Annotated in this window: 105 protein-coding genes, 1 pseudogene and 1 riboswitch (2 of these 107 only partly in view); of the genes and pseudogenes, 59 read left to right on the top strand and 47 right to left on the bottom strand. The window is 72.1% G+C overall.

The window, feature by feature from the left end:
* The 9 genes from ACIBK8_RS09705 to ACIBK8_RS09665 form a co-directional block, all read left to right on the top strand.
* Positions 1–798, top strand: the 3' end of a protein-coding gene (locus ACIBK8_RS09705; RefSeq protein ID WP_399041147.1) for an amino acid adenylation domain-containing protein. The gene continues 5928 nt to the left of window position 1, outside the view; 798 of the gene's 6726 nt are visible here — the last part of the coding sequence; its start codon lies beyond the left edge, outside the window; it ends in the stop codon at positions 796–798.
* Between the two features lie 40 nt (positions 799–838).
* A complete protein-coding gene (locus tag ACIBK8_RS09700) occupies positions 839–4981 on the top strand; it encodes an amino acid adenylation domain-containing protein (RefSeq protein ID WP_399041146.1) in 4143 nt (1380 codons plus the stop codon).
* 16 nt (positions 4982–4997) lie between these two features.
* Positions 4998–6260 (top strand): MDR family MFS transporter, encoded by a 1263-nt coding sequence (locus ACIBK8_RS09695; RefSeq protein ID WP_399041145.1) that lies wholly within the window; start codon positions 4998–5000, stop codon positions 6258–6260.
* Positions 6247–8601, top strand: a complete 2355-nt coding sequence (locus tag ACIBK8_RS09690; protein WP_399041144.1) for a penicillin acylase family protein — start codon at positions 6247–6249, stop codon at positions 8599–8601. The genes ACIBK8_RS09695 and ACIBK8_RS09690 overlap by 14 nt, the downstream gene beginning before the upstream one ends.
* Positions 8598–9707 carry a threonine aldolase family protein gene (locus tag ACIBK8_RS09685; protein ID WP_399041143.1) on the top strand — a complete coding sequence of 370 codons (1110 nt, stop codon included), beginning with the start codon at positions 8598–8600 and terminating at the stop codon, positions 9705–9707. Before ACIBK8_RS09690 ends, ACIBK8_RS09685 begins: the two co-directional genes overlap by 4 nt.
* Positions 9704–10825, top strand: coding sequence for a pyridoxal-phosphate dependent enzyme (locus ACIBK8_RS09680; protein ID WP_399041142.1), 1122 nt, complete (start codon positions 9704–9706; stop codon positions 10823–10825). The genes ACIBK8_RS09685 and ACIBK8_RS09680 overlap by 4 nt, the downstream gene beginning before the upstream one ends.
* A gap of 73 nt (positions 10826–10898) precedes the next feature.
* Positions 10899–11579, top strand: a complete 681-nt coding sequence (locus tag ACIBK8_RS09675) for a TetR/AcrR family transcriptional regulator (RefSeq protein WP_399041141.1) — start codon at positions 10899–10901, stop codon at positions 11577–11579.
* 248 nt (positions 11580–11827) lie between these two features.
* On the top strand, positions 11828–12727 hold the full coding sequence (locus ACIBK8_RS09670) for a serine hydrolase (RefSeq protein ID WP_399041140.1): 900 nt from the start codon (positions 11828–11830) through the stop codon (positions 12725–12727).
* Between the two features lie 437 nt (positions 12728–13164).
* Positions 13165–13638 (top strand): cupin domain-containing protein, encoded by a 474-nt coding sequence (locus tag ACIBK8_RS09665; protein ID WP_399041227.1) that lies wholly within the window; start codon positions 13165–13167, stop codon positions 13636–13638.
* Positions 13639–13686: 48 nt separating this feature from the next.
* Here the strand turns inward: ACIBK8_RS09665 and ACIBK8_RS09660 are convergent, their stop codons facing one another.
* On the bottom strand, positions 13687–14802 hold the full coding sequence (locus tag ACIBK8_RS09660; RefSeq protein WP_399041139.1) for a methyltransferase domain-containing protein: 1116 nt from the start codon (positions 14800–14802) through the stop codon (positions 13687–13689).
* A gap of 448 nt (positions 14803–15250) precedes the next feature.
* Here ACIBK8_RS09660 and ACIBK8_RS09655 point away from each other — a divergent pair, with 448 nt between their 5' ends.
* Both ACIBK8_RS09655 and ACIBK8_RS09650 read left to right on the top strand, forming a co-directional pair.
* Complete coding sequence (locus ACIBK8_RS09655; protein ID WP_399041138.1) at positions 15251–16093, top strand: GNAT family N-acetyltransferase; 843 nt, start codon at positions 15251–15253, stop codon at positions 16091–16093.
* Between the two features lie 14 nt (positions 16094–16107).
* Positions 16108–17397, top strand: coding sequence for an acetyl-CoA carboxylase biotin carboxylase subunit family protein (locus ACIBK8_RS09650; protein WP_399041137.1), 1290 nt, complete (start codon positions 16108–16110; stop codon positions 17395–17397).
* 108 nt (positions 17398–17505) lie between these two features.
* On the opposite strand, the gene ACIBK8_RS09645 is transcribed toward ACIBK8_RS09650, so the two are convergent.
* On the bottom strand, positions 17506–18402 hold the full coding sequence (locus ACIBK8_RS09645; RefSeq protein ID WP_399041136.1) for a helix-turn-helix domain-containing protein: 897 nt from the start codon (positions 18400–18402) through the stop codon (positions 17506–17508).
* Between the two features lie 176 nt (positions 18403–18578).
* On the opposite strand from ACIBK8_RS09645, the gene ACIBK8_RS09640 reads away from it, so the two are divergent.
* Positions 18579–19460 (top strand): NAD(P)H-binding protein, encoded by an 882-nt coding sequence (locus ACIBK8_RS09640; RefSeq protein WP_399041135.1) that lies wholly within the window; start codon positions 18579–18581, stop codon positions 19458–19460.
* Positions 19461–19531: 71 nt separating this feature from the next.
* Here ACIBK8_RS09640 and ACIBK8_RS09635 read toward each other — a convergent pair whose 3' ends face one another.
* From ACIBK8_RS09635 to ACIBK8_RS09625, 3 genes are all read right to left on the bottom strand, one after another.
* Positions 19532–20371, bottom strand: a complete 840-nt coding sequence (locus ACIBK8_RS09635; protein WP_399041134.1) for an alpha/beta fold hydrolase — start codon at positions 20369–20371, stop codon at positions 19532–19534.
* Positions 20368–20799, bottom strand: coding sequence for a helix-turn-helix domain-containing protein (locus tag ACIBK8_RS09630; RefSeq protein WP_399041133.1), 432 nt, complete (start codon positions 20797–20799; stop codon positions 20368–20370). Before ACIBK8_RS09630 ends, ACIBK8_RS09635 begins: the two co-directional genes overlap by 4 nt.
* A 157-nt stretch (positions 20800–20956) precedes the next feature.
* Positions 20957–21496, bottom strand: coding sequence for a LysR substrate-binding domain-containing protein (locus tag ACIBK8_RS09625; protein WP_399041226.1), 540 nt, complete (start codon positions 21494–21496; stop codon positions 20957–20959).
* On the opposite strand from ACIBK8_RS09625, the gene ACIBK8_RS09620 reads away from it, so the two are divergent.
* The 3 genes from ACIBK8_RS09620 to ACIBK8_RS09610 all read left to right on the top strand — a co-directional run bounded on the left by ACIBK8_RS09620 (position 21446) and on the right by ACIBK8_RS09610 (position 24218).
* Positions 21446–22468: a DMT family transporter gene (locus tag ACIBK8_RS09620; RefSeq protein ID WP_399041132.1), complete on the top strand. Its 1023-nt coding sequence runs from the start codon at positions 21446–21448 to the stop codon at positions 22466–22468. The genes ACIBK8_RS09625 and ACIBK8_RS09620 overlap by 51 nt on opposite strands.
* A 199-nt stretch (positions 22469–22667) precedes the next feature.
* A complete protein-coding gene (locus ACIBK8_RS09615; RefSeq protein WP_399041131.1) occupies positions 22668–23087 on the top strand; it encodes a PPOX class F420-dependent oxidoreductase in 420 nt (139 codons plus the stop codon).
* 177 nt (positions 23088–23264) lie between these two features.
* On the top strand, positions 23265–24218 hold the full coding sequence (locus ACIBK8_RS09610; protein ID WP_399041130.1) for a hypothetical protein: 954 nt from the start codon (positions 23265–23267) through the stop codon (positions 24216–24218).
* A 23-nt stretch (positions 24219–24241) separates the two neighbouring features.
* Here ACIBK8_RS09610 and ACIBK8_RS09605 read toward each other — a convergent pair whose 3' ends face one another.
* Positions 24242–24769 carry a nitroreductase family protein gene (locus ACIBK8_RS09605; protein ID WP_399041129.1) on the bottom strand — a complete coding sequence of 176 codons (528 nt, stop codon included), beginning with the start codon at positions 24767–24769 and terminating at the stop codon, positions 24242–24244.
* Positions 24770–24914: 145 nt separating this feature from the next.
* Between ACIBK8_RS09605 and ACIBK8_RS09600 the strand changes: the two genes are divergently transcribed.
* Positions 24915–25628, top strand: a complete 714-nt coding sequence (locus tag ACIBK8_RS09600) for an aspartate/glutamate racemase family protein (RefSeq protein ID WP_399041128.1) — start codon at positions 24915–24917, stop codon at positions 25626–25628.
* Between the two features lie 60 nt (positions 25629–25688).
* Here ACIBK8_RS09600 and ACIBK8_RS09595 read toward each other — a convergent pair whose 3' ends face one another.
* Entirely contained in the window at positions 25689–26393 is a 705-nt protein-coding gene (locus tag ACIBK8_RS09595) for an alpha/beta fold hydrolase (protein ID WP_399041127.1), read from the bottom strand.
* A 329-nt stretch (positions 26394–26722) separates the two neighbouring features.
* Between ACIBK8_RS09595 and ACIBK8_RS09590 the strand changes: the two genes are divergently transcribed.
* On the top strand, positions 26723–27865 hold the full coding sequence (locus ACIBK8_RS09590; RefSeq protein WP_399041126.1) for a PP2C family protein-serine/threonine phosphatase: 1143 nt from the start codon (positions 26723–26725) through the stop codon (positions 27863–27865).
* A gap of 79 nt (positions 27866–27944) precedes the next feature.
* Here ACIBK8_RS09590 and ACIBK8_RS09585 read toward each other — a convergent pair whose 3' ends face one another.
* The 4 genes from ACIBK8_RS09585 to ACIBK8_RS09570 form a co-directional block, all read right to left on the bottom strand.
* On the bottom strand, positions 27945–28553 hold the full coding sequence (locus ACIBK8_RS09585) for a hypothetical protein (protein WP_399041125.1): 609 nt from the start codon (positions 28551–28553) through the stop codon (positions 27945–27947).
* Between the two features lie 85 nt (positions 28554–28638).
* Entirely contained in the window at positions 28639–29205 is a 567-nt protein-coding gene (locus ACIBK8_RS09580; RefSeq protein WP_399041123.1) for a CchlQ, read from the bottom strand.
* Positions 29206–29344: 139 nt separating this feature from the next.
* Positions 29345–30106 (bottom strand): IclR family transcriptional regulator, encoded by a 762-nt coding sequence (locus ACIBK8_RS09575; RefSeq protein WP_399041121.1) that lies wholly within the window; start codon positions 30104–30106, stop codon positions 29345–29347.
* Between the two features lie 54 nt (positions 30107–30160).
* Positions 30161–31534: an MFS transporter gene (locus tag ACIBK8_RS09570; RefSeq protein ID WP_399041120.1), complete on the bottom strand. Its 1374-nt coding sequence runs from the start codon at positions 31532–31534 to the stop codon at positions 30161–30163.
* Positions 31535–31756: 222 nt separating this feature from the next.
* Between ACIBK8_RS09570 and ACIBK8_RS09565 the strand changes: the two genes are divergently transcribed.
* The 4 genes and pseudogenes from ACIBK8_RS09565 to ACIBK8_RS09550 all read left to right on the top strand — a co-directional run.
* Positions 31757–32683, top strand: a complete 927-nt coding sequence (locus tag ACIBK8_RS09565; RefSeq protein WP_399041119.1) for a 2-hydroxyacid dehydrogenase — start codon at positions 31757–31759, stop codon at positions 32681–32683.
* Positions 32684–33121: 438 nt separating this feature from the next.
* A complete protein-coding gene (locus ACIBK8_RS09560; RefSeq protein ID WP_399041118.1) occupies positions 33122–34354 on the top strand; it encodes a VanZ family protein in 1233 nt (410 codons plus the stop codon).
* Positions 34355–34552: 198 nt separating this feature from the next.
* The gene (locus ACIBK8_RS09555) at positions 34553–35839 is read left to right on the top strand and encodes a serine hydrolase domain-containing protein (protein WP_399041117.1); all 1287 of its coding nucleotides are present in this window, start codon (positions 34553–34555) and stop codon (positions 35837–35839) included.
* A 97-nt stretch (positions 35840–35936) separates the two neighbouring features.
* Positions 35937–36122 (top strand): annotated as a pseudogene (locus ACIBK8_RS09550) (SAM-dependent methyltransferase); the annotation flags it as partial.
* Between the two features lie 38 nt (positions 36123–36160).
* Here the strand turns inward: ACIBK8_RS09550 and ACIBK8_RS09545 are convergent.
* The 3 genes from ACIBK8_RS09545 to ACIBK8_RS09535 all read right to left on the bottom strand — a co-directional run bounded on the left by ACIBK8_RS09545 (position 36161) and on the right by ACIBK8_RS09535 (position 41533).
* Positions 36161–36901: a class I SAM-dependent DNA methyltransferase gene (locus ACIBK8_RS09545; RefSeq protein ID WP_399041116.1), complete on the bottom strand. Its 741-nt coding sequence runs from the start codon at positions 36899–36901 to the stop codon at positions 36161–36163.
* A gap of 180 nt (positions 36902–37081) precedes the next feature.
* The gene (locus ACIBK8_RS09540; RefSeq protein ID WP_399041113.1) at positions 37082–37813 is read right to left on the bottom strand and encodes a ribonuclease H; all 732 of its coding nucleotides are present in this window, start codon (positions 37811–37813) and stop codon (positions 37082–37084) included.
* A 630-nt stretch (positions 37814–38443) separates the two neighbouring features.
* Positions 38444–41533, bottom strand: a complete 3090-nt coding sequence (locus tag ACIBK8_RS09535; protein ID WP_399041112.1) for a tetratricopeptide repeat protein — start codon at positions 41531–41533, stop codon at positions 38444–38446.
* A 313-nt stretch (positions 41534–41846) separates the two neighbouring features.
* Between ACIBK8_RS09535 and ACIBK8_RS09530 the strand changes: the two genes are divergently transcribed.
* A complete protein-coding gene (locus ACIBK8_RS09530; protein WP_399041111.1) occupies positions 41847–44183 on the top strand; it encodes a tetratricopeptide repeat protein in 2337 nt (778 codons plus the stop codon).
* A 107-nt stretch (positions 44184–44290) separates the two neighbouring features.
* Here the strand turns inward: ACIBK8_RS09530 and ACIBK8_RS09525 are convergent, their stop codons facing one another.
* Positions 44291–44911: a hypothetical protein gene (locus ACIBK8_RS09525; protein WP_399041110.1), complete on the bottom strand. Its 621-nt coding sequence runs from the start codon at positions 44909–44911 to the stop codon at positions 44291–44293.
* Positions 44908–46149 (bottom strand): hypothetical protein, encoded by a 1242-nt coding sequence (locus ACIBK8_RS09520; RefSeq protein WP_399041109.1) that lies wholly within the window; start codon positions 46147–46149, stop codon positions 44908–44910. Before ACIBK8_RS09520 ends, ACIBK8_RS09525 begins: the two co-directional genes overlap by 4 nt.
* 258 nt (positions 46150–46407) lie before the next feature.
* Between ACIBK8_RS09520 and gntA the strand changes: the two genes are divergently transcribed.
* Positions 46408–47070: a guanitoxin biosynthesis heme-dependent pre-guanitoxin N-hydroxylase GntA gene (gene gntA / locus ACIBK8_RS09515; RefSeq protein WP_399041108.1), complete on the top strand. Its 663-nt coding sequence runs from the start codon at positions 46408–46410 to the stop codon at positions 47068–47070.
* Positions 47071–47100: 30 nt separating this feature from the next.
* On the opposite strand, the gene ACIBK8_RS09510 is transcribed toward gntA, so the two are convergent.
* The 3 genes from ACIBK8_RS09510 to ACIBK8_RS09500 all read right to left on the bottom strand — a co-directional run bounded on the left by ACIBK8_RS09510 (position 47101) and on the right by ACIBK8_RS09500 (position 50161).
* Positions 47101–48240 carry a diaminopropionate ammonia-lyase gene (locus ACIBK8_RS09510; RefSeq protein ID WP_399041107.1) on the bottom strand — a complete coding sequence of 380 codons (1140 nt, stop codon included), beginning with the start codon at positions 48238–48240 and terminating at the stop codon, positions 47101–47103.
* Between the two features lie 134 nt (positions 48241–48374).
* Positions 48375–48719, bottom strand: a complete 345-nt coding sequence (locus ACIBK8_RS09505; protein ID WP_399041106.1) for an MmcQ/YjbR family DNA-binding protein — start codon at positions 48717–48719, stop codon at positions 48375–48377.
* Positions 48720–48784: 65 nt separating this feature from the next.
* Entirely contained in the window at positions 48785–50161 is a 1377-nt protein-coding gene (locus ACIBK8_RS09500) for a PLP-dependent aminotransferase family protein (RefSeq protein ID WP_399041105.1), read from the bottom strand.
* Between the two features lie 111 nt (positions 50162–50272).
* Here ACIBK8_RS09500 and ACIBK8_RS09495 point away from each other — a divergent pair, with 111 nt between their 5' ends.
* On the top strand, positions 50273–51655 hold the full coding sequence (locus tag ACIBK8_RS09495) for a pyridoxal phosphate-dependent decarboxylase family protein (protein WP_399041104.1): 1383 nt from the start codon (positions 50273–50275) through the stop codon (positions 51653–51655).
* 53 nt (positions 51656–51708) lie between these two features.
* On the opposite strand, the gene ACIBK8_RS09490 is transcribed toward ACIBK8_RS09495, so the two are convergent.
* On the bottom strand, positions 51709–52389 hold the full coding sequence (locus ACIBK8_RS09490) for a class I SAM-dependent DNA methyltransferase (protein WP_399041102.1): 681 nt from the start codon (positions 52387–52389) through the stop codon (positions 51709–51711).
* Positions 52390–52644: 255 nt separating this feature from the next.
* Between ACIBK8_RS09490 and ACIBK8_RS09485 the strand changes: the two genes are divergently transcribed.
* Together ACIBK8_RS09485 and ACIBK8_RS09480 are read left to right on the top strand one after the other, a co-directional pair.
* Entirely contained in the window at positions 52645–53196 is a 552-nt protein-coding gene (locus tag ACIBK8_RS09485; RefSeq protein ID WP_399041100.1) for a MarR family winged helix-turn-helix transcriptional regulator, read from the top strand.
* Positions 53193–55736 carry an MFS transporter gene (locus ACIBK8_RS09480; RefSeq protein WP_399041099.1) on the top strand — a complete coding sequence of 848 codons (2544 nt, stop codon included), beginning with the start codon at positions 53193–53195 and terminating at the stop codon, positions 55734–55736. Before ACIBK8_RS09485 ends, ACIBK8_RS09480 begins: the two co-directional genes overlap by 4 nt.
* A gap of 70 nt (positions 55737–55806) precedes the next feature.
* On the opposite strand, the gene ACIBK8_RS09475 is transcribed toward ACIBK8_RS09480, so the two are convergent.
* The 7 genes from ACIBK8_RS09475 to ACIBK8_RS09445 form a co-directional block, all read right to left on the bottom strand.
* A complete protein-coding gene (locus ACIBK8_RS09475; protein WP_393684934.1) occupies positions 55807–56253 on the bottom strand; it encodes a hypothetical protein in 447 nt (148 codons plus the stop codon).
* A gap of 153 nt (positions 56254–56406) precedes the next feature.
* On the bottom strand, positions 56407–57198 hold the full coding sequence (locus tag ACIBK8_RS09470; RefSeq protein WP_399041098.1) for an enoyl-CoA hydratase: 792 nt from the start codon (positions 57196–57198) through the stop codon (positions 56407–56409).
* Entirely contained in the window at positions 57195–58121 is a 927-nt protein-coding gene (gene mmsB, locus ACIBK8_RS09465; RefSeq protein ID WP_399041097.1) for a 3-hydroxyisobutyrate dehydrogenase, read from the bottom strand. Before mmsB ends, ACIBK8_RS09470 begins: the two co-directional genes overlap by 4 nt.
* Positions 58118–59200, bottom strand: a complete 1083-nt coding sequence (locus tag ACIBK8_RS09460) for an enoyl-CoA hydratase/isomerase family protein (RefSeq protein WP_399041095.1) — start codon at positions 59198–59200, stop codon at positions 58118–58120. Before ACIBK8_RS09460 ends, mmsB begins: the two co-directional genes overlap by 4 nt.
* Positions 59197–60351, bottom strand: coding sequence for an acyl-CoA dehydrogenase family protein (locus ACIBK8_RS09455; protein WP_399041094.1), 1155 nt, complete (start codon positions 60349–60351; stop codon positions 59197–59199). Before ACIBK8_RS09455 ends, ACIBK8_RS09460 begins: the two co-directional genes overlap by 4 nt.
* A complete protein-coding gene (locus ACIBK8_RS09450) occupies positions 60348–61847 on the bottom strand; it encodes a CoA-acylating methylmalonate-semialdehyde dehydrogenase (RefSeq protein ID WP_399041093.1) in 1500 nt (499 codons plus the stop codon). The genes ACIBK8_RS09455 and ACIBK8_RS09450 overlap by 4 nt, the downstream gene beginning before the upstream one ends.
* A 198-nt stretch (positions 61848–62045) precedes the next feature.
* A riboswitch (cobalamin riboswitch) is annotated at positions 62046–62221 on the bottom strand.
* 82 nt (positions 62222–62303) lie between these two features.
* Positions 62304–64196: an APC family permease gene (locus ACIBK8_RS09445; protein ID WP_399041092.1), complete on the bottom strand. Its 1893-nt coding sequence runs from the start codon at positions 64194–64196 to the stop codon at positions 62304–62306.
* A 287-nt stretch (positions 64197–64483) separates the two neighbouring features.
* Between ACIBK8_RS09445 and ACIBK8_RS09440 the strand changes: the two genes are divergently transcribed.
* Both ACIBK8_RS09440 and ACIBK8_RS09435 read left to right on the top strand, forming a co-directional pair.
* A complete protein-coding gene (locus ACIBK8_RS09440; RefSeq protein ID WP_399041091.1) occupies positions 64484–65992 on the top strand; it encodes a hypothetical protein in 1509 nt (502 codons plus the stop codon).
* 113 nt (positions 65993–66105) lie between these two features.
* On the top strand, positions 66106–66396 hold the full coding sequence (locus ACIBK8_RS09435) for a hypothetical protein (protein WP_393684948.1): 291 nt from the start codon (positions 66106–66108) through the stop codon (positions 66394–66396).
* Between the two features lie 33 nt (positions 66397–66429).
* On the opposite strand, the gene ACIBK8_RS09430 is transcribed toward ACIBK8_RS09435, so the two are convergent.
* The 3 genes from ACIBK8_RS09430 to ACIBK8_RS09420 form a co-directional block, all read right to left on the bottom strand.
* On the bottom strand, positions 66430–66678 hold the full coding sequence (locus tag ACIBK8_RS09430; protein WP_399041090.1) for a non-oxidative hydroxyarylic acid decarboxylases subunit D: 249 nt from the start codon (positions 66676–66678) through the stop codon (positions 66430–66432).
* A 75-nt stretch (positions 66679–66753) separates the two neighbouring features.
* A complete protein-coding gene (locus tag ACIBK8_RS09425; protein ID WP_399041089.1) occupies positions 66754–68178 on the bottom strand; it encodes a non-oxidative hydroxyarylic acid decarboxylases subunit C in 1425 nt (474 codons plus the stop codon).
* 49 nt (positions 68179–68227) lie between these two features.
* Positions 68228–68818, bottom strand: a complete 591-nt coding sequence (locus tag ACIBK8_RS09420) for a non-oxidative hydroxyarylic acid decarboxylases subunit B (protein ID WP_399041088.1) — start codon at positions 68816–68818, stop codon at positions 68228–68230.
* A gap of 170 nt (positions 68819–68988) precedes the next feature.
* Between ACIBK8_RS09420 and ACIBK8_RS09415 the strand changes: the two genes are divergently transcribed.
* Complete coding sequence (locus ACIBK8_RS09415; RefSeq protein ID WP_399041087.1) at positions 68989–69882, top strand: AraC family transcriptional regulator; 894 nt, start codon at positions 68989–68991, stop codon at positions 69880–69882.
* A 32-nt stretch (positions 69883–69914) separates the two neighbouring features.
* On the opposite strand, the gene paaK is transcribed toward ACIBK8_RS09415, so the two are convergent.
* Positions 69915–71261 (bottom strand): phenylacetate--CoA ligase PaaK, encoded by a 1347-nt coding sequence (gene paaK, locus ACIBK8_RS09410; RefSeq protein ID WP_399041086.1) that lies wholly within the window; start codon positions 71259–71261, stop codon positions 69915–69917.
* A complete protein-coding gene (gene paaI / locus ACIBK8_RS09405; RefSeq protein WP_399041225.1) occupies positions 71258–71647 on the bottom strand; it encodes a hydroxyphenylacetyl-CoA thioesterase PaaI in 390 nt (129 codons plus the stop codon). Before paaI ends, paaK begins: the two co-directional genes overlap by 4 nt.
* Before the next feature lie 150 nt (positions 71648–71797).
* Here paaI and ACIBK8_RS09400 point away from each other — a divergent pair, with 150 nt between their 5' ends.
* From ACIBK8_RS09400 to ACIBK8_RS09360, 9 genes are all read left to right on the top strand, one after another.
* Entirely contained in the window at positions 71798–72076 is a 279-nt protein-coding gene (locus ACIBK8_RS09400) for a hypothetical protein (RefSeq protein ID WP_399041085.1), read from the top strand.
* Positions 72069–73292, top strand: coding sequence for a thiolase family protein (locus tag ACIBK8_RS09395; RefSeq protein WP_399041084.1), 1224 nt, complete (start codon positions 72069–72071; stop codon positions 73290–73292). The genes ACIBK8_RS09400 and ACIBK8_RS09395 overlap by 8 nt, the downstream gene beginning before the upstream one ends.
* Positions 73293–73383: 91 nt before the next feature.
* Positions 73384–74253: a 3-hydroxyacyl-CoA dehydrogenase family protein gene (locus ACIBK8_RS09390; RefSeq protein WP_399041083.1), complete on the top strand. Its 870-nt coding sequence runs from the start codon at positions 73384–73386 to the stop codon at positions 74251–74253.
* Between the two features lie 193 nt (positions 74254–74446).
* Complete coding sequence (gene paaA / locus ACIBK8_RS09385; protein ID WP_399041081.1) at positions 74447–75451, top strand: 1,2-phenylacetyl-CoA epoxidase subunit PaaA; 1005 nt, start codon at positions 74447–74449, stop codon at positions 75449–75451.
* Positions 75448–75750 (top strand): 1,2-phenylacetyl-CoA epoxidase subunit PaaB, encoded by a 303-nt coding sequence (paaB, locus tag ACIBK8_RS09380; RefSeq protein ID WP_227045969.1) that lies wholly within the window; start codon positions 75448–75450, stop codon positions 75748–75750. Before paaA ends, paaB begins: the two co-directional genes overlap by 4 nt.
* A gap of 18 nt (positions 75751–75768) precedes the next feature.
* Entirely contained in the window at positions 75769–76635 is an 867-nt protein-coding gene (paaC, locus tag ACIBK8_RS09375; RefSeq protein WP_399041080.1) for a 1,2-phenylacetyl-CoA epoxidase subunit PaaC, read from the top strand.
* Positions 76636–76637: 2 nt separating this feature from the next.
* On the top strand, positions 76638–77159 hold the full coding sequence (gene paaD / locus ACIBK8_RS09370; protein ID WP_399041223.1) for a 1,2-phenylacetyl-CoA epoxidase subunit PaaD: 522 nt from the start codon (positions 76638–76640) through the stop codon (positions 77157–77159).
* The gene (gene paaE, locus ACIBK8_RS09365) at positions 77159–78358 is read left to right on the top strand and encodes a 1,2-phenylacetyl-CoA epoxidase subunit PaaE (protein WP_399041079.1); all 1200 of its coding nucleotides are present in this window, start codon (positions 77159–77161) and stop codon (positions 78356–78358) included. Before paaD ends, paaE begins: the two co-directional genes overlap by 1 nt.
* Before the next feature lie 107 nt (positions 78359–78465).
* Positions 78466–78765, top strand: a complete 300-nt coding sequence (locus tag ACIBK8_RS09360; protein ID WP_399041078.1) for a DUF1876 domain-containing protein — start codon at positions 78466–78468, stop codon at positions 78763–78765.
* A 419-nt stretch (positions 78766–79184) separates the two neighbouring features.
* Here ACIBK8_RS09360 and ACIBK8_RS09355 read toward each other — a convergent pair whose 3' ends face one another.
* Positions 79185–79235, bottom strand: a complete 51-nt coding sequence (locus ACIBK8_RS09355; protein ID WP_393685239.1) for a hypothetical protein — start codon at positions 79233–79235, stop codon at positions 79185–79187.
* 41 nt (positions 79236–79276) lie between these two features.
* Between ACIBK8_RS09355 and ACIBK8_RS09350 the strand changes: the two genes are divergently transcribed.
* On the top strand, positions 79277–79615 hold the full coding sequence (locus tag ACIBK8_RS09350) for a hypothetical protein (protein WP_399041222.1): 339 nt from the start codon (positions 79277–79279) through the stop codon (positions 79613–79615).
* Between the two features lie 183 nt (positions 79616–79798).
* A complete protein-coding gene (locus ACIBK8_RS09345; RefSeq protein WP_399041077.1) occupies positions 79799–81529 on the top strand; it encodes a GAF domain-containing sensor histidine kinase in 1731 nt (576 codons plus the stop codon).
* An 87-nt stretch (positions 81530–81616) separates the two neighbouring features.
* Here the strand turns inward: ACIBK8_RS09345 and ACIBK8_RS09340 are convergent, their stop codons facing one another.
* Entirely contained in the window at positions 81617–82324 is a 708-nt protein-coding gene (locus ACIBK8_RS09340; protein ID WP_399041221.1) for a response regulator, read from the bottom strand.
* 239 nt (positions 82325–82563) lie between these two features.
* Here ACIBK8_RS09340 and ACIBK8_RS09335 point away from each other — a divergent pair, with 239 nt between their 5' ends.
* Positions 82564–82857 (top strand): hypothetical protein, encoded by a 294-nt coding sequence (locus ACIBK8_RS09335; RefSeq protein WP_399041076.1) that lies wholly within the window; start codon positions 82564–82566, stop codon positions 82855–82857.
* Positions 82858–82890: 33 nt separating this feature from the next.
* Here the strand turns inward: ACIBK8_RS09335 and ACIBK8_RS09330 are convergent, their stop codons facing one another.
* Positions 82891–83346, bottom strand: coding sequence for a Crp/Fnr family transcriptional regulator (locus ACIBK8_RS09330; protein ID WP_393684976.1), 456 nt, complete (start codon positions 83344–83346; stop codon positions 82891–82893).
* 260 nt (positions 83347–83606) lie between these two features.
* On the opposite strand from ACIBK8_RS09330, the gene ACIBK8_RS09325 reads away from it, so the two are divergent.
* Positions 83607–84368, top strand: a complete 762-nt coding sequence (locus ACIBK8_RS09325) for an HAD family hydrolase (protein WP_399041075.1) — start codon at positions 83607–83609, stop codon at positions 84366–84368.
* Positions 84368–86770 (top strand): glycoside hydrolase family 65 protein, encoded by a 2403-nt coding sequence (locus tag ACIBK8_RS09320; protein WP_399041074.1) that lies wholly within the window; start codon positions 84368–84370, stop codon positions 86768–86770. Before ACIBK8_RS09325 ends, ACIBK8_RS09320 begins: the two co-directional genes overlap by 1 nt.
* 11 nt (positions 86771–86781) lie before the next feature.
* Here ACIBK8_RS09320 and ACIBK8_RS09315 read toward each other — a convergent pair whose 3' ends face one another.
* From ACIBK8_RS09315 to ACIBK8_RS09305, 3 genes are all read right to left on the bottom strand, one after another.
* The gene (locus tag ACIBK8_RS09315; protein ID WP_399041073.1) at positions 86782–87498 is read right to left on the bottom strand and encodes a class F sortase; all 717 of its coding nucleotides are present in this window, start codon (positions 87496–87498) and stop codon (positions 86782–86784) included.
* 248 nt (positions 87499–87746) lie between these two features.
* Positions 87747–89015, bottom strand: a complete 1269-nt coding sequence (locus tag ACIBK8_RS09310) for a hypothetical protein (protein ID WP_399041072.1) — start codon at positions 89013–89015, stop codon at positions 87747–87749.
* 658 nt (positions 89016–89673) lie between these two features.
* Complete coding sequence (locus ACIBK8_RS09305) at positions 89674–91308, bottom strand: FAD-dependent oxidoreductase (protein WP_399041071.1); 1635 nt, start codon at positions 91306–91308, stop codon at positions 89674–89676.
* A gap of 246 nt (positions 91309–91554) precedes the next feature.
* On the opposite strand from ACIBK8_RS09305, the gene ACIBK8_RS09300 reads away from it, so the two are divergent.
* The 7 genes from ACIBK8_RS09300 to ACIBK8_RS09270 all read left to right on the top strand — a co-directional run bounded on the left by ACIBK8_RS09300 (position 91555) and on the right by ACIBK8_RS09270 (position 96856).
* Positions 91555–92673, top strand: a complete 1119-nt coding sequence (locus ACIBK8_RS09300; protein ID WP_399041070.1) for a SchA/CurD-like domain-containing protein — start codon at positions 91555–91557, stop codon at positions 92671–92673.
* A 92-nt stretch (positions 92674–92765) separates the two neighbouring features.
* Positions 92766–93200 carry a cupin domain-containing protein gene (locus ACIBK8_RS09295; RefSeq protein WP_393684985.1) on the top strand — a complete coding sequence of 145 codons (435 nt, stop codon included), beginning with the start codon at positions 92766–92768 and terminating at the stop codon, positions 93198–93200.
* A complete protein-coding gene (locus tag ACIBK8_RS09290; RefSeq protein ID WP_399041068.1) occupies positions 93197–94465 on the top strand; it encodes a beta-ketoacyl-[acyl-carrier-protein] synthase family protein in 1269 nt (422 codons plus the stop codon). Before ACIBK8_RS09295 ends, ACIBK8_RS09290 begins: the two co-directional genes overlap by 4 nt.
* The gene (locus ACIBK8_RS09285; protein ID WP_399041065.1) at positions 94462–95712 is read left to right on the top strand and encodes a ketosynthase chain-length factor; all 1251 of its coding nucleotides are present in this window, start codon (positions 94462–94464) and stop codon (positions 95710–95712) included. The genes ACIBK8_RS09290 and ACIBK8_RS09285 overlap by 4 nt, the downstream gene beginning before the upstream one ends.
* 15 nt (positions 95713–95727) lie before the next feature.
* The gene (locus tag ACIBK8_RS09280; RefSeq protein ID WP_393684989.1) at positions 95728–95985 is read left to right on the top strand and encodes an acyl carrier protein; all 258 of its coding nucleotides are present in this window, start codon (positions 95728–95730) and stop codon (positions 95983–95985) included.
* Position 95986: 1 nt separating this feature from the next.
* Positions 95987–96466: an SRPBCC family protein gene (locus ACIBK8_RS09275; RefSeq protein WP_393684990.1), complete on the top strand. Its 480-nt coding sequence runs from the start codon at positions 95987–95989 to the stop codon at positions 96464–96466.
* A 57-nt stretch (positions 96467–96523) separates the two neighbouring features.
* The gene (locus ACIBK8_RS09270; RefSeq protein WP_399041064.1) at positions 96524–96856 is read left to right on the top strand and encodes a TcmI family type II polyketide cyclase; all 333 of its coding nucleotides are present in this window, start codon (positions 96524–96526) and stop codon (positions 96854–96856) included.
* An 84-nt stretch (positions 96857–96940) separates the two neighbouring features.
* Here the strand turns inward: ACIBK8_RS09270 and ACIBK8_RS09265 are convergent, their stop codons facing one another.
* Positions 96941–97969 (bottom strand): methyltransferase, encoded by a 1029-nt coding sequence (locus ACIBK8_RS09265; RefSeq protein WP_399041063.1) that lies wholly within the window; start codon positions 97967–97969, stop codon positions 96941–96943.
* 37 nt (positions 97970–98006) lie between these two features.
* Positions 98007–99065 (bottom strand): nitrous oxide reductase family maturation protein NosD, encoded by a 1059-nt coding sequence (locus tag ACIBK8_RS09260; protein WP_399041062.1) that lies wholly within the window; start codon positions 99063–99065, stop codon positions 98007–98009.
* A gap of 231 nt (positions 99066–99296) precedes the next feature.
* Between ACIBK8_RS09260 and ACIBK8_RS09255 the strand changes: the two genes are divergently transcribed.
* On the top strand, positions 99297–99821 hold the full coding sequence (locus tag ACIBK8_RS09255; RefSeq protein ID WP_399041061.1) for a DUF664 domain-containing protein: 525 nt from the start codon (positions 99297–99299) through the stop codon (positions 99819–99821).
* A gap of 31 nt (positions 99822–99852) precedes the next feature.
* Here the strand turns inward: ACIBK8_RS09255 and ACIBK8_RS09250 are convergent, their stop codons facing one another.
* Positions 99853–100725 carry a PaaX family transcriptional regulator C-terminal domain-containing protein gene (locus tag ACIBK8_RS09250; RefSeq protein ID WP_399041060.1) on the bottom strand — a complete coding sequence of 291 codons (873 nt, stop codon included), beginning with the start codon at positions 100723–100725 and terminating at the stop codon, positions 99853–99855.
* 118 nt (positions 100726–100843) lie between these two features.
* Positions 100844–101410, bottom strand: coding sequence for a TetR/AcrR family transcriptional regulator (locus ACIBK8_RS09245; protein ID WP_399041059.1), 567 nt, complete (start codon positions 101408–101410; stop codon positions 100844–100846).
* An 87-nt stretch (positions 101411–101497) separates the two neighbouring features.
* On the opposite strand from ACIBK8_RS09245, the gene ACIBK8_RS09240 reads away from it, so the two are divergent.
* On the top strand, positions 101498–101959 hold the full coding sequence (locus tag ACIBK8_RS09240; RefSeq protein ID WP_399041058.1) for a DUF1348 family protein: 462 nt from the start codon (positions 101498–101500) through the stop codon (positions 101957–101959).
* Between the two features lie 110 nt (positions 101960–102069).
* Here ACIBK8_RS09240 and ACIBK8_RS09235 read toward each other — a convergent pair whose 3' ends face one another.
* Genes ACIBK8_RS09235 through ACIBK8_RS09215 form a run of 5 tightly spaced genes read right to left on the bottom strand, consistent with a single transcriptional unit; the run spans position 102070 to position 106987 of the window.
* Positions 102070–103509 carry an MFS transporter gene (locus tag ACIBK8_RS09235; protein WP_399041057.1) on the bottom strand — a complete coding sequence of 480 codons (1440 nt, stop codon included), beginning with the start codon at positions 103507–103509 and terminating at the stop codon, positions 102070–102072.
* Positions 103506–104801: a hypothetical protein gene (locus ACIBK8_RS09230; protein ID WP_399041056.1), complete on the bottom strand. Its 1296-nt coding sequence runs from the start codon at positions 104799–104801 to the stop codon at positions 103506–103508. Before ACIBK8_RS09230 ends, ACIBK8_RS09235 begins: the two co-directional genes overlap by 4 nt.
* Positions 104798–105580 carry a creatininase family protein gene (locus tag ACIBK8_RS09225; RefSeq protein ID WP_399041054.1) on the bottom strand — a complete coding sequence of 261 codons (783 nt, stop codon included), beginning with the start codon at positions 105578–105580 and terminating at the stop codon, positions 104798–104800. The genes ACIBK8_RS09230 and ACIBK8_RS09225 overlap by 4 nt, the downstream gene beginning before the upstream one ends.
* Positions 105577–106470, bottom strand: a complete 894-nt coding sequence (locus ACIBK8_RS09220) for a dihydroorotate dehydrogenase (RefSeq protein WP_399041052.1) — start codon at positions 106468–106470, stop codon at positions 105577–105579. The genes ACIBK8_RS09225 and ACIBK8_RS09220 overlap by 4 nt, the downstream gene beginning before the upstream one ends.
* A gap of 1 nt (position 106471) precedes the next feature.
* The gene (locus ACIBK8_RS09215; protein ID WP_399041051.1) at positions 106472–106987 is read right to left on the bottom strand and encodes a nucleoside 2-deoxyribosyltransferase; all 516 of its coding nucleotides are present in this window, start codon (positions 106985–106987) and stop codon (positions 106472–106474) included.
* Between the two features lie 266 nt (positions 106988–107253).
* Here ACIBK8_RS09215 and ACIBK8_RS09210 point away from each other — a divergent pair, with 266 nt between their 5' ends.
* From ACIBK8_RS09210 to ACIBK8_RS09180, 7 genes are all read left to right on the top strand, one after another.
* Positions 107254–107529, top strand: a complete 276-nt coding sequence (locus ACIBK8_RS09210; protein WP_399041050.1) for a hypothetical protein — start codon at positions 107254–107256, stop codon at positions 107527–107529.
* A 134-nt stretch (positions 107530–107663) separates the two neighbouring features.
* On the top strand, positions 107664–107933 hold the full coding sequence (locus ACIBK8_RS09205) for an acyl carrier protein (protein ID WP_399041049.1): 270 nt from the start codon (positions 107664–107666) through the stop codon (positions 107931–107933).
* On the top strand, positions 107930–109315 hold the full coding sequence (locus tag ACIBK8_RS09200) for an aminotransferase class III-fold pyridoxal phosphate-dependent enzyme (RefSeq protein ID WP_399041048.1): 1386 nt from the start codon (positions 107930–107932) through the stop codon (positions 109313–109315). The genes ACIBK8_RS09205 and ACIBK8_RS09200 overlap by 4 nt, the downstream gene beginning before the upstream one ends.
* Positions 109312–109860 (top strand): acyl-CoA thioesterase, encoded by a 549-nt coding sequence (locus ACIBK8_RS09195; RefSeq protein ID WP_399041047.1) that lies wholly within the window; start codon positions 109312–109314, stop codon positions 109858–109860. The genes ACIBK8_RS09200 and ACIBK8_RS09195 overlap by 4 nt, the downstream gene beginning before the upstream one ends.
* Entirely contained in the window at positions 109847–110251 is a 405-nt protein-coding gene (locus ACIBK8_RS09190) for a 3-hydroxyacyl-ACP dehydratase FabZ family protein (protein WP_399041046.1), read from the top strand. Before ACIBK8_RS09195 ends, ACIBK8_RS09190 begins: the two co-directional genes overlap by 14 nt.
* A 5-nt stretch (positions 110252–110256) precedes the next feature.
* Entirely contained in the window at positions 110257–111354 is a 1098-nt protein-coding gene (locus ACIBK8_RS09185) for a beta-ketoacyl-[acyl-carrier-protein] synthase family protein (protein WP_399041045.1), read from the top strand.
* Positions 111351–111769: the 5' portion of a polyketide synthase gene (locus ACIBK8_RS09180; RefSeq protein ID WP_399041044.1), read on the top strand. The gene runs 100 nt beyond the window's last position; the window shows 419 of its 519 coding nt (coding positions 1–419); the start codon lies at positions 111351–111353; its stop codon lies off the right edge, out of view. The genes ACIBK8_RS09185 and ACIBK8_RS09180 overlap by 4 nt, the downstream gene beginning before the upstream one ends.

The raw sequence follows: 111769 nt of genomic DNA, 5'->3' as shown, positions 1-111769 counted from the left end.
TGGGACCGTGCCACGGCGGAGGGGATCGGGGCGCTGGCCCGCGCCCACGACAGCACGCCGTTCATGGTCTTCCACGCGGCGGTCGCGGCGGTCATGTCACGGTTCGCCCAGCAGTCCGACCTGGTGCTGGGCGCGGCGGTCGCCGGGCGCACCCTGCCGGAGACCGAGAACCTGATCGGCTTCTTCGCCAACACCCTGCCGTTCCGCTACCACGTCGAGCCGGGCTTGAGCACCACGCGGCTGCTGGAGACGGTGACGGCGAGCGCGCTGGAGGCGCTGGAGCACCAGCATCTGCCGTTCCAGGAGATCGTCCGGGTGACGGGGGCCGAACGGCGTCCCGGCACCTCGCCATTGGTCCAGGTGCTGGTGACGGTGGACAACTATCCGCTGCGCCTGGACGGGATACCGGGTCTGGTCGGCGCTCTGGAGCAAGTGCCGTCGGCCACCAGCCAGTTCGACCTGTCGTTCCGGTTCGTGGCGGACGGCGCGCCGGGGCTGACGCTCCAGTACGACACCACGCTCTTCACCGAGGAGAGCGCCGGGCGGCTGCTGCGGGCGGTCGGGGCGATGCTGGCGGGTTTCCTGGCCACGCCGGACCGCGAGCCGCACCGCATCACGCTGATCGACACCGCCGACCAGGAGGCGCTGCGGCGTATCTGGCAGGACGTCAGCGGCGGGCTGCTCGACTTCGGCGACTCGGCCGACGCCGTGCAGGTGGCCGAGTCGCCCCACTGGGAGGAGTTCCTCCGGCGGGTGGACGACGGCGGCCTGCTGTGCGCCCTGCTGCTCGCACTCTGACGGACCAGGTGCCCGTGACGAGGGCGGAAGGAACACATCGATGAACAAGGACCGTGTGGAACAGCTGCGCCGGCGCGTCGCGCTGCGCGCCGGGCAGGGCGGCACCGCGACCGCCGCCGCGCCGGCCCCGTCCGGTGTGCAGGACGCCGGATCGCTGACCGAAGCCTTCGCCGCGGCCGTGCGGGCGTACGGCGACCGGGTGGCCGTGCGCTGCGGGGCGCAGTCGCTGACCTACCGGCAGCTCGACGAGCGGGCCGCCGTGCTCGCCGCCGCGCTGGCTCCCCGCAGCGGGGGCCCTGCCAGGCCGGTGGGCATCCTGCTGGAACGGTCGGCCGACATGGTGGCCGCCGCGCTCGCCGTGCTGCGGACCGGCTGCTGCTATGTGCCGCTCGACCCGTCGACCCCGCCCGCCAGGCTCGGGCTGATCCTTCAGGACGCGGCGCCCGCCGTGGTCCTCACCTCCCGCGACCTGGCGGCTGCGCTCCCCCCCGACCAGCCGGTGCTGTACGTGGACGAGTTGGCCCCGGCGCCCGTCGAGGGCAGCACGGGCGGGCCGGCCGCGGACCGCGACAGCCGCGCGTACATCATCTTCACCTCGGGCACCACCGGCCGTCCCAAGGGCGTCCAGGTCACCCACGGCAATGTGCTGCGGCTGTTCAGCAGCAGCGAGGGGCATTACGGGTTCGGCCCCGACGACGTCTGGTCGCTGTCCCACTCCTTCGCCTTCGACGTGTCGGTGTGGGAGATGTGGGGTGCGCTGCTGTACGGCGGGACGCTGGTGGTGGTGCCCAAGGACGCGGTGCAGGACCCGGCCGCCTTCCGCGGGCTGCTGCGGGAGGAGCGGGTGACGGTGCTCAGCCAGACCCCCACCGCCTTCAACCAGCTCATCGCCGAGGACGTCCGGCACCCCGACCGGCTGCCGCTGCGCTGGGTGGTGTTCGGCGGCGAGGCCCTGCACTTCTCCGACCTCAAGCGCTGGACCGCCAAGTACGGGGACGACACCCCGGCGCTGGTGAACATGTACGGCATCACCGAGACCACCGTCCACGCCTCCTTCCGCCGGGTCCGCCTGCCGGACCTGGACCGGGGCGTCTCCCTCATCGGCCGCCCCCTGCCCGACCTGGACTTCCTGCTGCTCGACGAGAATCTGGCGCCGGTCCCCTTCGGTGAGATCGGCGAGATCGTGGTGACAGGACCCGGCGTGGCGCTCGGCTACCTGGGGCGGCCCGAGCTGACCAGGGAACGGTTCGTCGAGCTGCCGGGCGGGCGCGGGTACCGGTCGGGCGACCTGGCCCGGATCGTCCCCGACGGCGAGTTCGAGTACCACGGCCGCAAGGACGACCAGGTCAAGATCCGCGGCTTCCGCATCGAACTGGGCGAGGTGGAAGGGGCGCTGCGGGGCCTTGACTGCCTGACCGAGGCCGCGGTGGTGGCCCACGACCTGCCGGAAATCGGCCGGACGCTGGTGGCCTACGTCGTCGCGGACGGCCCGGAAGTTCCCGCGGCTGAACTGCGGCGGCGGCTGGCGCGGGTGCTGCCCGACTACATGGTGCCCGGCGTGTTCGTCCCGCTCGGCCGGCTGCCGCTGACCCCCAACGGCAAGCTCGACCGCAGGGCGCTGCCCGATCCGTCGGCGGCGGGTCACCCGGCCGAGCCGGAGAGCGCCGTCGTGGACTCCGCCGCGGACGCGGGCCGCGACCCGGTGGAGACCCGCATCGTCGCGGCCATGTCCGACCTGCTGCGCACCGAACAGATCACCCCGGATGGCGACTTCTTCGACCTGGGCGGGCATTCGCTGCTGGCCATCCGGCTGCTGGCGCGGATCCGTACCGACTTCGGGGTGACCGTCGCGCTGCGCGACTTCCTGAGCGATCCCACCGCGCGTGCCCTGGCCGCCACCGTGCGCGACGGATCCGCCGCCGGACGTGGCGACGGGCCGGTGCCTCCCCTCCTGAAGGCGCCGGAAGGCGACCGCCAACCCGCCACCTCCGCCCAGCAGCGGCTGTACTTCCTCTCCCGTCTGGAGCCGGACAGCTCGGCGTACAACCTGCACCTGTCCGTGCTGCTGGACGGTGACCTGGACGAGGCGGCGCTGTGCCGCGCCTTCGGCGCGCTGGCCGACCGGCACACGCCGCTGCGTACGGTGCTCCGCCTGGTGGACGGCGAGGTCACCGCGGTCACCCGGCCGGCCGGTGAGTTCCGTCCTGTGGTGGAGGAGCCGCCGGCCGACGCCGGTGGCGGCACGCCGGACGAGGTGGCCCGCGTCGTCGGGCGGCTGGCCGACGAGGAGACCGCCAGGCCGTTCGACCTCGAAGCGGACCTGCCGCTGCGGGTGCGGCTGATCCCGTTCGGGCCGCGGCTGCACGCGCTGCTGGTGACCATCCATCACGCGGCCGGTGACGGCTGGTCCAACGCCGTGCTCGGCCGCGAACTGCGGCTGCTCTACACACACTTCAAGGAACAGCCGCAGGCCGGGGACAACCCGCTGCCGCCGCTGCCCGCGACGTACGCCGACTACGCGCACAGCATGCGGGAGTGGCTCGGCGGTCCTTCCTCCGAGCCGGACATCGACTACTGGGAGGGGCGTCTGACCGACCTGCCGGACGAGCACGGTCTGCCCATGGACCGGCCGCGTCCGCAGCGGATGACGCACCACGGGAGCACCCTCACCCACCCCGTGCAGGGCGCGGCGGCCACGGCGGTGCGCCAGGCGTGCCGGTCGGCCGACGTCACCTTGTTCATGCTGCTGCAGGCGGCCTTCGCACTGTTCGTCGCGCGGCGCGGCAAGGAACCCGACGTGGTGCTCGGCACGCCGGTGGCCAACCGCCCGTCCCCCGACTTCGACGACGTCATCGGGATGTTCGTCAACACCATGGTGCTGCGCACCCGGGTCGGCACGTCCGGGACGTTCGGTGACCTGCTGGCGCAGGTGCGTGACCAGACGCTGCGCGATCTGGAGCACCAGCACGTGCCCTTCGAGGAGTTGGTCAGGCGGCTGAACCCGCGGCGCTCCGCGCAGCACACCCCGCTGTTCCAGCTGATGCTGGTGGTGCAGAACAACGAGCGGGTGCCGCTGGGCCTGGACGGGCTGTCGGTGACGCCCGTGCGGTTCCCCGAACAGGAGGCAAAGACGGACCTGGTGCTCGATGTGGCCGAGGACGGCGAGGACTTCGACCTGCGCTGGCGGTACAACACGGACCTGTTCGACCGGGAGACGGTGGAGGGGATGGCCCGGGAGTTCGCCGAGCTGCTGGAGCGGGTCTGCAGCGACCCGCGCACCCCGCTCGTCGCGCCGTCCGAGGCAGCCGCCGGCACGGCGCAGCGGGCCGCGGGTGCCCTGTTCCCGCTGCGCAGGAATCCGGGCGGGGCGCCGCCCGTGTTCGCGTTCCCCGGCATCCTGGGGCTCGGCGCCTCCTACGCCCAGCTGTCCGCCTGCTTCCCCGAGCGGTCCTTCCACGCCCTGTCCACCAAAGAGCTGGTGCGGGCGCACGGCGAAAGCCTGACGGTGCCCGCGCTGGCCGAGGAGTGTGCGGGGGTCATCGCCGACGAGGCGGCGGGCCGTCCTGTGCATCTGGTGGGCCACTCCTTCGGCGGGGCCCTGGGGCATCACGTCGCCGCCGCCCTGACGGAACGCGGTCACCCGGTGCTGTCGCTGGTACTGCTGGACTCGCTCGTCCCCGAGGCGCTCCAGGCGGAACTGTCCGTGCCCCGCGGCGAGTTGCTGGCGTTCTTCCTCGGCAGTCTGGCGGCGGCCTTCCCCGAGATCGGCCGGCAGCACGCCGAGGGGGTGGCCCGCGACCTGCGGACGCTGCCGGAGGCCGAGGTGCTGCGGAAAGCGGAAAAGATCATGGGGCCCGCGGTCGAACTGCTCGGCGGCACGCTGCACGAGGCGTTCGACCGCTACCTGCGCCTGGCCGGATTGCGCTGGCCGCGGACCGGTGGCGGGGCGGGTGTGCCCACACTGCTGGTGGAAGCCGCCGAAGCGAACGGTCAGGGCAGGGCGGAACCCCGGCCGGACTGGGAGCGTCTGCTGTCCGGCCGGCTGACCTGCGGGAGCGTTCCCGCCGACCATGAGGGAATGCTGCGCCACCCGCACACGGAGACGGTCGCCGGGCTGATGCGGCGCTTCTTCGCTCCGTACGACCGCGGCTCCGCCCCGGCGAGCACGCCGACGCAACTGTGAAGGGACATCGGCCACGATGACACGTTCCACCGCCTCGCCCCCGTTCATCGCGAGGCTGCTGATCGTCGGCTCCGGCATCATGAGCCTGGCGAACTCGTTCACCGTTCCGTTCCTGGCGGTGTTCCTGCGCAGGGAGTTGGGCCTCGCGCCGTCGACGGTGGGTTTCATCGTCGGTTCGTCCGTGTTCTTCTCGGTCTTCGCGGGCTTCGTCGGCGGTTCGCTGTCCGACATCCTGGGCCGCGCCCGGCTGCTGCTGTTCTCCCTGCTCGGCGTCATCGCGTCGTTCATCGGCTTCTATTTCAGCCATCACGTCCTGGCCGTGTTCGCCTGCAACGCGGCGATGTCGATGAGCGCGGCCTCGTTCAGCCCGGTCGGCAAGGCGATGCTCAGCGACGTACTGCCCGACCACAAGCGGGTGAAGTGGTTCTCGCACCAGTACCTGGCCCTCAACATCGGCTTCGCCGTCGGCCCGCTCATCGGCGGTTTCGCCGGCCTGTCCGGAGGGCGGACCGCGTTCCTGGTCTCGGCCGCGGTGTACGCCTGCTACCTCACCCTGCTCGGGTTGAGTCTGCTGCTGAACCGCGGTGCGCGGGCGGCGGGCGGGGCCGGGGCGGCGCCGGACGCCGAGCGTTTCGGGGCGGTGACGCGCGGTCTGCTGGGCAGCGCGCGGGTGGTGGCAGCGGACCGTCTGCTGCTGTGCTTCATCGTGGCGGGGCTGCTCCTGGAGGCGGTGCACGGCCGGATCTCGACGCTGCTCGCCCAGCATTTGGCGATCGGCTTCGACAACGGGACGACCATCCTCGGCTACCTGCTGACCACCAACGCCGTGACGGTGGTGGGCTTCCAGATGCTCGCCTCCCGTTTCGCGAGCAAGCGGGAGCCCGTCACGTCGATCACCATCGGCGGGCTGCTGCTGTTCGGCGGCATGGTGGGCTTCGCGGCCTCCGCCGAGCCCTGGCAGTTCGTGGCGTCCATGGTGGTCTTCTCGGTGGGCGAGACGTTCATCATCCCGTCCGAGTTCGCCATCATCGACCGGATCGCGCCCGAGAACGGCCGCGGCAGCTACTTCGGCGCCCAGACCTTCACCCAGCTCGGCGGGTTCGTGGGTCCGTCCGCCGGCGGTCTGCTGCTGGCCGGGGCAGGAGGCACCGCGATGTTCCTCGGGGTGGGCTCCTTCGCGCTGGTCAGTGTGGGCATCTACCTTCTCGTCAGGCGGCGGATCCCGGTCCCGGCCGCACCGCGTGGCACGGACAAGGAGGAGACGCATGAGCCCGCGTGAGGAACTGGTGCGGCACGGCCTCAACCTGGCGGCGCTGCCCAGCCGTTGGGCCCACGCCGACCACGGGAGTCTGCGGCTCGCCGGGATGCTGCGGGGCGCCGCGGTCCGGCGGGACGGGCGCGGGGTGCCCTGGGTCGATGCGGACAACGAAAGGGACCTGTACTTCGCCGCCGGGTTCGCCCAGGCCCAGGACCGGCTGTGGCAGATGGACGTGCTGCGCCGCCGGGCCCGCGGCCGGCTGTCGGAGGTGTTCGGGGCCGCGACCGTGCAGGAGGACGTGCGGGCCCGCAAGCTGGCGCTGACCCGGGTCGCGCGCCGCTCCGAGGAGTTGCTCGGGGCGGAGCACCGGGCCGCGCTCGCCGCCTTCAGCGCCGGGGTGAACGCCGCGGCCGACCGGATGCGGCGGCGCGGCGGGCTGCCGGTGGAGTTCCTGCTGCTGCGCTACCGGCCTGCCCGGTGGACTCCGCTGGATTCGATCCTCATCGTGAAATACCTGGGCTTCGACCTGGCCGTGAACATCAAGAACGAGGTGTTCAGGTCCCGCCTCGCGGCCGAACACCCCGAGTACCGTGCCGCGTTCACCGAGCCCAGGTACCCGGCGGACGGGCCCGTGACGGTGCGCAGCCGCAGGCCCCGTACCCGGTCCGGCGCCGCGCCGGTGCCGCCCCCGGCGATCGGCTCGCTGCCGCGGGAGTCCCGGCGGTGGCTCGACGGGCTGCTGGACGGCGAGCACCCGATCGGCTCGAACGCCTGGGCCGTGTCCGCCAGCCGTACGGCATCCGGACACCCGCTGCTGGCCAACGACCCGCACGTGCCCTTCACCCAGCCGAGCCTGTGGTACCAGATGGGCCTGCACCTCACCGGGGAAGACGGGGAAGGCGCCTTCGGGTACGGCGTCACGGTGCCCGGCGTCGCGGGCCTGATCGCGGGCGCCAACCGTCAGCTGGCCTGGGGCATCACCAACTCCACGGTCGACACCCAGGATGTGTGCGTGCTGCCGCCCTCGCCCGCCGAGACCTGGCAGGAGGAGAGCACGGTCGGCGTCCGCGGTGGCGCCGCCGTCCCGGTGCGGGCGGCCGGTGGGGCCCGTTACGTCGCCATGGATCCGCCGACGGCAGGCGACGAGGAGCGGTACGGCCTGTTCTGGAGCGGTTTCGAGCCGTCGACGGAGGTCGCGTGCTGCCAGCTGATGTGGCGGGCGGGCGGCCCCGGGGAGTTCCGCGAGGTGCTGCGTGGGTTCGGGGTGCCGGTGCTGAATGTGGTCCTGGCCTGCCAGGACGGCACCGTATCCGTCAAAACCGCGGGTCACGTCCCGGCGCGGGTGCCCGGCAGCGGGCGCGCCCCGGCGGAGCAGGAGCAGGTCGCGGCGTCCTGGCACGGTTTCCTCGACTTCGACGACCTCCCGGAGGACGCCGATCCGGAACGGGGTTACGTCGTCTCGGCCAACCACAAGATGCTGCCCGACGACGACCCGGTGGACGTCGGAGCCGACTGGGTCGCCCCCTACCGTGCCGAGCGGATCGAGGAGTTGATCACCACGGCGCCGGAGATCACCCCGGAGGCGTGCGGCCGGTGGCAGGGCGACCTGGCCAACGGGCGGGCCGCAAAGCTGCTGCCCACGCTCCTCGCCGCGCTGGCCGACGATCCCCCGGCCGAACCGCTCGCGGCGGCCTGCCACCGGCTGCTGGCGGACTGGGACGGGCACGATCACGGTCAACTGGCCGCGCCGCTGGTCTTCTTCCGCCTCCTCCAGAAGCTGACGGACCGGTGGGTGCGCGACCGGCTCGGCCCCGACCTGGCGGCGGCCATGCCCGATGTGACGCTCCAGGTCGACCATCTCGTCACCACCGCCGACGCCAGGGCAGGGCTCGGCGAACCCGACCCGCTGCCGGTGGTCGTCCGCCGGGCGCTCACCGAAGCCGCCGCCTGGATCGCCGATGAGCAGGGCACGGAACCCGAGCGCTGGCGCTACGACCTGACCCACCGGATCAGCGACCGGCACGCGCTGGCGAAGGCGGTACCGGCGCTGGGCTCCTTGTTCGGCGGTGTCACGACGCCGTCCGGCGGCAGCGGGCACTCCGTCTGCCTGATGACACCCGACCGTACGGGCACGGTGGTGGAGGGGGCGCCCTGGCGGTTCGTCGCCGAGCTGCGGCCGGACGGGCCGCGGCTCTGGGACGTGCTGCGGCACGGCAGTTCGGGGCATCCGCGCTCGCCCCACTACGACGACCAGACCCCGCTCCACGCCGCAGGCCGGCTGTACCCGGTCCGGCTTGAGGGCCCGCGGCGGGAAGCGGCGCGCCTGCTGACGCTGCGTCCCCGGGGCGGAGCGACCGCGTGAAGGAGAACGGAAGCGGCCCGGCGCACGTCCCGAACCGGGCGGGCATCGTCCGTTCGCTGTCCCTGCACGCTCCGCTGCGCAGGACACCGCACCGGATGCTGCGCGCGATGCTGGAAGCGCTGCCCAGTGACGGTCTGCCCGATGACCCGGTCGCCGAGCTGGAGCGCCGGATGTGCCGGCTGCTCGGCACCGAGGCGGCGCTGATGTTCCCCACGGGCACGATGGCGCAGCAGGTGGCGCTGCGGCTGCACGCCGAGCGACGCGGTACCCGTACCTTCGCCGCCCATCCGCTGACCCACCTGGAGGTCTGGGAGGAGCGGGGGTACGCGGCGGTGCACGGGCTGCGGTTCCGGCCGGCCGGCGACCGCGACCGCCTGCTGACCACCGCCGATCTCGACGCGGTGACGGAGCCCCTCGCGGCCCTGCTGCTGGAGCTGCCCCAGCGTGACATCGGCGGCCAACTGCCTTCCTGGGACGACCTGGTGGCGCAGGTCGCCTGGGCCGGGGAGCGGGGCGCGGCGGCCCATCTGGACGGTGCCAGGCTGTGGGAGGCGCAGCCGTTCTACGGGCGCCCGCACGCCGAGATCGCGGCGCTCTTCGACACCGTGTACGTCTCGCTCTACAAGGGCCTGGAGGGCATCCGCGGCGCCGTCCTGGCCTCCGATGCCAAGACCATCGACGAGGCCGCGCTCTGGCGGCACCGGCTCGGCGGCACCATCGACGACGCCTGGCCGCTCGCCGCTGCCGCCCTGGTCGGTCTTGACACCGTGGCGGGCCGGATGTCCGTCTTCCGTGACCACGCGGTGGCGGTCGCCGCGGCGCTGCGCGCCGACGGAGTGGTCCGTGTGGTTCCCGACCCGCCGCAGACACCGTTGTTCCACATCCATGTGCCCGCCGCCCCGGAGGCGACCGAGGACGCCGCACAGGAAATCCTGCGGGAGCACGGTGTCCAGCTGTACCTGAGACTGCGGACCTCCCCGTACGAGGGCCACTGCTCCTTCGAGGTCTGTGTGGGGGAAAACGCAATGGAGTTCGCGCCCGGTGAGGTGGCCGCGCTGACGCGGGATCTCGTGCACCGGGCGCGCCGTACCGGAGGTGCCCGATGAAGGACGTCGAGACGTACACAGCCCCGGAGTTCGTCCGGTCCCCGGCGCTGCGCGCGCTGGAGTGCATCCAGTGCTCTGCGCAGTACCCGGTGGGCGACCATCCCCGGGGCTGCCCCGCGTGTGACGCGGCCGGGCGCAACGCCAACCTGTTCTGCGTGTACGACGAGCGTGCGGACGGTCTGGAGGACCGGCTGCCGTACCGGAACACGCCCGCTCTGGGCGAGGGCGGCACGCCGCTGCTGCGGCTGCCGTGGCTGGCGGGCGCCTCCGTCAAGAACGAGGCCGCGAATCCCACCGGCTCGCACAAGGACAGGTTCGCCGCGATGGCCGTGGCACACGCGGCGGCTTCGGGTTTCGACGCGGTCGCCATCGGCTCGTCGGGTAACGCGGGGATCGCGCTGGCCGCCTACGCCGCCGCTGCGGGGCTGCGCTGTACGGTCGCGGGCTTCAGCCGGCTTCCGGAGGCGACCCGGCAGCACCTGACGGATCTGGGTGCGGACCTCCGGCTCTTCGACACGGACCGGGAGCGCGTCGGGTGCGTACGCGAACTGGGCGCGCGGCCGGACACGTTGGCCGTGTCGAACATCGCGACGCCGTTCGTCGGCTGCCATCCGGTGGGCATCGAGGGCTACAAGCGCATCTCCTGGGAGATCGCCGATCAGGCGCCCGCCGAGGTCCGCCACGTCGTCCTGCCCACCTGCAGGGGTGACCTGGCCTGGGGTGTCCACCGGGGCTTCTGCGAGCTGAGCGCGCTGCGGGGGACGCCGGTGCCGCGGCTCCACCTGGTGGAACCGATCCCCCGCCTCGCCGCGGTGCTGGACGGCGCGCCGGTCACCGGCCACTTCCCCGGCGACAGCGGACGGCTGTACTCGATCGGCGGGCACACCACGACCGTGCAGGCCCACCGCGCGCTGACCGGTTCCGGCGGGAGTGCCGTGGTGGTGGACGACGCGGCGGCGGACGTGTGGTTCACCCGGCTCTGCCGCCGTGGCCACGTCTGGGAGCGGAGCAGCGCGACCGTGTTCGCCGCGTATGAACGCCTGCGCGCGGACGGGGTGATCGGCGACGCGGAGCACACGGTCCTCCTCGCGACCTCGCACTTCTTCAAGGGGCTCTGACCGCCCCGGTCCCGGCGGTGACGGGGGCACCCACCGGTTTGCTTGCTGGTTACGCGCTCAATAGCATCCCGGTATGCCGTCATCCGCCCCTCGCAAGCGCATCCGGAAGTCGCCGGCCGACCGCCGTGCGGAGATCGTCGACGCGGCAGCCTCGGTCGCGCTGACCGAGGGTCTTGAGTGCGTCACCCTGCGGCGGATCGCCGAACGGCTCACCGTGCGGCCGGGGTTGATCAGCCACTACTTCCCCGCGGCCGACGATCTCGTGGCCGAGGCGTTCGGCAGCGCCGCGAGCGCCGAACTCGACACCCTCCTCCCCGCCGAGCGGCCCGTCGGCACGCCGACGGGCCACCTCGCCCGGCTCCTGGCGCACGCGACGGGAGAGGCGTACGACGACATCAGCCGCCTCTGGATCAACGCCCGGCACCTCAGCCGCTACCGGCCCGCCCTGCGGGAACGGGTCGGCGAGCAGGAGGCCGCGTGGCGCGGTCGGCTGGCCGGCCTGATCGGCGAAGGCGCCGACCGGGGCGAATTCCGCACGGACGACCCGTATGTGACGGCTATTCAGATCCTGGTGGTGCTCGACGGGCTCGGCGCCCACGCCAACACCGACACCGGCAACCGCCCGCCCGCGGTGACCGGCATGGCCATCACCACCGCGGAACGCGAACTCGGCCTACCCACCGGCACCCTCACCCGCCCCGACGGCAGCTCCGACCACCCCCATGGCGACGATCAAAACGGCACACCTACCTAGCCCACCCGGCCCGACGCCGAAGATCTCCACACTTGTCCCGGTTTGGCGAACATCACACGCCGACAAATAGGACAAAGTGCATCAATTCCCCCCATCTCCTCAAAGCGCTCACGCCGACCGCCCGTATGGTCGCCATGTACCACGGAGGACATCCGCCCGCGGCCCGCACCGCCGGCCGGGCGCCCCACCGGTCCCATCCGGACCCGCAGCGCAGCCTCCGACACCCAGCGGACAGGACACACGCCTTCATGCACCGATCACGCACAGCGCGCTGCGCACGGCGCGGACTGGCCGCCTTCCTGGCCGCCGGGGCGCTGCTCACCGGGCTCGCCACCGCCACCCCGGCACTCGCCGACACCTCGACCGCCACCGTGCGGGACACACGGGTCGTGTGCACCTCCCGCACACCGGGCCTTGCGCCCGAGCTGTCGCGGGACATCGCCCGCGCCCTCGCGCCCCGGCACGGCCGTTCCGCGCTCGCCCTGTACGACCGGCGCACCAGGACCCACTGCGAGTTCAAGCCCGGTACGCACTTCGACTCCGCGAGCGTGGTGAAGGTCACGGTGCTCGGCGCCCTGCTGCGGCAGGCCGACGAGGCGCACCGCAAGCTGACGCCGACCGAGGTGCGGCAGACCACGGCCATGATCACCAAGTCGGACAACGACTCGACCTCCGCCCTGTGGCGCCAGATCGGCCCCGCCGGCATCAAGCGCTTCCTGGCCCTGGCCCACCTGCGGCACACCGTTCCGGGCCCCGGCACGTCATGGGGCCTCACCCAGACCACGGCAGGCGACCAGCTCACCTTGATGCGGCTCCTGGACACGGACAACCCGGTGCTCAGCCCGGCCGCACGCCACTACGCACTCGGCCTGATGCGGCACGTCGTCCCCGATCAGCGGTGGGGAGTGCCCACCGGCTCGCCCGCCACGACAACGACGCAGGTCAAGAACGGCTGGCTGCCGCGCGCGACCGAGGGGTGGCGGGTGCACAGCGTCGGCTCCTTCACCGGACACGGCCGCGACTACAGCATGGCCGTCCTCTCGTCAGGCAACCGCACCATGGCCGACGGCATCGCCACCATCGAAGGCGCTTCCCGCGTCATCCACCGCGACCTGAGCGCTACGGCCTCTCCGGCGGCCCGGCGGTAACAGCACGGGCCGCCGACCGGCCCGCGTCAGGTACCCGACAGGGCCGGCGAGCGCCGGCAGGGTCAGCGCCTGCGGCCCGCTGATCTCGGAGGAAGTTCTGGAGGAAGCGGTCGGGCCGCAGCACGGTCAGTTCGGGGACGCTCACGCTGTGCAGCCGTTCGGTGATGAGGTCATGGTCATCGGCATCCCTCCGTCCGCACCGGCCCCTGATCCCCACCCGGCCGGTCGTGATCACATTTCCTCTCCGCCCCAACGGCGCCCGGACACCGGCACATTCCCCGCCGGAGGTGTGCGTACATTTGCCGCCGGTGGCACACGGGCCAGGAGCGGTCGGTGGACGTGCTAGGTATGGGCATGTCGTCAGGAAGTGCGGACCGTTTGCCGCGCCGGTCGCATCGGCTGGGCGTACGAGGAGGTATGTGGTGTCCCCGCAGGAGATGTCCCGGGTTCTGGCCGTCATCGGCGAGTGCGTCGCCGCGGCCCACGAGGGGCAGAGCGGGGCGTTGTGGCGGCTCGCGGAGCGGGACAGGCAGCTCGACGCGAACCTGGTGCGGCTGCCCGGGGGCGGGTCGGTGGCCGCCCATGTCGAGCCCGCGCTGGACGTGTTGCTGATCGTGGTCGAGGGCGCCGGACGGCTCGGTGACGGGGTGACCCACCGGGCGCTTGAGCCCGGGTCCGTGGTGTGGCTGCCGAGGTCGGCGCGACGGGAGCTGTCCGCGGGCCCGGACGGCCTGACGTATCTGACCGTCCACCGACGCCGTCCCGGTCTGAGCATCGGCCGCCGGAGCGCCGGAGCGGCACCCGCATCCGCCGCGCGGGACTGCCCGTCGTGCGGGCGCCCGAGCCGGGAAGCGGAGGCGCGCTTCTGCTGCTGGTGCGGTGCGGAACTGCCGGCCGCCACGGGGACGTGACCGGCCGGCCGGGGGCACACCCGGCGGTACGGGCCGCCGGGCGGACCCTCAGGCGATGACGTTCTCCGGCGTATCCAGCCAGACCCGCTCTCCCTCGCGGGTGACGCTGATTCCGGCGCGCTCCCTTTCGGGCCGGCCGCGCCCCTCCCACCTGCGGTAGGAGCGTTCCGCCTCGTCCCAGAGGTTCCGCGGCCCGTACTGGCCGATCACGAACTCGTCGACCCCTGGCTCGTAGTCGGCGCAGGCCCAGGACCGCCGGTCGTCGCCGAGGATCCAGAGCGTCGACTCGCCGCTGTCGTCGTCCGCCTCGGCGAGCAGGTACCAGGCGTCCGGCAGGTCGAGCCCGACGAAGAACAGTGCCTCCGCGTCGCCTGCGATGCTCAGCGGCGACAGCGGACTCCGGGTTTCCCGCTCCTCGCCGCGGTGGTGCAGGAAGTCGCTGAGGTAGCCGCGGGCGGGGCGTCCGGTACGGGTGCCCATGAAGGCGGGGTAGCCGTGGAACCGGCCGTGGGCCCGGCCGTCGGCGGTCTCCAGCACGGCGAAGCTGTGCGAGAAGAAGCTGCCGCCCCAGGGCGCGACGATCCGGCCGTCAGGGACCTGCTCCACCCACGCATAGGGAATCGGGGAGGTGTAGGTCGCGATCAGCCGGTCGTAGGGGGCACCGTCGGGCAGGCCCTGCTCCCCGCGCCCGCAGACGATCCGCGGACTCAGCCCGGCGGCACGGCAGTTGGCTCTGGCCACGGCGACCAGCGACGGGTCCACGTCGACGGACGTCACGGCGTCCGAGCCGAGCCGGTGGGCGAGCCAGGCGGCGTTCCAGCCGGTGCCGGTGCCCAGCTCCAGGACGCGGTGGCCGCGCTCGGCGTGCAGCAGGCCCAGCATCTCCAGCATGATCGTGGGCATCGAGCTGGACGAGGTCGGCAGCCGGAACGCGCCCTGGGGGGACTCCTGTCCGTCATTGACCTGAGTGATCACCGGCACGTCGTCGTAGACCGCGGCCAGCCACTCCTGTGGGCGCTCGCCGCGCGCGACCGTACGGCCCCGCACCTCGACGGTGTCCGGCAGGAACAGCTCGCGCGGCACGCTCCCCACGGTGTCCGCCCAGCCGGGCGGGATCGAGCCCTTGTCCCCGAGGATCTTCAACAGGCGTGCCGGTGAACTCACGTGCTTACTTCTTCGGCGGGTCGGGGACCGGCTTACGCCACTGCCCGTCCCCCTCGCGAGGGGACTGCTGTTTGTCCCCGTCGGATCCGCCCTTGCCGTCTCCGTGCTTGCCCATGGGCCGCTTCCTTCCCCCGGAAATCAACAAGGGAAAGTCTGACGGACGCGCGGCACGGGCGAAAGTCCGCATCGCGCCACCTCCACGAAGGAGTGACGCGTGGGCCGCCCGCGGCGTGCGGTCCCGGCACCGGGCACCCCGCTCTACGGCTCGTTGATGTGAACAGTTGCCACGATGACCTTCAGGGCAACCGGAAGGGCGCGAAGGGGCAGCATTTCCAAGATCGTTTGAAGTGCACCGCCGGTGAATGTGATGCTGAAACCGGGGCGAATTCCGCCGAGTTGAACAGCGGCCCGGCAGTTCCCGCAGGTATGACGGATTCAGGAGCGGAACGTGGAGCACGGCCTGATGGACGAGAGGCGGGAGCGGGACGGCGCCGGGGAGGCGACCGGTTCCCGGGATCCGGCGGGCCGCACGGCACTGCGGTGCGCTGACGGACCGGCCGTCGTCAGCTTCCGTGCCGGGGAATGGCGGGGGCGCCCCCGGGCCACCTCGGTCCGGGTCGAGGCGGGGACACCGGCACAGGCCGCCGCCCTGCTGCTGCGGGAATTACCCGGCTGGCTGGTGGTCACCGATGACAGTGTGGCCACGGGGCTGATCGATGCGGGGGCCACGGTCCAACGGCGGGCCCACCGTTACGGCTGGGACCTGTCCCTGAACCCGCCCGACCCGGCCTGGCTGCGTCCCGGCCTCGCCGCCCCGCTCGTCCTGCGGTCCGCCGCCGAAACACCGGTGGACAGCCTGCGCGAACTGTGGCTCGCCGCCTACGCGCACGGCCACCCCGACCGGGCGCGCTACGCGCAGGCGGAGGACGGCCTCGCGACCCTCGCGAGCCTGTGGCGGGGTGAACTGCTGGGCCCGGTACTGCCGTTCAGTGCCGTGGCCGCGGACGACCAAGGGCCTGCCGCCGCGCTGACCGTCCACGCGCTGGAGTCGCCGTGGATCACTCAGATCTTCCGGGATCCGGCGCCGCGCGGCCGGGGTCTCGGCTCGGCCCTGATCCGGTACGCGCTCACCGCGGCAGCCGGGAACGGGCTGCGCAGCCTGGGCGCGTCGGTCACCGCGGGCAACGTCAGGTCCGGCCGGATGTTCACCCGCATCGGCTTCCGTCAACTCGGCGACAGCGTCGACCTGACACTCCCCGGCGCCCCCGACCACCCTGCGTACACCACCTGATTGTTGAGAGCACCATGTCTTCCCCCACACTCCTGATCACCGACGGCCCCGGCGGCCCCACCCCTTCCTGGTACCTGCCCCGGCTCTGCCCCCACTACGACGTCCACGTGCTCTGGCACCACGGCCCCGACCCCGCCGTGAACGCGCAGCGCGAGCGCGTCTTCGACGCCTGGTGCACGCACACCGTCGTCCCCGAAGGCGCCGAACTCACCGACTTCACCGTGGAGTACGCCAAGCAGCACGCGGCGGACGGCATCGTCGCGTTCAGCGAGATACCGGTCGTCGCGGCGCACACCGCCGCCGCGGCACTGAGCCTGCCGGGCAATCCGCCCGAGTCGCTGCCCGCCCTGCGCAACAAGCTCCAGCAGCGGTCCAGGCTCCAGGCGGCCGGTGTGCCCGTCCCCCGGTTCGCGGAGGTGCGCACGGCGGAGGAGTTCCGGCAGGCCCGGCGTACGGTCGGCCTCCCCGCGGTGCTCAAACCGGTGGTCGGCGCCGGCAGCATGGCCACCCACGCGGTCGACGCGGAGGACGAAGCGGACGAGATCTGGGCGCGGGCCTGCGAGGCGTACCTCAACGACCCGCGCGGCGGCACCCGCCCCGCGTTCATCCTGGAGCAGCGCCTGATCGGCTCGTCGTGGTACCCGGACACCCGGTACGGCGACCACATCAGCGTCGAATCCCTCGTGCGCCGCGGGGAGATCAGCCATCTCGCGGTGACCGACAAGTTCCCGCTGTCGCCGCCCTTCCGGGAGAACGGCGGCATGCTCCCCTCGGTCCTGCCGCCCGACCGCATCCGGGAGATCGAGGCGCGCACCACGGCGGCCATCAGGGCGCTGGGGCTCACCAACTCCGCGGTCCACACCGAGTTCAAGCTCACCGCCGCGGGACCGATGGTGATAGAGGTGAACTGCCGGATCGGCGGCGGCGCGACCGAAATGCTGCACCACAGCGCCGGATACGACTTCGTCCGGGCCACCGCTGCGGTGGCGACCGGCGGCCCGCTGCCCGCCGCCCCCGAACCGCACCGCTACGCGGGCCGCTTGATACCGCAGCCGCCCGACCACGCCGTCGTCCTCACACGGGTGCCCACCGCCCCCGAGGTGCTGGCCGTCTCGGGCGCCCAGGAAGTCGTGCTGCCGCACCGGGCCGGCGCCCGCCTGTCGCCGGAGAGGGGCAGCACCAACTACCTGGCCGCCGCCATCGCCGTGGCCGACCACCCGGAGCATCTGCTCGACTGCTTCGACCGGCTGACCGCGCCCGGCCTGTTCGCGTTCACCCCGTCCGAGGAGCGGGCGACCGGCTGACCGCGCGGGCGGTGGGCCAACGGGGGCCGTCGACGGGTTCGACGGCCCCCGTCCACGTCTCGGGGTGCCGGGCGAGCACGGCTCCGATGGCCCTCACGCACGGCCGCCTCACCCGTGGGACTCCCCCAGCCGCTCCACTGCGGGACCGTCACCGGTATGACCGCCGCCGATATCGCCGTCACGGACGCGGTCACCGGCGAGCGTACGCAGCAGGGCCAGGGCGTCGGCGGCGGGGCTGCCCGGCTCCGCTGAGTAGACGAAGAGCTGCTGGCCCGGTGCGCTGGTGATGGTGAACGCCTCGTAGTGCAGCCGCAGTTCGCCGACGTCCGGGTGCCACAGGCGCTTGTCCTCACTGGTCCTGGGCCGCACCTCGTACCGGGACCACAGTGACACGAAGGCCGGGCTGTGCAGCGACACGTCCCCGACGACCTCCGCGACGCGCCGGTCGCCGGGGAACGGCGCGGACAGGGCGCGGAGCGTGCTGACCGCGCCGCGCGCCGCCTTCTCCCAGTCGAGGAAGAACCGTCGGGCGAACGGGTCGAGAAAGGTCATCCGCAGCAGATTGTCGAAGCGCGCGAACCCGCCGTAGAGCTGCTCGGCGACCGGGTTGGCGGCGAGGACGTCAAGCGCGGGGCTGAGGACGCAGGCCGGCACGTCCAGGAAGTGGTCGAGCAGGCGCAGCAGTTCCGCGCTGACGGTCGGCTCGGATGTGGCCGCGGCTCCGGACGGCGCCGGTCTGGCCAGCCGGAAGAGGTGCTCGGCCGCGGCTGCGTCCAGGCGCAGGGCCCGTGCGACGGCGTCCAGTACCTGGTGCGACGGGTGCCGTTCCCTGCCCTGTTCGAGCCGGGTGTAGTAGTCGGTGCTGACCCCCGCCGGCAGCGCGACCTCCTCGCGTCGCAGCCCCTTCACCCGGCGGACGGTGTACGACCGCAGTCCCACGTCCTCGGGTGAGAGCAGTTCCCGGCGCGCCCGCAGGAAAGCACCCAGCGCGTTCTCCCTCGTCATGACCCCACGGTAGCCAACCGGCCGCCGCGGCAGCCTGGGTGTACTGCACCCCGGCTGACGGGCCTGATGAGGCCCCCGCCGTCGTTACGTTGGCCGAGCCGGGCGGCCGAAGCGCCACCGGCGTCGTTCAGCGGGGCCCGGCGGCAGGCGCGGGCCCATGTCCCAAGGAGGCATTCATGTCCGAGCAGAAGCACGCGCCGGTGGCGGTCACCGGCGTCACCGGAGCCCTCGGCAGCCGCATCGCCGCCCGGCTCGCCCGACGCGGCGTTCCCCAACTCCTCAGCGGCCGCCGCCCCGAGCGGATGCCCGAACTGCCCGGAGCGGAGCGGCGCGGACCGGCCGCCTACGCCGACGCTCCGGCCATGCGCACGGCGCTCGCAGGCGCATCGACGCTCGTCCTGGTCTCGGGCCACCCGACGGGACGGCGGCTGGAGGAGCACGCCAGTGCCGTCGACGCCGCGCTCGCGGTCGGTGTGACCCGCGTCCTGTACGTGTCCCTGCTGGGCGCCGCGCCGGACGCCACGTACCGCAACGCCCGCGACCACTGGCTGACCGAGCAGTTCCTCGCCGGCTCCAACGTCCGCCACACCGTCTTCCGGGCCGGCTTCTACGCGGCGACCCCGGCGGCACTCGCCGACGAGGAACTCGTCGTGCGCGGCCCCGGCGGCGACGGGCGGGCCGCCTTCGTCACCCACGACGACCTGGCCGCCGTCATCGAGACCGTCGCCACCGACGACGGGCCCGACTCCCCTTACGACGGTGCCGTCCTGGAGGTCACCGGGCCGCAGGCGCTGACCCTCCACGAGGTCACGGCCCGCATCGCCGCGGCGACCGGCCGGCCCTACCGCTATCAGCCCGAGACCTTGGAGGAGGCGTTCGCCCGGCGGTGGCGGCAGGGCACGAGCGGCAAGCAGATCGAAAGCTGGATCTCGTGGTACCTGGCCATCGCCAACGGCGAGCTGTCGGCGGTCACCGACACCGTGCCCCGGCTGACCGGCTCCCCCGCCACCGACGCCTCGGCCGCCGGCTGGTGGCCCGCGCCCAACTCGGCGTGGTGAGGCGGACGTTCCGGCTACGGGGACAGCGGTGCCGGGGGGCTGCGCCACGGCCCTGGCGCCCCGAATCCGGGTCAGTCGCGGAGGAACGCGAGGACGGAGTCCGTCTGCCCGAACAGCGCATGCCCCGCATCGGGCAGGACGTTGACGCGCGCGTCCGGGACGCACTCGCGCACCCGCCTGGCGGTGGCCGCGGAGTCGAACATGGCGTCCCGACCGCCGACGGTGACCTGCACGGGCATGCGGAGCCCGCGCAACGCGTCGTCGGGGAACACGGGCAGCCGCTCGGTGCGCGGCCTGAAGTGTTTGAAGGTCAGCACGACCTGGTCGAGGATCGGCCGGGCCTCCGGCGCCTTCAGCCCCACGACGGCGCACACCGACCGGCGTGCCCCCCAGCGTCCGAACGGGCGCAGCAGCAGGGTCGTGACCAGAACGCTCATCTTCTGCCTCCCCACGCCGCCGGGGCACAGGAGCGACAGCCGCGTCACCCGCCGCGGCCTGCGGATGGCGTAGTCGAGCGCCACCCAGCCGCCGAGGGAGACCGCGACCACCGGGGCGCTCGCGATCCCCAACCCGTCCAGCACCTCGTCCAGCCAGCGCGCGTGACTGTCGGATGCCAGCGGCGGACGGGCGGGCGCGCTCCCGCCCGGCTCGCCGATGAGGTCGACGGCGTAGGTGCGGAAGTGCCGCGACCAGGAGGCGACATCGCCCTGCCAGGCGGTGGCGTTGGCTCCCGAGCCGTGCAGCAGGAGGAGGGGCGGCGCGTCCTGCGGGCCGGAGGCGACGACGAAGGTCTCGCCTTCGCGGGTGGGCACCCGTATGTGCTCGGCGGGGACCGGCCAGGCGTCCAGCGCCTCCCGGTAGCGCCACCGCAACTCGCTCGCGCCGGCCTCGGACTTGTAGACCGTGTTCATGAGCTGAGCACACCTTCCATGTAGTCGAAGAGCCGGGCGGTGTCGCTGAGGCCACCCAGAACGATGACCTTCATCCGGGCCCTGTCCTTGTCGTAGACCGTCTCGATCCGCAGCGGCGCATCACCCGGGCCCCGGTGGGCGGCCGAACCCATCAGGAGGGTGGTCAGGCGGTGGGCCGTCTCGGCGTCGACCGCGTCGATCTCGACGATGCTCGACACCTCGGTGTGCCGCTGCCCCTCGGCGTCCCCATCGGAGCCCGATGACACCGGGCGGCCGGTGAACCCCTCCAGGTCCTCGTGCGCGACGCGGTACTGCTTGCCGATACGGACGGCGGGGAGCCGCCCGTCCCGCACGTAGTTGCGGATGGTGCGGACATGCAGGCCGAGGTGTTCCGCGACTTGTTCCAGGGAATAGAAACGATCACTCACGGAAGTTACTCTATTTTCCCTCACCAGAAGACGCAACAGGGAAGTTTACGGAAGGGTGAGGGAGGGTGGGGTGAGGTGAGTGAAGGATGGGTGCGGTTGAGGTTGAGGGAGTGCGACTGCCCCTGCCAGCCGTCCGGCCGTCCCGGCGTCCGCCGCGTCAGGGGAGCTGCGGGCCGCTCGGTAGCGCGTCGGCGGCCTCGTGCAGCAGTCCCCTGAGGTGACGGATGCCGGGACGCCTGGCCGTGCCGGTGCGGGCGGCGGTGAAGACCGTGCGGGTGACCGGGCGGACGAGGGGGTGCAGGCTGAGGGCGGCAGCGCTCTCGGGGAGCGCCAGTCGTGGCACCAGCGCGACACCGGCGTCGGCGGCGGCGAGCGCGGTCAGCACCGAGAAGTCACTGCTGCGCGCCCGGATGCGGGGCACGAACCCGGCGGCCCCGCAGGCGCGTTGGATCATCTCGTAGCAGGACGCGACGGGGGCGGGGGCGAGCCACGGGGCGTCCGCGAAGGCCGCCAGGTCGGCGGGTCGGCCGGTTGCCAGGCCGAGGCGGGACGCCCGGTCGGGATGCAGGGCGAGCAGCACCGGGTCGTCCAGCAGCTTCGTCTCCTCGCAGCCCGGAGGGAAGTCGCGGGGCAGCACGGTGTAGCTGTGCACGAGGGCGAGGTCGATCTCCCGCTTGCGCAGCCCGACGAGCGCGATCTCGGGCTCCTGCTCGACGAGTTGGAGCGTCAGCCCCGGCCGCCGCTCGGCAGCGTCCCCACCGGGGCCCGCCCCCGGAAACCGGCCCGTTCCCCGGCCCGCACCCGCCGTTCGCTCGCCGTGGGCGGCGCGCTGGCGGGCACCGTCGTGCTGTGGGCCTCGGCCTTCCCCGCCATCCGCGTGGGTGTCGGCGGACTCGGGGTGGCCGGGCTCTCGTTCCTGCGGCTGCTCGTGGCCGCCGTGGTGCTCGTCGCCGTCGCCCCCTTCGCCGGGGTGTGCCTGCCGCTCCGGCGCGACCTGCCCCTGATCGCCCTGTGCGGCGCGACCGGGATGACGGCTTACCAAGGGCTGCTCAACTGGGGCGAGGTGCACGTACCCGCGGGAACCGCAAGCCTGTTGATCGCGGCGGCACCGGTGTTCAGCGTCCTGCTGGCCGGGGTGTTCCTGTCGGAGGCCGTGACCCGCCGGATCGTGGTGGGCAGCCTGGTGGCGCTGGCCGGGACGGCCGCCGTCTCACGCGCCGACGGCACCTCGGGGTTCACCCCGTCCGTGCTGGTCGTCCTGGCCGCCGCGCTGTTCCAGGGCACCTACCACACGGCGACCAAGCCCCTGTTGAAGCGCTACAGCGGCCTTGAGGTCGCCACCCACGCCATGGTCGCCGGGGCGCTGTTCGCGCTGCCCATGCTCCCGGCCACCGTGGACGCCGTGGGCCCGGCGCCGACGGGCGCCCTCGTCGCGGCGGCCTTCCTCGGCCTGCTGCCCTCCGCGCTCGGCTTCGTCATCTGGGGCTACGCCGTGGCCCGCCTGCCGGTGTCGGCGTCCACCGCCGCCCTGTACCTGGTGCCGCCCGTCGCGCTCGTCATCTCCTTCGTGTGGCTGGCGGAGGTGCCCCACCCCGTCGAACTGGCCGGCGGCCTGGTCACCGTCATCGGCGTCGTCCTCCTCAACCGCCGTACCGGGCGGCAGGATTGAGGCGCGGTCATCGCCCGCCGCCGCCCGACAGGCGATGACCGGCCCCGCGAGGACCGCTGCCGGGCACCTACCGCGTCGCCCCCTCGCCCATCCGTGTCCGCGCTGGACCAATGGGGTCGGAGCGGCACACGGCAGGACCGGCGCCGGGTATAGACGCTCTGACGCACGCCGGACCGCACCCCGAACAGGAGCTCATCAGATGTCGAAACCCCCGCTTCCCGACGCGGCCGTCGCGATGCTGGCGCAGGCGAATCCGGCCGTCATCACGACGCTGCGCCCGGACGGCCAGCCGGTGTCCACGGCCACCTGGTACCTCTGGGACCACGGCCGGGTGCTGGTCAACATGGATGAGGGGCGCAGACGGCTCCAGCACATCCGCCGCGATCCCCGGGTCACGCTGACCGCGCTCGACGAGGGCAACTGGTACACCCACCTCAGCCTCGTCGGCCGGGTCACCGACCTGTACGAGGACAGCGACCTCTCCGACATCGACCGGCTGGCCCACCACTACCTGGGCAAGCGGTATCCGCGGCGGGACCGCGGGCGGGTCAGCGCCTGGATCGAGATCGACCGCTGGCACGGGTGGGGCACGCTGAAGGACAGCGGCCAGGTCGGCTGACGCAGGGCGGGGCACCCCTCGGCCTCCGGGCGGCTCCGACGGAAGCGGCCCCGCGGCGTGCCGCGGGCGGTGAGCCCCAACAGCCGCTCCCCCGGGCCCCGTTGACGCAACACGGCGCCCGGGGCGGGGGCTCGAACCGATCGGCCCCGGTCGCACAGGAGAGGAAGGGAACCCACCATGGCGGATGTGCGTCACCCGGGGGCGATGCTGCGGCGGGCCTGGCTGGTGAACCGGCCGTTGACGGCGACCGGCGTCCTCATGGCCGCGCTCCTCGTCGCCACGTCGGCGGGTGTGCTCCTCGACCTGCGCGCCATCACCGGGCAGCCCGCCTGGGCGAAGCCGTCCCGGTTCGCGCTCTCGATCTGCCTCTACTCCTTCACCCTGCTGTGGCTGCTGACCTTCGTCCGCGGTCACGACCGTCTGGTGCGCCTGGTCTCCCTGGTGACCGGTGTGGCGCTGACCGTGGAGATGGTGCTGATCGCCGGGGCGGCAGCGGCCGGTACGACCAGCCACTTCAACTTCACCACGGCCGCGACCTCGGCGGTGTGGCTGACCATGGGCGGGTTCATCCTGCTGACCTGGGTGATGAACCTCGTGGCCGCCGTCCTGCTGCTGCTCCAGCGGATGGACGACCGGGTACTGGCCTGGGGACTGCGTCTCGGGGTTTTCATCGCTGCCGTGGGCATGGCGGTCGCGTTCCTCATGACCCTGTCCACCCCCCGGCAGGACGCGGCGGCGGCAGCGGGACGCGGCATGCCGATCGGCGGTGCGCACACCGTCGGGCCGGACGACGGCGGGCCGGGACTGCCGGTCACCAACTGGAGCACGGTCGGGGGCGACCTCCGCGTCCCGCACTTCGTCGGCCTGCACGCACTCCAGGTGCTGCCGCTGGTGGGCCTTCTCCTCACGCTCGGGCCACGGCGGCTCGCTCCCCGGTACCGCACCGCGCTGGTGTGGATCGCCGCGCTGACCTACCTCGGCGTGATGATCATCCTGACCTGGCAGGCGCTGCGCGCCCAGCCGGTGACATCGCCGGACGGCCCGACCGCAGGCGCCTTCCTCGCCCTGGTGGCCGCCGCCTGTGCCGCCGTGGCGGTGGTGTTCCGCCGGGCCCGTACCTCCGCCCGCTGAGGCCGCGCGGACGGAGACGGGGTTCACACCTCGGTGACCAGGTCCGTCAGCGGACGGCGGCCGGTGGGGATCGCGGAGGTACCGGCGGGCCGGGTCGCGGGGTGGCCGAAGGAGAGCGCCGTACGCACCCGCCACGGGGCGGCGATCCCGCACACCTCGCCCGCCCGGTCGACGGCGGAGTCGGGAAAGAGGGTGGCGGGGCAGCTGCCCAGGCCCTGGAAGTGGGCGGCGAGCATCATGTTCTGCGCCACGCGGCCGGCGTCGAACTGCGCGTCCAGGCCACCGGCCGCCTCGTCGATCGCCAGGGCCACCGCCACCGGTGCACCCGCCAGATGTCCTGCGTAGGCGCCCAGCAGGGCGAGGCGGCGGCGCGCTTCGGGGCTGCGGACCACGACGAAACGCCACGGCTGGCGATTGCGGGCCGACCCCGTCCAGCGGCCGGCCTCCAGCACCCGGTGCAGCTGTTCGTCGGCGACCGGCCGGTCGGTGAACCACCGGGTGGCCCGCATCGACACGAGCGCCTCTCCGGTCGCGTGCGATGACGGCTCCATGACGTACCTCCGCCGGCTTGGCAAGTTGACGAGACGAGAGATCATTTTCGCCCAACTGCCGGGCCGCGGCAGCGGAGGGGCCCCGCGCCTTCCGGAAGGGCGGGGGCCCGCGCCGAGCGGCCGGCGAACATGCCAGAGTGGGGCGATGCAGACCATCGGGTTGATCGGCGGCATGAGCTGGGAGTCCACGGCCGAGTACTACCGGCTGCTGAACGAGCTGACGCGGGAGCGGCTCGGCGGGCTGCACTCCGCGCCGTGCGTGCTCTACTCCGTGGATTTCGCACGGATCGAACGGCTCCAGGCTGCCGGGCGCTGGGACGAGGCCGGGGAGCTGCTGGCCGAGGCGGCACTCGCGGTGCAGGCCGCCGGTGCGGACATGGTGCTGCTCTGCACGAACACCATGCACAAGGTCGCCGACCGGGTGGCGGCTGCCGTGCGGATCCCGCTCGTGCACCTCGCCGACACCACCGCCGCGGCCGTACGGGCGCAGGGCCTGCGGCGCGTCGGGCTGCTCGGCACCGCGTTCACCATGGAGCAGGACTTCTACCGTGACCGTCTCGCCTCCCATGGGATCCAGGTGCTCGTCCCGGATGCCGCGGGGCGGCGGCGCGTACACGAGGTGATCTACGACGAGTTGTGCCTCGGTGTCGTACGTGAGGAGTCCCGGCGCGACTACCAGGCTGTGATCGCGGATCTCGTCACGGCGGGGGCCGATGCGGTCGTGCTCGGCTGCACCGAGATCGAGTTGCTGATCGGCGCGGACGACAGTCCTGTCCCGGTCTTCCCCACCACCTTCCTGCACGCCGAGGCGGCGGTGACGCGCGCCCTTGAGGCCGCCGAGGAGCCGGAGCGGCGCTGAGCGCGCGCCGATGAAGCGGCCCGCGCCCGGACAGCCGCGTTCGATTGGCCTCACCGCACATCAACTGCCCTTCCCCGCCGCGTCGATGAGGATCTGTGCCAGCTCGCGGGGGCGGGAGAACATGGGCCAGTGGCCGGTGTCCAGCGTGACCAGCCGCCAGTCCTCGCCGACCAGTAGCGCGGCCACTCCCTCGCCCGGTTCGGCGCCGTCGGGCAGGCAGGCGAGGTAGGTCGCCGGGAGGCCGCCGAACGCGCCGGACAGTGCGGCCGGTTCGGTCAGGGTCGCGCCCGGGTGCGGTGTGGAGCCCGCGACGATCCATGCGATCTGCGCATCGCTGAGGTCCTGTCCCGCGTAGTCGGCCGCGGTCAGCGGCGGCCAGAAACCGCCGTGCGCGGCGATCGAAGCCTCCACCTCCGCCCGGCCGTCCGGCCAGGCGGACACGAAGGACTCGCCGTCGGCCGGAACGCTGGAGTCGACGAAGACCACGCGGGTCAGCCGGCCGCCGATCCGCTCGGCGGCCTGACCGACCGGTATTCCCGCATAGCTGTGCCCGGCCAGGACGACGTCGTGCAGATCGCGGCGTTCGATCTCGTCGACGATGTCCTGGACGTGGGTCTGCTGCCCGGCCGGGACGTCCCGCTTGCCGGCGAGGCCGGACAGCGTCAGGGGATGAGCGTCATGACCGGCCGCACGCAGCTCGGGCACCACCTCGTCCCACGCCCACGAGCCGAGCCATGCGCCTGCGACCAGCACGAAATTCGTCATGCCCGCAACGTAGCGGAGGGGTCTGACAATCCGGCCCGGCCGCCGGAACGGCAGGGTCGTCGCTGCTGGAGCGCCTGTGCCCGGAGCCGTGCCGGGGGGCCAGGGCGCTTCTGATGGATCTCCGTGGAGGAAGGAGCGGCGTCTGGTGCGTGCGATCGCAAGGCGCCGGGATGCCTTCATAGCGGAGCTATGGGGACATTGCGGCAACGCCGCGAGCGTGCGTGCCAGACGCCGCGACGCCGCGGAGATCCATCAGAAGCGCCCTAGGCGCCTGACGGCTCCGGGCGGTCGGCGTGCGGCGCATGTGTGACACCGGCAGGGTGAGAAGGGTGAATGGGGAAACGGTCAGGCGGTGGGCGGTCTGGGCGCCGGCAGCTGTGATCCTGCTGGCGGTGATCCTGGACCTCGCGACACCCACGCCGGTGACGACCGCGCCGCTGCTGGCCGTGGCGCCTGTGCTGTCGGCCCCGCTGCTGAGCCGCCCCATGATCATCGTCGTCGGCCTGGTCGCGATGGGCGTGCACGCGCTCCTCGCCTACCTCGACGGCACGTTCGGCTGGCAGCGCGGCATCTCCAACCAGCTCACCCTGGTGGCGGTGACACTGCTGGCGATCGCACTGAACCGCTCCCTCCGCTACGAGCACACCACCGCCCAGCACGCCAGGCGGGCCGCCGCGACCGCCGTACAGGCCGTGCTGCCGACTCCCCCGAGCCGGATCGGCGCGCTGCGCATCGCCGCCCGCTACGTGCCCGCCGAGAGCGGCGCCCTGATCGGCGGCGACCTGTACGCGGTGCAGGACACTCCGTACGGGGTGCGGGCGATGGTCGGCGATGTGCGCGGCAAGGGGCTCAGCGCCATCAGCGCGGTCGGCATCGATGTGGGCGCGTTCCGCTTCGCCGCAGATCAGGCGCCCGATCTGGTCGGGCTGGTCGACATGCTGGAGGAGGCACTCCAGCGTGAGGGGCAGCGTCGGCGGGGGCTGGAGCAGTCCGAGGGGTTCACGACCGCGCTCATCGCGGAATTCGCGGCCGATCTGAGCTGCGTCCGCCTGGTCAACCGAGGCCATCCGCCTCCGCTGCTCCTCACCTCACGCGGCGACGTGACCGTCCTGGAGCCGTCGGACGAGGCGCCCCCTTTGGGCATCACCTCGCTGGGCACGTGGGCCACGACGGTGGACACCTTCGCCTTTCCGCCCGGTGCGACGCTGCTGTGCCACACCGACGGCATCACCGAGGCCCGCAATCCGGCGGGTGTCTTCTACCGGCCCGAGTCGCGCATTCCCCACCTGCTGGAACTGCGGCTGAAGGCCGCTCGCGGCGCGCAGCCCGTCGATCCCGGTACCGTCCTCGATCTGCTGATCCGCGACGTCAGCCGGCACAGCGGCGGCCGTGCCCAGGACGACCAGGCGCTCCTCACCCTGCACCGCCCGCTCACCACGGCCACGCGGCCCACCGGCGGGCACAGTCCGTAGCCGCCTCCTGGCCTGCGGTCGACGACGCACACGCGCGGGAAGGGGCAGCTGCCGATCACACGAAACCGAAAGCGCCGCGTCAGGATTTCCGGCCCGGGGTGGGGCGCCAGGAAGTCAGCCCGCCCGTGGGGGTGCGGGCGCGCCAGGCGAGGTATTCGGGGTAGGTGCGTACGGCGTGCTCCAGGACCGCTTGGTAGACCCACACTCCTGGTAGCGGATCTCCCTGCGCGGCGGCGCCCTCCTTGACGGCGAGGATCGCGTCGCGGGTCTCGTCGGTCAGCGCGTTACGCAGGGGGTCCACGAGGTCTGTGGCGCGGGGTCCGGGGTGGTCGTGGGGGAGCCACCACATGTCGATCTGCCAGGTGCGGTCGGTGTGGTCCTCGTAGTCGAGGCGCCAGTAGAGGCCCTTGTCGTCCAGGTCCAGGGCGTTGGTGAACCGGAGCCTGCGCACGCCGGGCAGCTCGGCGCACGGGGTGAGCGCCGCGAATCCCTGGGCCACGGAGGGGGCTTCGGAGTAGATCTCCAGGTCGATGTCCGGCTCGACCACCAGGTCGAGCGCCACGGATCCGACGAGTACCGGGGCGCCGAGCGGGCGCCACCGCTCCAGCAGTCCCAGCGTCCCGAGAATCGCGAGGGCGTCCGTACGGCGGTGTCGGGCGCGCTCCCGGCGCGCGGCTGAACTGTCCATCCGTAGAGGGTAGGAGGGGCTCGGCGGGACGGCTCGCATCCGTACCGGTGCGGGGCTTTGCCGTGCCGGTCCGAGCCTCAACGGGTCAGTCGGTTCCGGTGGGTCGGGGTTCGGCGGTGGGTGTGGCCCGGCACGTCGGGCAGCGGTCCGTGCCGTCCCAGCCTTCCCAGCCGAACACCTCGGGTGAGAAGGGCCGGTTCTCCAGTTCGTTGCGGACCGCGACGCGGTAGCGCCAGACGGCTCCGATGTAGTGGTGGTAGACGTCGTGGAAGGCGGATGAGGAGGGTGTGGCGCCGGTGGCGACGGTGCGTTGGAGGTCCCGGAGCCGCTCGAACATGGCCTGACCGGCTCCGGCGACCGCCGCGGAGGCGTCGATGTACAGCCGCTCGCGTACGTCGTAGAGCGCGGCGTCGGCCAGTGCGGCGCGGGTGGCCGCCTCCAGGTCGGGCTCGGCGCCGGGGTCCTGGGCGATCTGGCGCAGGCGCGCGTGGCAGACCCCGGCGGCCGAGATGAACTCGATGTACACCGCGCGCCGTCGCGTCCCCACGCCGCGGTCGTCCTCGCGCCGGTGGCGCAGGTAGTCGGCGAGCACGGTCCCGGTGATGGCGATGGAGCCGCCACTGACCGTCGCGACGAGTGTCCCCCAGTCCACGCTTCCTTCTCCCCCTGTGCGGGTGGTGATCCCGCTGCGTACGTGGTGATCCGAGTGGCCGAATCTACGGAATCCACGGGCCTGTTGGGAAGCGGGAGCAGGAGCGGAAGCGGAGACCGTGGCGGGGCGCCCGGGGCGGTCAGTGGTCCATGTGGGCGGCGATCTCCTCCGCGCAGGCGCGCAGGGCCGGTACGTGGGAGCGCAGTTCGTCGGCTTCGGTGAGGGCGACGGCGGCGCCCAGGGAGACGGCCAGGCGGGGGGTGTACCCGGCGGGTGCGGGCACCGGCACGGCGATGGAGCGGACGCCGACCTCGCTCTCCTCGTCGACTTCCGCCCAGCCCTGGGCCCTTACCCGGTCGAGTTCTGCGCGCAGCGCGTCCGGGTCGGTCAGGGTGCGGTCGGTGACCTGCCGCAGCCCGGCCGTGAGGAGTTCCTCGCGTTCGCGCGGCGGCAGCGCGGCCACCAGTGCCTTGCCGAGCGAGGTGGCGTGCCAGGCGTTGCGGGTGCCCTCGGCGCTGCGGAGCTGGAGGTGCTGGGTGCCCTGTGCGGTCAGGACGAGGAGGACGTCGCGGTCGTAGCGGATGCCGGCGATCGCGGGCAGGCCGGTGCGGGCGGCGAGGTGGCGCATGGGGGCGGCTGCCGCGGAGTAGCCGGCCGGTGAGCGGTGGAATCCGCGGGACAGTTCGAGTACCCGTACGCCGAGGGCGTAGCGCCTGGTGTCCTCGTCGTAGGAGACGAAGCGTTCGGCGGCGAGGCGTTGGAGGATGCGGTGGGCGCTGCTGACGGGGAGTGCGGCGGCGCGGGCCGCTGCGCTGACGCCGAGGCCCGATGGGTGGTCGGCCAGCACGGTCAGCAGCCGCAGGCCCCGGCTGAGCAGGTCGTCGCCGGACGTCGTGGTCACGCTGCTCGTCTCCTGTGTGGTGCGTGGGTGCGCCGGGACGGTTCGCCGGCGCGTTCAGGTGCGGGTCGCAGCGGTCGGCTGCCTGGTCACGGTACCCGGGGCGGGCGGGGTGCGGGGCTCGCGGACGGCGAGCATGAGTGCTGCGGAGAGCAGGGCGCCGGCCGCCATGAGGGCGAAGGCGCCGCCGTCTCCCAGGGGCGTGCCGCGTATCCAGCCCACCAGGTAGGTGCCGGCGAAGGAGCCGAGTGCGCCGAGGGAGTTGACCAGGGCGACGGCCGCGCCGGACACGCCGGGCGGGGCGAGCGCGGAGACCAGGGCGAAGTAGGGGCCGTAGGGCGCGTAGAGGCAGAGTCCGGCCACGACGAGCAGGGCGAGTGCCACGGGGAAGTTCGATCCGGCGGCGTAGGACCCGAACAGGGCGAGTCCGCCCGCGCCCAGCCACGGCCATACGGCGATGCGGCGGCGTCCGCTGCGGTCGGACAGGCGGGAGTTGACGAGCATGGCGAGGACCGCGAAGGCGTAGGGGACGGCGGTGAGCAGTCCGGTGGCGCCGATGCCTTCGCCGGATCCCTTCTTGACGATGGAGGGCAGCCAGAAGATGAAGCCGTACATGCCGAACGACCAGAAGAAGTACTGCACCGCCATCAGGAGCACCGGGCGTGAGCGCAGCACCTTGCGGTACTCCTGGCTCAGGGTGCCCGAGGGGGCGGGGGCGGCGTTGCGGTCCTCCTGGAGGGCGGCCAGTTCGCCGGCGGACACCCAAGAGGCGTCCTCGGGGCGGTCCTTGAGGAGCCGCAGGCACAGCAGGCCCCAGATGACCGAGGGGATGCCTTCGACGATGAACATCACGCGCCAGTTGGAGACGGACACCAGCCATCCCGACAGCGCCGAGAGCCACATCACGGTGACCGGGTTGCCGAGGATGAGCAGGGTGTTGGCGCGTCCGCGCTCGCGGTCGGTGAACCACCGGCCCAGGAGCATCACCATCGACGGCAGCACCGCGCCCTCGACGACGCCGAGCGCGAAGCGTACGGCGATCAGCTGTCCCGGGCTGCTCAGCAGTCCCTGCACCACGGCGAGCAGCCCCCAGGTCACGGTCGACCAGGCGACGAGGCGGCGGGCGCTGCGCTGCTCGGCGTAGATGGTGCCGGGGATCTGGAAGAAGAAGTAGCCGAGGAAGAAGGACGCGGCGATCAGCGAGTCGAGGCCCGCCGAGAGGTGCAGTTCGCCGGTCATGCCGCCGGCCGATGCGATCGCGTAGTTGGACTTGTCCAGGTAGGCGAGCGAGTAGGTGAGGAAGGCGACCGGTATCAGGTACCGGGCCCGGCTGGAGCTCCAGAAGCCGCCGGTGGGCGGTGGGGCGCCGGCGGGTTGCCGCGCTCCTGTGGACGTCGGGGAACCGCTGGTCCGCCGGGAAGATGACGGCATTGTCATCCCTGACCCCCTGTTTTCCGTGAGGTGGAAAGTGTTTCACTGGGCGGGAAGAACTTACGAGGGCGCGGCGGCCGGGTCAATGGCCGGACGCACTCAGCCGCCGAACACCCCACCCCGAGCGAACGAAGCCGTGAACAAGCCGCCACCACCTCGAACAAGGGACGAATCGGACGCGGCGGACCACGGCCCGCGCCCCAGCACCGAAGGAGAGCCGCGATGACCGACATCCTCATCCCCTGGCCGGAACTCGACCTGCGCCACGGCCCCTGGCCCGACGGCGTACGCGTCCACCTCTGGGACGGCATCGCGCCGCCCGAACACCTCCCCCAGGAAACGCTCGACCTGGTGGACCTGTGGGTCATGCCCTACGCCGTCCCCGACGCACACCGGCTGCTGCCCAGGCTCCCCGCCCTCCGCGCGGTCCAGAGCCTCAGCGCCGGAGTCGACAAGCTCCAGCCGCTGCTCCCCCCTGGTGTCGCCCTGCACAACGGCCGCGGGCTGCACGACGCGTCGGCCGCCGAGCACGCCATCGGGCTGATACTCGCCGCACAACGCGAACTGCCCCGCTGGGCCGCGGATCAGACCGCCGGACGCTGGCAGCCGCACTTCACCCGCTCCCTGGCCGACAGCCGGGTGGCCCTCATCGGATACGGCTCCATCGGCACGGCCCTGGAACGCCGGCTGCTGGCCTGCGAGGCCGAGGTCGTACGGGTGGCCCGCACCGCCCGCCCCGACCAGCGCGTCCACGCCGTCGACGAACTGCCCGAGCTGCTGCCCGACGTGGACATCGCGGTCCTGATCCTGCCCGAAAGTCCCGCCACCACCAGCCTGTTCGGGGCCAGGGAGCTGGCGGCGCTCCCCGACGGCGCCCTCGTCGTCAACATCGGCCGCGGTCGCACCCTGCACACCGACGCCCTGCTCGCCGAGGCCGGCACGGGCCGCCTGCGCGCCGCCCTCGACGTCACCGACCCCGAGCCGCTCCCCGCGGACCACCCCCTGCGGCACGCACCCGGCGTCCTCATCACGCCCCATGTCGCGGGCGGCTCGGCCGCGTTCCGCCCGCGCGCCGAGCGGCTGATCGTGGAGCAGGTACACCGATGGGCCGCCGGAGAGCCGCTCCTCCACCCTGTCTCCGCCCGCTGACGCCCCCGTCGTCGTGCCGCCCGTGCCCTCCGTTCCCAGGGGCAACAGCAAGACACCCGCCACCGCGTTCATCTGACAAGATCAGCTGCGAGGCCCTGTCCCCGGCCCCACGCCGCAGCGATCACGGGCGGCACAGCGGCGCGCCGGGCCCGTGACACGCGGCCCGGCGGCGGCAGGCGCGGAGCGGACCGACCACTCGCCCCGAGCCGGGCCGCCCTGCGCGCCGGTCCGGGGCAGGCACTCGCCACTCCTTGCCGAGCAAGACGACAGGACACACATGCACTTCGGGACATTCCCCGCCACAGGGGTCGCCCGTCCGATGGGGCACCGCGCGCCGGACAGCCGGAGCGCCGGGGGACGGATACCGGCGGGCAGCCGGGCAGCACCGCTCCCGCGGGAGAGAAGAACGACGGAACCGGCACCGCGGGAGGGCACACGGTGACCGGCGCCTACATCCTCCCGCTCAGCACCGCGGCGCTGCTCTTCCCCGTCCTCGCGGTGCTGATGTCGGTGCCGATGGCGATCGTGCTCTACCGGCGGCACGGCATCATGACGCGCTGGCGGACGCTGTCCGTCTACGGCTGCGTCTACTACGGCATCTCGGCCCTCTGCCTGGTCGTGGTGCCGCTGCCGGGGCCGACGGTGGACGTCTGCCAGGCGTATCCGTCCTTCGGGAAGCCCCAGTTCATGCCGGGCAGCTTCGTTGCGGACCTGTGGAAGGAGGCGCACCACCACCTCTCCTTCGGTGCGCTCATCCTGCACAACCCCGCCTTCTGGCAGACGGTCTTCAACCTCCTTCTGCTGCTGCCCCTCGGCGTCTTCATCCGGCTGCACGTCCGCCGCGGCCTCGTCGCCGCCACCGCCGCGGGCCTGCTCGCCTCGCTGTTCTTCGAGTTGACCCAGTTCACCGGGCTGTGGGGGATCTACCCGTGCCCGTACCGGCTCTTCGCGGTGGACGACCTGCTGGCCAACACGGCGGGCGCGTCGATCGGTTGGGCGCTCGCCGGGCCCCTGGCGCGCTTCCTGCCGGAGCTGGACACGCTGGACGACCGGGCCCTGGCCGCCGACGACACGGTCCCGTTCGGCCGCCGCCTGGTGGCGCTGGTGGTGGACATGACGGGCCTGGTGGTGCTGACCGTGCCCGCCACCTTCGCCGTCTACCTCGTCTCCGACCCCGGCGACGCCCTGCTGACGCCGGTCGTCATCCTGGCGCTCTGGTTCGTGGTGATGCCGTGGCTGACCGGCGCGACACCGGGCAAACACGCACTGCTGCTCCGCCTCACCGGACCCGGCGGAGCCCGGCCCGGCCTCGGCCCCCTGGCCCTGCGGGCGCTCGCCCTGGCCGCTCCCCTGGCACTCACCACACTGTGCCTGGTCGCGGTCACACCCCTCATCGGCAACCCCATGTCCGGGGACCTCGCCGGGCTGCTGGCCGTCGCGGTGCTCGGCTGCCTGGCCGCCGTGGTCTGCCTGGCGCTGTACGCCTGGGGCATCAGGGACGCCCGGCGGCACCCCGAGCGGCTGGGCAGGCACGAGGTCTGGTCCGGCGTGACGAACGAGGCGCTGCCACACCTGCGCGCCCGCAAGGGGAACACCCCCGGCGCCGACCGTACGGCGGCGTCCGACGACGCGCAGCGGCAGCAGACGGAACGGGCACACTCCGGGTCGTGAGACGTCCTGCCCCGTGACCGGCCGGCCGACGCGCCCCGGCGTGACCGGCGGGCCGACGCGCCCCGGCCGCCGGTCACGGAGGCAGGGCAGCACACCGGATCCAACGAACCCGGCCCTTCGCTCAACTCCCGCTCTCCGCCTCGCGTCACTCCTCCCACAGGGGCACAACCGGCCCCATGAGTACCGGAGGTAGGACGGATGAACCGTCAGGCAACACGTAACGCCTTACTCGCTCTTGCCGTGACCGCCTCGGTAGGGGCGACCTCACTCGCCCCGGCCCACGCGACCGCGGCGGCCGGGAACCATCCCAAGGGCCCGGCCGCGGCCGTCGCACCGGCCGGTGCGCACGAAGCCACGCAGGCCGCGCTGCACAAGGCTGTGGAGAAGGGTGGGCTGCCCGGGATCTCGGCCGAGGTCCTGGACCGTACGGGCACCTGGAACGGCTCGGCGGGTGTCGCGGACACCGCGACCGGACGGAAGCGTTCGGCGGACGAGCACTTCAGGGCGGGCAGCATCACCAAGATGTTCATCGCGACCGTCATCCTCCAACTGGCGGACGAGGGACGGCTGAGCCTGGACGACAAGGTCGAGAAGTGGCTGCCAGGACTGGTGCGGGGCAACAAGAACGACGGCCGCACCATCAGCCTGCAAGAGCTGCTCAACCACACCAGCGGCCTGTACAGCCACACCGATGACGAAGAATTCAAGGTCAACGCCTCCGGCAAGAACTTCCCCGAGCACCGCTACGACACGTACACGCCCGAGCAGCTCGTGGCGGTCGCGATGCAGCACACGCCGAAGCCCGATGCCCACACGAACCCGTGGTACTCGAACACCAACTACGTACTCGCCGGCATGGTCATCGAGAAGGTGACCGGACATTCCTACGCGTACGAGGCGACGCAGCGCATCATCAAGCCGCTGAAACTGCACGACACTTCATTCCCCGGCACCGCGGCGCAGCTGCCGTCGCCCCACCCCGTCGCCTACTCGCGGCTGCACGACGAGAACCCCGACGCCCCGATCCACGACGCGACCGAGCAGAACATGTCCTGGCTGGGCGCATCGGGCGAGCTGATCTCCACGACCGGTGACCTCAACCGCTTCGAACGCGCCCTGATACGAGGGGAGTTGCTGCCTCCGGCGCGGATGAAGGAGATGCTCGAAGAGGTACCGGCCGGCCACGAAACGGGCTACGGGCTCGGCGTCGAATTCGCCACCCTGAACTGCGGCATACAGGTGGTCGGCAAGACCGGCCGGACCAACGGCTCGCTCTCCGGCGTCGTCGGCACCGCGGACGGCGAGAAGCAGCTGACCTTCAACATCAACGGCGACTGGCTGACGGACTCCGCGGTCTACACCGACGTCATCGAGGCGGAGTTCTGCGGAAAGCCCGGGCCCCCCCCCCCCCCAAAACCCCCCCCCCCACAACCCCCCCCCGCCGGGGGGCGCACCCCCGCCCCCCCCCCCCGCCGCCACACCTGAACAAAAAACCCTCGCAGGCGCCCCACGCAATGCCGCCGTACGGGCCCCCGAAGCGCACGCACCCCTCCCCACTGGCACCTGCCCGACGGGCGGGGCCACCCCCGAGGCGCTGCGCAAGATCTTCGCCGGACTGACGGAGATCGAACTGCGCCGCATGCACGACGAGCCGGAAACGTCACCGCTCTTCGGCGAGCCCTTTCTGTGGACGGCCCTCTTCCGCAAACCCCGCCAGGACGCCGCCGGGCAGCACACCCAACCGCCCCCGGAACAGCGGCAGGAGTAACGCGCACCAACCCCCGGACGCACCCGCGGCACCGACTCTCACTCGCCGGGCTTCTCCCAGACCGATACGTGCTGCCGGCTCTCACTCGTAAAGGGCTCCCCCGCCCACCCCGCCCACCGCTCCCGCAACCGCAGCCCGGCCAGCTGGGCCATCAGGTCCAGCTCCGCCGGCCAGACGTACCGGAAGGGGAGGGAACGGTACTCGGCATGCCCGTCTGCAACGTCAAAATGATGCGAGCTCATCGCCTGGGTGGCCACGTCATAGGTGTCGAACCCCCAGCGATCCGGGCCGACATGGAACGGTACGGCGTTCTGCCCCGGCGGCAGCCGCCGCAGCTCGGGCACTATCACCTCGATGACGAAGCAGCCCCCCGGCTCCAGGTGATCGGCGGCGTTGCGGAAGCAGGCGACCTGCGCCGCCTGCGTCGTCAGATTCATGATCGTGTTGAAGACCAGATACGCGACGGAGTACGTGCCCGGCACCCGGGTCGTCGCGAAGTCGCCGGTGGTCACGCCGATCGCGTCGCCGCCCGGCTTGGCGCGCAGCCTGGCAACCATGGCTCGTGACAGATCGATGCCGTGGACCGGGACGCCGCGGCGGGCCAGCGGCAGCGCGATGCGTCCCGTCCCGATGCCCAGCTCCAGCGCCCGGCCACCCGCCGCGAGCCCCGCCAGAAACCCGGCCGTCTCCTCGACGACAGCGGGTTCGAACATCTCCCCCGACGACTCGTCGTACGTCGCCGCAACAGGCTCTCCGAAGTAGCCGTCCTCATCGTCCATGGCCGGACGGTACTGCGAGGGGCCCCGGCCGCGCTGCGTATTTTCCGGGCGTCGACGGCCATATGGCCCGGCAGCGCGGCGGCGGCCCGGGCCACTGAGGCCCGGCCGCACACTCACCTTCCGGTGGGTCCGCCGCCGCCCAGTCCCCCGCCGTCCGCCGCCCGCGATCCCACTGTCCCGCTATGCCTCGTCGCCGCTGCCCGTGCGGCATTCCGGATGGCCCCAGCCGTCCGGGTTCTTGGCGATGGACTCGCCCGCCAAGTACGCGCGCCCGCAGCGGCAGCGGCCGGGGAACTTCGCCTTCAGCGTCCGCGCCGAGCCCCCGGCGCTGCGCTTGCGGGGCGCCGACGACGTCTTCGCCGCCGAGCCCTGGGTGCCGCGGCGCCCGCCACCGGACCGTGCGACGTCCGGCGCGGCCGGCGGCTGCGCCGAGCCCAGCGCGCTGCCGGCGGCCTCCTGAGTGATCGCTGCCTGGCTCGCCGCGCGGTCGGCGAAATCGTTGAGCCGGTCCCCGTCCACCTGGTGCGCCGGCACGTACCGGAACTCGACGGAGCGGCCCGCGAGCAGCTCGTCGATACGGACGACCAGTTCCTGGTTGGCGACCGGCTTGCCCGCCGCCGTCTTCCAGCCCTTGCGTTTCCAACCGGGCAGCCAGGTCGTGACCGCCTTCATCGCGTACTGGGAGTCCATCCGGATCTCCAGCGGGACGTCAGGGTCGACCGCCGTCAACAGCCGCTCCAAGGCGGTGAGTTCCGCGACGTTGTTCGTCGCCTTCCCCAATGGACCGGCCTCCCACCGGCTTGGATTGCCCTCCTCGTCCGCGACGACCCAGCCCCAGCCCGCAGGACCGGGATTCCCTTTCGACGCCCCGTCGCACGCGGCGCTCATACGTTCAGCCATGCCGTCGATCATCCCAGGTGGGAGCGGGGGCGGGGGCCGTGGGGGCTGGCGCCCACGCAGAAGCCCCTGCCAGTGAAGTGTTCGATATCTTCACCGGCAGAGGCTCGGGTTACGCTCTTACGCCAGAGGATCAGGTGACGCGCCGCCGCCCCGCCCTGTACCTCGCTGCGTTTCCTCGTTCGGGCCGCGCTTCAAATAGGGCATGCAGACCCCTTGCCCTTCCGCGCTGTTATACGACTGTCCGTGGCTCACCGAATCGACGTGCTGGCTCCCAGAGTGGGAAGGAGAGTTAGCTATAGCAAGTGCAACGATGAAGTCAAATGGCGAAAACAAGTGCGATGGCTCCTTGACAGGGCACAAGAGGGGGCGAGCATGGCAGGGCACCGATGAACCGGCACCCCCATCGCTCACTACTCCGCAATGATCACTCAAATCTCTGGTCATCGCAAATTCTTCTGCGCTCCTCGGACCTGACAGGAAGTCTTACAGGGGGTTCCATCCAGCATAGACTTTCGGCATATGCCAATAGTCCAGTCGCTCCAAAAGACCGCTTAAGGCACCTTGCACCTTTTCGCGACACACAGCGGAGTCGGCGAGCTCAAATCACTCGCGACCGACAGCGTCGCCCCGCGGTACAGCCCATCAGTCGCCGGAGGGCAACTCACCCAACCCCTGGAGCCCAGCCAACGCCCCCCGAGCCCGGGCCTCCTCCGCGCGCGCCCCGATGCGCCGGCTGAGGTCAAGGCCGGCCTTCCAGCGCTCGGCCGCCTGCTGGAGTCGGCCGGTCGCCCGAGCCACTCGCCCCAGGTCATAGAGGGCGGCGATCTCCTCGCCGGTCGCGCGGATGCGCCGCGCCTCCACCAGGGCGGCGAGGTGGTGCGTCATCGCTTCCTCCTCGCGGCCCACCGCCTGGAGTGCCCTACCGAGCCCATTCCGGGCAATGACGGTTCCGCGCGCATCGGCGACGCTGCGCAGCGCGGGCAGGGCCGCCTCAAAGAGGCGCAGCGCCTCGTCGGCTCGCCCGGTTTCGGCGAGAACACTGCCAAGGTTCATTTGAAGCGTCGCGTAATCGCCTCTACTGCCCATACTTCTCGACAGATCCATGGCTTTGCGATATGCGCGTTCCGCAGCATCCAGATTTCCCAATTTCTGCTGCAGCTCCGCAATATTGTTCAATGTGCGATATGTACCCCTTTGGTCACTGACTGCGGTGAATCCAGCGAGAGCCTCGGTGAAGCATTTCAGCGACTCTTCGATCCGATTCAGATGCAGATAGGTGATACCAATGAGGTTGTAACCGCGAGCAATCTGAAACTTGTCCGATGTTTGCAGTCGCAGATTAAGAGAGTGTTTCTGCAACTCAAGTGCAATGACGTATTGCCCCGTGTGCCAGAGCGGAATGGTCAATTGATGAATCGACTCACTCTCCAGCTCCGGCATCTTGAGCGCCCGTGCGAGCGCGAGCGCCTCATCGGCCGTCGCGTGCGCTTCATCGTAGTGACCACTGTGTGCGCACACCGTACTGAGATCGAGCAGTGCGCACGCGAGGGCATGCTCGTCACGGACCGTACGCCAGTGCGCGACGGCCGCGCGCAGCAGTGGCTCGGCCGTCGCCAGGTAGCCCTCCATGTCCAGGAATCCGGCGAGCACGTGGACGACTTCGGCCAGTCGCCCCGGCGAGCCCTGCGCCCGCACGTATTCCAGCGAGGCCAGGAGATTGCCGCCTTCCGTGATGAACCATTGCTCTGCGTCACCGGCATTGGTGAGACGGCCGCCGGGCTCCGCCACCGGCGCTTGTCCCGTGGGGAGCGGCGCGGAGCGTGAGCGGAAGGGGTAGGCGAGCCGGTCGGCCCGGTCCGCGACGCCGAGGTAGTGCGCCGTCAGCCGCTGGAGCGCCTGCCGCACATCGTGATCGGAATCGACGTCCGTGTCCTCGCCGGGCTCGTCGCCTATCAGTGTGCGCGTGTACTCGCGTAAAAGATCATGAATTCGGAACCGGTGCGGGGACGGCTCGAAGAGGAGGTGCCCGGTCAGCAGTGCCTCCAGCGCGCGTTCGGTCTCGTCGAAAGGGAGTCCGGACAGTGCGGCTGCGGCCTGCGGTCCGAACTCGACGCCGAGATGACGGCCGACGCGACGGAACACCAGCTTTTGCGAGGGGGTGAGATCGCGATAGGAGAGGGCGAAGATGTGTGCCATCCGCACCTCGCCGTCGCGGATTTGGGAGAGGTGACCGCCACTGCCGTTCAATTGCCGCAGCAGGTCAGCGGCTGTCCAGGACGGCCGGGAGAGCAGGCGGCTGGCGAGGATTTCAATCGCGAGGGGAATGTATCCGGCGAGCCGTACGATTTCCGCGCTGTCCGTGCGGCAGGGCAGGCGGTGCGGCCCCAGACGGCGCTCGAACAGGGCGACGGCGTCGTCGACCGGCATCTCGTCGAGCGAGATCGAGCGTATCTGCGGCAGGCCCGTGAGCCGTCGGCGGCTGGTCACGATGACGGCCGTCGGTGAGGAGCCGGGCAGCAGCGGCCTGATCTGGGCGAGCCCCGCGGCGTCGTCGAGGATCACCAGCATCCTGCGGTCCTGCACGGTGGTGCGCCACAGCGCCGCGAGTTCCTCCGTGCTCTGCGGCAGATTCTCCTTCCCGAGCTGGCGCAGCAGAATGGCGAGGCCCCGAGCCGGGTCCAGTGGCTCGCTGTCCGGCGTGTGCCCGCGCAGGTGGAGGTAGAGCCGGCCGTCGGGGAACCGGTCGCGCAACTGGTGGGCGACATGTACCGCGAGCGAAGTTTTTCCGATTCCTCCCATCCCGCCGATCGCCTCGACCGTGACGACGGGACCGCCTGCCCGGCCGGCGACGTCGAGGGCGTCCGTGAGATGACGCAGTTCGTCGCGACGGCCGACCCACAGCACGTCCATCGGCAAATTGTCCGGTGCCGCGCCCTTCGGGGCACCGGCCCCTGCCCTGACGGGCTCGGGCAACAGCGCGTCGGCCGCGGTGCCGGACAGGATTCCCCGGTGTATGTGCTGGAGCCGGCGGCCGGGTTCGGATCCGAGGTCGCGGGTGATGCGGCGGCGGGTCTGTTGCAGGAGCCGGGTCGCTTCGGCGGTACGGCCGCTGCCGTGCAGGGCGAGTGCGAGTTGCTCGACGAGCATTTCGTCCACGGGGTGTTCCTCGGCCAGCGGCAGCAGACCGGGTACGGCCTCCGCGAAACGGCCCTCCCGGAGGAGGAGGCCGGCGCGTAACTTCCCTGCGGTCAGGCTGACTTCCCGTACCTCGCCGCGTACCTGTTCGGCCCAGTAGGCGGTGATCCCGGCCAGCGGCTCGCCGCCCCAGAGGCCGTCGGCGCGGTCCAGCATGCGGAGCGCGTCGGCCGGTGCCCCGCTGTCCCGCAGGGTGCGGGCCTGGGCCACGAGGCTGAGGTAGCGGCGCAGATCCACCCGGTCCGGATCGACTTGCAGGACATAGGCGTTGGCGCGGCTGATGATGGTGGGCGCGTCGCTCCCGGCGCTGCTCAGCGCGCGCCGGATGCGGGAAATGTGCACGTAGAGAGCGTCTTTGGCCTTGGCGGGCGGGGTGTCGTCCCAGACCCGGCGGATCAGGGTGTCGATGCTGACGGTGCGACTTGCGTCCCAGGCCAGGGCGGCAAGCGTCAGCCGCGTCTTCATCGGTCTCAAATCGTCGGATTCACCGGCCGCCGGCACCTCGACCGATCCTGAAAGCCTGATCCAGAACTCCACCAGCGCCCCTCCCGCCGGTACGGTCTCCCCGTGCCCGACAATGACATGCACCTGGCCGACGCGACCAGATGCATTTCGTTGAAGTCTGGAATTGGCTTACGACCACGCATCTTTGTGTTCCTGAAGCGCGCGAGGCGGGGAGATGTCAATGTGCGGCTGACGCCGAAGTATGAGCGATGCATATGCCTATGACATTCTGGAGCCCTGTGCTGAGGAGGTTGCGGACGTGCCCACTCCCGAATTACACAGAGCCGATGAACTGCTGTCGGCCATGATCATGTGTGGGGGGAAAGAATCAGCCGGATGGCCGGAATTGGCCGCGGTCGCGCGCATCGCCGCGCACCGGCCCGTTGTCGCCGCCTGGGAAAAGGCCGCGGACGGCACCTCCGCCACGCTGCGCGAACTGGCCCTCGCCCTCCACGCACGGGCCGTTGACGACCCCGCCGTCCGCCAGGCGCTGAACGACTGGCTCCGGCGCCACGCGCCACGGCCCGACGCCGCGCCCCAGTACACCAACACCCTCGCAGGACAGGCCCAGGTGTACGGGTCGAGCGTGCAGGCCCGCGAGATCCGCGGCGGCGTGCACATTCACCAGCCCGTGACAGCGGCCATCCCCGTCCCCCGTCAACTGCCACCGGTACGTCCGGAGTTGATCGGGCGCGAGGCCGACCTGCGGGCACTGGAGGATCTGCGGGGCACCGCGCGTCTCGTCGTGGTCAGCGGGCTTGCGGGGGTCGGCAAGACGGCGCTCGTCTCCCGTTGGCTGCGACGCTGCGCGGACGACTACCCCGACGGCCATCTCTACGCCGACCTGAGCGGCCATCTCCTGGATCACCCCGACGTCCCGGACGGTGCCCCGGCCGACGACGCGACCGGGCCCGCGGCCCCGGTCGGCCCGGTGAGCGCCGCCGATGTGCTGAGCGGCTTCCTTCAGGCGCTCGGCGTCACCGCCGTACCCGCGGACACCGCGCAGCGCGTCGCCCTGTGGCGGTCCCTGACCTCGGGCCTCCGGCTCGCCGTCCTCCTGGACAACGCGGCGACGGCAGCCCAGGTCAGACCTCTGCTGCCCGGGGCGTCGGACAGTCTCACCATAGTCACCAGCCGAAATCAGCTCACCGGCCTGGTGGTCGACGGCGCCGCCGTGCACCGGCTGAGCGCGCTCGCCCCGGAGTCGGCCGTCGAACTGCTGGCGACCGGCGGCGGAGCCCGCGTCGCCCAATCCCCGGTCGCCGCCCGTGAGGTGGTCGCCCTGTGCGCCTGCCTGCCGCTGGCGGTGTGTCTGGCAGCCGCCCAACTGGCGTTCCGGCCGCACCGCTCGCTCTCCTCGCTGGCCGACAGCCTGTCGCAGGGACAGGGCGTGCTCGATGCTCTCCGCATGGACGGCAGAGCCGTGGTACGCACCGCGCTGGACGCCACCTACGCGCTGCTGCCCCCGGACGCCGCCGCGCTCTACCGGACGATGGGCCTGCTGCCGGCCGACCGGTACGACCTCTTCATGCTGACCGCGGTCGGCGAGTTGCCGTACGCCGGGACCGAGCGGGCGCTGAGCGCGCTGGTGGAAGCCAATCTCGTGGAAGAGACCGGCCCGGGAACGTACCGCCTGCACGACCTCATCCGCTCCCACGCGCGGCGCCGCGGCGATTCCCAGGAGGACGCGCCGGCGCACGAGCGGACGCTCCGGCGGTTCGTCGGCTGGTGCCTGCGCACCGCCACCGCGGCCGAGGGCATCCTCACCCCCGCCCACCGCACACTGCCCCGGGACTTCGGTGCGCCCGACATCGCGCCGTCTCCGCTCAGCGGCCCGGCCGATGCGCTGGCCTGGCTCGACGGGCAACGCACCGGGCTGATGGGGGCCGTACGCCACTGCGCGCGGGTGGAATGGCACACGGCCTGCTGGCAGTTGGTGGACGCCATGTGGCCGTGGTTCGTTCGCGTACGCAACTCCGATGCCTGGATCGAGGCGCACGAACTGGCGCTGGCCGCCGCCCGCAGCGCCGGGGACCGGGCGGGCGAGGGCCGCATGCTCACCTCCGGCGCGATCGGCTTACGGGACGCCGAACGCCACCCGGAGGCGATCCGCTGGTTCACCGAGGCCCTGGAGCACGCCACCGCCGACGGCGACGTCCGGCAGCAGGCACAGGCACTCAACGGCATCGGCCACGTCTGCCTGCGGGCCGGACAACTCGACGCGGCACGGGAGCACTTCACCCGCTCCCTGCACCTGCGCGAGTCGGCAGGCTACCGGCGCGGCGCCGCACTCACCCGCATCAGGCTCGGGGAGACCGCCCTGGCCTGCGACCGGCACGACGATGCCGCCGAGTACTTCGCAGCGGCACACACCGCGCTGGAAGCGGAGAACGAAACCTACGAGGCGGCCCGCGCGCTGGCCTTCCTCGGTCACGCCGAGACCTGCCGGGGGAATCACGTCAGCGGCACACCACGGCTGCGCGCGGCGCTGCAGATCTTCCGCGAGCCCGACACCCTCTCCCGGCACTGGCAGGGACGCTGCCTGGAATGGCTCGGGCAGTCGGCGCAGCAGCGCGCGGATGCGACGGAGGCGGTCCGGTGCTACACGGCGGCCCGTGACCTCTACCGGCTGGTGAGCCCGTCGGACACCGAACGGCTCGACGGCCGGCTGCGACAGCTGTGAACTGCCGCACCCGGCCCGGGGCGTGCCCGCGAAACCGGCCCGGCTCGCGGGCCGACGACGGGACTTCACGGACACGTCCTGATGAGCGGCGCCCCGCCCCCTGACGATCAGCGCCGGGCCCGCAGCACCTCGCGGGCCGGTGCCCGTGACCTGCCGCGCGGAACCGGGCTGACGGACCGTACGCACCCCGGGGCGCCGCCCGCGACCAGCCAGGCGTGCAGCACCGACGCGAGGATGTGCGGGTGGGCCCGGAGCCCCGTGCCCCGGGTGCCGCCCTGCCACCACACCGCTTCGGCCGCGCCGCGCACCGCGGTCACACATCCCCCTGTGGTGTGCGGGACCGCGGCGATGAGGCACCCCTGGTGGCGGGCGAGCAGGTCGTGGGCGCGCAGCAGCGCGTGTCCCGGGGCGAGCGGAGTACGGCCGACGAGGAGGTCGGCGCACTCCGTCCGGCCGGAAGGTCCCGGTGCGTCGGGGTCCGCCCACCGGTGTACGTCGGCGTCGTGGCCACCTCCCGGCGGAACGCCGCTCCCTGCCGGATCCCCCGCCACCTCCAGCAGGACCCGGGCGATTCCCCGGCCGGACGCCGAGCGCCAGACGACGGCGGCGACACCCGTGGCCTGACCGGACGGCAGCGTGCCGGGCCGCCACCGGCGGCCGAACCTGACCGTGGACCAGCCGGTGTCGGGCACCGGACGGATGCGGCGCCCGGCCGCGCGCCCGGTCACCGCCGCGCTCCCGGTGCCGCGGCTTCCCACACCGTCAGCGACGGTGGCTCGGGCACCGGCGCCACGACCGGCGCGCAGGCCGGCTCGCCCAGTTCCAGCAGGCGGTAGAGGAGGGTGCGCATGCGCTGGTGGAACTGGCCGGGTGCCGACGAGAGCAGGGCTGCCGCCTCGTCGTACTGTCCGGCCGTGCGCCGCCCGGCCGCGTAGTGCAGTTGCTCCTCCAAGGGGTGCAACGGCGACACCACGGGGGCCACCGCGGCGAGGCGTGCCGTCGGTGACGCGGCGGAGATGTCGCGGCGCGTTCCCGGGGTGAGCAGCAGCGTGGCGTCGGTCAGGCTGCCGTAGGCGGTCAGCGAACCGTGGTCACCGACGATCCAGTCCGCCGCGATCAGCAGCCCCTGCCAGTCCGCTTCGGGCGGTACCACGGCGATACCGCGCCGCCGGCAGCCGGCCAGCCAGCCGTTGATCTGCCAACCTCCGTGCCCGGCCCAGATGTTGGGGTGGGCGAGCAGCGCCACACGGTAGTCGCGGGCGGGCAGCTGATGCAGCAGTTGCGGCAGCAGGGCGTCCAGCCGCCCGAAGGTCGACGCGGGGCCCCACGTCGAGGGGACCACCACGAGCCGCTGCCCTTCCCCGAGCCCCAGCGCCCTGCGGTAATCGTCCCGGCGGGGCCGTCCTGCGACGATCCGGTCGTAGCAGGGGTCGCCCACGACGTGCGCGAAGGGCAGCGCTTCGGGGCAGGAGCGGGACAGTACTTCCAGGTCGCTGTCGTGCGCGAAGGCGACGGCTGCGGGCACCACGCTTCCCTCGCGCATCAGATGCTGACGGCTCATCATCCCGGGCGGCCGTTCCTCCCCGGGGCCGAGGGAGCCGGCGTTGCGCAGGAGCTTGATGTGGCCCGCGCCGTGCGAGAGGCGGACGACCGGCGCCCGCACTTCGTGCACCCCGCGCGAGCCGGCGGCCAGCGCCAGGTCGAACTCCCTGCGAACGGCCTGCTCCCAGGGCACCGTGACGATGCCGAGGCCGTGCAGGTACTGCGGGACACCGTCGCCGAAGGCGTGCGGCGCCGCGGTGAAGACCACCTGGATCCGCAGATCCGCCTCCAGCAGATCGAACACCTCCCGCAGACGCTGCGCGTACGTCAGGGTGTGGGCGATGACCAACACCTGTTTGCAGTCCTGTACGGTCGACCACTGGCCCCGCTGGACCAGAGCCGAATCCGTGGATTCTCCGGACATCACTTTCCCCCATGAATGTCGGATGGACAGTCCCGTCCATGGGGTGCCCGGACGTCACCCCGCTTTCCTTGCACCGGCCTTGCAGAAACCTTGCCCGCGTCCGGACCGGTCGCGGACCTTCCCACCGGCCCCTGTGACTGCGCAGGTGAGAGCCCCGGCGGAGTAATACGATCTTGTCTTGACGAAGTGGCCGTGGCCGATCTTCACTGCGTGGGTCCTCCCTACGACGGGTACCCTCCTCCACCGAAGGTCGCGAACATGCCGGTTGAGACCACCGACGCCACCGAAGTAGTCAAGCAGTTCCTGCTCGGCGACTCCTTTGCCTGCCTCGCCGGGCGCTCCGCCTGGCGGCAGGGCGGCATCACCCATCGCCACTACACGTGGTTCGGGGATGACGAGTCGGCCCGGCAGATGGCGGTCGATCTCCAGGCGTATGTGGCATCGGTGGACTGGAACGCCAAGCCCTTCACCAGTTTCGTGGCGACCTTCTCGGGGCCCCTCGAAGTGTCGGAGCTCGACTTCGAGCGGCTGTTGTGGCAGCAGTTGCAGGCCCTGCACGACCATGACAGCCGTACGCATCCCTGGGCCGACGGATACGAAGCCGACCCGTCCTCGGGGGCGTTCGCCTACAGCGTCGCCGGGCACCCGTTCTTCGTGATCGGTCTGCACGAAACGCACTGCCGCGTCGGCCGCCGCCCGCCGTTCCCGATGCTCGCGTTCAACTCCCACGCCCAGTTCGACCGGATCAAGGCCGCCGGGCTGTGGGAACGGCTCCAGGAGAAGATACGCAAGCAGGACATCGAGCTCCAGGGCGACATCAACCCCAACCTCCTGGAGTACGAGCAGCTCTCCGAGGCCAGGCGCTACTCGGGCCGCCCCAAGCCGGCCGACTGGACCTGCCCGTTCTCCGCACGTGTCTGAGGACGCCGTGCGGTGAACGTGGCGGCTGTGTCAGGCCGTTGACGTGGGGGGATCTGCGAGGTGCGGGTTGGCGGCGGTGCCCTCGGTGCTGAGCAGGACGACGGTGGCGGCAGGGCCGAGGCCGAGCGCGGTGCGGCGTTCGGTGGCGCCGGGGCCGGTGAGGGCGGCCCTGGTGCCGGCCAGTGCCGCGGCGCCGCAGGGGCCGCTGGAGACTCCGTGGGCGGCCAGGGCGCGGGAGGCCGCGGCGCTGTCGGCGTCGGTGACGGCCACGGCGGCGTCCAGACCGTCGCGCAGGTACGGCCAGGCGAGGTGGGAGAGGGTGCCGCAGTTCAGTCCCGCCATGGTCGTCGGACCGGTCTCCACCGGGGTCGGCTCTCCCCTGGTGAGGCTCTCCAGGGCGCAGGCGGCGCAGTCAGGTTCCACCGCGAGCAGCGCGGGAGACGGGCCGCCCGGCCGGCTGCGGTAGTGGGTGACGCATGCCTGGGCGAGCGATCCGACGCCGACCGGTACGGCGACGAGGCCGGCGTCCAGCTGTGCGCCCGCGCCGGTCAGTTGGGTGTCGATCTCGGCGAACAGGGTCGCGTAGCCCTCGACGATCCAGCCGGGGATCCGTTCGTAGCCGGGCCAGGAGGAGTCCTGGAGGAGTACCGCTTCCGGCGCACGGGCCGCGTCGGCCGCCTGCCGTACCGCGTCGTCGTAGCTTCCCTCGACCTCGGTGACCTGGGCCCCTTCGGCGGCGATGGCGGCCACGGCGGCCGGATGGACGCCCTGCGGCACGAAGACGTGGGCGGTGAGGCCGGGGCCGCCCAGGCGTCCGGCCATCCGGGCGACGGCCCTGCCGTGGTTGCCGTCGGTGGCCGTGACGAGGGTGAGCGGGGCGTGCGCACCATGGGGGGTGGCCCGTTCGGCCAGGACACGGTGGACCGCCCAGGAGGCGCCGAGCGCCTTGAACGCGGGCAGCCCCAGGCGGGACGACTCGTCCTTGACGAAGAGCCGTCCGACACCCAATTCCCGCGCCAGGTCGGGCAGTTCGACGAGCGGGGTGGCGGCGTAGCCGGGCAGTTCCGCGTGGAAGGCCCGCACGTCGGCGGGTGCGGGGGCACAGCGCCAGGTGCGGGCGGCGGGGCGGGCGTACCAGGGCGGCGGGGCGGATGAACGCTTGTCGGGCATCCGCTCAGCGTGCCGTCCTGCCGTTCCCGGGTCCAGCACAATTTTCGATCTCCGCGCGTGGCCGGAACTGATCGGGGGGTGCGGGCCGGTGCCGTGCCGGTTCCGGCGCGGACCGGGAGGGCTGCCCCCGGTGGTCAGCCGCTGCCGGGGAAGGTGTCCGTCAGCCGGGTGGGGGCCGCCTGCCGCCAGGAGTCGACGAGGATGTCGCGGAGTTCGTCCACGTCCTCCAGGGCGGCGAGGCGTACGCGCACCCAGGAGGACGCGGCTTCGTGCGGCGGTACCCAGAACTTCTCCGGCTCGGCCGCGATCAGTTCCTGCCGTTCCAGGACCGGGCAGCGCACGGCGAACGAGGTCTCGTCGTCGGGGACGGTGACGAACATCTTCCCCGCGACCCGGAAGGTGGGCATGCCCCAGGCGATCTTCTCCACGGTTTCCGGCAGGGAGAGAGCGAGGCGGCGGACGTCATCGGAGTCGGTCATGGCCCTACGGTAAGCAGGTCGGCCGACGTGGGGCGGACCGGGTCGCGGTGCTGTGCGCGGGGGCTTCAGCGGGGCGCGGCGGTCCGTCGGCAGACCTCGTCCAGGATGGCGGCCACGCGGTCGAGCACGGGCGGCGGTGGGGTGTAGGGCACGCGCAGATGCCGGACGAGGGCCGCGTCGGCGGCGAACGAGGGGCCCGGGGCGAGGGCGAGGCCGCTGCGGCGGGCCCGTTCGATGACCGTGGCGGCGCGGATGCCGTTCAATTCCAGCCACAGGGCGAGGCCGCCGGGCGGGACCGCGAAGCTCCAGCGCGCGTCGTCCGCGAGCAGGGCGCTCAGGTGGTCGCGCCGCGTCCGCAGCTCCGCGCGGCGGCTGCGGAGCAACGGCTCGGTGGACCCCAGCAGTTCGACGGCGATCAGCTGCTGTATCGGCGCGGCGGAGAGCGGTGCGCTCAGGGGGTGCCGGGCCAGGGCGGTGATCAGGGGCGCGGGTCCGCGGATCCAGCCGACGCGCAGGCCGCCCCAGAGGCCCTTGGCGGCCGAGCCGATCAGTACCGCGTGCCGGATGCGGGGCGCCGGGCGGGGCGCGTCGCGCAGGTCGAGTTCCCGCATGGTCTCGTCCACCACGACGGTGACCCGGTGCCTGGCCGCGAGGTCGGCGACGGTCCTGCGGGTCGGTGCCGTCATCAGCGCGCCGGTCGGGTTCTGGAAGTCGGGCACGAGGTAGGCCAGGCCGCCCCGGGCCGCCGCGAACGCCGCGTCGAGCTGGTCGGGATCCCAGCCGTCGGTGGTCACCCGGCAGCCGGTCAGCCTGGCTCCCTGCGTGCGCAGGACGTCCAACGCGTCGAAGTAGGTGGGGACTTCGACGGCCGCGGTCCGCGGGCGCAGGTGGGCGCAGAGCAGCGCGAACGCGGCGCGCGTCCCGGAGGTGACCAGGATCTGTTCGGGGCGGGTGGCCAGGCCCTGGCCCGTGAGCCGTTCGGCCAGCAGGGCGCGGAGTTCGGGCAGGCCGGGGCCTGGTTCCCCGTCTTCGGTCAACAGATGTCCGGCGCGTTCCACGGCCCGCAGGGTGGCTTCCCGGTAGGCGGCCCGAGGTGCGGCGGGCACGGCACGGCGCAGGTCGATGAGGCCGGTCTGTCCGGTGGCGGTGAGCGGGGCGAGCGGTTCGGCCGCCGCGTCCGGCAGCCGCAGGGTGCTGGCGCTGCCGTGCCGGGTGCGGACCCAGCCGCCGTCGCGCAGTCCTTCCAGTGCGGCGGTCACCGTGCCGCGGCTGACGCCGACGGCCGCGGCGAAGCGGCGTTCCGCGGGCAGCTCGCTGCCGGTCCGCAGCCGGCCGTCGATGACCGCCTCACGGATCGCCTCGTCCAACGCCGTGATCAGCGGGACACCCGGCCTGCGCCACGCGCCCAGGGCCCTGACCAGTTGTTCCTCGCCTACTCGCACGGGTCAAGTCTCCCCTACTCGTGCTGGTCCAGTGCCTCGCGATTGGACCAGCCGCATCGGCCGCCCGCCTCCTAGCGTGGAGCGCGTACCGATGAATGGAGCCGCACCACCATGCACCCTCGCCTCGCCGCAGACCTGTCCCAGCTCCCCGGCCTCCTGGAGGCCACCCGGCGGCACGCCACCGCGTTCCTCGACGGCCTGGAGGAGCGGCCGGTCGTGCCCTCCCTGCCGGTCCCGCAGGCCGTGCCGCTGCCGGAGCACGGGGGCGGTCTGCGGGCCGCCCTGGAGGAGTTCGCCGAACGGTGGGAGCCGGGTCTCTCCGGCGGCGCGGGCCCGCGCTATCTCGGGTTCGTCACGGGCGGCGCCACCCCGGCTGCGCTGGCCGGGGACTGGCTGACGGCGACCGCTGACCAGAACTCCAACACCTCGCTGGACGGCACGGGCCAGGAGCTGGAGCGCCAGACGGTCGGCTGGCTGCGCGAGCTGTTCGGGCTGTCCGACGCGCACCGGGGGACGTTCGTCAGCGGCGCGACGATGTCCAACACGGTGGGCCTGGCGATCGCCCGCGAATGGCTCGGGGAGCGGCTCGGCGTCTCGCCGGCGGAGGACGGCGTGGCCGCGCTCGGAGCGGTACGGGTGCTGTCCGGCAGCCCGCATTCGAGCGTCGCCAAGGGCCTGTCGATGCTCGGTATCGGCCGGGCTGCGCTGGTGCAGGTGCCGGTACTGCCGGGACGGGAGGCAGTCGACCCGGTGGCGCTGGAGCGGGCCCTGCGGGAGAGCGAGGGACCGTGTGTCGTGGTGGCCAACGCCGGTACGGTCAACACCGTCGACTTCGACGATCTGCGGGCCATCGCCGCGCTGCGCGAACGGTACGACTTCTGGCTGCACGTGGACGCGGCCTTCGGCGCCTTCGCCGCCCTCTCCCCCGATCACGCGCACCTGGTGGCGGGCCTCGACCTGGCGGACTCGGTCTGCGTCGATCTCCACAAGTGGCTGAACGTGCCCTATGACAGCGCCGTGCAGTTCACCCGCCGCCAGGACCTTCAGGCCCGGGTCTTCCGGAACGCGGCGGCCTACCTCGGCCCGTCGGACGGCGCCCCCGACCTGGTCCAGCTGACCCCGGAGAACTCGCACCGGCTGCGGGCGCTCGCGGCGTGGTTCACCTTGCAGGCGTACGGGCGGGACGGGCACCGCGAGATCGTCGAGCGGTGCGTGTCCTGTGCCCGCGCGCTGGGGCGGGCCGTCGAATCCTCGTCCCGGCTGCGGCTGTTGGCGCCGGTCCGGCTCAACGTCGTCTGCTTCACGTCGGCCGGCGAGCCGGACGCCGGGCGGCTGCGCGCGCTCGCCGCTGATCTGGCCGGTGAGGTCTTCATGACGCCGACGGTCTACGCCGGAGTCCCCGCGCTGCGGGCCGCGTTCAGCAACTGGCGTACCGGCGCGCGCGACACCGCACGGATCGTCGCGGCCCTGGAGGGCGCCGCCGCCCGGCACTGACGGGCGCGCACCGGGCCGGGCGGCACGGCTGCCCGGCCCGGTGGCGTGCGTGGTCATGACGGTTCGGCCTCCTCGGGTACGCGTTCGGCTGCGGGCTTGCGGACCAGGAGGTAGCCCTGCGGGGTCTTCTCCGGCCCTTCTGCTTCGCGTATCAGCCGGGCGGTGACGGTGAGTTGCGCCCGGCCCAGCAGTTCCTCCAGCCGGTCAGGGGTCCACCGGTAGACGTCCAGCGCGATGTCGTGGCCGTACGCGTGGGTCAACGCGACCTGTTCCTCACCGGCTTTGAAGGCGAGGGCGAGGTGTCCGCCGGGGGCGAGCACGCGGTGGAACTCGGCGAAGATGCCGGGCAGCAGTTCCCTCGGGATGTGGATGACGGAGTACCAGGCGACGATGCCGCGGAGGCTGCCGTCGGCGAGGTCGAGGCCGGTCATCGAGCCGACCTCGAAGCGCAGTCCGGGGTGGGTGCGGCGGGCCACGTCGACCATGCCGGGTGACAGGTCGATGCCGAAGACGTCGAGCCCGAGGTCGCGCAGGTGACCCGTCAGGCGGCCGGGACCGCAGCCGATATCGGCCACCGCGCCGCCGCCGTCCGCCCGCACCTTCTCGGCGAACGCGCCGAGCATCGCGCGGTCGAGCGGTATGGCCGCCAGCGTGTCGCCGAGCAGGGTGGCGTAGTCGGTGGCCACGGTGTCGTAGGAGGTGCGGGTCGAGGTCACGTACGAGGGTTCCGCCATGTCCTGGACCGTACCGGCAGCCACTGACAATGCCAGGCCACGAGCCTTTCCCCCGGCGGGAGTTACGTCATCGGGGCGCGGTATCCGGGTGTTCCGCCACAGAGAAGGACAAAGCCTTCGGTGGCGTCGGTTCGAACATCTGACGGAGAGGGGATCCGGTGATCCATGGCCTCGCGGCGTGACTAGACTTGCTGGATACAAGCAATGTCTTTTGCCGGTGGCGGGTTCGCCGACGATTTTTCACAAAGGAACATGATGGGTAACGGGACCGTCCGTCCCGGCGACCGCACGGGGGCGCAGATCACCGCCTCGTCGGGGCTGGACGAGGCTGCCGCCGGGCTGGGAACGGAAATCGTGCGCTTCACGCGGCTGATCGCCGCCTGGAAGCAGCGCGCCAAGAACGACGCGACCGCCGCGGACCGGGTGCTGCTGGCCCGGCTGGTGGTCGGCGGTGACCGCCGGGCCACCGACCTGGCGGCCGACGCGTTCCTCGACCTGTCGACCGTCAGCCGTCAGGTGCGGTCGCTGGTCGAACGGGAGTTGGTCGCCCGGCGTCCCGACCCGGAGGACCGGCGCGGGTCGCTGCTGACCGCAACCGACGCCGGGCGCGCCGCATTCGAGCACTACCGGCGTCAGCGGGACGCCGAACTGGCCGCGCTCCTGGAGTGCTGGCCCGCGCAGGACAGGGCCGATCTGATCCGGCTGATGGGCCGGCTCAACGACGACCTGGTGGATCACCAACACGCACGGCTGTCCCCCGGGGGAGACCAGGGAGCCGCCGTGAAGCAGGGAGACATACACGCATGAGCACCTCCACCTCCCCGCCCGCGGCGGGGACCAAGGCGATACCCGTGCCCGGGACACTCAGCCACCGGCAGATCCTCACCATCCTCAGCGGTCTGATGCTGGGGATGTTTCTGGCCGCGCTCGACCAGACCATCGTCAGCACGTCCATCCGGACCATCGCCGACGATCTGCACGGTCTGAGCCAGCAGGCGTGGGCCACCACGGCGTATCTGATCACCTCGACGATCGCCACGCCGCTCTACGGCAAGCTGTCCGACCTGCACGGCCGCAAGCCGTACTACCTGGCGGCGATCACCATCTTCGTGGTGGGTTCGGTGCTGTGCACCTTCTCCACCTCGATGACCGAACTGGCGTCGTTCCGCGCCCTCCAGGGCCTGGGCGCCGGTGGTCTGATGTCGCTGGCCCTGGCGATCATCGGTGACATCGTGCCGCCCCGTGAACGGGCGCGGTACCAGGGCTACATGCTGGGCACCTTCGCCACGTCCAGCGTGGCGGGGCCGCTGATCGGCGGGGCGCTGGCCGGGCAGGAACACCTGCTGGGCATCACGGGCTGGCGCTGGGTCTTCCTGGTCAACGTGCCGATCGGCATCGTCGCGCTGTTCGTCGTCGCCAAGGTCCTGAACATCCCGCACACCCGCCGTGACCACCGCATCGACTGGTGGGGCGCGCTCACCATCGCGGTGGGTGTCGTCCCGCTGCTGCTCGTCGCCGAGCAGGGCAGGGAGTGGGGCTGGGGCTCGACCGCGTCGGTCACCTGCTACATCGTGGGCGCCGTCGGCATCGTCGCCTGGATCTTCGTGGAGCGGTGGATCGGCGACGACGCGCTGATCCCGATGCGGCTGTTCCGTAACGGCACGTTCAGCATGACCAGCCTGCTGTCGGTGCTGATCGGCATGGGCATGTTCGGCGGGATGCTGATGATCCCGCAGTACCTCCAGATCGTGAAGGGCGCCAGTCCCACCAAGTCGGGTCTGGAAATGCTGCCGTTGATGGCGGGCATGTTCATCGCCTCGATCGCCTCCGGCCAGATCACCTCCAAGACCGGCCGGTACAAGATCTTCCCGATCATCGGTACCGCGTTGATGGTCGCGGCGATGCTGCTGTTCCACTTCCGGGTCCAGTGGGACACCCCGCTCTGGGAGACGATGGTCTACATGCTCGTCTTCGGCCTCGGCCTGGGCGGTTGCATGCAGACGCTGGTGCTCGCCGTGCAGAACGCGGTGCCGCCGCGGGACATGGGTGTGGCGACCGCCTCCTCGACGTTCTTCCGTCAGATGGGTGCCACCGCCGGTACCGCGATCTTCCTGTCGGTGCTGTTCAGCACCGTCGGCGACAAGATCGCCACGGCGTTCAGGTCGGCCGTGCGGACCGCGGACTTCCAGGCCGCGCTGCACGATCCGGCCGTGCTGCACGACCCGGCCAGCAAGCCGGTCCTCGACATGCTCAAGGGATCGGGCGGGGGCGGCTCCTCCAGCGTGCTCAGCGACTCGTCGTTCATCCAGCAGCTCGACCCGCGGCTGGCCGAACCGTTCAAGCGGGGCTTCGCCGACTCGATGCACACCGTCTTCCTGATGGGCGCGATCGTCGTCGCGCTGGCCTTCCTGCTGGTGCTGTTCATCAAGGAGGTCCCGCTGCGGCAGGTCTCCGGGCTCCAGGCGCGCGCCCAGGCCGACGCCGAGGCCGCCGGTGAGGCAACTCCGGCCGCCGCCGCGGCCGTTCCCGTGGAACCCGCCGACGCCGAGCCCACCGCTGCGGCGCCCGCGTCCGGCGCCACCGGCCCCCTCATCCAGGGGACGGTGCAGGACGGCACCGGCAGCCCCTTGGCGCAGGCCGTGGTCACCCTCATCGACATCGGCGGCCGGCAGCTCGGGCGCGCCTCGACCGGGACCGACGGCGGCTACGCACTGCCCGCTGCGGGCCCCGGCACGTACGTGCTGATCGGCTCGGCCGGCTCCCGGCAGCCGCAGGCCGTGACCGTCGTGGTGGCCGACGAGCCGGTCAGGTTCGATCTGGCGCTCAGCGGGGCGGCCGGGCTGGCCGGCGAGGTCCGTGCGGAGCAGGGCGACGCACCGGTGCCCGGCGCGCTGGTCGTCGCCACCGACGTGCGGGGCGAGGTCGTGGCCTCGGGTGTGGCCGGCGCCGACGGCGGGTTCGTCTTCGGCGACCTGCCGGCGGGCAGCTACACGCTGGCGGTCAGCGCCGAGAGCCACCGCCCCGCCGCCCTCCAGGTGGAGGCCGCTTCCGGTACCCGCAACTGGTACGAGATCCGGCTGACACCGGGTGCCCGGATCCGCGGCGTCGTGCGGACGGCCCGTAGCGGACCGGTCAACGACGCGCGGGTGACGCTGCTCGACCCGGCGGGCAACGTGGTGGGCACCTCCACCACGGGCGGCGACGGTGAGTACATCTTCACCGACCTCGACCGCGGTGCGTACACCGTGATCGCCAGCGGCTACCCGCCGGTCGCGGTGCCGCTGCGGGTGGACCAGGCGGGCCACGCCGAGTTCGACATCGACCTCGGGCACGACACGGCGCAGTGACGCTCCGCCGCCTGCGGCGCGGCGCGTACCGGGCCCGGCTTCCTGAGGAGCCGGGCCCTTCGTGTCGCGCTCAGGGCGTCGCCCGGTGGTCGGGGTGGCCCGGGGTGCGGCGGCACTCCTTCATCTCGGCCTCGTGCAGATGTTCCTTGCCGTCGGCGAGTTCCTGCCGCGCCCGCCGCTCGATCTCGGCGAAGGGCCGGTAGTAGGTGGCGTTGTACTCCTCGACGATCTGGAACGTCCAGCGGCCGGGGATGACGTTGCGTCCCACCAGCTCCCGCTCGATCAGGTCCGCCAGCTCCGGGTGCCCCGCCGCGTGCAGTTGCTGCACGCTCCTGCCCAGCGTGAGGTCGGCGCCGCCGGTCAGCTGGTGGAACTCGTAGAGGTGCCCCCTGGCCCGTTCCACGGTTTCCAGCGCTTCCGACAGCGTGCCCAGTGCCTGCACGGTGGCGTCGCTGACGCCTTCGGGGCGCCGGTGCCGCGGGTCCGGACCGTCGGGGTCCTGCCTGTCTTCGCTCATGTCCCTTCTGTGCCCCGGGCGCCGCGCCGCCGCCTCCCCCGCGCGGCCACCGGAGTGAATGCGGCGCCCGGTGGCGGACCGTCCCGGGGTGCCCGTGCGGCCCCGGGACGGACGGTGCGACACGTCGTCCCGGGGCCGGTCACGGGCGGGGGCTCACCGGTGGGTGAACTCCGGCGGGCGCTTCTCCGTGAACGCCGTCATGCCCTCCTTCTGGTCGGCGGTCGCGAACACCGCGTGGAAGAGCCTCCGTTCGAAGCGGACGCCTTCGGTCAGTGTCGTCTCGAAGGCCCGGTCGACGGCTTCCTTGGCCATCATGGCCACCGGTGCCGACATGCCGGCCACCGTCGCGGCGACGGAAAGCGCCTCGGTGAGCAGGTCGTCGGCGGGGACGATCCGGGAGACCAGACCGGCCCGCTCCGCCTCTTCGGCGTCCATCGTCCGGCCGGTCAGGCACAGCTCCATCGCCTTGGCCTTGCCGACGGCGCGGGTCAGCCGCTGGGAGCCGCCGATGCCGGGGATCACCCCCAGCTTGATCTCGGGCTGGCCGAAGACGGCGGTGTCGGCGGCGAGCAGGATGTCGCAGAGCATCGCCAACTCGCAGCCGCCGCCCAGGGCGTAGCCTGCGACCGCGGCGACGGTCGGCGTGCGGAGCCTGCCGAGCCGGTCCCAGGCGGTGAACCAGTCGCTGAGGTACATGTCCATATAGGTCTGCGGGCGCATCTCCTTGATGTCGGCGCCCGCGGCGAACGCCTTGGGCGAGCCGGTCAGGACGAGGCAGCCGATGTCCGGATCCCGGTCGAGTGCCTCGGCCGCCTCGACCACCTCGTTCATGACCTGGAGGTTGAGCGCGTTGAGTGCCTTCGGCCGGTCGAGGGTGAGCAGCGCGGTGCGGCCCCTGCGTTCGACGCGGAGGGTCTCGTACGTGGCCGCGGTGGTGTCGGTCATGCGTCGGGTCCGTTCTCTTCGGGCTGTGCGGACGACGACCGCTGCCTGATCGTCCGGATGATGGCGGAGAAGTCGTCGGCCGCTCCCGGCCCTTCGGCGAACTCCGCGTACAACTGGGCGGCGCGCAGGCCGAGTTCGGCCTGGACGCCGCCGTCCCTGACGGCGTTGGCGGCGAGTCCGAGGTCCTTGGCCATCAGCGGGGCGGCGAATCCGGGCCGGTAGTCGTGGTTGGCGGGGCTGGCGGGGACGGGGCCGGGCACCGGGCAGTTGACGCTCAGCGCCCAGCACTGTCCTGATGCGGTGGAGGCCACGTCGAAGAGCGCCTGGTGGGACAGGCCGAGGCTCTCGCCCAGGACGAACGCCTCGCCGACCGCGATCATCGAGATGCCGAGGATCATGTTGTTGCAGATCTTCGCGGCCTGCCCGGCGCCCGCGGCGCCGCAGTGCACGGCCTTCTTCCCCATGACGGACAGCAGCGGTTCGGCCCGTGCGAACGCCTCGTCGCTGCCGCCTGCCATGAAGGTGAGGGTGCCGGCCCGCGCTCCGACCTCTCCGCCCGAGACCGGCGCGTCCAGTGCCGTGTGACCGGCATCGGCCGCCGCTGCGTGGGCGGCGCGGGCGTCGGCGACGTCGATGGTGGAGCAGTCGATGAACAGCGTGCCGGGGCGGGCTGCGGCGAGCAGTCCGCCGTCCTGGTAGACGCCGATGACGTGCCGCCCGGTGGGCAGCATGGTGAGCACCACGTCCGCCTGCGCGGCGGCCTCGGCTGCGGTCGGCGCCGCTTCCACGCCGTGTTCCACCGCGGTCGCGAGGGATGCGGGCAGCAGGTCGAACCCGAGGACGCGGTGGCCTGCCGCGGCGAGGTTGGCGGCCATCGGGCCGCCCATGTGGCCGAGCCCGATGACGGCGATGACGGTGTTCACCAGGGCACCTCCTGGGGTGCGTGCGCGGTGGTGAGGGCGAGGCCGCCGGCGTCGGATGCCGTGAAGTACCGGTCCACGTCCGCCTCGGTGACCTCTTCGACGGTGGGCGGCGACCAGCACGGGTCGCGGTCCTTGTCGATGACCTGGGCGCGGATGCCCTCGACCAGGTCGGCGGAGTGCAGCAGGGCGCAGGCGATGCGGTACTCCTGTTCCAGGACCCGTTCCAGGGGGCCGAGCGCCGGGGCCTCGCGCAGCGCGCGCAGGGTGATCTTCAGCGAGGTGGGCGACTTGGTGCGCAGGGCTGCGGCGGCCCGTCCGGCCTCGGGCTCGCCGCTGCCGAGCAGCCGGGCGTGGATCTCCTCGACGGTGTCGGCCGCGTAGCAGTGGTCGATCCAGTGCCGCGCGCCGTCGAGCACGCCGGGCGGCGGTTCGGCGACGTACCGCGGCAGGACCTCCCGTACCGGCGCGTCGGCGAGGTCCGCGCCGATGGCGGTCAGCCGGTCCGCCGGGACGAAGTGGTCGGCGAGCCCGCACCGCAGGGCGTCGGCGGCGCCGACCGGCGTGCCGGTGAGGGCGAGGTGGGTGCCAAGCCGGCCCGGTGCCAGCGCCAGCAGGTAGGTGCCGCCGACGTCGGGGACGAAGCCGATGCCGGTCTCGGGCATGGCGATCCGGGAGCGTTCGGTGACGATCCGCACGCTGCCGTGCGCGGAGATCCCGACGCCGCCGCCCATCACGATGCCGTCCATCAGGGCGACGTACGGCTTGGGGTAGCGGGCGATGCGGGCGTTGAGGCGGTATTCGTCGCGCCAGAACCCGGCGGACGCGGTGCCGCCGATGCGCGCGTCGTCGTGGATGGCGCGGATGTCGCCGCCCGCGCACAGGCCGCGGTCACCGGCGCCGCTGATCACGACGGTTTCGATCGCCGGGTCCTTCTCCCAGGTGGTGAGGGCGTCGTCGATGCGGCCGACCATGTCGTGGGTGAGGGAGTTGAGGGCCTTGGGGCGGTTGAGTACGAGGTATCCGGCGCGCCCTTGGGTGTGCAGCAGGACGGTGTCGTCCGGGTGGGTGCCGCGGGTCATCGGGCGGCCCCTGTCAGGCCGCGGGCCACGATGAGGCGCATGATCTCGTTGGTTCCTTCCAGGATTTGGTGGACGCGGAGGTCCCGGACGATCTTCTCGATGCCGTACTCGGCCAAGTAGCCGTATCCGCCGTGCAGTTGGAGGGCGCGGTCGGCGACGGCGTAGCCGGTGTCGGTGGCGAACCGCTTGGCCATCGCGCACAGTTGGGGCGCCTGTGCGTCGCCGCGGTCCAGCGCCTGCGCGGCCTGGTGCAGCAGGGCGCGGGCCGCCGACAGCTCGGTCGCCATGTCGGCGAGCCGGAACTGGAGCGCCTGCGCGTCCAGCAGTCGCGCGCCGAACGCCTCCCGGTCCGCGAGGTGGGTCAGGCTGCGGTCCAGGGCGCTCTGGGCGCCGCCGAGCGAGCAGGCCGCGATGCCGAGCCGGCCGCCGTTGAGGCCGTTCATGGCGATCCGGAAGCCGTCGCCCTCCGCGCCGAGCCTGCGGCCCGCGGGCAGCCTGACACCGTCGAGGATCACCTGGCGGGTCGGCTGGGCGTTCCAGCCCATCTTCTTCTCGTTGGGCCCGAACGACAGGCCGGGGTCGTCCCGTTCGACGAGGAAGGCGGAGATGCCGCGGGGTCCTTCGCCTCCGGTGCGGGCCATCACGAGGTAGAGGTGGGAGGCGCCGGCGCCGGAGATGAACTGTTTCACGCCGGTCAGCACATAGCCGTCGCCGTCGGGTACGGCGCGGGTGCGCAGGGCTGCGGCGTCGGAGCCCGCGCCGGGTTCTGTCAGGCAGTAGCTGGCCGGTTCGTCGAGGGAGAGGAGTCCTGGCAGTCGGCCGGCGCGCTGGGCCGCGTCACCGTAGTGGTCGATCATCCAGGCGACCATGTTGTGGATGGAGAGGTAGCCGGCGATGGAGGGGCAGCCGGTGGCCAGCGCTTCGAAGATCAGGACGCCGTCGGCGCGGGAGAGCCCGGAGCCGCCGGATTCCTCGCGGACGTAGACACCGCCGAGCCCGAGTCCGGCCGCCTTGCCGATGACGTCGAGCGGGAAGTGCTTGTCCTGGTCCCAGGCGACGGCGTGCGGGGCGAGGTGTTCCGCAGCGAAGTCCAGGGTGACCTGGTGGAGGGCGAGTTGGTCTGCGGTCAGGGAGGTCGTCACGGCGCTCATCCCATGGTCGGCAGGGTGAAGTTCGCGCTTTCCTTGACCCCTGACGGCCAGCGCGAGGTGACGGTCTTGGTGCGGGTGTAGAAGCGGATGGCGTCCGGCCCGTGCTGGTTGAGGTCGCCGAATCCGGAGCGCTTCCAGCCGCCGAAGGTGTGGTAGGCGACGGGCACCGGGATGGGGACGTTGACCCCAATCATGCCGGTCTCCACCCGGCGGGTGAAGTCCCGCGCGGTGTCGCCGTCCCTGGTGAAGATCGCGACGCCGTTGCCGTAGGGGTGCTCGGTGGGGAGCCGCAGCGCCTCCTCGTAGTCGGCGGCGCGTACGACGGACAGGACGGGTCCGAAGATCTCTTCCTGGTAGATCCGCATGGCCGGGGTGACGCGGTCGAAGAGCGAGGCACCGGCGAAGAAGCCGTTCTCGTGCCCCGGGAGGCTGAAGTCCCGCCCGTCGACGACGAGTTCGGCGCCTTCCTGGACGCCGGACGCGACGTATTCGCGGACCCGGTCGACGGCTTCCTTGCAGACCAGCGGGCCGAAGTCGGCGTCCGGGTCGTCGGATGTTCCGATGCGCAGGGAGGCGATCCGTTCCCTGAGCCGGGCGACCAGCGCGTCGGCGGTCTCCTCCCCCACCGGCACGGCGACGGAGATCGCCATGCAGCGCTCCCCCGCGGAGCCGAATCCGGCGCCTATCAGCGCCTCGACGGCCTGGTCGAGGTCCGCGTCCGGCATCACGATCAGGTGGTTCTTGGCGCCGCCGAAGCACTGGGCGCGCTTGCCCTGCGCGGCGGCAGCGGCATAGAGGTGCGCGGCGACGGGCGTGGAGCCGACGAAGCCGAGCGCCTGGACGCGCGGGTCCTGCACGAGGGTGTCCACCGCCTCCTTGCCGCCGTTGACGACGTTGAGCACGCCGGGCGGCAGGCCCGCCTCCAGGAAGAGTTCGGCGAGCCGCAGCGGTACGGACGGGTCGCGTTCGGACGGCTTGAGCACGAAGGAGTTGCCGCAGGCGATCGCCGGGGCTGCCTTCCAGAGCGGGATCATCGCGGGGAAGTTGAACGGGGTGATACCGGCGGTGACGCCGAGCGGGCGGCGCAGCGAGTGGACGTCGATACCGCTGCCCGCGTTGTCGCTGAACTCGCCCTTGAGCAGGTGCGGTATGCCGGCGGCGAACTCGACGACCTCCAGGCCGCGTTGGATGTCGCCGTGCGCGTCGGGGACGGTCTTGCCGTGCTCGGATGACAGCAGCCGGGCGAGTGAGTCCTTCTCGGCGTCGACGAGTTGGAGGAACCGCAGCAGGACGCGGGCGCGGCGCTGCGGGTTCCATTCGCCCCACGTCTGCTGGGCCCGTGCCGCGTCGGCGATGGCCGCCTCGGTCTCGGCGCGGTCGGCCAGCGGCGTCCTCGCCTGTACGCGGCCGGTGTTGGGGTCGTACACGTCGGCGTGGGCGCCCGAGGTTCCCGGGAGGTGCTTGCCGCCGATGAAGTGGGTCAGTTCACGGACCATGGATGCCTGCTCTCGTCAGGTGAGATCCGGGGATGGCGCAGCGCGGTCCGGCGGCGGGCGCGGGTGGGCGCGCCGCCGGAACAGCTGGAACGCAGGGGCGAAGAACCGTCACCGGGCGGGGAGTGCCGCCGGGTGCGCCGGATCACCAGGGTCGTGGGTACGCACCGGTGCCATGCGTGTCTGCTCCATCCTCGTGGACAACACGGAACACCCCGCGGCCGGTATCCTGACTCCCGGATCAGCGCCCGTCCTCGTGCCTTCCCGACATCTGGCTCGTCAGTGGCGTGTCCTGCGAGGACGAACTCCCCGGTCACAGTGGCGGGACCGCGCCGGATTCACACCGGCTTCCCTGCACCGCGGGCTTGTCCATGAACATATAGTTGGACGTCCTAGTAAGTCCACCCCCCTTGGTGATCTCGGCGGCCCGCACCCCTCTTTCCGGACGGCCACCGTCCCTCAACTCCGCAGCCGCAACCGGCAGATCCCCGCGTTCGTGCCACGGCGTACGGCACGGGCGACCACCGCGCCGCGCTGGTTGTGCAGCAGCCGCTGCCACGGCCGCGCCGGTTCGGTCTCGGGGATCAGGACGGTGATCCGGGCGGTGGGGTGGGCGGCCCCCAGGTCCCTGACGTAAGCGGCGATGGGGCGTCCCAGGTCCCGGCGGTCGGAGTACAGCCGCAGCAGCGGTACACCGGGGCTCCAGCGCGCCCAGTCCGCCTCCAGCGCCGCGGCCACCGCCCGGTCGTCGGCGTCGGTGTGGGCGACCGTCACGGCGTGGACCTCGTCACCCATCGAGACGGCTGCGGACAGCGCGTCACGGGTGAGGCGGGTCAGCGAGGAGACCGGTACGACCACCAACGAGCGCTCCCGGCACGGGAGTCCGGGAGTTTCGCCGACGCCGATCCGCTCGCCGATCCGGTCGTAGGCGCGGCGGACCAGCAGGAAGACCGCCACCAGGGCGGGCAGGGCGAGGACGATCAGCCAGGCGCCGTCGGGGAGTTTGGTGGCGGTGACGACGACGGCGCTGACGCCGGTGAGCAGGGCGCCGAACCCGTTCAGCGCCGCCTTGCCCGCCCACCGCGGGCCGCGCACCCGCTGCCAGTGGCGGACCATGCCCGCCTGGGCGAGGGTGAAGCCGACGAACACACCGATCGCGAAGAGCGGTACGAGGGTGCGGGTGTCGCCGCCGGACAGCACCAGCAGCCCCGCGGCAACCAGCGCCAGGGCCAGTACGCCGTGCCGGTGCACCTGCCGGTCCGCGCGCAGGCCGAAGACGTGCGGCAGGTAGTGGTCACGCGCGAGCAGCTTCAGCAGCACCGGCAGCCCGCCGAAGGACGTGTTCGCGGACAGCGCGAGCAGCGCGGTGGTCGCGAACTGCACGATGTAGAAGGCGGTGTGGTGCCCCAGCGACGCGTCCGCGAGCTGCGCGAGCACGGTGACACCCTCGGCCGGCTGGAGCGAGAAGCGGGAGATCAGCACCGACAGGCCGATCAGCATGACACCCAGCAACGCCCCGAGCGCGGCCTCGGCCCGGCGGGCCCGGCGGGCGGCCGGCGCGCGGAAGGACGGCACGGCGTTGGCGATGGCCTCGACCCCGGTCAGCGCCGAACAGCCGGAGGCGAACGCCTTCAGCAGGAGCAGGGCACCGACCGACGCCGCGTCGCCGGTGAGCACCGGCGCATGACCCGCGGCCGACTCCATGCTCACCGGGTGGCTGCGGAACAGGCCGACGACGATCAGCACCAGGATCGAGCCGACGAAGACGACGGTGGGCAGGACGAAGGCACGCGCCGAGTCGGCGATCCCGCGCAGGTTCAGCGCGGTGATGACCGCGAGCACGGCCAGGCACAGCCACTGGCGGTCGTCGTACAGGGCGGGAAAGGCGGAGGTCAGGGCCGCGACACCGGCGGTGACGGCCACCGCGGCGTTGAGCACGTAGTCGAGGACGAGCGAGGCGGCGGCCACCAGCCCTGCCCGGCGCCCCAGGTAGGCGGTGGCGACCGCGTAACTGCCGCCGCCGTCCGGGAACGCGGCGATGACCTGCCGGTAGGAGGCAACCAGCACCGCGAGGAGGACGACGATCGCGACGGTGACCGGCAGGGTGAAGCCGAGCCCGCGGGCGCCCGCGGCGGCCAGGACCAGGGCGATGGCCTCGGGCCCGTACGCCACCGATGCCATCGCGTCCAGCGAGAGCGCCGCCAGGCCGGTGATCGCGGTGAGCCGGTGCCGCGCGCCCGGATCGGCCGTCGGCTCGGTACCGGCCGCGGCGCCGGGCGGCGGCAACGGCGGGGCGGGTCGCGGCGGGTCGGGATCGGGCGGCGGCACGGTCTCGGTGGTCGGCACGGACATCGGGCGGAGCTCCTTCGGTGCGGGTCGGCCCAGCGTGTGCCGCCCGTGGCGCCGCGACCCGGCCCCTTGCGGATTCTTGGCGCGATGAGGCGCCGCCTTCACGCATCCCTGACGCGCGGCAGGCGCCTGACCTGCCCAAAGCGCCCGCGACCCGGCTGCCGCCGGCGCCCTCCCCTGCGCACGGCTACTCCCAATGGCAGCCGCGCGCTGGCCCGTCCCACGCGCCTCGGGCAGCGTGGGGCTCCCTGACGACCCGATGAACGGCCGGGCCCCGGCGAGGAGCGGCCATGCACGAACGCCTGGCGCCGCGTCCGCTGCGGCCCGCGGGCCCGGCCGGAGCGCGCTCCCGTACCGCCCGCGCCGCGCCGTGGCCGGCCGCGGTCGCCGTCGTCTTCGCCCTGGTCCAACTGGCCGTGGTGGTACCGGGTTCGGAGCTGGGCTGGGACGAGACGGTCTACGTCAGCCAGGTCGGCCACCAGGCGCCCGCCGCGTTCTTCAGCGCGCCCCGGGCCCGCGGCGTCTCCTATCTGGTGGCACCGGTCGCCGCCCTGACCACGTCGACGACGGCGCTGCGGGTCTACCTCGCCGTGCTGTCGTCGGCCGGCCTGTTCGGCGCCCTGTGGGTGTGGCGGAAAGTCTTCGCCCCGCCGGTACTCGCCTGCGCCGGGGCCCTGTTCGCGGGGCTGTGGCCCACCGTGTTCTACGGCTCGGCGGCCATGCCGAACCTCTGGTGCGCCCTGGGGGCGCTGGCCGCTGCCGGCTACCTGGTACGCGCCTGTGGCGGCCCCGGCGACCGGGCGGCGCCCGCAGGGGTGGCCGGGTCGGTGGCCGTGGTGACGCTGATGCGGCCCGCCGACGGGCTGTGGCTGGCCCTGCCCGCCGCCGTCGCCGTCCTGCTGGTGCCCGCCCTGCGCCGCCCGGCGATCGTCGTCGCGCTCCCGGCCGGGCTGCTGGTGGGCGGCGCGTCCTGGGTCGCGGAGGCGTACACGCGGTACGGGGGCCCGGTCGCGCGGCTGCACCGGGCCGGTGAGATCCAGGGCGGCATCGGCTGGCAGCTCGCCGTCGACGACCAGGTGCGGGCGCTGGCCGGGCACACCCTGTGCCGGCCCTGTGACGTGCCGTGGGACGCTCCGTACACCGCCGTGTGGTGGTGCGTGCTGCCGCTGCTCGCGGCCGGTGGCGTGCGGGCCGGGATCCGGGCGCACCGGACGGCGGCCGTCGTGCTGCCCTGCGCGGTGGCGGCGGCCCTGGCCTTCCCCTACCTGTTCCTGATCGGCTATGCCGCGCCCCGGTTCCTGCTGCCGGTCTACGCGCTGCTGGCGCTGCCCGTCGCGGTCTGCGTCGTGCACCTGTGCACCGCCGCGGGCCGGCCGGTGCGGCGGGCGGTGTGCGGTGCGGTGCTCGCCGTCGCGCTGGCCGGGCATCTCGGCGTGCAGTTCCAGGTGCTCGGCCGTGTCGCGTCCGGCAGCCGCTCCACGGGCCGTGCCTACGCGCAGGCCGCCGCGGCGCTGCACCGGCTCGGGATCCGGGCGCCGTGCACGCTCAGCGGCGAGCAGGCCGTGCCCCTCGCGTACTACGCCGGCTGCGCTTCCCGGCAGACCGGCGGCCACGACAGGAGCAGCACACCGGCCGGTCTGGAGGCCGTCGCGCGCCGGATGCCGGTGGCCGTGATCGCACCTGCGGGCGCCGGGCCGCCGCCCTTCGCCCGCGCCTGGCGGCCGGTGGACCTGCCGCGGCTGCCCGGTTCCGCCGGGGCCTGGCGCGCGTATCTGCCGCCGGGTACGGACCGGCGCTGAGCGTGCGCGGCCCGGCCTCCGGGCGACGCACTGCGCCGAACGGCCGCCGGTGCCAGACTTGAGGAACCACGCCCGGCCGCCGGCCGGTGCCCCCGTCAGCGAGGGGGAGTTCCATGACCTGGGCATCCTGGACCACCGTCGGGATTCACGCGCAACCCGGCGCGGTGCGCACCGTGGAGGGCGGCGTGATCGACGGCGACCTGACCGTGCACACGACGTGGTCGGACGGGCAGGCCCACGTGGCGGCGCAGTACACGGGCGGGGCGGACTGGTTCACGATGGTGGGCAGCCCCGTGCCGTGCCCGTCGGAGGAGGCCAGCCGCACGTTCCATCAGGCCGTCGTCGAGGCGATCCGCGGCGGTGAGGACGCCGGGCCCGCGCTCCGGCGGCTCTTCGGGCAGTGAAGCGGGCGCTCCGAAGGACGCCCGGCGCACGGCTCAGCCCGTGGGCTCGCGCAACGGGGGCACGGCCGGGACTTCGATGGCGCCTTCGATGTCGGCGCGGGTCATCGTGAAGCGGTCGGGGTAGCTGTCGCGGCGGGTGCGCCTGGCGGGTTCGCAGGTGCGCCACATGTAGAAGCACTGCCGGCACTGGAGGACGTCCCAGGCGCCGGGCACGGGTGAGGTGAAGACGTTCTCGACGGCCGGGTGCGCGCAGCGCGGGCAGACCGTGGCGGGTGCGGACATGGTGCGGATTCCTTGCGTGAGGAGGGCCGGTTCCTTGCGTGCGGAGGGCCGGACGGGCGGTGGCCGCCGGGGAGTTCAGCGGCGGGCGGCGAGCTGCCGGAGGCGTTCGAGCCAGACGGCGGTCTCCGGCAGGTCGTGGACCTGGTTGCCGTAGTTGCCGCGGCGGTCGGGGGCCACGGGTGTGGTGGCGTCGATGACGAGCTTGTCGACGATGCCGGGTGTCACCGCCTGCGGGGCCAGTTCCAGGACGGGCAGGTTGGGAATCTGGATGAGGTCGCCCGCGGGGTTCATCTTGGTGGACAGCGCCCACATGACCTGGGGCAGGTCGAAGGGGTCCACGTCCTCGTCGACGACGATGACGGTGGCGGCGTAGCCCAGGCCGTGCGGGGTGGTCAGCACCCGCAGGCCGACGGCCTTGGCGAAGCCGCCGTAGCGCTTCTCGGTGGAGACGATGACGACGAGGCCGTGGGTGTACATCGCGTTGACCGCCCGGACCTCGGGGAAGTCCTTCTTGAGCTGCTGATACAGCGGCACGCAGGTGCTGGCGGCTATCAGGTGGTCGACCTCGGTCCAGGGCATGCCGAGGTAGAGGTGCTCGAAGACCGGCCTGCTGCGGTGGGAGATCCTGTCGATGCGGATGACGGGCATGGAGCGTCCGCCGGAGTAGTGCCCGGTGAACTCGCCGAACGGGCCCTCGATTTCGCGTTTGCGGCCCTCGATGACGCCTTCGATGACGACCTCGCTCCCCCACGGCACGGGCAGGCCGGTCAGCGGGGCGGCGGTGACGGGCGCGGGCGCCCCGCGCAGCGCGCCGGCCAGTTCGTACTCGTTCTCGTCGTACTTCATCGGGGTGGACGCGACGATGGAGATGACCGGGTCGTTGCCGAGGGTGATCGCGACCAGCAGGTCCTGGCCCGCTTCCTCGGCCTTGTGCAGGTGCTGGGCGATGTCGTGCATGGGGACCGGCTGGAGGGCCAGGCGGCGTCTGCCCTTGACCTCGATGCGGTAGATCCCGACGTTCTGCTTGTCGCTGTTGCCGGGGTCGTCGGGGTCCTTGGAGACGACGGCCGCCTTGTCGATGTAGAAGCCGCCGTCGCCGTCGTTGAGGCGGATCAGCGGCAGCACCTGGAAGATGTCGGCTTCGTCGCCTTCCATGGTGTGCTCGGCCCACGGCGGGTCGTCGCGGCGTTCCGGCGGGACGGGGAAGTCGGCCCAGCGGCGGATGAAGGCGTCGACCTGGTCCTTGGTGCCGGTCTCCTTGGGCAGGCCGAGGGCGAGGGCGTGGTTGGCCCAGGAGCCGTGCACGTTCATGGCGATCCGGGCGTCGGTGAAGCCGGTGACGCGGTCGAAGTAGAGGGCGGGGGCGCTCTCGCCCATGCGTGCGGCGGCGTTGGCCGCGGCGGCGATGTCGGGCTCGGGCATCACCTCGTCGGTGACGTGCAGCAACTGGCCCTCTTGGTCGAGGGTTTCGAGGAAGCTGCGGAGATCGTCGAAGGCCATGGGTGCTCCGTGAGTGAGGGGGCGGGTGCGGGGGTGCGCGCCGCGGGGGTCAGGCCGTCGGCCTGTTGTCGCGGGCGGCGCGCAGTCCTGCCCAGCGGACGGCGGCGGGCGCCGGGAGGTCGAACTGGTCGAGGATCCGGGCCGTGATGTGGTCGACGATGTCGTCGACGGATGCCGGGTGGTGGTAGAAGGCGGGCATCGGCGGGACCATCCGCACCCCCATCCGGGAGAGCGCCAGCATGTTCTCCAGGTGGATCTCGCTGAGCGGGGTCTCCCGTGGTACGAGGACGAGCCGGCGGCGTTCCTTGAGGGTCACGTCGGCCGCGCGGGCGACCAGACCGTCGGCGTAGCCGGCCCGGATGCCGGCCAGCGTCTTCATGGAGCAGGGCGCGATGACCATCCCGTCGGTCCGGAACGAGCCGGAGGAGAGGGTGGCGCCCTGGTCGTCCGGCGGGTGGACCTCGTCGGCCAGCTCTGCCACCTCGCGCGCCGACAGGCCGGTCTCCAGCTCGATGGTGGTGCGGGCCCAGCGGGAGAGGACGAGGTGTGTCTCGACGCCGGGAAGCTCTCGCAGGTTCTCCAGCAGGCGGATGCCGAACACCGCGCCCGTCGCACCGGTCATGCCCACGATCAGTCGCACAGCGGTCAGCTCCTCCGGAGGGAAAGGGGAAGGGAGCGTCGCGCCTTTTCGGTCAGCGCGGCTCCACGGCAGCGTCCAACCGGCCGGGTCCTTACGGCCCTTGACCGGTGCTGCCGCCCTCCACGCTAGGTTCGGTTCCACCCCGCGAAGCCGTACGCTGAAGACACACCATGGACAGAAACGGACAACACACGGACGTCACGGAACTCCCCTACCGGTCCGCAGCGGGAGCCCCGCCGGGGGCCGAGGTGCTCGACTTCCCCGGGCTGCTCGCCCGCGCGCAGGGGCACGGCATCGATCCGTACGCGCCCAAGCGGCCGGGTTTCCACGAAGTGATCACCGTGCGGTCCGGCACGGTGCGCTGTGCCGTGGACTTCACCGAGCACGAGCTGACCGAGGGCGACTGGCTGTGGGTGCGGCCCGGCCAGATCCACCAGTACCGTTCCGGCCTCTCCGACGCCGAAGGCACCGTCGTGCTCTTCCTGCCCGGCTTCCTCAACTCGGCCACCGTGGAAGCCGCCCGGGTCGACCAGCACCCCTGGCAGCGCCCGGTGCGGCCCACCGGAGCCGACGGGCAGGCCGTGCGGAGCGTCCTCACGCTGCTGGAGAGCGAATACCGGCGGCTTGCCGCGCTGCCGCTCGAAGTGCACATCGAGGTCGTCAGGCACCTGCTCGCCGTACTGGTGCTGCGGCTGGCCCAGCTGCACGGCGACCGGGCCGACGACGCGGCGGGCAGCGCGGCGTTCCGCGGCTTCCAGCAGGCGGTGGAGCGCGGCTTCACCCGCACCCACCGCGTGGAGGACTACGCCGGGGAACTCGGCTACAGCGTCCGCACCCTGACCCGCGCGACCCGGACCGCCGCCGGCTGCGGCGCCAAGCAGTTCATCGACGCACGCATCCTGCTGGAGGCCAAGCGCCTGCTGGTGCACACCGATCTGCCCGCCACCGCCATCGGCGAGCGGCTCGGGTTCCCCGGCGCCACGGTCTTCACCAAGTTCTTCCGCCGCCTGTCCGGCGAGACCCCCGCGGCCTTCCGCGCCCGCGCCTGGGGCACCCGGCGTTGAGGGCGGCGGAATGCCGCGTCATGCGGTGCCGTTCACCGGTCCCTGAGGTCCTTGATGCGGCGAATCTTGCCGACCGAGCGCTCCAGCGTTTCGGGGTCCACGACCACCACCTCGACCGTGACCCCCACGCCGTCCTTGACGCTCTTGCAGATCGCCCCGGCCGCCTCGGCGCGCCGGTCGGCCCCGGCGCCGGGACGGGCCTCGACGAGGAGGGTCATGTGGTCCATGCGGCCACGCCGGCTGAGCTGCACCTGGAAGTGCGGGGCGACGTCCGGGGTGCGGAGCACGATCTCCTCGATCTGGCTGGGGAAGACGTTCACCCCGCGCAGGATGATCATGTCGTCGCAGCGGCCGGTGATCTTCTCCATCCGGCGGAAGGCGGGGCGGACCGTGCCGGGCAGCAGCCGGGTCAGGTCGTGCGTGCGGTAACGGATGACCGGCAGCGCCTCCTTGGTGAGGGAGGTGAAGACCAGCTCGCCGCTCTCGCCGCCGGGCAGCACCTGGTCGGCGAGCGGGTCGACGATCTCCGGGTAGAAGTGGTCCTCCCAGATGTGCAGCCCGTCCTTGGTGTCCACGCATTCCTGCGCCACTCCGGGGCCGCAGACCTCGGAGAGGCCGTAGATGTCCACGGCGTGGATGTCCATCCGCTCCTCGATCTCGCGGCGCATGCTCTCGGTCCAGGGCTCGGCGCCGAAGACGCCGATCTTGAGGGAGCTGTCGCGCGGATCGATGCCCTGGCGCTCGAACTCGTCGAGGAGGGTGAGCATGTAGGACGGCGTGACCATGATGACCTCGGGCCGGAAGTCCCGGATGATCTGCACCTGCCGGGCGGTCATCCCGCCGGACGCGGGGATCACCGTGCAGCCGGCCCGCTCCGCGCCGTAGTGGGCGCCGAGGCCGCCGGTGAACAGGCCGTAGCCGTAGGAGATGTGCACCTTGTCGCCGGGGCGACAGCCGGCGGCGCGCAGGGAGCGGGCTATGACATCGGCCCACATCGACAGGTCGTTGTCGGTGTAGCCCACGACGGTGGGCGCCCCGGTGGTGCCGCTGGAGGCGTGGATGCGGCGGACGTCGGACATGGGGACCGCGAACATCCCGAAGGGGTAGGTGTCGCGCAGGTCGGCCTTGGTGGTGAACGGGAAGCGGGCCAGATCCTCCAGGGTGCGGCAGTCGTCGGGCCGCACTCCGGCGCGGTCGAACTTCTTGCGGTACAGCTCGACGTTGTCGTACGCGTGCCGCAGCGTCCAGCGGAGCTGCCTGAGCTGGTGGTCGCGCAGCTCGGGCGCGGACATCCGTTCCCCGTCGTCCAGCAGTGCGTCCGGGAGCGGCTCCCCCCGACGGGATCCCCCGGCCGCCGGGGCCGTCAGTTCGCTGCTCATCGCGACTCCTTCGTCTTCGTGCTTCGGATACTGCGGCTGCGGCCACGGAACTCCGCGATCAGTTCGTCCCCACGCCTGATGCTCACGTCGTAGATCCCGCTGCGGCCGTACCGGGTGCGCTCCACCGCGGTCGCCCGGAGTTCGTCCCCCTCGTGCGCGGGGGCGACGAAGTCGATGTCGGCGGCAGCGGCGACGGTCACCGGGCCGTGGCTGTTGCAGGCGCAGGCGAACGCGGTGTCGGCGAACAGGAACAGGTAACCGCCGTGGGCCGTCCCATGCCCGTTGACCATGGAGGGGGTGACGGTCATCCGGAGCTCGGCGGTCCCCTCGCCGTGCTCCACCAGCTCGATGCCGAGTGCCCGGGACGCCTGGTCGTCCCCGAACATCCGCTCCACCGGGCCGGCCGTTGCTTCCGTGGCTCGCCACACGTTGTCCACCGCCTCATCCACCGCCTTGTGCACCGACCGAACATTCGGTTAGCGTGCGGCTCAGTCAAGTAATCAAGCTTCACCACTGCCTGTCAAGAGGTGGGACAGATGCCCAGGAAAGCCCCTGAGTGCCCGGACTTCTCCGTCCGCCGCCGCGCGCTGCCGGAAGCGGCCCTCACCGCCGTGTCCTTCCCTCTCGGCGCCGCGCCAGGCATCATCCATCAGCCCCGCACGGGCAGCCGGCACCACGAAGACACCCCGGCCGACGCCGAGTTGGCACCCCTGGAGGCCGCCGCGCGCCCGGCGCGGCACCTCACCGGCGGCGGCCTCGTCAACCGGCCCGCAGCCTTCAGCAACTCCCACGACAAGGAGGGCAGCAATGCCTGACGAGGTCTACCTCATCGACGGGGCCCGCACCCCACAGGGCCGCTTCGGGGGCGCCCTGGCCTCCGTACGCCCCGACGACCTGGCGGCCCTGGTCGTGGGTGAGGCCGTCCGGCGCTCGGGGATACCCGCCGACGCGGTGGACGAGGTGATCCTGGGCGCCGCGAACCAGGCAGGCGAGGACAACCGTGATGTGGCCCGGATGGCCGTGCTCCTGGCCGGGCTGCCGCACACGGTGCCCGGCTACACCGTCAACCGGCTGTGCGCGTCGGGGCTGACCGCGGTGGCATCGGCGGCCCAGGCGGTGCGGTCCGGCGAGGCCGAACTGGTCGTCGCGGGCGGCGTGGAGTCGATGACCCGCGCCCCGTGGGTCATCGAGAAGCCGGGCACCCCGTGGGCGAAGCCGGGCGAGGTGCAGGACACCTCGCTGGGCTGGCGCTTCACCAATCCCCGCTTCGCCGCCGCCGACCGGGCGGTCCCCGCAGGCAGCGGCCCCGAGACGGTGAAGGTGACGCTGTCGATGGGCGAGACGGCCGAGGAGGTCGCCGCGCTCGACGGCATCGGCCGCGCCGCGTCCGACGCCTTCGCGCTGCGCAGCCACCGTCGCGCCGTCGCCGCCCAGGAGGCGGGCCGTTTCGACCGCGAGATCGTGCCGGTCCCGGTGAAGGACGGCGCGGTGGACCGCGACGAGGGCCCGCGGCCCGCGACGACGCTGGAGAAGCTCGGCGGACTGCGCACGATCTTCCGCAAGGACGGCATCGTCACGGCGGGATCCGCCTCACCGCTGTCCGACGGCGCCGCCGCCCTGGTCGTGGCGAGCGCGGCGGCGGTGGAACGGCACGGCCTCACCCCGCGGGCCCGGATCGTCACCTCCGCGTCGGCGGGGGTGCAGCCCAATCTCATGGGCCTGGGCCCGGTGCCCGCCACCGAGAAGGCGCTGGCCCGCGCCGGCTGGCAAACCGGCGAGCTGGACGCGGTCGAGCTGAACGAGGCGTTCGCCGCACAGGCCCTGGCGGTGATCGGCCGCCTCCGGCTCGACGACGCGATCGTCAACGCCGACGGCGGCGCCATCGCACTCGGCCACCCGCTGGGCTGTTCCGGCGCCCGGATCCTGCTCACGCTGCTCGGGCGGCTGGAGCGCGAGGACGCGCGCCGCGGCCTGGCCACCTTGTGCGTCGGCGTGGGCCAGGGCGCGGCCATGCTGGTGGAGCGGATATGACCCGGCCGGCTGCGGGACATCGGGCCGCGCTGTGCGCAGGCCAGGGCAAGAAGGACCGGACGACCGCCTTCCTGGAGAAGAGGAACCGAGCATGACCACCACCGCATCCCCCTCCGCGCCCGCCGTCGTCGGTGTGATCGGGGGCGGCCGTATGGGCGCCGGCATCGCGCAGTCGTTCGCGGCGGCCGGATCGTCCGTGACCGTCGTGGAGAGCGGCGGCGAGGCCGCGGCTGCGGCCCTGGAACGGGTGGCAGGCGGGCTGCGCCGGGCCGCCGAACGCGGCAAGCTCACCGGGCCCGTCGAGGAGATCCTGAACCGCGTCTCCACCGCGGACTCGGTCGCCGGGCTGCCGGCCGGCGCCGACCTGGTCGTCGAGGCCGTGCCGGAGGACGCCGCGCTCAAGGCGGGTGTGCTCGCCGCGGCCGAGAAGGCGGTGGGCGATGCGACGGTGCTGGCCACCAACACCAGCTCCCTGTCGGTCACCGAACTGGCCGCCGCCCTGAGCCGCCCCGGCCGCTTCCTGGGCATGCACTTCTTCAACCCCGTACCGGCCTCCGCCCTCGTCGAGATCGTCGTCGCGCCGGGTACCGACACCGGGGCCGTGGAGGCCGCGCTGGGCTGGACGCAGGCGCTCGGCAAGAAGGACGTCGTCGTCAAGGACTCCCCCGGCTTCGCCAGCAGCCGCCTCGGCCTGGCGCTCGGCCTGGAGGCGATCCGGATGGTCGAGGACGGCGTGGCATCGGCGGAGGCCATCGACGACGCCATGAGCCTGGGGTACAGGCACCCGATGGGGCCGCTGCGCCTGACGGACCTGGTCGGCCTCGACGTCCGGCTGGCCATCGCGGAGTATCTGCACGCCACGCTCGGTGAGCGCTTCGCGCCGCCGCAACTGCTGCGGGACAAGGTCGCCCGCGGTGAGCTGGGACGGAAGACGGGCCAGGGCTTCTACGCGTGGGAGTGAGCGCGGCGGCCGTCTCCGCTGCCCGCCGGGCGGGCAGCGGAGGCGCGTGACGCGGCGCCGGCCGGCCTCTTTGCCGGGTGCGTCCGGGCAGGCCACGGCGATCTGCCGGCAATCCCCGAAAGGGGCTTGCCCGATCACCGGAAACTCGTCAGAATATGAACCGAACGAATGGTCGGTAGGGAAGCTGGTATCGATGACCACGACACACTCCGCCTCGTCGGCCACCGACGGCGCCGAGCAGCAGCTCCAAGAGCAATTCGACGCCTCGATCGCCAAGGACCAGCGGATCGAACCGCGGGACTGGATGCCGGACGGCTACCGCAAGACGCTGATCCGGCAGATCGCGCAGCACGCGCACTCCGAGATCATCGGCATGCAGCCCGAGGGCGAGTGGATCACCCGTGCGCCCTCACTGCGCCGTAAGGCCATCCTCTTCGCGAAGGTCCAGGACGAAGCGGGCCACGGCCTGTACCTGTACTCCGCGGCCGAGACGCTGGGCGCCGACCGCGCGGATCTGACCGAGCGGCTGATCGAGGGCCGCCAGAAGTACTCGTCGATCTTCAACTACCCGACGCCGACCTTCGCCGACGTCGGCGTGATCGGCTGGTTCGTGGACGGCGCCGCGATCTGCAACCAGGTGCCGCTGTGCCGCAGTTCGTACGGCCCCTATGCCCGCTCCATGGTGCGGATCTGCAAGGAGGAGTCGTTCCACCAGCGGCAGGGTTACGAACTGCTGCTGACGATGATGCGCGGCACCGCATCCCAGCGCGCGATGGTCCAGGACGCGGTGGACCGCTGGTGGTGGCCTTCGCTGATGATGTTCGGCCCGCCCGACGGCGACTCCCCCAACTCCGCCGCGTCGATGGCCTGGAAGATCAAGCGGCACACCAACGACGAGCTGCGTCAGCGCTTCGTCGACATGACCGTCCCGCAGGCCGCCAAGCTCGGCGTGACCCTGCCCGACCCCGAGCTGCGCTGGAACGCCGAGCGCGGACGGCACGACTTCGGCACCCCCGACTGGTCCGAACTCCAGCGCGTGATCAAGGGAGACGGGCCGTGCAACGCCGAACGCATCACGCGGCGCCGGACCGCACACGAGGAAGGCGCCTGGGTACGTGAGGCGGCCACCGCCCACGCGGCCAAGACGGCGGCCCGCACTCCGGACGCCCCGCAGACCCAGGAAGGAACGGCGGCATGAGCAACACCGACGACTCCAAGGCCGGTTGGCCGCTGTACGAGGTGTTCGTCCGCGGCAAGCGCGGCCTGAACCACGTGCACGTCGGCTCGCTGCACGCCGCCGACGACCGGATGGCGCTCACGCACGCCCGCGACCTCTACACCCGGCGCAATGAAGGCGTCAGCATCTGGGTGGTGCCGTCCGTGCACATAGCGGCCTCCACCCGCGACGAGAAGGATCCCTTCTTCGCACCCAGCGCCGACAAGGTCTACCGGCACCCGACCTTCTACGACATACCCGAAGACGTCCCCCACATCTAGGAACAGGAGGAGCAGGACATGACTGACGTCACCGACGACCACGTCTACCTGTCCCTGGCCGAGGGACACGACGACAGCGACGCCCGCTGGGCGTTCGGCACCGGCTTCGAGGACCCACTGCACGGCGTCGACACCTCCGTGCCCGCCGGGACCGACGCCGCCGAACTGGCCGCCGCCTGCACCGCACTGGGGGACGATGCCCTGGTCGGCGCGCAGCGGCTGGCCGAGTGGTGCACCCGCGCCCCCGAGTTGGAGGAAGAGGTCGCGCTCGCCAACATCGGCCTCGATCTGCTCGGCCAGGCACGGCTGTTGTACGCACGGGCGGGCCAGGTGGACGGCTCCGGCCGGAGCGAGGACGCCTTCGCCTACTTCCGGGACGCGACCGCCTTCCGCAACGTCCGGCTCGCGGAGCTGCCCAACGGCGACTTCGCCTTCTCCACCGTCCGGCTGCTGGTCCTGTCCTGCTGGCGGCTGGCGCTCCTCACCCGCCTCGCCCGCTCCGCGGCGGACCCGGTGGTCGCCGCCATCGCGGCCAAGGGCGTCAAGGAGCTGACGTACCACCGCCAGTACGCCGCCGACTGGGCGGTGCGGCTGGGCGACGGTACCGAGGAGTCGCACCGCAGGATGCGCGCGGCGCTCGACGCGGTCTTCCCGTATGTGGGGGAACTCTTCGCCTCCCACCCGGTGTTGGGGACCGACCCGGCGGACCTGCGAGGCGAGGTGACCGGTGTCCTGCGGCAGGTGCTCGACGCCGCGGGCCTCGCCCTGCCCACCGTCGGATCGCTTCCCGGCAGCGGCCGGGCGGGCGACCACACCGCGCACCTGGCGCCGCTGCTCGCCGAACTCCAGAGCGTGGCCCGCGCCCACCCCGAAGGAGCGTGGTGACGATGCCCACCGTCGCGCCGCTCACCGACGCGCGCCGGGCCCAGCACCTCGCCGAGCAGGTGCCCGACCCGGAGCTGCCGATGCTCACGCTGGCCGACCTCGGCGTCCTGCGCGACGTCGAGGTGGCCGCGGACGGCACCGTCACCGCCTGCCTGACGCCGACCTACTCGGGCTGCCCCGCGATGGCCGAGATGCGCGCCGACGTCGCCTCCCGGCTGCGCGGCGCAGGGTTCGCGCGGGTGGAGATCCGTACGGTCCTGGATCCGCCGTGGAGCAGCGACTGGATCACCCCCGCCGGCCGCCGCAAGCTCGCCGAGCACGGCATCGCGCCGCCCGGAGCCGCTCCGCGGCACACCTCCGGTCCTGTGCCCCTGGAGCTGTCCGCCGTGCGACGCGCCGTGCCCTGCCCGCGCTGCGGATCCTCGGACACCCAGGAGACCTCGCGGTTCGCCGCCACCTCCTGCAAGGCCCTGTGGCGCTGCCGCAGTTGCCTGGAGCCTTTCGAGTACGTCAAGGAGATCTGATGGCCCCGACCTCGCCCGACCTCGCCGAGCAGCCGGCGCCCGGCGTCAGCGGCACGGCCCCCGCCACGCAGGCCCCTGCCCCGGCCGACGCACCCGCCGCGGCGGCCGGTCAGGCTCCCGTGCCCGCGCGGGCCCGTCGCCGCCCGGCGTTCCACACCCTGCGGGTCGCCTCGGTCCAGCCGCTGTGCGAGGACGCCGCGGCGATCAGCTTCGACGTGCCCGACGAGCTGGCCGACGAGTTCGCGTTCCGGCCCGGCCAGTCGCTCACCCTGCGCCGCGAGATCGAGGGCCGCGACGAACGGCGGTCGTACTCCATCTGCTCCCCGGCGGGCGCCCGCCTGCGGATCGGGGTCCGTGTCGTGCCCGGCGGACTGTTCTCGTCCTGGCTGGTGCGCGAGGTACGGCCCGGGGACGCCGTCGAGGTGATGGCCCCGACGGGGATCTTCACCCCGGATCTGTCCCAGCCGGGGCACCACGTCCTGATCGCCGCGGGCTCGGGCATCACCCCGATGGTCTCCATCGCCGAGTCGGTGCTGGCCGCCGACTCCCGCTCCCAGGTCACCCTCTTCTACGGCAACCGCCGCACGGACACGGTGATGTTCGCCGACGAGCTGGCCGACCTCAAGGACCTCCACCACTCCCGCTTCCAGCTCGGCCACGTCCTCTCCCGCGAACCCCGCGAGGCCGACCTGCTGTCCGGCCGGCTGGATGCCGAACGGCTGGCCGCACTCGTCGACGGCCTCGTCGACGTGCCGTCCGCCGACCACTGGTGGCTGTGCGGCCCGCACGGCATGGTGCGCGACGCCCAGCAGGTCCTGGCCGGTCTCGGCGTCCCCGACGAGCGGATCCACCAGGAACTCTTCTTCGCCGACGACGAGCCGATCCACACCGTTCACCACGAGGACACGGTGGCCGAAGGCCCGGTCAGCCAGGTCACCATCACTCTCGACGGCCGGTCCACCACCTCCGCGCTCCCCCGCGAGGCCACCCTCCTCGACGGCGCCTCCCGCATACGCCCGGACCTGCCCTTCGCCTGCAAGGGCGGGGTCTGCGGCACCTGCCGTGCCCTGGTCACCGACGGCAAGGCCGACATGCGCCGCAATTACGCCCTCGAAACCGCCGAGGTGGACGCCGGCTACGTCCTGACCTGCCAGACGTTCCCGGTCTCCGACGAACTCACCGTCGACTTCGACAGCTGACCCCTGGCGCCGCTCCAGACCGGGACCTTTGGCCCCTGCCCGTCGGCGCCGCCGCTGTCCGAGAGTGAGGGGGACGGGGCGGCCGACGGACAGGGCGGAGGCAAGCGATGACGACGACGGCGGAGTGGAAGGTCCGGGTGTACCTCTTCGAGGAGGGCGGCACGACCAGGGCGCGTGCGGTGCTGGACACCGGGAACGCCCCGCTCACCGGGCACGGCACCGCCCGGTGCAGCCCCGAGGACGTCGACATCCCGGTGATCGGCGACGAGTTGGCGGCCGGGCGGGCGTTGCGGGACCTGGCAGGGCAGCTCATCCAGGTCGCCGACCGGGATCTGGTGGGTGCCGGAGCCCCGCCCCCCGACCGCCCGCGGCGGGCGGCGTACGGCTGGACGGACGCCCTGGCCTGAGGCCGGCCATGGGCCGAAGGGCCTGACCGAGCCGCCGCCCAGCCCGGTCGGCGGTCCCGAACGGCGGTCCCGGACGGCAGCCCCGACAGCGATCCCCGGGCGGCACGGGCAGCAGCCCCCGGGCGGAGATCCCGAACGGCCGGGTCGGCCGTAGCTCACCCCTACCCGCCGGCCCCGTCGGCCGCTCTCCCTCCCTCTCGCCCCTCCCCCTCGCTCCCCCTCTCCCCCGCTCTCCGGAAGGGCCGTTCGATACCTCATCCGGCCCCCGAATCGGCCCCATGTGGCCCGGCCCCGGGGGCCGAACCGCCCCTCACCGGCCGTCGGCGGCGGTGCCAGGCTGAGGACGGTCGCCGGTCCGGGATCCTGCCGGTCGACGACGAGTCCGAGCGCCAAGGAGCAAGACAGGGAGCGAGATATGGCTACGCATGCGGGGACCGGCCACGCGGGTACCACCGCCCACCAGTCCACACGAATCGCGGTAACCGGCTGGACCGCCTTCGCCTCCGCCTTGATGATCTTCGGCGGCATCATGGCGATCCTGGAGGGCATCTCGGCCCTCGCCAAGGACAACGTGTTCATCGCGACGACCAACTACACGTTCCAGTTCAATCTGACCAGCTGGGGCTGGATCCACCTCATCCTCGGCATCGTGATCGCGGTGGCCGGCTTCGCCCTGCTCACCGGGGCACTGTGGGCGCGGGCCGTCGGAGTCGTCCTCGCCGGCGTCGTCATGATCGCCAACTTCCTGTGGGTTCCCTACTACCCGCTCTGGGCCCTCACGCTGATCGCGGTGAACGGCTTCGTGATCTGGGCCCTGTGCACGAGCCACCGGGACACATCGGCACGGTGACCCGGGGCGGGTCACCGACATCCCGCCCGGCTCACCGGGCGTGGCTCGCCGCCCACCACCGCCCTACCGACGGCCCCGCCCCCGCCCCTCTCCCCGGCGCCTGCCGCCCAAGATGCCCCCACGCCCCCGACGGCTACCGTGGAGACAGGGCCCCGCCCGCAGTGCGTGGGTCACGGCGGAGGCGTGGTGGGCGACGAAGAAACGGATCGCGGCGGTGACACCCGGCGGCGGCTGGACGCGCTGCCGGAGGACCTCAAGGAACGCCTGGACGCCGTACGCCAGGGCGGCCAGTCCTCCCACCTGCTGCTCGAAGCGGTGCTTTCGGTGGGCGGCGCGCTGGAGCTTCCGCAACTGCTGCGGCGCATCGTCGAAGCCGCGGTCGTCGTGGTCGACGCGGAGTACGGGGCGCTGGGTGTGGTGGGCGACGACACCCGGCTCACCCAGTTCCTGCCGGTCGGCGTCACGGACGAGCAGGAACGGGCCATCGGTCACCTGCCGGCCGGGCACGGCATCCTGGGCGAACTGATCAGACACCCCGAGCCGCTGCGGCTCGCCGAGCTGTCCGAGCACCCCGCGTCGTACGGCTTCCCGCCGCACCACCCGCCGATGCACTCCTTCCTGGGAGTCCCGATCCGGGTGCGCGACGAGGTGTTCGGCAACCTGTACCTCACCGAGAAGCGGGGCGGCGGGGAGTTCGACGCCGAGGACGAGACGGTGCTCGCGACGCTGGCGGTGGCCGCGGGCGTTGCCATCGAGAACGCCCGCCTGTACGAGGAGTCCCGCTACCGCCAGCAGTGGCTGGAGGCCAACGGCGAGATCGTCGCGAGCCTGCTGCCCGGCAGCCGGCTTCCGGGCGCGGACGACATGGACGTCCTGAAGCTGATCGTCGATCATGCGCAGCGCATCCTCGGCGCCGATCTCGGCGTGCTGGCGCTGCCCGCCGGGCGGGAGTCGCTGCACGTGGTGCTGGCGTCCGGGGTCTGCGCGGCGTCGCACCGCGGCCTCGACCTGCCGCGCGAGGGCTCGTTCGTCGGCGCGGCCCTCGACGCGGGCCGGCCGCTGATCAGCGTCGACGTGGAGCACGATCGCCGGATCACCGCGGGCCCCGCGCGCTGGGCGGGTCTTGGCCCTGCCGTCGCGGTGCCGATGATCACGGGGGAGCGGGCGCGCGGGGTGCTGATGCTGGCGCGGGTCCGGGGGCGCGATCCGTTCACCGAGCCGGAGACCGCGCCGCTGCTGACGTTCGCGGGGCAGGCGGCGCTCGCGCGGGAACTGGCCGAGCGGCGCAGGTCGGCCGAGCAGCTCGCGCTGCTCAAGGACCGCGACCGGATCGCCCGTGACCTGCACGATCTGGCCATCCAGCGCCTCTTCGCCACCGGAATGACGCTGCAGAGCGCGGTGCGGTTCGTGGACCATCCGGAGGCGAGCGAGCGGCTGCTGCGGGCCGTGGACGATCTCGACGAGACGATCAAGATCATCCGGTCGACGATTTTCGGCCTCCGCGCACGCCCGACGGGCCGCTCCGGGCACGGGCTGCGGGTGCGTACCGTCACCGCCGTGGAACAGGCGGCGCGCACGCTGGGGTTCACGCCGTCCCTCCGCATGGCGGGCCTGATCGACACCGATGTGCCGGCGGGCCTCGCCGATCATGTGGTGGCGGTGCTCGGCGAGGCGCTGAGCAATGTCGCACGGCATGCGCACGCCACGTCGGTGGACATCTCGCTGACCGTCCACGCCGGCACGCTGCGGCTGCGCGTCAGGGACAACGGGGTGGGCATCCCGCAGCACGTCCGGCCCAGCGGGCTGGCCAACCTCGCCAAGCGCGCCGAGAGCGCCGGCGGCTCCCTGACCGCCGTGGCCAGGAAGCAGGGCGGCACCCAACTGGAGTGGCAGGTACCGCTCTCACCGCCGTGAGAGTGCACCACCGCCGCGTGAGAGTGCACCACCGCCGTGAGAACGGCCCGGCGTTGTCACCACCGCCGTGAGCATGGCCCGGCGTCGTCACATCCGGTGCGGCCCGTCGTCGGCCGTTGCGGGCGGGGCCGCCTGGGTGGCGAGGACGGCGGCCTGGATCCGTCGCTCCACCCCGAGCTTCGCCAGCAGCCGGGAAATGTGGTTCTTGACGGTCTTCTCGGACAGGTAGAGCCGCTTGCCGATCTCGCGGTTGGTCAGTCCCTCGCCGATCAGGTCGAGGATCTCCCGTTCGCGCGGCGACAGCGCGGACAGCACGTCCGCCTCCGGATCGGCATCGGCTTCCTCGCCGCGCAGGCTGTTCATCAGCCGTGACGTGGTCGCCGGGTCGAGCATGGAACGGCCGGACGCCACCGTGCGCACCGCCGCGACCAGGTCCGATCCCTTGATCTCCTTGAGTACGTAGCCGGCCGCGCCCGCCATGATCGCGTCCAGCAGCGCCTCGTCGTCGTCGAAGGAGGTGAGCATCAGGCAGGCGAGCCGGGGCATCCGCGAGCGCAGTTCCCGGCAGACGCTGATCCCGTCGCCGTCCGGCAGCCGTACGTCGAGCACGGCGATGTCAGGGCGCAGGGCGGGGCCGCGGGCCAGCGCGTGATCGGCGGTGCCCGCGTCGCCGACCACCTCGATGTCGGGCTCCGCGTCGAGGAGGTCCTGGACACCGCGCCTGACCACTTCGTGATCGTCGAGCAGGAACACCCGGATCGGCCTCTGCGGTGAGAATGCGCCTGCGTCGCCCATGGTGCCCTCCGCGCGGTGGTACGGCTCGTCCGCCCTCATCGTCGCCCGCGCTCCCAGGGGCGTGCCAGGGCCGAACGGGCCCCGGGCCCGGCATGCGCCCCGCGGGCGCCCGCGCGCCGTGGGGCCGTTCGGCCTCTCCGCCCGGACGCCGTGGCGTGCAACGGTCGTGGCAGAGGGGAAAGGGGGCACGTGATGCCCTTTGTGAGTTTGCTCCGGCCGCCGGTCCGGCGGCGAACGCGGTGGCCGACGGCACGGTCAGGGAGGGCCGGACGGCGGTGGCGCCCGGTGCGCGGGCCGGTGACCGGACCACCGCCTGGCTGGACGGCCGGGGCGCGCTGCCGGCCGACCCCGTCACGCCGTCGCAGGCCGGTGCCGGGAGCGTCGCCGTCGGCACGGTGGCCGGGGCGGCGGGCTGCCTGGCGCTCATCGGCGCCGGACGGGCCGGTCATCTGCTGCTGATGCGCAGGCGTTACGCGCAGCGGGACCGGGAGTGGGCGGCGGCCGACCCGGGGTGGGGGCAGCGGGCGGCCTGAGCGGACGGCGCACCGTGTCCGGCGCCACCGCATTCACGCGTCCTCGGTACCGCTGCCCTGCGGCCCGTAGAGGTCCAGCAGGCGGGCCCGGGTGCGGTGCAGCCGGTCGGCGACGGTCTCGGCGACGTAGCGGTAGACGGCGCGCCCGAGCACGGGGTCGGCGTCGCAGAGCGCGCGGACGTGCGCGGCGTCGAACTCCTCCGCCTGCACCGGGAGGACGGCTTCCCCGCCCAGGTGCCAGATGCCCGGCGGGAACAGCCAGGACCAGCCGACCAGTTCGCCCTGTCCGAGCCGCTCGACGACCACCGCACGACGCCCCGGAACATGCAGGTCGAGGGCGACCTGGCCGCTGCGGATGACCCAGAAGCGGTCCGCCCTGCGGCCCTCTTCGAAGATCCGGGTGCCCCGTGGCAGGGTCACCTCGTGCGCCGTTTCGGCCAGCCGCTCATGCGTCTCGGCCGGCATCGCTTCGAGCAGGCTTTTGATCATGGGCTCCTCATCCTCCGTCCGGGACGGCCGACGGACCGGCCGCGGCCACCGGGGCGGGCCGACGGTTGCGTCCCGGCGCCTGCTTCGACGATATGCACAGTTTTGCCGGAATGCTCCGGAGTGGCCCGTCCGGAGCGGCAGGCCCCGCCCGGCGAACCGCCCGTGCCGCGCCGCCCGGCCCCGCTCCGTCTCCCCGGCGACGCGCCGGTTGCCGCGAGTCGTGATGCCATGGAGGCAGCCCCCGATGAAGGGATCCGGCCATGGCCGCCACGCCGTCCCTGGCCGCGTGTCTGCAATCCGTGCGGGCCGTGGTCTTCGACACGGACGGGGTCATCACCGACTCCGCCCGGGTACACGCAGCCGCCTGGCAGGTCGCGTTCGACGCCGCGCTGGCCGCCGCCGGCGGGCAGCGGCCCTTCGACCCGGTGGACGACTACCTGCGGCATGTCGACGGCCGCACCCGGGAGGACGGCGCGGCGGCGTTCCTGGCCTCCCGCGGAATCCGGCTGCCGCTCGGCGACCCGTCGGACGCGCCGGGCCCTGACACCGTGTGGGCGATCGCCGCCCGCAAGGAGGAGCTGTTCACCTCGGCGCTGCGCACGCACGGCATCGACGCCCTGCCCGGCACGGTGCGTCTGCTGCACGTCCTGCGGAGCCACGGCGTGCCGTGTGCCGCCGTCTCGGCTTCCCGGCATGCGACCGAGCTGCTGTCCACCGCCGATGTGCTCGGCCTGTTCCTGGCGGTGGTGGACGGCAAGGAGGCGCGGCGGCTGCACCTTCCCGGCAAGCCGGATCCGGCGCTCTTCCTGGAGGCGGCCCGGCGGCTCGGACCGCCCCCCGAGGACACCGCGGTGGTGGAGGACGCGCTGGCCGGCGTCGAAGCGGGCAGGCGCGGCGGCTTCGGCCTGGTGGTGGGCGTGGACCGGACCGCCGACCGCATCGCCGCAGCGGGCCTGCGACGCAGCGGCGCCGACGTCGTCGTGAGCGATCCCGGTGAACTGCTGGCCACCGGGGGCAGCTGATGCCGGGAGGCTGGACCTGGTCGTACGAGGGCTACGATCCGGCGGCGGAACGGCTGCGCGAGTCGCTGTGCGCGCTGGGCAACGGCTATTTCATGACGCGCGGCGCGGCATCCGAGTCGCCCCCAGGACCTGCGCACTCCCCCGGCACCTACGCCGCCGGCTGCTACAACCGGCTGGTCTCGAACGTCGCCGGACGCCAGGTCGAGAACGAGGACATGGTCAATCTGCCCAACTGGCTGCCGCTGCGCTACCGGATGTGCCCGGAAGGCGCGGCTCCAGGGCCCTGGCTCTCCCCCGACCATCCTCAGCTGACGGAGCACCGCCAGAGCCTGGACCTGTGGCACGGCACCCTGACCCGCCGGTCCGTCTTCCAGGACGCGGAGGGCCGCCGGCTGCGCGTCGAGCAGTGCCGTCTGGTGCACATGGGCGACCCTCATCTGGCCGCGCTGCGCACGGAGTTCACTCCAAACGGGTGGTCGGGCACCGTGGAGGTGGAGGCGGGCATCGACGGGGACGTCCGCAACACCGGCGTCGCGCGCTACCGCGAACTGGCCAACCGCCACCTGACCGACACGGACACCGGCACCGCCCGCGACGACACCCTGTGGCTGCGCTGCCGCACCGTCGACTCGGACATCCGCATCGCGCTGGCCGCGCGGATCACCGGGACACCGGAAGAGGCCGGCACGGCGCGCACGGCGCTCAGCCCGCAGCGCGTGTCCCGCACGCTGACGCTGACCGTGCGGCCTGGCCGTACCGCGGTCGCCGACAAGACGGTCGCGCTCCACACCTCCCGTGACCCGGCCATCGGCAATCCGCTGCGGGCGGCGGTGGACGACGCGCTGCGCGCCCCGGAGTTCCCGCGGCTGCTGGAGCTGCACCACCGCGCGTGGGAGCAGCTGTGGCAGCGGGCGCAGATCGACGTGCCGGGCAAGGCGGGCCTGATCCTGCGGCTGCACCTCTTCCACGTGCTGCAGACCCTCTCGCCGCACACCGCGGGTCTCGACGTCGGAGTGCCGGCCAGGGGCCTGCACGGCGAGGCGTACCGGGGGCACGTCTTCTGGGACGAGCTGTTCGTCCTGCCCTTCGTGAACCTGCACTTCCCCGAGGTCTCGCGGGCGCTCCTCGGCTACCGCCACCGCCGGCTGCCCGCGGCCTGCCAGGCGGCGCGGGAAGCGGGCGGGGCAGGGGCGATGTACCCGTGGCAAAGCGGCAGCGACGGCAGCGAGCAGACCCAGCGCTTCCATCTCAACCCGCGGTCAGGGCACTGGCTGCCCGATCATTCCCGCCTCCAGCACCACGTCGGCTCCGCGGTGGCGTACAACGTGTGGCGCTACTGCCACGCGGCGGGTGACACGGAGTTCCTGCACAACCAGGGCGCCGAGATGCTGTTGCAGATCGCCCGCTTCTGGGCGACCAAGGCGCAGTGGGATCCCGCCCGCGGCCGGTACCGCATCCGCGGGGTGGTCGGTCCCGACGAGTATCACGACGGGTATCCGGGCGCCGCGGAGCCCGGGGTGGACGACAACGCCTACACGAACGTGACGGCGGCGTGGGTGCTGATGCGGGCCCTGGAGCTGTGCCGGGAGCTGCCCGAGGCGCGGCGCGGCCTGCTGTTCGAGCAGCTCCAGCTGACGCCGGACGAGCGGGAGCGCTGGGACCACGTCGCCCACCGGCTCCATGTGCCCTACCACCGGGGCATCATCAGCCAGTTCGACGGCTACGCGGATCTCGCCGAACTCGACTGGCCCGGCTACCGGAAGCGCTACGGCGACATCCGGCGGCTGGACCGGATCCTGGAGGCGGAGGGCGATTCGGTCAACGGCTACCAGGCGTCCAAGCAGGCCGACGTGCTGATGCTCGGCTACCTCTTCCCGCCGGACGAACTCTCCGGCGTCTTCCGCCAGTTGGGGTACGCCTTCGACGACGAGATCTGGCGCACCACCGTCGACCACTACCTGCACCGCACCAGCCACGGCTCGACGCTCAGCGCACTGGTCCATGCCTGGGTGCTGGCCCGGGTACGGCGCGCCGATGCGTGGACGTACTGCGAGGAGGCGCTGATCGGCGACGTGGCGGACGTCCAGGGCGGCACCACGGCCGAGGGCATCCATCTCGGGGCGATGGCCGGCACCCTCGACTTCGTGCAGCGCGGCATGACCGGTCTGGAGGCCGGCGACCACGCCCTGTGGCTCGATCCCGCGCCGCTGCCCGAGCTGTCGACGTTCCGGGTGCGCCTCCGTTTCCGGGTGCACGGTGACGTCGAACTGCGCTTCCACGCGGGCAGGTTGACGGTCGCCGTACCGGACCCCGACAACACGGCGGTGACCGTGCGGCTCGGCAGCCGCACGGTCACCATCCCACCCGGAACCACCCGTTCGATCGGCCTGCCCGACGTCTGAGCCTGGTGCGCTCAGGAAGCCTTCTTCGTCGAGGTCAGGTGGGCGAAGACCACCACGTTGTCGACGTAGTCCTTGGCCGCCCTGTCGTAGACGCCGCCGCAGGTGATCAGCCGCAGTTGCGGGGTGGGGGTGTCGGCGTAGACCCGCTCGTCGGGGAAGTTCGCCTTGCTGAAGGTCTCGACGGAGTCGACCGTGAAGGTCGCGACGGAGCCGTCGTTCCGGGTGATGTCGGCGGTGCTGCCCGCCTTGAGCTGGTCGAGCCGGAGGAAGACGGCGGGTCCTGTCTTGGTGTCGACGTGGCCCGCGACGATCGATGCGCCCCGCTCGCCGGGGGTGGCACCGTCCTTGAACCAGCCGGCGAGGTTGCTGTCGTTGGGCGGCGGCGCGTTGAGCTGTCCCTTCGCGCCGATGCTCAGCGGGGTGAACGGTGCGTCGACGCCGATCTCCGGGATCGAGAGCCGCTTCGGGGCCGAACGGGGCAGCTCCAGCTCCTTCTTGGGTTCGGTGGTGGGTCCGGTGGTGGGGGCGAACAGGTTCGGGGCGGCGGGGGCGACGGCCGCCGGAGGCGCCGGAGGCTTGGCGTCCGCGGATGTGTCGAAGGAGTTGAAGACCAGCAGGGCTCCCATCCCCGCCGCCACCGCCGGCCACATCAGGGCGCGGGCGAAGGGTCGGGGTGCGGTGCCGGTCTGACGCGGTTTCGACGGGGGCTGCTGGTTTGGGGGAGCCATGGGAGCCATGGTGCGGTGCCTTTCTTCCACAAGGTGTCAGCTGGTCGGGCCCGGCTGCCGGGTGCGCGGGCGGCTGCACGCGGCAGCGGGCCCGGCGGGGTGGGCGGTGACCCGCCCGGGTGCGCGTCGTACGGGACCGTCCGCCCGGGGTGCTCCTCGCACCCCGGGTGCGGGGGAAACGCAATCGCCGCGGCCACCGCCTGGGAGGACGGTGGCCGCGACAGCACAGCGATCTACGCTGGAGGGAGTCAGGCCGCAGCGGTACCCGACGCGTTGCGACGGCGCAGCATGTACGCGCCGGCGCCGAGGCCACCGATCAGCAGGACCGAGCCGGCCGCCAGGCCGCCACCGGAGAGTGCCATGGCGCCACCGCCGGTGTGCATCCCACCGTGCGGACGGCCACCGCGGTCGCTGTCACCGTGGTCACCGCGGCCACCCTCGTCGTGGCCACCCTTGTCGTGGTCGCCCTTGCCGCCCCAGGACTTCTCCTCGCCCTTCCAGGACTTGTCGTGGTCGCCACCGCGGTCGCCGCCACGGTCGCCGCCACGGTCGCCGCCACGGTCGCCGGAGTCGTTGCCCTGACCCCAGTCGCCCGCGACGATGCTGGCGAGGGCACCGCCACCGGTGTTCATGCCACCGTGCGGACGGCCACCGCGGTCGTTGTCACCGTGGTCGCCGTGACGCCCCTTGTCGCCGTGGCCACCCTTGTCGTGGTCGCCGTGACCACCCTTGTCGTGGTCGCCGCGGCCACCATTGTCGTGGCCACCGTTATCCCGGCCGCCGTTGTCGTGGCCACCGTTGTCACGCCCACCGTTGTCGTGGCCACCGTTGTCGTGCCCGTTGTCACGGTCGCCGTTGTCGCCCATCAGCATGGCCAGGGCGCCACCACCGGTGTGCACACCACCGTGCGGACGGCCACCGCGGTCGTTGTCACCGTGGTCGCCGTGACGGCCCTTGTCACCGTGGCCACCCTTGTCGTGGTCGCCGTGACCGCCGCGCTCGTCGTGGTCACCGTGGCGACCGCCGTTGTCACGCCCACCGTTGTCGTGGCCGCCGTTGTCGTGGCCGCCGTTGTCGTGGCCGCCGTTGTCGTGACCACCACCGTTGTCGTGCCCGTTGTCACGGTCGCCGTTGTCGCCCATCAGCATGGCCAGGGCGCCACCACCGGTGTGCACACCACCGTGCGGACGGTCGCCGTTGTCGTGGCCGTTGTCACCGTGGCGGCCCTTGTCGTGGCCGTTGTCGCCGTGGCGGCCGTGCTCGTCGTGGTCGCCGTGGCGACCACCGTTGTCGTGGCCGCCGTTGTCGTGGCCACCACCGTTGTCGTGGCCGCCATTGTCGTGACCGCCGTTGTCGTGGCCGCCGTTGTCCCGGCCACCGTTGTCGTGACGCTCGCTGCTGTGGCTGGAGGATCCTCCGTCGTCACCGGCGACGGACAGCGCGTAGGCGGCGGGGGTGGTGATGGCGAGGACCGCCGAAATGGCGGCGGAAGCAAACAGGGTGCGGGAAGTGCGCATGGAGACTTGTTTCCTTTCGCGTCGATGCTGCGAGCGCTGACAGGTCGTCGGCTCATCGGATCGCAGTGCGACGTGATCACCGTCATCCGAAATGCGACTCCGCACCACCGGAGAGATCCGCATTCGGGGTACACCGTGGGCTCAACGAGTGGTACGGCGCCGATTAATCACCCATTGGACGGCGCGCTGCGCCCCAGACACGTCATCTCGATGGGGTAGCCGCCCGCCGGAACCGCACCGGCCACCCCCGCAGCCGCCCGGCCCGCCCCACCACCCTGGGCATCGCACCCCGGCCGCCCCTCCACTCACACACCACACCACGCGCCCCCTCTCCGGCCGGAGCCCGCCGCCCACCACCCCCACCGTTACCGGGCTCCCCCACGGAAATAACCGGCCGCTCTCACAACAAATACCGTGCAGGTACTGCCACTTACTCATACAACAAAGGAGATCGGCCTCAACGCAATTACCAATGACGGAAGTTGGATATTCGAGGTATTCCAATTCCCCTCTGACACACGGGAGTTGACAGCGCAGCTCGCACTCTCCGTCGGAATACCGGAACGCCGCAGCGCCCGCCCCGGCTCCGGTGTGGAGGCGCGGCGGGCGCTGCGTGGTGGTCGGTCCGGGTGGTGCGGGGCCACTGGGGCGGGGTGGTTCAGTCGTGGCAGAGGACCCGTCGCAGGACGTCGCGGAGTGCCTCCTCCGGGTCGTCCACGTGCCCCCGGGACCGCCAGGCCACGAATCCGTCCGGGCGCACCAGGACCGCGCCGTCGGGTGTGGTGCCGTGGACCTCCGCCCAGTCGGCGCCTTCCTCGGGGGCCAGGTCGTCGTCGGGGCCGGTCCCCACGGCGTAGGCGTCCAGCCGCCCCGGGCATACCGCGGCGACCCGCTCCGCCGCGGCGCGCCAGGCCGCGCCGCCCGATCCGGTGAGCAGGACGAAGGACCGTTCGTAGAGGTCGAGGGTGGAGCAGCGGGACGTGGCGGAGCGCAGCCACATGTGCGGGGCTCTGGTGCCCGGTGCGCCGGTCAGCTGCATCCGGGCGGGGACGACCGGCAGGTCGGGGTCCGGGTCGACGACCGCGCCGCGGGGGTAGGCGTAGCCGAGGGCGACGGTGAGTACGCCCTTCTGCCGGCCGCCGCCGGTGCCGGGGGCCGCGTCGTATCCCGGGTGGCTGTGTTCCGCCGAGCGGGCCGAGGCGCGGGCGCTGGTCTCCCGGGCGACGGGCTGCCGTTCCGTTTCGTAGCTCTGGAGCAGGCCGGGGCCCGCCGAGCCGTCCAGGACGGCGGCGAGCTTCCAGGCGAGGTTGTGGGCGTCCTGGATGCCGGTGTTGGAGCCGAAGGCGCCGGTGGGCGACATCTCGTGGGCGGAGTCGCCGGCGAGGAAGACCCGGCCGTCCACGTAGCGTTCGGCGACCCGCTCCGCCGCGTGCCAGGGCGCCTTGCCGGTGATCTCCACGGCCAGGCCCGGCACGCCGGTCGCCTCGCGGATGTGGCGTACGCACCGCTGGTCGGTGAAGTCCTCCAGGGTCTCGCCGCGCTCGGGGTGCCAGGGCGCGTGGAAGACCCAGTGCTCGCGGTTGTCGACGGGCAGCAGTGCGCCGTCGGCCTCGGGGTTGGTCAGGTAGCAGGCGATGAAGAGGCGGTCGCCGACCACCTCGGCGAGGCCCGGTGCCCGGAAGGTGATGCTGACGTTGTGGAACAGGTCGCCGGGACCGGTCTGGCCGATGCCGAGGCGTTCCCTGACGGGGCTCCGCGGGCCGTCGGCGGCGATGAGGTAGTCCGCGTGCAGCGTGGTGTGTTCGCCGGTCTCCCGGTTCTTCACCAGGACGCTCACTCCGTCGGGGGCCTGGTCGAAGGAGAGCAGCTCGGTGGAGAAACGCAGGTCGCCGCCGAGTTCGCGGGCGGCACGCAGCAGGACGGGCTCCAGGTCGTTCTGGCTGCACAGGCACCAGCCGGCCGGGCTGAAGCGGGCGAGACCGCCGCCCGGGTCCATCTCGCGGAACAGCCACTCCTGGTCGTCGCCGGTGAGCGAAGCGGCTTGCAGGATTCCGTGGTTGTCGGCCAGGACCGAGGCGGCCTCGCGGATGCGCCGTTCGACGCCGGCGGCGCGGTACAGCTCCATCGTGCGGACGTTGTTGCCCCGGCCGCGTGGGTGCCGTGAGGTGTCGGAATGCTTCTCGACCAGGACGTGCCCGACTCCCAGGCGTCCCAGGAAAAGTGATGCCGACAGACCCACCAGGGATCCGCCGACGATGACTACCGGAACCCTGTTTTCGACCGTTGTCTTCATTGCCTGCTCCAGCTCCAGCGGCGGCGCGTACGGAGCTGGAGTTTCCCCTGATGGCGGGCTATTCGATCATGCTTCACCCGCTTGGCTCACAGATCTCGCGCGGCCTGTGGCGGACGGCGACGATCAACAGGACGGCCACACGCGGAGCGGGGGCCGTCGGCAGTCGCGGGTCTGGTGCCCGCGGCGCACAAGGGTCTGACGGCCCGCCACCGAATCTGTTCCCGCCCCGAGGGAGTTGCGTAGACGATGACAACGCTGTCGGAACGAGTATCGCAGTCCGCCTTCGACGGCTCACGCCTTCGGGTTGTCCTGTTGCTGGACCTCCACGACGGCGCCCAGCAGCGCTTCCTCGAAGCGTACGAGCACCTGCGCAACCAGGTGGCTTCGGTGCCCGGACACCTCACCGACCAGTTGTGCCAGTCGATCGAGAACCCGTCGCAGTGGCTCATCACCAGCGAGTGGGAGAGCGCGCCGCCGTTCCTGGCCTGGGTCAACAGCGAAGAGCACGTCAAGATGGTGCAGCCGCTGCACAGTTGCGTACGGGACACCCGCTCGCTGCGCTTCAGCGTGCTTCGGGAGACCTCGAACACCGCGGCGCTCGCATCCGAGCCGCTCAAGGGCCGCCTCCAGGCGTCCCCGCGCGTCGGTGACGGCGTGGTACGGCACGCGCTGACCTTCACCGTGAAGCCGGGCAGCGAGGAGCAGGTCGCGGAGATCCTCGCCGGGTACACCTCGCCCGAGGCGCGGGTCGACGACACCACCCGGCTGGTGCGTACCTCGCTCTTCATGCACAAGAACCGCGTCGTGCGGGCGGTCGAGGTGCAGGGCGACCTGGTCGCGGCGCTGCGGCACGTCGCCCAGCAGCCCGAGATCAGGGAGGTCGAGGAGGCGATCAACCCGTACCTGGAGCAGGACCGGGACCTCAACGACCCCAATTCCGCGCGGGTGTTCTTCACCCGGGCCGCGCTGCCCGCCGTGCATCACGTGGCGGCCGGCAGGCAGGAGTCGGCGGACATCCGGCGGCACGCGCTGTTCTACCCGGCCAAGGAAGGCTGCGGGATGGCGCTGGCCCGGCTGCTGGCGCAGCAGGACGAGCTGGCGGCCGACGATCCGGCGAGTCCGATCAGCGGCAGCACCGTCTTCCAGCGCGACGACATCGTCGTCCGCCTCATCGACCTGCGGGTTCCCCTGGAGAGCGATCCCGCGCTGGTGCTCGGTGTGCACGGCAACCGCAAGGCGGACGTGCTGCGGCGGCTGCTGGACACCGACGAGGCGGGCGGTCTGTCGAACGACCGTGAACTGGCGCACTTCCTCGCACGGTCCGACATGGACCTCATCACCGACCGCCGGGCACCGCAGTCCTGAGCGGCCCGCCGCGGCGGCCGGCTCTGTGCACCGCCCGCCGGCCGCCGCGGCTTCCCCCCACCGTCGGCACCACGTACCTGGAGGAATCAGTCATGACCACGCACCGCCCACGCATCGTGGACCTCAGCGAGACGCAGCCCAACCGGCGCCGCGGAGGTGACCTGCGCGCGATGCTGACACCGAGCGCGGTGGGCGCCACGAGCGGCTTCATGGGCATGGCCCTGGTGCAGCCGGGCGAGCAGATCGGCGAGCACTACCACCCGTACTCGGAGGAGTTCGTCTACGTCGTCAACGGCGCGCTGGAGGTGGACCTCGACGGTGAGCCGCACCCGCTCCGGCCCGACCAGGGGCTGCTGATCCCCATCCGGATGCGGCACCGCTTCCGCAATGTCGGGGACGTCGAGGCCCGGATGGTCTTCCACCTCGGCCCGCTGGCGCCGCGCCCCGAGCTGGGGCACGTGGACACCGAGGGGGCGGATGCCGTCTCGCAGGCCGCCCCACCCGAACGTGCGGAGCCGGTTTCATGACCCGCCGTATCGCGGTGACCGGGATCGGCATCGTCGCTCCCGGCGGTGTGGGCGTGCCCGCGTTCTGGGACCTGCTGACCGCGGGGCGGACGGCTACCAGGGGCATCACCCTCTTCGATCCGACGGGGTTCCGCTCGCGGATCGCCGCGGAGTGCGACTTCGACCCGGCGGCCCTCGGGCTGAGCGGGGAGCAGGTCGCGCGCTCGGACAGGTACATCCAGTTCGCGCTGGTGGCGACCGGCGAGGCGCTGCGGGACGCGGGCCTGGACCCGGCCGCGGAGGATCCGTGGCGGGTCGGGGTGTCGCTCGGCACCGCGGTCGGCGGCACCACGCGCCTGGAGAACGACTACGTCGCCGTCAGCGGTTCCGGGGCGCGGTGGGATGTGGACCACCGGCCGGCCGGCCGCCACTTGCAGCGGGCCTTCTCCCCCAGCTCGCTGGCGTCGGCCGTGGCGGAGGAGATCGGGGCGCAGGGGCCGGTGCAGACCGTTTCGACGGGCTGCACCTCCGGGCTCGACGCGATCGGTTACGCGTTCCACTCCATCGAGGAGGGCCGGTCCGACGTCTGCATAGCCGGCGCTTCGGACTCGCCGATCTCCCCGATCACGGTGGCGTGCTTCGACGCGATCAAGGCGACGTCGCCGAACAACGACGACCCCGCGCACGCCTCCCGGCCGTTCGACGCGCACCGCGACGGATTCGTCATGGGCGAGGGCGGCGCCGTCCTCGTGCTGGAGGAGCTGGAGCACGCCCGTGCCCGCGGCGCCACCGTGCACTGCGAGATACGCGGCTACGCCACCTTCGGCAACGCGTACCACATGACGGGACTCACCCAGGAGGGACTGGAGATGGCCGAGGCGATCAATCACGCGCTCGGCCATGCCCGGCTGGACAGTTCGCACATCGACTACGTCAACGCGCACGGTTCGGGCACCAAGCAGAACGACCGGCACGAGACCGCGGCGGTCAAGCGGTCGCTGGGCGCACGCGCCTACCAGGTGCCGATGAGTTCCATCAAGTCGATGGTGGGCCACTCGCTCGGCGCGATCGGCGCGATCGAGATCGTGGCGTCCGTCCTGGCGCTGACCCATCAGGTCGTACCGCCGACCGCCAACTACGAGACCCCTGACCCGGAGTGCGACCTGGATTACGTGCCGCGGACCGCCCGTGCGGTGAAGCTGCGGTCCGTGCTCTCGGTCGGCAGCGGGTTCGGCGGCTTCCAGTCCGCCGTGGTCCTGAGCCAACCGGGTGGGAGGGAAAGATGAGCTCTGGGCAAGAACGTCGTTGCGTCATCACCGGCATGGGTGTGGTGGCCCCCAACGGGGTGAGCGCCGATGCCTTCTGGAAGGCGACCAGGGAAGGCGTCAGCGTCCTGGACCGGGTCACCCGCGAGGGCTGCGAGCAGCTGCCGCTGAAGGTGGCGGGCGAGGTACGGGACTTTGATCCGACGGCGCTGATCGAGGAGCGATTCCTCGTCCAGACCGACCGGTTCACGCATTTCGCGATGGCGGCGGCCAACCTCGCGCTGGACGACGCGCGGCTGGGTGCGACGGACGGGGACCGCTCACCGTTCGCGGTGGGAGTGATGACCGCGGCGGGATCCGGCGGCGGCGAGTTCGGTCAGCGTGAGCTGCAGCGGCTGTGGGGGCAGGGATCCCGTTACGTCGGCCCGTACCAGTCCATCGCGTGGTTCTACGCGGCGAGCACCGGCCAGATCTCCATCCGCGGTGGCTTCAAGGGCCCGTGCGGGGTGGTGGCGAGCGACGAGGCGGGCGGCCTGGACGCGCTCGCGCAGGCCGCCCGCACGGTCAGGCGCGGCACCGACGCCATGGTCGTGGGTGCCGCCGAGGCGCCGCTCGCCCCGTACTCGATCGTCTGCCAGCTGGGGTACGAGGACCTCAGCTACGTGGACGAACCGGCGCGGGCGTACCGCCCGTTCACCCAGGGCGCCTGCGGCTTCGTGCCCGCCGAGGGCGGGGCCATGCTGGTGGTCGAGGAGGAGGAGACGGCGCTCGCCCGGGGTGCGCAGGTCCGTGCGGTGGTGGCCGGTCACGCGGCGACGTTCACCGGGCCCTCCCGGTGGGTGGAGTCCCGGGCGGGTCTCGCGCGGGCGATCCGGGGGGCGTTGGAGGACGCGCGGTGTGCCCCGGAGGAGATCGACGTGGTGTTCGCCGACGCGCTGGGGGTGCCGGCGGCCGACCGCGCCGAGGCGCTGGCGCTGGCGGACGCCCTGGGCGGGCATGCCTCGCGGGTTCCGGTCACCGCGCCCAAGACCGGCATCGGGCGTGCGTACTGCGGCGCCCCCGTCCTGGACACGGCGGCGGCGGTGCTCGCCCTGGAGCACGGCGTCGTGCCGCCCACCCCGAACGTCGTCGACGTCTGCCACGACCTCGATGTGGTGACCGGCAGGGCACGCCCCGCCGCGTTGCGCACGGCGCTCGTACTGAGCCGGGGCCTGATGGGCTCGAACGCGGCGCTCGTGCTGCGTCAGGGCGACCAGACCCCCTCGTGAGAAGGAGAACTGCTCATGTCCGAACGACTGACCCTCGAAGAACTGGCGGCCCTGATGAAGTCGGCGGCCGGCCTCACCGTCGACCCGAAGCAGATGGCGTCCCTCCCGGACACGCCGTTCGCCGACTTCGGCCTCGACTCGCTCGGCCTCCTCGGTGTCGTGGGCGAGCTGGAGAACCGCTACGGCCGGCCCCTGCCGGAAGACGCCGAGCACTGCAAGACACCGAACGCCTTCCTCGACCTCATCAACACCGTTTCGACGACAGGAGCCTGACATGCCCGGCCACACGGAGAACGCCATCACCATCGCCGCGCCCCTCGACCTCGTCTGGGAGATGACCAACGACCTGGAGAACTGGCCGCAGTTGTTCAGCGAGTACGCGTCGGTCGACGTGCTCTCCCGCGAAGGCAACAAGACGACCTTCCGGCTGACGATGCACCCGGACAAGAACGGCACGGTCTGGAGCTGGGTCTCGGAGCGGACCACCGACCGCGAGGGGCTGACCGTCCGGGCCCGCCGCGTGGAGACCGGTCCTTTCGACCACATGAACATCCACTGGTCGTACTCGGGGAACAAGACCGGCACGACCATGCACTGGACGCAGGACTTCGCGATGAAGCCGGAGGCTCCCGTCGACGACCAGGGCATGACCGACATGATCAACCGCAACTCCCGCGTCCAGCTGGAACTCATCCGGGACAAGATCGAACAGCGCGACCGCGAGCTGAGGTCCGCTTCCGTCACACCCAACTGACGTCCCCCAGGACCCCGTTCGCACCGCCGCCCCGGCGGCAAGGAAGGAACCCTCCCGATGCACCACGCTCTGATCGTCGCCCGTATGGCGCCGGAGTCGGCTCCGGATATCGCCGACGTGTTCAGCGCGTCCGACCGCACGGAACTGCCGCATCTGGTCGGCGTCACCCGGCGGACGCTCTTCCAGTTCGGTGAGGTGTATCTGCACCTCATCGAGTCGGAACAGCCGCCGGGCCCGGAGATCGCCAAGGTGACAGGACACCCCGAGTTCCGCGCCATCAGCGACCGGCTGTCCGCCTTCGTCAGCCCGTACGACCCGGAGACCTGGCGGGGGCCGAAGGACGCGATGGCCCACCAGTTCTACCGCTGGGAGCGTGACGGCCGGTCCTGATCCGCCGATGCCGCACGAAGCAGGCCGCCTGCCGGGGAACTCCTCCGGCAGGCGGCCTGCTTCGTGGTGCGCGGACGGCCCGCGCTACTCGGGGACGGTGCACTCGAAGGCGTGCAGGTACGGGTTGACCTGGAGGATGTCGCCGATGATCAGGCCCGCTTCGCTCATCCTGTGCACCAGGCTCTCCTTGGAGTGCTTGGCGCCGCCGACGTTGAGGAGCAGCAGCAGGTCCATGGCGGTGGTGAACTTCATGGAAGGGCTGTCGTCCACCAGGTTCTCGATGATCACCACCCGGGCGCCGGGCCGCGCGGCGTCGACGACGTTGCGGAGCGTCCTGCGGGTGCTCTCGTCGTCCCATTCCAGGATGTTCTTGATGAGGTAGAGGTCAGCCTGGACCGGGACGGCGCTGCGGCAGTCGCCGGGCAGGATCCGGGCCCGCGCGGCGAGCGGGCCGCCGTCGCGCAGCCTGGGGTCCGCGTTGGCGACGACGTCGGGCAGGTCGAGCAGTGTCCCTTCGAGGTCCGGGTGCTTCTCCAGGAGTCCGGCCAGGACGTGGCCCTGGCCGCCGCCGATGTCGACGACGGTGGCGACTCCGGTGAGGTCGAGGAGTCCGGCGACGTCCTGCGCCGACTGCCTGGACGAGGTGGTCATCGCCCGGTCGAAGACCTGGGCCGAGTCGCGGGCGTCCTGGTGCAGGTACTCGAAGAAGCCCTTGCCGTACAGGTCGTCGAAGACGCTGCGGCCCGAGCGTACGGCCTGGTCGAGCATCGGCCAGGCGTCCCAGGTCCAGGGTTCGGTGCACCACAGGGAGATGTATCGCAGGCTGTTGGGGGCGTCGTCCCGCAGCAGCCTGGACATCTCGGTGTGGGCGTACCTGCCGTCGCCTGTCTCTTCGAAGACTCCGTAGCAGGACAGGGCCCGCAGCAGTCGTTCCAGGGGTCTGGGTTCGATGTCCAGTGTGGTGGCGAGTTCTTCCGGTGTGGCGGGCGCGTCTCCGAGTGCGTCGGCCACGCCGAGCCTGGCGGCTGCGCGCACGGCCGCGGCGCACGCGGCGCCGAAGACGAGTTCCCGCAGCTTCATGGCCGGCTGCGGGGTAGGGCTCACGGTGGTCATTCCGTCTCGTTTCTGCTGGTCGGGACCGGCGCGCGGGTCAGCACATGCCGGCCGGCTGCGAGGTGCGGCAGATGTTGGCTTCGAAGCGGTTGGTCTTGCCGGTGTCGCGGTTGGCGAGGTCGGCGGGCTTGTTGTCCAGTGCCACGTTGCCTTCGAGGACGTGGCGTTCGTTGAGCACCTTCACAAAGCTGTGGAAGAGGACGATTCCGCCGGACAGCGGGGAGTTGCCGACGTTGCCGCGGACGAGGTTCTTCTCCACGCGGGCGTCCTCGGCGCCGGTGAGGACGATGCCGGAGCCCTGGAGCGCGGGCAGGCGTTTGGTGGCGGGGCAGGACTTGTTGTTGTCGGAGACGTTGTTCCGGTTGACCGTCAACGCGCCGGCGCGCGGGCGGGATTCGTCGCCGACGACGAACACGCCGGCGCAGTTCCCTGTCACCTCGTTGTCGTCGACGCTCAGGTGGCGGGCGCGGCGGACGGTGATGCCGATGCGGTTGCCGGTGACGGTGTTGCGGTCGATGCGCGCGCCGCGGGTGTTGAGGGCGCCGCCTTCCTCCTCGACCGTGTTGGCCAGGAAGATGCCCGCGTCGCCGTTGCCGGACGCGGAGTTGTCCAGGAAGGTTCCGCGGGTGGATTTCTGCTGGGCGATACCCCACTGGCCGTTGTCGCGCGAGGTCACCCCGCGCACCCGCAGCCGGTCGGTCTCGGATGCCCAGATGCCGTTCTTGTGGAAGCCGGAGACGGTCAGGGAGTGGATGCCGACGTCGCGCAGACGATGGCCCGCCGTGCCCAGGACGCAGATGCCGTTGCCCTGCTGCCCGCAGGAGTTCGCCGCCCGGGTCTCCGCAGGACGGATCACGGTCCACTCGCCCGACCCGCGCAGGGTCAGGCCGGGCTTGTCGATCCGTACGCTCTCCCGGTACACGCCCGGCGCGATGTCGACGGTGTCACCCGGCTCGGCCGCGTCCACCGCCTTCTGGATCGACTCACCCGGGTGGACCGTGTAATGGTCGCCTGCCTGGCTCGGTGGGGCCGTGACTACTCCTGTGACCAGGACCGTTGCCAGGCACCCCGCAAATTTCAGCTGTCGTTTCACCATGAGGCGAAGTTATGGGCGGGCGACGGCGCTCGCCACCTGTGGTAACCCGATGACCACAGTCGGTACACCCGTCGGTATGCCGGGCGGGCCGCGGAGGCCGGTCGGGGCGCTTCCGGTGGTGGCTGCCGTGGCGGCCGACCATCATGGAACGGGCCGCCCCGAACGGCACGCGAAGGCCGCCTGCCACCGGGGACGGCCGCCTTGCCCCGCCCCTCGTCCGAAGGAGTCCGCATGAGCGCCGGAACGGACCTGCTCGTCGATGCCTTCGGCCGCATCCGGGAGGTCGTCGAGGAAGTGGTCGGCGGGCTCGGTCCCGGAGAGCTGGCCGAGCGCCCGGGTGGGGGCGAGGGCAATTCGATCTGCTGGCTCATCTGGCATCTGACCCGCGTCCAGGACGACCACATCGCGGACGCGGCCGGCACCGAGCAGGTCTGGACGGCGCAGGGCTGGGCCAAGCGCTTCGGCCTGCCCTTCCCGGCCGGCTCCACCGGATACGGCCACTCCCGCAAGGACGTGGCGGCGGTACGCGACCTGACCGCGCGGCAGCTCACCGGCTACCACGCGGCGGTGCACGACACCACCGTGGACTACGTCGCGACCTTGCAGGTCAAGGACCTGGAGCGGGTCATCGACAGCTCCTGGGATCCGCCGGTGACGCTGGCGGTGCGGTTGATCAGCGTGATCGCCGACGATCTCCAGCATGCGGGCCAGGCGGCGTATGTGCGGGGCCTGTTGGGGCACCGCGGGCGGGTGTGACAAGAGCGGCGGGGCGGCACCCTCCGTGCCGTCAGCGCTCCCTGAGCCCCAGCACCGTGGCGACGTGTTCCCCTGCGGGGGCCTCCAGTGCGTCGTGCAGGGCGAAGAACAGGTCGGCCGCGCGGATGCCGACCCAGTCCGCGGGCAGCAGCTCGGCGGGCAGGCCGGGGTCCAGGTAGGGCAGCCGCCGCCAGTCGGTCAGCGCCTGCACGTAGGCGGCGAACGCCTCGGGGCCGTCCACGGGTGTGCGGCTGCCGAGGTGTTCGAGCACCGGGCCGTGGTCGGCGATGAAGTCCGCGTAGAGCGGTTCGAGCTGGGCGAAGTCCCACCACCGCCTGACCTTCTCGGACAGGTCGCCGAAGGCGAGGTAGTCGCAGCGCAGCAGGTCGGCGTAGGCGGTGAGGTCGAGGCGGCGCAGCATGGCGGCGGTCGCGTCGTGCAGGTGGGCCGGTGCGATCCAGACGCCGGCCGAGACCGTGCCGAAGCCGAGCTTGGTGAGCTGGGAGCGCAGTTGGTGGCGCTTGTTGCGCTCGGACTCGGGGACGGAGAAGACGGCGAGCAGCCAGCCGTCGGTGAGGGTGGCGCGGGTACGCCGGAAGATCCGCTCGTCGCCCTCGCGGAGGATGGTCAGTCCCGCTTCGGACAGTTCGTAGCCCGCGGCGCCGTCGTGGCGGGTGGCGTCGAGTACGCCGTGCCGCTTGAGGCGGTGGACGGCCGAGCGGACGGCCTGCCCGTCGGCGCCGAGCCCGGCGAGCAGACCGATCAGCGCGGCCACGGACAGCCAGCCACCCTGACGGCGCGAGTAGAGGCCGTAGACGGTGACGATGAGCTGCCGCGGGGTGACGGCCCGGGTCAGCGGTTCCGCCGCCACCTCGGCGTCGGCGACGTCGAATTCGCTGGTCATCCGGTTACCGTACCAACGCCCCCGGTGCCGCCCGCCGTTCGGCCGGGGCGCCGCATCGGGCCCGGGGCCGGGGCCGGAACGGTGGGGGCCGAGGCGTCATCGGCAGCCAGGTAGGGGCTCATGGAGAACCGAGAAGCGTTTCGACGGTCGCGCGTGCGTGACGGGCGGGGGCGGTGTCGCCGCTGATGCCGGCGGCGACGATGGCTCCTTCGGCGAGCAGGAAGACCGGTTCGGCCGACGGCATCCCGGCGGCGTGCGCCCACCCGGCGATCTGGTCGTGGAACGCCCGCTTGTGCGACCGGACTTCGGCCAGCACGGGCTCGGATGACGCGCCGATTTCACCGTGTGCGTTGACCCAGGCGCAGCCGCGGAATCCGGGCTCCGCGAACCACTCGGCCAGCCAGTCGAAGACCGCGAGCACCCGCTCGCGTGGGTCCGCGACGTGTTCCACGTGAGCGGCCAGGCTGCCCCGCCACCGCTGGTCGCGGCGTTGGAGTACCGCGACCACGAGATCTTCCTTCGTCGCGAAGAGCCGGTAGATCCGCTTCAGGGGCAGGCCGGATGCCGCGCGGATCTGGTCCATCCCGACCGCTTGGATGCCCCGCTCGTAGAAGAGCGCCTCCGCCGCGTCCAGCAGCGCCTCGCGGTCCTGGCGGTTCTGTTCCTCGGTGATCGGGGCCGGCATGGCGGGGCTCCTTGACGTTGAGAAGGGTCGTTCTCTACCTTAGACCCATCGATGGAGAACGCCCGTTCTCAACATGAGGAGACCGCCGTGTCCGAAAGCCGCCCGCCCTGCCCGCCGTTCACCCAGCAGACCGCGCTCCAGAAGGTCCAGGCAGCCGAGGACGCCTGGAACACCCGCGATCCGCAGCGGGTGGCCCTGGCCTACACCCACGATTCGACGTGGCGGAACCGGGACCTGTTCGCCCGGGGCCGACAGGAGATCATCGCCTTCCTGACCCGGAAGTGGGAGCGCGAACTGGACTACGCGCTCCGCAAGAGCCTCTGGGCGTTCCACGAGGACCGCATCGCGGTGCGCTTCCAGTACGAGTGGCACGACGCCGGCGGTCAGTGGTGGCGCAGCTACGGCAACGAGCTGTGGGAATTCGACGCGCGCGGCCTGATGCGACGCCGTGAGGCGAGCATCAACGACACCGCCATCACCGAAGCCGACCGGCGCATCTTCGGCCCACGGCCCGCGGACGAGCACGGCATCGACTTCCCGCTCCGGTAGCGCCCGCCGGACCCCGGTCGGCGGCCCGCAGTTCCGGGGCGGTGCGGGCCGGCCGACGGGGCGATACGTCAGAGGTCATGTGCCGGATTCCAGGCCGGGCACGCCCCGGCTCAGGCGCCCTCGGCAGGAGCGTGGGCCGCCGCTGCTTTCGGGGTGGCCAGGAAGATCGTGACCAGGGTGAGGGCAGCGGCCAGCCAGGTGACGGTGTGGAACGCGTCGGTGAGTGCCCGTGCCGTTTCCTGGGAGGCACCGGCCTGCAGCGGGGACGACGAGGTGCCCGGCGGGAGAAGCAGGCGGTAGATGACCGTGGTGACCGTGCCGAAGACGGCGATCCCCAGACCGGCGCCCGCCTCGTAGGAGACGGACTCGATTCCGGCCGCCGCGCCCGCCTGGGCGGAGGGCGCGGTGGCCATGATCAGGTTCGAGGCGACCATCTGGACCAGGCCCTGGCCGAACCCGATCAGGGCCAGGCCGAGCGGGACCACCGTGCCGGACGCGACCAGGACGTACCCGCTCGCCGCGAGCAGCAGGCCGGCGGGCACCCCCATGCGCGGCCCCGTCCGGGAGAGGATCAGTCCGCCCGCCGGCCCCGCCACCATCGCGGCGACCGGCATCGGGATCAGGTACAGCGCGGCGGCCTCCGCCGACAGTCCCTCGGCGAACTGGAGGTACTGCACGAGTTGGAGTTCAAAGCCGACCATCACCAGCACCGGCAGCACCGATGCCACCACCCCGGCGCGCAGCGCGGGCAGCCGGAACAGGGACAGGTCCAGCATCGGATGCGCGCTGCGCTGCTGCCGCCGTACGAACAGGACCAGTGCGGTCAGCCCCAGCGCGCCCGGCAGCGCCACCTCCGCGACGGCGACGTCGTCGTGGGTGAAGGCGATGATCGCGTAGGCGCAGCCCAGGAAGCCCACGATCGACAGGAGGGGCGAGGTGGCTTCCCAGGGCTGCCGTTCGGACTCGACCTCGTTGCGCAGCAGCAGCGCGACGGCGGGCACGGCGAGCGCCACGACCGGCAGGTTGACCAGGAAGATCGAGCCCCACCAGAAGTGCAGCAGCAGGAAGCCGCCCGCCACCGGGCCCAGCGCCGACGCGCCGGCCGCGACCGCGCTCCACGCCCCGATGGCCACCGCGTGGTCGCGGCCGTCGCCGAAGGTCTGCCGGATGAGCGCCAGCGTGGCCGGGATGATCATCGCCGCGCCGACCGCCAGCGCCGCGCGGGCGCCGATCAGGGCCAGTGGTCCCGACGCCGTCGCGCACAGCGCGGAGGCCACGCCGAAGACCGCCAACCCGGCCAGCAGCAGCCGCTTGTGGCCGATCCGGTCGCCCAACGGCCCGCTGACCAGGACCAGTCCGACCATCAGGAGCGAGTACACGTCCACCGTCCACAGCAGTTCGGTGGGGGACGCGTGCAGTTCGTGGGCAAGGGTCGGGACGGTGATGGTGAGGATGGTGACGTCCATGGCTGCGGGCAGGAAGCACAGCAGCACCACGGTCAGCACCAGCCAGCGCCGGACCGCCCCGACAGCGGGCAGTGTGCGGGTCACGTGCCGAGGCCCAGAGCCGTCCTGGCGCTGACGATCAGTTCATGTAACCCGGCGAGACTTGGCGCGTAGAACATGCAGCTCAGTCTGCCATTGCGCAGATCGGTCAGTTCGGTGGGTACCACGCCACGTTCGGCGTGCCGGGGCGAGGCCACGAGCGGTCCGAGCAGCCGCAGTACGTCCGGCAGATCCGGCCGGTCAGGCAGGTCGTAGAAGTCGTAGTTGCCGACGGCGTGGGTGTCGAGGTAGTGGGGGCCGATGAGTTGCTCGCCGAATTCGTGGACGTGGCTCGATCCGGTGCGGCGGGCGTTGAGGTCGTGCATGTGGACGACGCCGTCGCGGGCGATCGCGTCGATGCCGAACCGCCCGCGGTAGCCGCGCCGTTGCATCTCACCGGCCAGCCGGAGCCCGCCTTCGGTCAGCGGGCGGTACCACCATGCGTCACGCAGTTCCCGTGCGGTGACGTTGCCGCGCAGGTGGGTGGCGCCCTCGAAGAGCATGTCGGTCGTGTAGCAGAGGTGCGGTGGTGCCTTCTCGGGGATCAGGTATTCCACGGAAGGGAAGGTGATGTCGCCGTCGATGAACTCCTCGACGACCACCGGGTCTTCGCCGTAGAACGCGCTCGCGGCCAGGCGTTCGGCGATGTCGTCGTCGCCGGGCCGGAAGATCAGCAGGCCGAGGCTCGCCTCCCCGCGGTCCGCCTTGACGATGCACGGCGTGCCCGTGGCGAGCATGGCCCGCACCGCCGCCGGCACCTCCTGCCGTCCGGCGCAGTGCGTACCGGGCGGGATGCGGCAGGGCCCGTCGGTCATGCCGAGGCCGGTGGCCAGATCGCGCAGTCCCGTCTTGGTGTCGAACAGGTCGCGCAGGCTCTGCTGCGGTGTGCTCTCCGGCAGTTCGGCCACCACGCCGTACTCGGTGCGCAGGGCATCGGCGAACCGCCACAGGTCGGTGGTGGTGGTGTGCGGGATCAGCCGGAGCCTGCGTCCGGGGCCCGCGTGGGCGGCGACGGCGGCCATCAGCGCGGGGTCGGCGAGCGTGTCGGCGAAGAGTGAGCCGGTCCTGCCCGCCGGGCTGAGGTTCAGCACGCCGTCCAGCTCCAGGAACTTCTGCTGCCAGTCCAGGTGGCTGATCGGCTCGTAGGTGATGAGCATCTTGTTCACGGGGCCCCAGAACAGCGCCTGGTCCTGCTGGGCGTAGCACTCCGACAGCAGCGCGTCGACGTCGTCGGCGCGGACGGCGAAGTCGCGCAGGGTGTCGACCGCGTTGCACACGCAGAGGGTGGGTGTGGTCATGTTTGCTCCTCGCGCAGCAGTCCGCTGCCATCGGACACCAGGTCGACGGCGGCGGAGACCACGTGCCAGAAGAGGTCCTTGCCCAGGTCGGCGGTGGCACCCGAAGTGCTCGACAGGACGCCTTGGTTGGTCGTGCGGCCGACGTCGACGGGGTGCAGGTAGATCCCCGGGCGGGGCGGGTCGGCGTGGTCGGGGCGCGCGGCCGACACCAGGTCGGGGCGGAGGTAGAGCATCAGGCTGGTCTCGGTGATCCCCGCGTGCTCGGCGTGCCACCCGGGGAAGAGCGGTATCCGTCCGGCGAGCCAGTCCGTGTCGACCAGGCTCCACCAGCTCAGCGCGATGAACTCCTTTCCCGCTGCGGCCGGCCGCCTGCCCACCTCGTCGAGCGCCTCGAACAAGAACGGCTCGTTCTCGAAGTGGCCGTTGACGACCAGGAGACGGCGCCACGGCAGGGCGCACAGCGACTCCAGTACGTCCGTCAGGAAGTCCAGCAGGGACTGGCCGCGTACGTGGACGGTGCCGGGGAAGGCCAGCCCTCCCCCGCTCTGCGGCAGCGACCGCGCCGCGATGGACTGGGCGGGCAGGGTCAGGGCGGTCAGCTCGTAGGCGATCTGCCGGGCGAACGCGTCGGCCAGGACGGTGTCCACGGACAGCGGCAGGTGCGGGCCGTGCTGTTCGATGGATCCCACCGGCCACACCACGGTCTGCCCCGCGGTGGCCGTCAGTACCTCGGCGCTGCTCAGGTCGCACAGCTGCGGCCCCGCCGACCGGGGGGTCATGGCCGCACCCGCTCGGACCGGCCCGCCTCGGTGGCGGGTGTATTGCCGGGATCGTCCGCTCCGGTGGTCTCGGCCACGATCCGGGCGAGCGTGAGGTACATGTCGGTGTGCAGCGCGGTGTACACCTGGGCGGCCACCGCGCCGACCCGCAGGTAGTCCTGTACGTCCCGGCCCGACTGGACGCCGCCCGAACCCAGCACGGGCAGGCTGAACCCGGCCCGGCGCAGCTGCCACAGTGCGGCCAGCACCAGCGGCTTGATGCCAGGTCCCGAGTAGCCGAAGACGCCGCCGAGCCGGAGTTCGCCGGTCTCCTGGTCCACGACGGCAGCGGGCAGGGTGTCGCTGATGGTCACCGCGTCCGCGCCGGCGCGGGCGGCGGCGAACGCACGGGCGTGCAGGCCCTCGCCGCCGGCCAGCTTGACCGAGAACGGCACCGGGGTCGCGGCGCGGACGGCCGCGGTGTAGGTGTGCACCCGCTCGGGGGTGTCGTCGAGGCCGTCCTCCTCATTGAGACAGGAGATGCCCAGCTCCAGTGCCCGGCAGCCGGCCGCCGCCACGCGGACCGCCAGATCGGCCAGTTCCGCCGGGCTGTCGGCGTGCAGCGAGGCGATGACCGGCAACCCGTCCCGTGCCAGGTCGCGCAGGATGCCGAGCCAGTGGTCGACGGACCGTTTGGAGTAGGTGGTGCTGTTGATCATTCCGGTGGGCAGCCGGAGGATGCGCTCGTCCAGGCCGGTCGGCGGGTTGGGGTGGATGGTTTTGGTGACCACTGCGCCCGCGCCGGTCTCCAGCAGTCTGCGGATGTTGCGTTCCTGGTCGGTGAGCAGCCCCGAACCGACCACGACCGGATTGGCCAGGCTCAGACCCAGCACCTGTGTCTCGGCCGCCACGTCAGGCCGCTGTCCTGGTCCGGCCCAGCGTCGCCAGCACGCCGTCGACCAGCAGTGCCGGGTCGGCCGCGATCTCCTTGGCGGACAGGAACGTGGCGTCGGCGACCTGGGCGAGCCCCTTGAGCAGGTGGCTGGCCGACTCGGCGAAAGGCTGGTCGGTGACGCCCACGATGGGGCGGCCCAGTGCGCTGGCCCACCCCAGTTCGATGTGCGTGCCGTCCGTGCGCAGCAGCGTGCCGTCGAGCACCGGCAGCACCGGCACGAACACATCGCACTGGCGCATCCACGCGTAGTCGCGCACGGACACTTCCTCGGGGGTGAACGAGGAAGTGTCGGCGCCGAACCGCTCGGCCACGTGCGCGGAAAGCACGGTGGCGCCGGCCTGCCGTGCCTGCTCGATGGTCAGGCTGACGCTATCGCGGATCGGCGCCGCCATACCGCCGGGTACCAGGGCGTGCTGGATCGGGCCGCCGACGAACAGGGTGACGCCGTGCAGGGCGTCCGGGGTGACACTCATGACTTTTCGAGGCTCCTTCGAAAGAGTCTGCCGGCGACCGTGCAATCGGACGGGCTTCGGCCACCGGAAAGGGGAAACGGGCAGCGCAATTAACTCTGCGCTTGCGATGAATCACAGGGGATCCCGGGCATGGGGCGCGACGGTTTCAACGGGGCACCCGGTTGCCTACTCGTCCCGCACTCCGCGTCCATCAGGTAGGCAAATAGACGGCCCGAGACTAGTCCGGGGCGATTTGGCGTCACAAGCACCATATCCGCCAAGAGGAGATGAGCGGCAAACGTCACATAAGGCACATAACTGTCAGCGGAAACCCTGATTCCGCCGCCCTTGAAAAGCACCCCCACGGCCATTTCACGGGCTTTTACGGCACCCGGAGGCATCGCTTCCAGCCGTATTCACTGCGTTATACGAACGGCCTGAACAATCCCGATCTCGCGCATAAAAGCCTTCGAGGTCCGATACTTAAAGATGAATGGAAAGTAAAATCGGAGACCGCATTGACAGGCACCAAAACCTCCTCTAGCTTCGATTGGCATGCATGACTGACGCCGTCATTTCCCGATCGGCGTCCGTTCACTTCCGGCTCATTTCACAGCCGCGTCCCCGTCCGCATTTACCGCGCACCGAAAACCGGCCGTGGCCTTTCGGACAGTCCCGCCCAGAGGGGAAAGTTCTGGTGAACTCTTTACAGACCATCAAGCGAATTCTCAGCTCCGATGTACTGGTGGAGGTGCCGATCGACCAGATGCGGCTCGACGACAGGCTGCGCGAGGGCTACGGCATGGACTCACTCGGCTTCGTGGAGCTGCGTGTGCAGTGTGAGGAGGCATTCGGCATCGACATCCCCGACGAGGCCGTCGCCGCCGGGGAGTTGACCACGCTCGGCGACGTACTCGCACTGGTCGAGCGACTGTCGGGGGCCGGCCAGTCCTCGGCCACCGCGTGAGCGCGGCACCGGCCGCCCGCGACGACCACCCCGGGGATCCGACCGGTGTGCTGTCGCGCGGCGCGGACCTGCACCTCAACCACTACGGCGCCCCACGGCTGCCGTTCGCCTGCGTGGGCGGGCGCGGCCTGGAACTCGACGTCGTCGACCTGAGCCCGGAAGGCCGCGGCAGGCGGCTGCGGCTGCTGGACGCCAGCGGCGGCTACGCCAGCGCGACGCTGGGCGGCAACCACCCGGTCCTGCGCGGGGCGCTGGCGCGCGGCACCGGGGTCGGCAACGTCACCGACGAACTCGGCTCCCTGGAGCGGGCGGAACTCCTCGACCGGCTCTTCGGGCCCGGCGGACTGTGGACCGGCCACTTCCCCGCGGGGCAATACCACGTCAGCGGGCGCAACTCCGGCTCGGAGGGCAACGAGTTGGCGCTGCGGCTCGTGCTGGAGTCCCGGTTCGACGGCCGACGGCTGAAACACCGTCAGGGCAAGGAGCGGCGCGACACCATCCTGGCCTTCCAGGGCGCCTGGCACGGCTGGACCGGTGAGCTGGTGCAGCTGCTCAACCGCAGGCACTACCGGGCCGGTCTGCCCGAGCCCGACACCACTGGCCCGTACGGCGTCCGGGTCGACCACATCCCGTTCGGCGACACCGACGCCCTGGCCGAGTACTTCGCCACCTCCGCCGACCGGCTGCTGGCCGTGGTGGTGGAGCCGATCCAGGGCGACGCGGGCATCCTCCTGCCCCCGCCCGGCTACCTGCGCGACCTCTCGCGGCGGTGCGCCGCCGACGATGTGCTGCTGGTGGCCGACGAGGTGCTGACGTTCGCCAAGACCGGCCACTGGCTGGCCATGCGCGACGAGGAAGGACCGGTACCCACCGACATCACCGTCATCGGCAAATACCTGGGCATGGGCGCGGTGTCCACGTCGATGGTGATCGCCCGCAAGGAACTGGCCGTCCGCGCAACCGGCGCCGTGACCACGTCCGATCTCCGGCCGCCGCACTGCGCGGTGATCCGTGACGGCATCGAGCACATCGTGTCCGAAGGGCTGCTGCGGCAGTCGGCCGACGTCGGCGCGAAGCTGGCCGAACGCCTCCGCACCGCCTTGGTGGGCGGCCACCCCGACGTGTTCACCGAGGTCCGCGGGACCGGAGTCATGCTCGGCGTGGAGCTGACCTCCGCGGCGGCCGAACAGCTCGGCACGCTGCGCAGGAAGCTGATCGAAGCGGGTGTGTACGCGGAGTTCATGGCGGGCGCGGGGAAACGGTCGGGCGGCCGGCGCTACATCCATCCCACCCTGCGCATCGTGCTGCCGCTGACCACCGGCCAGGCGCAGGCGGACGAGATCGTGGACCGGGTGGCGGCAGGCGCCGGGTCGCTGTGGTGAGCGCGGGATTCCGCACCCGGGTCGAGCACGTCGACACCGACGCGACCGGGATCGTGCACTTCTCCCGCTACACCTCACTGATGGAGACCGCGGGCACGGAGCACCTGGAGGCGCACGGCGCGGGGCTGACCGCCTTCGGCGCGGCCGGTGTCGACCTGGTCGCCGCCGAACTGCGGGTGACCTATCTCCACAGCGCCGTGTACCGCGACGTGATCGTCGGAGACAGCCGGGTCGACCACGTCGGCGCGGCCTGGTTCAGGCTCGCGGTGAGTCTGCTGCGCGAGGAGGCGGACGGCATCCGTACCCCGCTGGTGACCGGAGCCCTCGTCTTCGCCGCCGTCGCCCCCGACACCCGGCGCGCGGTGCCCCTGCCGGCGCCGCTGCGACAGGCCCTGAGAGGAATCGTCCCGGATGCGGCACACCAACGAATCGGCACCCCCTCCCTCATCGGACCGCGTGGCGCGTCCGCTGGGCACATCGGCGATCGCCGCCCTGGTGCGCGGACGCCATCCCCGGCTGTTCATCGACCGGGTGCTCGACCATGAGCCCGGCGTCTTCCTGCGCAGCATGTTCGCCGTGTCGGCGGAGATGGGCGCGCTGGCCGGGCACCTGCCCGAGCGCGGCCTGACCCCGGGGGTGATCCTGCCCGGCAGTCACACCATGCAGGCTTTCGCCCAATCCGGCGTGCTGCTCTACCAGTTGAGCAGCGCCCCGCTCGCCGACGACGAGGTGACCCTGGTCGGCACGGTCAAGTCCCGCTTCCTCGCCCCGGTCGTGCCCGGCGATCAGGTCGTGCTCGACGTCCGCGCGGACCGGCTGTCGGGCCACACCTTCACCTTCTCCGCCAAGGTGACCGTGGAGGGCCGTTCGGTCGCCGGGTTCCGCGGCGCGATGAGCCGGGCGAAGGTCGATCCGGCCAGGGCCCGGCCGTGGTGACCCCGGTGATCACGGGACTGGCCTGGGACACTCCGCTGGGCCGGGACCTGGACGCGGTGTGGGAGCGGCTGTGCGCGGGCGCATCGGGCCTGGCGCCCGTCGCATCGCCGCACCCGTTGCGCAACACCGCAGCCGCCGTCATCGATGCGCCGCCGTACGGGACTTCGCCGGCCGAGCGCCAGCGGCTGCTCGCCGCGCGTGCGCTGCGCGCCGCGTTCACGGACGCCGGCCTGTCCACGACCGACCCCGATGTCGGCCTGATCCTCGGCACCAGCTTCGGCGCCTCCTTGGACGAGGCCGAGCCGACGCTGCACGCCTGGGCCGATGACGCGGCGGCGGGCATCGGGCACCCCGGTACGCCGGTGTGTGTGATGACCGCGTGCTCCGCGGGGTCGGACGCCATCGCCATCGCGCACGCCCTGGTCCGCTCGGGCGAGCGGCGCGTCTGTGTGGCGGGCGGGGTGGACGTGGTCACCGAGGCGAAGCGGCTCGGGCATTCCGCGCTGGGCACCATGAGCCCCACCGGCCTGCGGGCGTTCGACCGGACGCGCGACGGGATGCTGCTCGGCGAGGGCGCCGCCTTCGTGGTGGTCGAGCACCCCGACTCCGCCCGGGAGCGCGGCGCCCGGGTGCATGCCAGGCTGCGCGGCACCGGCGCGGCCAACGACGCCGCCGGCCTGACCGCACCCGACCCGTCAGGACGCGCCGTGGTACGCGCGGTCGAGCGCTGTCTGACGTCGGCGGGCCTGGCAGCCGCGGACGTCGCGGTGATCAACGCGCACGGGACGGGGACACCGCTCAACGACGAGGTCGAGGCGCACAGCCTGCGGGAACTGTTCGGCGCCGAAGGCCCGTTGACGTTCGCCACCAAGGGGGCGTTCGGACACAGCCTGGGTGCGACCGGGGCCGTCGAGGCCGTCGCGACGGTGCTGGCGCTGCGTCACCGGCGGGTTCCACCGGTCGTCGGGCTGCGCGATCCGGCGGCGCCGCTGCGGCTGGCCACGGGATCGGCGCAACCGGTGGGCGACGGGGCCGGGTTGAGCCTGACGTTGGGCTTCGGCGGGTTCAACACGTGCCTGCTGTTCGAAGGGGTGAGGGAGTGACACAGGTGCCGCCCGGTGTGCGGGTGCTGGGTTCGGCGACGGTGGTCGCCGACGACCCGGCCGAGCACGCGGTCAACAAGCCGTCCTTCTATGCCGACCCGGCGGCCTGGCTGGTCGCCGAGACCGTGGACCGGGCGCTGGCGGACTGCGCCGAGCCGGTGCTCGACGCCGCCGACGACACCGGGATCGTGGTCATGAGCGCGAGCGGGACCGAGCGGACGATGCGCCGCATCGCCGGATCGGTGCCGAGATCCCGGGTGTCGCCGCTGCGCTTCGCCGGGGCGAATCCAGGGGTGCTGGCCGGGCTGCCCGCCCTGCGTCACGGGCTGCGCGGTCCTTCGCTGCTGCTGGCGGCGCACCCGGACCGGGCGGCCCCCGTGGCGTTCACGGTGATCGAGGGCTGGCTCGCGGACGG

It is taken from the genome of Streptomyces sp. NPDC050161 (assembly GCF_044460025.1).
Classification (GTDB): Bacteria; Actinomycetota; Actinomycetes; order Streptomycetales; family Streptomycetaceae; genus Streptomyces.
The sequence above is the reverse complement of the archived record's forward strand: the minus strand, read 5'-3'. Positions and strand labels throughout refer to the sequence as shown.

Excerpts from the sequence above, each read along its gene's own strand:
- ACIBK8_RS09700 (WP_399041146.1), top strand. The coding sequence starts at position 839 with ATGAACAAGGACCGTGTGGAACAGCTGCGCCGGCGCGTCGCGCTGCGC.
- ACIBK8_RS09695 (WP_399041145.1), top strand. The coding sequence starts at position 4,998 with ATGACACGTTCCACCGCCTCGCCCCCGTTCATCGCGAGGCTGCTGATC.
- ACIBK8_RS09690 (WP_399041144.1), top strand. The coding sequence starts at position 6,247 with ATGAGCCCGCGTGAGGAACTGGTGCGGCACGGCCTCAACCTGGCGGCG.
- ACIBK8_RS09680 (WP_399041142.1), top strand. The coding sequence starts at position 9,704 with ATGAAGGACGTCGAGACGTACACAGCCCCGGAGTTCGTCCGGTCCCCG.
- ACIBK8_RS09675 (WP_399041141.1), top strand. The coding sequence starts at position 10,899 with ATGCCGTCATCCGCCCCTCGCAAGCGCATCCGGAAGTCGCCGGCCGAC.
- ACIBK8_RS09670 (WP_399041140.1), top strand. The coding sequence starts at position 11,828 with ATGCACCGATCACGCACAGCGCGCTGCGCACGGCGCGGACTGGCCGCC.
- ACIBK8_RS09665 (WP_399041227.1), top strand. The coding sequence starts at position 13,165 with ATGTCCCGGGTTCTGGCCGTCATCGGCGAGTGCGTCGCCGCGGCCCAC.
- ACIBK8_RS09650 (WP_399041137.1), top strand. The coding sequence starts at position 16,108 with ATGTCTTCCCCCACACTCCTGATCACCGACGGCCCCGGCGGCCCCACC.
- ACIBK8_RS09645 (WP_399041136.1), bottom strand. The coding sequence starts at position 18,402 with ATGACGAGGGAGAACGCGCTGGGTGCTTTCCTGCGGGCGCGCCGGGAA.
- ACIBK8_RS09640 (WP_399041135.1), top strand. The coding sequence starts at position 18,579 with ATGTCCGAGCAGAAGCACGCGCCGGTGGCGGTCACCGGCGTCACCGGA.
- ACIBK8_RS09635 (WP_399041134.1), bottom strand. The coding sequence starts at position 20,371 with ATGAACACGGTCTACAAGTCCGAGGCCGGCGCGAGCGAGTTGCGGTGG.
- ACIBK8_RS09615 (WP_399041131.1), top strand. The coding sequence starts at position 22,668 with ATGTCGAAACCCCCGCTTCCCGACGCGGCCGTCGCGATGCTGGCGCAG.
- ACIBK8_RS09610 (WP_399041130.1), top strand. The coding sequence starts at position 23,265 with ATGGCGGATGTGCGTCACCCGGGGGCGATGCTGCGGCGGGCCTGGCTG.
- ACIBK8_RS09605 (WP_399041129.1), bottom strand. The coding sequence starts at position 24,769 with ATGGAGCCGTCATCGCACGCGACCGGAGAGGCGCTCGTGTCGATGCGG.
- ACIBK8_RS09600 (WP_399041128.1), top strand. The coding sequence starts at position 24,915 with ATGCAGACCATCGGGTTGATCGGCGGCATGAGCTGGGAGTCCACGGCC.
- ACIBK8_RS09595 (WP_399041127.1), bottom strand. The coding sequence starts at position 26,393 with ATGACGAATTTCGTGCTGGTCGCAGGCGCATGGCTCGGCTCGTGGGCG.
- ACIBK8_RS09585 (WP_399041125.1), bottom strand. The coding sequence starts at position 28,553 with ATGGACAGTTCAGCCGCGCGCCGGGAGCGCGCCCGACACCGCCGTACG.
- ACIBK8_RS09570 (WP_399041120.1), bottom strand. The coding sequence starts at position 31,534 with ATGCCGTCATCTTCCCGGCGGACCAGCGGTTCCCCGACGTCCACAGGA.
- ACIBK8_RS09565 (WP_399041119.1), top strand. The coding sequence starts at position 31,757 with ATGACCGACATCCTCATCCCCTGGCCGGAACTCGACCTGCGCCACGGC.
- ACIBK8_RS09555 (WP_399041117.1), top strand. The coding sequence starts at position 34,553 with ATGAACCGTCAGGCAACACGTAACGCCTTACTCGCTCTTGCCGTGACC.
- ACIBK8_RS09545 (WP_399041116.1), bottom strand. The coding sequence starts at position 36,901 with ATGGACGATGAGGACGGCTACTTCGGAGAGCCTGTTGCGGCGACGTAC.
- ACIBK8_RS09540 (WP_399041113.1), bottom strand. The coding sequence starts at position 37,813 with ATGATCGACGGCATGGCTGAACGTATGAGCGCCGCGTGCGACGGGGCG.
- ACIBK8_RS09520 (WP_399041109.1), bottom strand. The coding sequence starts at position 46,149 with ATGTCCGGAGAATCCACGGATTCGGCTCTGGTCCAGCGGGGCCAGTGG.
- gntA (WP_399041108.1), top strand. The coding sequence starts at position 46,408 with ATGCCGGTTGAGACCACCGACGCCACCGAAGTAGTCAAGCAGTTCCTG.
- ACIBK8_RS09510 (WP_399041107.1), bottom strand. The coding sequence starts at position 48,240 with ATGCCCGACAAGCGTTCATCCGCCCCGCCGCCCTGGTACGCCCGCCCC.
- ACIBK8_RS09505 (WP_399041106.1), bottom strand. The coding sequence starts at position 48,719 with ATGACCGACTCCGATGACGTCCGCCGCCTCGCTCTCTCCCTGCCGGAA.
- ACIBK8_RS09495 (WP_399041104.1), top strand. The coding sequence starts at position 50,273 with ATGCACCCTCGCCTCGCCGCAGACCTGTCCCAGCTCCCCGGCCTCCTG.
- ACIBK8_RS09490 (WP_399041102.1), bottom strand. The coding sequence starts at position 52,389 with ATGGCGGAACCCTCGTACGTGACCTCGACCCGCACCTCCTACGACACC.
- ACIBK8_RS09485 (WP_399041100.1), top strand. The coding sequence starts at position 52,645 with ATGGGTAACGGGACCGTCCGTCCCGGCGACCGCACGGGGGCGCAGATC.
- ACIBK8_RS09480 (WP_399041099.1), top strand. The coding sequence starts at position 53,193 with ATGAGCACCTCCACCTCCCCGCCCGCGGCGGGGACCAAGGCGATACCC.
- ACIBK8_RS09475 (WP_393684934.1), bottom strand. The coding sequence starts at position 56,253 with ATGAGCGAAGACAGGCAGGACCCCGACGGTCCGGACCCGCGGCACCGG.
- ACIBK8_RS09470 (WP_399041098.1), bottom strand. The coding sequence starts at position 57,198 with ATGACCGACACCACCGCGGCCACGTACGAGACCCTCCGCGTCGAACGC.
- ACIBK8_RS09460 (WP_399041095.1), bottom strand. The coding sequence starts at position 59,200 with ATGACCCGCGGCACCCACCCGGACGACACCGTCCTGCTGCACACCCAA.
- ACIBK8_RS09455 (WP_399041094.1), bottom strand. The coding sequence starts at position 60,351 with ATGAGCGCCGTGACGACCTCCCTGACCGCAGACCAACTCGCCCTCCAC.
- ACIBK8_RS09450 (WP_399041093.1), bottom strand. The coding sequence starts at position 61,847 with ATGGTCCGTGAACTGACCCACTTCATCGGCGGCAAGCACCTCCCGGGA.
- ACIBK8_RS09445 (WP_399041092.1), bottom strand. The coding sequence starts at position 64,196 with ATGTCCGTGCCGACCACCGAGACCGTGCCGCCGCCCGATCCCGACCCG.
- ACIBK8_RS09440 (WP_399041091.1), top strand. The coding sequence starts at position 64,484 with ATGCACGAACGCCTGGCGCCGCGTCCGCTGCGGCCCGCGGGCCCGGCC.
- ACIBK8_RS09435 (WP_393684948.1), top strand. The coding sequence starts at position 66,106 with ATGACCTGGGCATCCTGGACCACCGTCGGGATTCACGCGCAACCCGGC.
- ACIBK8_RS09430 (WP_399041090.1), bottom strand. The coding sequence starts at position 66,678 with ATGTCCGCACCCGCCACGGTCTGCCCGCGCTGCGCGCACCCGGCCGTC.
- ACIBK8_RS09425 (WP_399041089.1), bottom strand. The coding sequence starts at position 68,178 with ATGGCCTTCGACGATCTCCGCAGCTTCCTCGAAACCCTCGACCAAGAG.
- ACIBK8_RS09415 (WP_399041087.1), top strand. The coding sequence starts at position 68,989 with ATGGACAGAAACGGACAACACACGGACGTCACGGAACTCCCCTACCGG.
- paaK (WP_399041086.1), bottom strand. The coding sequence starts at position 71,261 with ATGAGCAGCGAACTGACGGCCCCGGCGGCCGGGGGATCCCGTCGGGGG.
- paaI (WP_399041225.1), bottom strand. The coding sequence starts at position 71,647 with ATGTTCGGGGACGACCAGGCGTCCCGGGCACTCGGCATCGAGCTGGTG.
- ACIBK8_RS09400 (WP_399041085.1), top strand. The coding sequence starts at position 71,798 with ATGCCCAGGAAAGCCCCTGAGTGCCCGGACTTCTCCGTCCGCCGCCGC.
- ACIBK8_RS09395 (WP_399041084.1), top strand. The coding sequence starts at position 72,069 with ATGCCTGACGAGGTCTACCTCATCGACGGGGCCCGCACCCCACAGGGC.
- ACIBK8_RS09390 (WP_399041083.1), top strand. The coding sequence starts at position 73,384 with ATGACCACCACCGCATCCCCCTCCGCGCCCGCCGTCGTCGGTGTGATC.
- paaA (WP_399041081.1), top strand. The coding sequence starts at position 74,447 with ATGACCACGACACACTCCGCCTCGTCGGCCACCGACGGCGCCGAGCAG.
- paaB (WP_227045969.1), top strand. The coding sequence starts at position 75,448 with ATGAGCAACACCGACGACTCCAAGGCCGGTTGGCCGCTGTACGAGGTG.
- paaC (WP_399041080.1), top strand. The coding sequence starts at position 75,769 with ATGACTGACGTCACCGACGACCACGTCTACCTGTCCCTGGCCGAGGGA.
- paaD (WP_399041223.1), top strand. The coding sequence starts at position 76,638 with ATGCCCACCGTCGCGCCGCTCACCGACGCGCGCCGGGCCCAGCACCTC.
- paaE (WP_399041079.1), top strand. The coding sequence starts at position 77,159 with ATGGCCCCGACCTCGCCCGACCTCGCCGAGCAGCCGGCGCCCGGCGTC.
- ACIBK8_RS09360 (WP_399041078.1), top strand. The coding sequence starts at position 78,466 with ATGACGACGACGGCGGAGTGGAAGGTCCGGGTGTACCTCTTCGAGGAG.
- ACIBK8_RS09350 (WP_399041222.1), top strand. The coding sequence starts at position 79,277 with ATGATCTTCGGCGGCATCATGGCGATCCTGGAGGGCATCTCGGCCCTC.
- ACIBK8_RS09340 (WP_399041221.1), bottom strand. The coding sequence starts at position 82,324 with ATGGGCGACGCAGGCGCATTCTCACCGCAGAGGCCGATCCGGGTGTTC.
- ACIBK8_RS09330 (WP_393684976.1), bottom strand. The coding sequence starts at position 83,346 with ATGATCAAAAGCCTGCTCGAAGCGATGCCGGCCGAGACGCATGAGCGG.
- ACIBK8_RS09325 (WP_399041075.1), top strand. The coding sequence starts at position 83,607 with ATGGCCGCCACGCCGTCCCTGGCCGCGTGTCTGCAATCCGTGCGGGCC.
- ACIBK8_RS09320 (WP_399041074.1), top strand. The coding sequence starts at position 84,368 with ATGCCGGGAGGCTGGACCTGGTCGTACGAGGGCTACGATCCGGCGGCG.
- ACIBK8_RS09315 (WP_399041073.1), bottom strand. The coding sequence starts at position 87,498 with ATGGCTCCCCCAAACCAGCAGCCCCCGTCGAAACCGCGTCAGACCGGC.
- ACIBK8_RS09310 (WP_399041072.1), bottom strand. The coding sequence starts at position 89,015 with ATGCGCACTTCCCGCACCCTGTTTGCTTCCGCCGCCATTTCGGCGGTC.
- ACIBK8_RS09305 (WP_399041071.1), bottom strand. The coding sequence starts at position 91,308 with ATGAAGACAACGGTCGAAAACAGGGTTCCGGTAGTCATCGTCGGCGGA.
- ACIBK8_RS09300 (WP_399041070.1), top strand. The coding sequence starts at position 91,555 with ATGACAACGCTGTCGGAACGAGTATCGCAGTCCGCCTTCGACGGCTCA.
- ACIBK8_RS09295 (WP_393684985.1), top strand. The coding sequence starts at position 92,766 with ATGACCACGCACCGCCCACGCATCGTGGACCTCAGCGAGACGCAGCCC.
- ACIBK8_RS09290 (WP_399041068.1), top strand. The coding sequence starts at position 93,197 with ATGACCCGCCGTATCGCGGTGACCGGGATCGGCATCGTCGCTCCCGGC.
- ACIBK8_RS09285 (WP_399041065.1), top strand. The coding sequence starts at position 94,462 with ATGAGCTCTGGGCAAGAACGTCGTTGCGTCATCACCGGCATGGGTGTG.
- ACIBK8_RS09280 (WP_393684989.1), top strand. The coding sequence starts at position 95,728 with ATGTCCGAACGACTGACCCTCGAAGAACTGGCGGCCCTGATGAAGTCG.
- ACIBK8_RS09275 (WP_393684990.1), top strand. The coding sequence starts at position 95,987 with ATGCCCGGCCACACGGAGAACGCCATCACCATCGCCGCGCCCCTCGAC.
- ACIBK8_RS09270 (WP_399041064.1), top strand. The coding sequence starts at position 96,524 with ATGCACCACGCTCTGATCGTCGCCCGTATGGCGCCGGAGTCGGCTCCG.
- ACIBK8_RS09265 (WP_399041063.1), bottom strand. The coding sequence starts at position 97,969 with ATGACCACCGTGAGCCCTACCCCGCAGCCGGCCATGAAGCTGCGGGAA.
- ACIBK8_RS09260 (WP_399041062.1), bottom strand. The coding sequence starts at position 99,065 with ATGGTGAAACGACAGCTGAAATTTGCGGGGTGCCTGGCAACGGTCCTG.
- ACIBK8_RS09255 (WP_399041061.1), top strand. The coding sequence starts at position 99,297 with ATGAGCGCCGGAACGGACCTGCTCGTCGATGCCTTCGGCCGCATCCGG.
- ACIBK8_RS09250 (WP_399041060.1), bottom strand. The coding sequence starts at position 100,725 with ATGACCAGCGAATTCGACGTCGCCGACGCCGAGGTGGCGGCGGAACCG.
- ACIBK8_RS09245 (WP_399041059.1), bottom strand. The coding sequence starts at position 101,410 with ATGCCGGCCCCGATCACCGAGGAACAGAACCGCCAGGACCGCGAGGCG.
- ACIBK8_RS09230 (WP_399041056.1), bottom strand. The coding sequence starts at position 104,801 with ATGACCACACCCACCCTCTGCGTGTGCAACGCGGTCGACACCCTGCGC.
- ACIBK8_RS09225 (WP_399041054.1), bottom strand. The coding sequence starts at position 105,580 with ATGACCCCCCGGTCGGCGGGGCCGCAGCTGTGCGACCTGAGCAGCGCC.
- ACIBK8_RS09215 (WP_399041051.1), bottom strand. The coding sequence starts at position 106,987 with ATGAGTGTCACCCCGGACGCCCTGCACGGCGTCACCCTGTTCGTCGGC.
- ACIBK8_RS09210 (WP_399041050.1), top strand. The coding sequence starts at position 107,254 with ATGAGCGGCAAACGTCACATAAGGCACATAACTGTCAGCGGAAACCCT.